This window comes from Empedobacter sedimenti (genome assembly GCF_030005555.1).
Taxonomy (GTDB): Bacteria; Bacteroidota; Bacteroidia; order Flavobacteriales; family Weeksellaceae; genus Empedobacter; species Empedobacter sedimenti.
Genome location: NZ_JASCQG010000008.1, coordinates 1 through 115,343 on the forward strand (window position 1 = coordinate 1; position 115,343 = coordinate 115,343).

Here is a 115,343-nt window from a genome sequence, read left to right on the forward strand (position 1 = left end):
AAATTGCTCTGTTTCATAATTATCCCTAAGTTAATAAACTATATTTTTAAACGGTCCGGTTTTTAGGGAAGATTACACAATCTATTAATAATTTTCAAGCAGTTTAATAATCCAACATTTCTAATTGATAAATAATTTGCTACAATTAAAAAAATTTGTTTTGTAGTAAAGTTATATTTTTTTAGTAATAAGATTAGACTATATGCTTTTGATAACTCTAACTCTTTATTTATTTATTAATTTATATGAGGATAAAAAACCATTCTTTTTTCGTACAAATAATAAACTTTGTAACCATTCTTTTGATAAACCTCCTGTAGAAAAGTGTTTAATTAAAATTTCTGAAGTTATATAATTTTGATAAGCACTTGCTACTCTTACAGAAAAATCATAATCGTAACCATGATATCCTTTTATATTTTCATCAAATAAAAATTCTTCAAAAACTTTTCTTGTACAAGCTATAAATACTCCATCTAATGATACAATTGGATCTAATACATCATTTTTAAAATTTACTTTTTCCATCAAAATTTCTCCATCTTTTGAATCTTGAATAAAATGACATTTTTTATTTGGATTAGAAAACCAATAAGAAGGAAAGAAAGATTCATAATCTTCCCCGGCTACGCCAATACATCCTACATTTTCTTTCTTCAATAGGGCGACTAATTTATCTCCCCAATCATTTGTTCTGAAAATAACATCTTCATGTATAAAAAGTAAATTATCATAGTTAGCCTTTTTTCCTCCTTTATTATATGCTTCGTTTATTGAATATTCATTATTATTCTGTACAGTAACTATCTCATAAACAAAATCGCAACCAATTGTAACTTCTACATTTCTTTTAAACTGCTCAAGATAATCAATTTGATAAGATGATATAATAATTGAAAGCATTATAAAAAAGTATTTTTAATTAACATAATATTTGATGGATCCAGTTCTTGAAATTATATTTTGATTTAATCAATTCATCAACATCTTGATACGGAGTTTCTAAAAAATCGATTAAACCATTAAAATTATTGAAATCAGTTATATATATATTTTTGGGATTATAAAAATCATATTCTACAACCGATTTATTATCGGTAATAATTTTTTTATTAAAGTTTAATGCCTCAAAAAACCTCAACGATAATCCATCATGTTCCTCTCTTTTAAAATCTAATAAAACGTTTGATTTCTTCGTTAACAATATGTTTTCTTCATAGGAAATTCCATGTTTAAGAAACTTGACATTATCAGCTAAAGTTACATCTTCACCTGTCAATAAATTAATATTTAACTTAAAATTACTCGCTTTAATCTGATTTATAAGTAGTTTAATTTTCTTGACTCTTTCATCTAATCCAGCTCCTGTATAGTAAATATCCCATTCTATTTTTTCTTGATTATCTTCTTCAAAAAAGCAATTAGTAATCGCTTTTAGATTATAGTTGGGATAATCAATCACGTCTTGTTTGTCAAAAACATAGATTTGATCGAATAAGTTGTCATAATCCAATATTTTTTCTGAAACTGCTAATCCATCTAATTGATAATCGATCATCTTTCCGGAAACTGAACGTGCATATTCTAACACATTTTTGGGAATTAAATCACCCCGAATAACGAAACAATAATCAAAGTTTAAATTCTGTTTTTGTAATTGCTTTAGCTTTCTATCTGTAAGATTAATAAAATTACGATAATTAATATTGTGAATATGCTGCGTGTCTTTTTTAACAACTCGATAATAGATATTCTCCAAACGTTGCAATCCCGAAAATTCATAATAAGGAATCGGCTCGTCATAAAATTCATACAAAGAGTAGCCATTCAATTTGAAATGCTTTGCAAACTGTTTAGCAAGATTGATGTTTTTGTATATGAAAAGTACGGATGGCATTAATTAATATTTAAAATCTGTTTTAGCCATACATCAAAAGAATATTTTTCTACAATATTTTGATTAATTTCTATATACTCTAATTGTAAAAATCTTTCAATATCATCCTTAATAAGGTTATCATAATCAACTATTAATATATTATTTGAATTATAAAAGTCGTAATTAACAACATCTTTATTGTTAGTAATAAGTTTTTTCTGAAAATATAAAGATTCATAAAATCTAAAAGATAATCCATTATGACTCTCTAATTTTAAATCTATAAGACAAAAAGCTTTTTTAGCCTCTAGTAAATTATTTTTATAATCAATAGGATTAATAAAATATTCAATCGAATCATTACTTTCTCCTAGTTTTGAACCAGATAACAAAAATCTTTTTTTATAAGATGAAAATAAATTATCGAATTCAGATAAAATTTTAATTCTTTGATCAATCCCAACTCCGAGATAATAAAAGTCATATTCTATTTCATTTAAAATATCATTATAATTTTTAAAATAAAAATTAGTTATAAAATCCATTTTTAAATCTGGATAATTAATGATGTCGTCTTTTTCAAAACTATATATTTTTGTAAAATAATCCTTTTTTTGAAAAATATCAGGACACATTTTTACTCCATCACATTGATAATTAATTATCTCTTTTGCTTGTTTTGAAAGTTTTGCTAATACAAAAGTAGGAATCCTATCCCCTCTACAAAAAAGTATTTTTTCATAATGGTTATTACTAATATTTTCAAGACAATTTTGGTAATAATCATTTTGTCTTCTCTCTTCCAAACGTTTATAATAATCTCTTTTTTTAAGAAAATGTATATTGAACAAGTTTACAATTTTATGATAAAAAACTGTAAATTTGTTATATTGATAACTATGTTTAATGAAAAATTCGTCAATCTCAAATTTATCTTTTAATATATCTTTACAGTTACTTATAAATAAATTTCGAAATAAAGGATTTACTATTAAAATTCGAGACTTAACATTCATAATACTTTTTAATTAATTTTATCTTACGTTTTGCTTTAATCCAATTCTTCAGTCCTAATTTTTTGTATGATATATATTGATTAAGGTACATCATTTTATCTTCCATAGTAAAATTCAAATATCTTAGCTGATTTGCAAAATAATTAAAACTGTATAACTCAGTATTTTTGTCGATTGTCGGATTAACTGAATTAGATTCTTTATAAGCTATAATCAAATTTTCTAACCATTCTTTGGTCAAACTACCATGAGAAAAATGAACTATAGAAATTTTATTCGTTATATAATTTTGAAAATTTTCTGATACTTTTAAACTAAAATTAATATCATAACCATGAAAGCCTTTTAAATTTTCATTGAACTTGATTTGTTTCCAAATATCTTTTCGACAGGTAATAAAAACACCATCAAGTAATTTAGAATTTAACAATCCATTTTCTGTAGTTTCAAAAGTATAGTTGTATCTCTTATTGGTCTTTTTATTATAGTGTGACAGATGTGAATTTTTATAACTATCAATTTCCCACCAGGGTGTTGGTGTATTAGGAATATAATTTGCACCAGCAACTCCTATACAACCAATATGATCTATTTTTAGATAATCTATTAAAATTTTTCCCCAATCTTCTGTTTCAAACAAAATATCTTCGTGGACAAATAATAAATTCTCGTATTGAGCTTGCTCTGCACTTTTATTGTAAGCTTCACAAATGCCCATAATGCCAGGATTCCATTGTTGGATAATTTCATACTGAAAATCATCTCCAATCGTTTCTTTGACATTTTTAGAAAACTGATTAAAATCGTCTTCTTTGTAAGAAGAAACAATGATTGAAAGCATTATGAAAATAATTTAATTAACTTAAACAAGAAACGAGTGAACATATTCTTATAAATCTGAGTATTCGTTTTTTTAAATTGATCCAATTTATTATTAATAAGTCTATAATTAACGATTGCGTTCTCATTATAGTGTAAATATTTTGATAAATGTTTTTTAAAAATATAATTTTCAGTAAAATTTCTTTTTTTCAAGCTTTTATTAATTGCTACATCCATTGAGTTTCCTTTCCTTCTGTAATAAAATCCAATATAATTAAGACAAAAAACTTTAGATTCTGAAGTTATTATTGAAAGCCAATAATCCCAGTCTTCTCTACCAAAAGTTAAAATCTCATCATAACCTTTAGCCTCTAACCAATCATCTTTTTTAAAAAAGGCAGAACAAAAGATTAGATTAGATTGCAGTAAATTTTCATAATTATACTCAGGCAAATCCCATTTCCCTATTTGATCTCCAAAAAACTCTGCTTCGCTATAAATAATTGTATAATCATTGTCAAACTGTTGAGAAGCTAATTCTAAATATTGATTGCCAATTTTATCATCACAATCTAATGGTAATATCCATTCTCCTTTTGCTTTTTCAATCCCTGCATTTCGAGCAGAAGACAAACCACCATTTTCTTTTTTGAGATAAATAAAACGTGAATCTTTCTCCACCCAACGTAATGCAACTTCTTCAGTGTTGTCTGGTGAACCATCATTCACTATAATACATTCCCAATTTTGATAAGTCTGATCTAGTACTGATTGTAGACATTCGTCCATATAAATAGACTGATTGTAGCAAGGAACAATAACCGAGATAAGAAGTTGTTGCATGAAGTGTATTTTAAGTATTTCTAATTTAGGTTATTTACAAAGTTACTTCATTTATAAGAATATACAAATGATTATTTCTAACAAAAGCTTAAATACAAATACACAATTTAAATCTTGTTATGTAACTTGGTTAGGTCTTGTTTAATAAAATATTTAGATCGAAATAAAAGTCTTATTCTACAAATATTTATACCCCTTAAACAAACCCAATTTATACAATAATTTTAGTAGTCTTGATTTTTTTAGTAACTCTAATTTAGTAGAAATGTTGTCATAATCTTTCCTATTTACAAAATTATCAATAAATAGTTCTTCAATATTAACATTTCTTCTTTCAGCCATCTTGATTAAAGCAACCCAATGCCAGAAATAGGCTTTTTCTGCATTTTTATTTGTAGAAATACCACCGTTATGTATTCTGTATAAATAAAGATCTTCATCTATATACAGCACAGGAGCTACTTCACACATTTTCATGTACCAATCTTTGTCTTCTGCGATTTTGAGAAAAATATCAATACCTGTAGTTTTATTGTAAATTGATTTTTTGAAAGTTGCAAAATGCGAAATTTCTCCTTGAAAATTAAGATAATGTTGATCTAATTCTGTGATTTGTGTTGCGTAATGTACATTTTGTTTTTCAAGTTTTTCATTACAGAATATGAAATTAGAATAAATTAAGCCTACTTCTGTATTGTTATTATGATAATTTAAAATAATTTCTAAAGTATGAGGTTCTAATGCGTCGTCAGGATCTAGAAAACCACAAACTTCATTTGAAGCAAGTTCCACCAATCGTCTCTTTGTGAAACCTACTTTTTTGTTTTCTTCATTTTGAAAAAGCTTAAATCTTTTATCTTCACTAATAATGGATTTAATCATCTCTACAGAATTGTCAGTAGAGCAATCATCTAGAACAATCACTTCAAAATCCTGATGACTCTGTCTCATTAAGCTATCATAACAGTCTTTGAAAAAGTATCCATTATTATAGTTTGCTATTAAAATACTAATACTCATATCAAATTAATTTTTAGAACCTTCAGGTCCGAATTTATTTTGAATTGACTGCCCATATTCATCTATTTCATAGATAACCTTACTTGAATTATCTTTTTTTATAGAAACAATTAAAGGAACTATATTAACATGATTACTTCTTTCAGGAAATACTAACTCTAATTCATATCCTTCAATAAATTTTTCATTTAAAAAATTAATATCTATATTCAATGCTGCATTATTTGTATCAACTGAAACTCTATTAAGTACAGTTCCATTTAAAATTGACTTTTTAGGACTTAATCCTATTCCTAAAAGTTTATTTCTTTTTACAAAGTGGAAAACACGATCTTCAAATGTTATAGGATTATGATATGCAACCCTGCTAATTATTGATAACAATCCTTTTGTATGATAAATCGTTCCATCTACAGAAAAGGGATACGACCAATGCGTTATTTTAGTATTGTCATAATAATAATCCCACAATTTAAATTCACCCCAATCTTTTACATAATCAGGATAACCTTCAATATTTTCACCAACATAATTTCTATAAGAAACTTGTGTTTTATTATTCCGAATCAAATTTAAAACATCATTACTTATTGTGAAATCCGAATTAAAATAGCCATCATCTGTATCAAACATTACAAACTCATGTGAAGCTGACTTTAAAAGGTTTTCTAAAAGACCTTTAAAATTATCTCTCTTTTTATTTTTAAAATGATATTTATTAAAAAATTTAAAATGAGATCTACAATTTAATGCAGGTAAAATCCCTAAATCATACCCTTCTGAACGTTCATAAAACTTAATAAAATTGTATTCCTTATATTTTTTTTTTAATAAATCATACCCTATATTATGATTACCTGTTGTGTGATAAATAACAGCAATTGAATAATTATCGATCTTAAATCTACTTATTATTGATCTTAGAAGAAAATCCAATTGCATTGCCCTATTATATGAAAAAATAATATTTAGAAGCATAATTATATTTAAAAATTAGTAAATATTATAAGTAATATTAGGAGATAAAATACCTGGCGATTTTATAATTTCGCCAAAACTATTTTCAACATTAAACACATCAAACCCAATTTCTGTAAATTTGAATGCTGTCTCAGACCTATTTGCTCCCCAAAACATTTCGAAATAATAAGTATCCTCATTGATAGTATATGCAGGTATATTAAATGATACTTTATAATCTTTCTTCTCTAATTGGTTTTTATCTGCAATAAATAATGCTGTACTAAAAATTGTTTCCTCCATTGTATTTCTAAAATAAAAAGCTAAATCTAAATCCACATTTGTCATTTTATTCTCAAACACGATCTCAATATCAATTCCAGATTTTATTGTAATAGAATTTCCTTCTTTAGCCTTTACATTAAATGACTTCACTTTTATATTCTCGTTCTCAAAAACTCGATCACTATTTAAATGATTATATGAAGATAATTGATCATGGTTTTTCTGATATTCAGTAATACACTGATCGATATTACCATCTAATAGTAAACCTCCATTATTCATTAAAATACCATGTGTACATAACTCTCTAACTGCACCAATATTATGACTCACAAATAAGATAGTACGTCCTTCACCTTTAGTCACATCACCCATCTTACCCAAACATTTCTTTTGAAACTCGGCATCACCAACAGCTAAAACCTCATCTACAATCAAAATTTCAGATTCTAAGTGTGCTGCTACAGCAAAAGCTAAACGTACATACATCCCAGATGAATAACGCTTAACTGGTGTATCAACATAGCGTTCTACTCCTGCAAAATCAACAATTTCATCAAACTTACGTGTGATTTCTTTTCGTGTCATTCCAAGAATAGCACCATTTAAATAAATATTTTCACGACCAGTCATCTCAGGATGAAAACCTGTACCAACTTCTAATAAAGAAGCAATACGACCTTTATATTTGATAGAACCTGTAGTTGGTTTTGTAACACGAGAAAGTAATTTCAACAAAGTTGATTTACCCGCTCCATTTCGTCCAATAATACCGACAGCTTGTCCTTGCTCGACTTGAAAGTTAATATCTTTTAACGCCCAAATGTAATCCGAATCTCCTTTCTGTGTACGATCATTGGTTTCGCCAATCTTAAGATAAGGATCTTCCTTACCTGTAACATTCGCCCACCAACGTTTAATATCATGTTGTAATGTTCCTGTTCCAACTTCACCTAAACGATACTGTTTTGAAACATTTTCAACATCTAAAACTATATTTTTTGACATCATTAAATTCTTAAAATTAAACAGTATCCATAAAAGATTTTTCAACTTTATTGAAAATTAATGTCCCTATTACTAAAAGAACAAAAATCACCACAGTTGAATAACCTAATAAACCAATAGTAAAGTCTCCTTTACCTAAAAATCCATATTTGAAACATTCAAAAACACCTGTTAAAGGATTTAATTCAACCAACCATCTGTATTTATCAGGAAAAGATGATAAAGGCATAATGACTGGTGTCGCGTACATTGCTAATGAAACACCAAATCCCAATAACATATTTACGTCTTGGTATTTCGTTGTTAAAGATGATAAAATCATTCCTGTTCCTAGCGCAAATGCAGCCATTAAAATAATTAAAAATGGTGTTGCTAATAACCATATATTTGGTTCTATAGATGCACCAGTAAAATAATAATACAACACAACTATAATAAATAATGTGAACTGAACACCGAATCGCATTAAATTAGATGTTACAACAGCAAGAGGCATGACCAAACGAGGAAAGTAGACTTTCCCAAAAATAGAAGCATTTCCTCTAAAAACAGAAGCTGTTCCTGTAAGACAAGAAGAAAAATAATTCCATAGAGTAACACCTGCCAAGTAAAAAGCCATTTTTGGAGTTCCATCAGTTGATAAACCTGCTACATTTCCAAAAATAATGACATACATTACAGTAGTAAAAATGGGATTGATAAAAAACCAAATCGGCCCCAATATAGTCTGTTTGAAAGACGTAATAAAATCACGTTTCACTAACATATAAACCAAATCTCGGTAACGCCAAACTTCTTTTAAATTTAAAGAAAATAAACTATTTTTTGAAGTAATTACGTTAGACCAATTTTGATTTGTTTCTGAGTTTAAACTCATAAAATAAATAAATTTAGGTTGTTTAAAATTTTAGGTTCTATTTCCAGAACCTAAAACTATTTAATTATATTGTTTTTCGTAATAATTTTGGTAATCACCAGACGTTACATTGTCTAGCCATTCTTTGTTTGATAAAAACCAATCGATTGTTAGACTCAAACCTTGTTCGAAAGTCACACTTGGCTTCCAACCTAACTCTTCGTTGATTTTTGTTGCATCAATCGCATAACGTAAATCATGCCCTGGACGATCTTTCACAAATGTGATTAATTGTTCCGAAGTTCCTGCTTCTTTCCCTAATTTTTCGTCCATTTGCTTGCACAATTCTTTCACCAAATCGATGTTTTTCCACTCATTGAAGCCTCCAACGTTGTAAGAGCCTCCATTTTTACCTTCGTGGAAAACTAAATCAATTGCTTTGGCATGATCGATTACGAATAACCAATCGCGTGTATATTTTCCATCTCCATAAATTGGAAGTGGATTTCCATTCAAAATATTATGAATACATAACGGAATCAATTTTTCTGGAAAATGATTTGGTCCGTAATTGTTTGAGCAATTCGTCATCACAATTGGTAAACCATATGTATCGTGATAAGCTCTCACAAAATGATCCGAAGACGCTTTTGAAGCCGAATATGGAGAATGAGGATCATAAGAAGTTTCTTCCGTAAAAAATCCTTCATCCCCTAAAGCACCAAAAACCTCATCTGTCGAAACATGATGAAAACGTTTTCCTTCAAAATTATTGTTCCAAATCGTTTTTGCGGCATTCAATAAATTTACAGTTCCAATCACATTCGTCATCACAAATTCTAACGGATTTGTAATCGAACGATCCACGTGAGATTCCGCAGCTAAATGAATTACTCCATCTGGTTGATGTTTTTCAAAAACTTCTAAAATATGTTTTGCATCTGTAATATCAGCTTTTACGAATTCGTAATTTGATTTACTTTCGATATCTTTCAAATTCTCTAAATTACCTGCATACGTTAGTGCATCAAGGTTGATAATTTTCGTTTCAGGATAATTCAAAACAAATTCTCTTACAACGTGAGAACCAATAAAACCGGCTCCTCCAGTGATTAAGATTGTTTTCATAGTATTTTTATAGTTGTTAGTATTAGTCATTTCCAAATAAATCGCGTGTATAAATTTTCTCTTGCACATCAGCCAATTCTGGCGCATTTCGATTCGAGATAATCACGTCACATTCTTGTTTAAAAGCTTCAAAATCTTTTACCACTTTAGATCCAAAGAAAGAATCCTCCTTCAGAACTGGCTCATAAACCACCACTTCAATTCCTTTTGCTTTGATACGTTTCATAACGCCTTGAATTGCTGAAGCTCTAAAATTATCTGAACCCGATTTCATGATCAAACGGTAAACACCAACTTTTTTTGGATTTTTAGCGATGATAGAATCTGCAATAAAATCTTTTCGCGTTCTGTTTGCATCAACAATGGCTTGAATAATATTATTCGGAACTGCATCATAATTAGCCAATAATTGCTTCGTATCTTTTGGCAAACAATATCCGCCATAACCAAACGAAGGATTGTTGTAATGCGAACCTATACGAGGATCCAAACCAACACCCTCGATGATTTGTTTACTATCCAAATTGAAAGTTTGCGCATAACTATCCAACTCATTAAAATAAGCGACACGCAATGCTAAATAGGTATTAGAAAATAATTTGATTGCTTCTGCTTCTGTTGAATGTGTAAACAACGTCGGAATATCTTTCTTAATTGCTCCTTCTTTCAACAAATTTGCAAAAACTTCTGCTCTTTCGCTTTGCTCACCAATAATAATTCTTGATGGATACAAATTGTCGTATAAAGCTTTTCCTTCTCTCAAAAATTCAGGAGAAAAAATAATATTTTGATAATCTAATCGATCTTTTAAATCCTCAACAAATCCAACTGGAACAGTTGATTTTATAATAACAATCGCATTCGGATTATATTGTTTGACATCATTTATAACCGATTCTACACTTGATGTATTAAAGTAGTTTGTTTTTGGATCGTAATCTGTAGGTGTTGCAACAATCACATATTCTGCATTAGTATATGCAGTTTCTTTTTCTAAAGTTGCAAGAAAATTAAGCTCCTTATTCTGCAAAAAATCTATAATTTCTGTATCTTCAATTGGTGATTTTTTTGCATTGAGCATTGCAATTTTTTCTGGAACAACATCTAATGCAACTACCTCATTGTGTTGAGCTAATAAAATGGCATTAGATAGACCTACGTAGCCTGTTCCTACTATTGCTATTTTCATTTATGGTTATTTATAATTAGTTTAAGAGAACAAATTTAGTGAATTTCTCTAATATGACCACCAATTTACTAAAAATGAGGGAATAGACAACTAAGTATTTACAATTAAATAATACGCTATAAATCTTTTTAAGCCATGAATTAACATGATTAATTAAAATGAAAACTGAAAAACTTCAAACAAAATTAGTTCTATTTTAATATTCAAATTAACTTTACAAAACTTAAAATATTAAACGTAATGTCTGTAAATAAAGAAATCAAACGAATTACTACCGAAACCATTCGTAACATGAAATTTCAAGGTGAAAAAATTTCGATGTTAACAGCTTATGATTTTACAATTGCAACTTTAGTTGATGCTGCAGGAACTGAAATTATTTTAGTTGGTGATTCTGCTGCCAATGTAATGGCTGGACACGAGACAACTTTACCAATCACATTAGACCAAATGATTTATCATGCACAATGCGTGGTTCGTGGTGCAAAACGTGCCTTGGTTGTGGTTGATTTACCTTTCGGAACTTATCAATCTGATCCACAAAAAGCCTTAGAATCTTCTGTTCGAATTATGAAAGAATCTGGAGCACACGCAATCAAATTAGAAGGAGGAAAAGAAATTGAAGAATCTATTCGTCGTATTGTAAATGCTGGTATTCCTGTTATGGGACATTTAGGTCTTACACCACAATCTATCTATCAATTTGGTTCGTATAAAGTTCGTGCAAAAAAAGACGAAGAAGCAGAAAAATTGCTAACTGATGCTAAGCTGTTAGAAGAATTAGGATGTTTTTCATTAGTAATGGAAAAAATTCCTGCTGATTTAGCTTCTAAAGTTACTGCAGCGGTTAATATTCCTACAATAGGAATTGGAGCAGGAACTGGTTGTGATGGGCAAGTTTTAGTTGTACACGATATGTTAGGACTTAACAACGAATTCAAACCAAAATTTGTTCGTAAATATTTAAACTTAGAAGATCAAATTCACCAAGCAATTGGACAATATGTTGCGGATGTAAAATCGGGCGACTTTCCAAATGCGAATGAACAATATTAAATTTTAGTTGAAAGTTTTGGGTTTTGAGTTTCTTCTCATAACTCAAAACTCATCACTTAAAACTCAAACATGAATCCAGAAATTTTATTCGAAGATAATCATTTGTTAATCATTAACAAAAAAGCAGGCGAATTAGCACAAGGAGACGAAACAGGCGACATTCCACTTATAGATAGTCTAAAGGACTATATAAAACAACGCGATAACAAACCTGGAAATGTTTTCTTGGGATTGGTACATCGTTTGGATCGTCCAACTTCTGGTGTGTTGATTTTTGCTAAAACTTCGAAAGCATTGACACGAATGAACGAAATGTTTCAGAAACGAAATATTGACAAAGTTTACCGTGCCATTGTACAAAGCAAACCACCAAAAGACTTCGAAAGATTAGAACATTATCTAAAGAAAAATCCTAAAAATAATAAAACAACAGTTTATTCTAAACCTACTGCTGATGCAAAAAAAGCAATTTTAGAATATACGTATTTAGGTGCTTTAGATACTTTTCATTGTGTCGAAGTAAAGTTATTTACAGGTCGTTCGCATCAAATTCGCGCGCAACTTTCTTCTGTTGGTTGTCCTATCAAAGGCGATTTAAAATACGGTGCTAAACGTTCTAATCCTGACGGAAGCATTTGTTTACATGCGCATCGCATTACATTCGAACATCCTGTCAAAAAAGAAGAAATGACAATTGTAGCTCCAGTTCCGAAAGATGCAATTTGGCAAGCAACGAACAAATTTAATTCGTAAATTTGTAGCTTATTTGTTTGTCAAATGAACAGCATTTTTTATTTCATAATTTATCAAATTTCACGTTTACCACTTTCGGTTTTATATAGATTTTCAGACTTTCTGTTCTTTCTGTTGTACACGGTTATTGGTTATAGAAGACGCGTTATTAGAACAAATTTAGAAAACTCTTTTCCCGAAAAATCTCACGAAGAAATCAAAGCAATTCACAAGAAATTCTATGCGAACTTTTGTGATTATTTGGTTGAAACTTTAAAAAGTTTTTCTATTTCTCAAGAAGAATTGGACAAACGATTTACCTATTCTAATCTCGACATTTTTAATGAAATAAAAACTGAAAAACGAGATGTCATGATGATGTGTGGACATATTTTCAATTGGGAATGGTTTATTGGAACGGTAAAACATTTACCAACAAAAGAAAGTGCAGCTGTTTATCATAAAATTAGAAATCCTTTTTGGAACGATAAAATCAATGCGATGCGTGGTCGTTTTGGCACAAAAGCATTGGATATGAAAGATGTGTTACGTTTTATGATGAAAGCTCCAAATGATGGAGAATTAGCCTATTTATTTGTCGCAGATCAAAGTCCAAAACAATCGGCAGTTCATTATTTTATTGATTTTCTCAATCAGAGAACGCCTGTTTTTAATGGTTTTGATAAAATTGCTCGACGCAAAGATATGGGAGTTGTATTCTGTCAAACCGAGAAAATAAAACGAGGTCATTATCACACAACTTTTATTCGACTACAACCTCAACAAGAGAAATTTGAAGAAAATGAAATTGTTCATCAATTTTTTCATCATTTAGAACAAACCATTCAACAACATCCAGATAATTGGCTTTGGAGCCACAAGCGTTGGAAATACGCCGATTTGTAATTTTAAATATTCATGAAAACAGCAATTGCAATCCTAAATTGGAATGGCGAAAAATTATTGCCTCAATTTTTACCTTCGGTTATTAACAATTCTAGAAACGCAACAATTTATGTAATTGATAATGCGTCGACTGACAACTCAATCGAATTGTTGAAAACTCAATTTCCTTCAATAAAAATCATCCAGAACAAAGGAAATTATGGCTTTGCGCAAGGTTATAATGAAGGTTTAAAACAGATTGATGCAGAATATTTTTGTTTGTTAAATTCGGATGTTGAAGTAACTGAAAATTGGATTGAACCAATTGAAAAAATGTTTGACAACAATCCTGATATCGCCGCAATTCAACCCAAAATATTAGACTACAAAAACAAAGAGTATTTTGAATATGCCGGTGCTGGAGGAGGTTTCATTGATAAATTTGGTTATCCATTTTGTCGAGGACGTGTTTTTTCAACTTTAGAAAAAGACAATGGACAATACAACGACACCACACAAATTTTTTGGGCTACGGGTGCTAGTTTATTCATTCGAAAAAAAGATTTCTTTGAACAAAATGGTTTTGACGAAGATTTTTTTGCTCATATGGAAGAAATTGATTTATGTTGGCGATTAAACAATGCTGGTCGAAAAATTTATTATTGTGGAGAATCAACTGTTTATCATTTGGGTGGTGCAACTTTGGATAAATCCAATCCAAAAAAATGGTATTTAAATTACCGCAATAGTTTGTGGATGATGCTTAAAAATCTACCTGCAAGCAAGCTTTTCCCAATGATTTTCACACGCCTTTCTATGGACGGAATTGCTTCTATTGCATTTTTACCAAAGCAAGGTTTACCACATGTTTGGGCTGTCTTCATCTCTCATATGCACTTTTACAGAGGTTTCTTTAAGATGTACAAAAAGCGTCAACAACATCAAATTAAAAATTATTCTGATAAAGAATTATTGCCTTTTCAATATTTCGTACAAAAACGCCAGTACTTTAAGGATTTGAACTAATTACACTTCAAACATTATATCATTTCTTAAAATTTCTATAATTTTTTAATTCTATTATTGTAGAATTAAAAAATATTATTATCATTGTAGTACAAATAAAACTACTATGAAAAAAATATTGACATTATTTACATTTTGCTCTTTGCTTACAACTACATCTTTTGCTCAAAAACTTGAAGTGAATTATCAAGAAACTACTGAAGTTAACGTAGAAGAATTAAAGAAAAACATGAAAGTTGAATCGACAGGTTCTGTTAATTTACCTAAAGATTTTTACGACAATATGTTTAAAAGCATGGGAGAGCCAAAAGATTACACTTTAACTATTTATGATAATGTTTCTACTTACAAAAAAGTTGAAAAAATAAGTAATGGTCAAACAAACGGTGGTTTTTCAGTGTCTGTCGGTTTTTCTGGAGGAGGAAATGGTATTTATAAAGATTTAGTTACAAAAGAGTATGCTAAAAGCTCAAATTTAATGGACAAGTCCTATTTGATAAAAGATAAATTAACCGAATACAAATGGCAATTGACGCGCGAAACAAAGAAGTTAATTGGTTTTGATGTCAAAAAAGCAACTGCTGTTATTGATAGTACAAGAACTATCGTTGCATGGTATACACCGAGTATTGCTGTAAAAGATGGTCCATTAATGTACAATGGTTTACCAGGATTAATTTTAGAATTAGAGATTATCAATACTAAAAAAACTGATAAAAAAGGATTTGGAAATGTAACAATCAGAGCAACCGAAGTAAAGGAAGTTGCAGACATGAAACCAATAGAAAAGCCAAAAGAAAAGAATGTTATTTCGGAAAAAGATTTTGAAGAATTAGCAAAAAAACAAATGGCACGTTTCGAAGAAATGCGAACAGAAAGTGTTGATAAAAAAGATTAAACTTATTTTTTTGATTTTGATTAAACAATTGAGCGTTTTTGTTGTCTAATAGAATAAATCACAACAATTATGAAAAAAATAATTTCAATTTTTGTTTTACTATTTAGTTTCCTAGCTTTTGCACAACAAGAAAAGTTAGAAGTAACTTATACTTCTCGAATGATTTTGCCAGATGACTTTTCGTTTCAACCTCGTGGAGATGGACGAACAATGCCAAAAGAAATGCAAGAGCAATTCAAGAAAAATATACAAGAACCACAAGAAGCTGTTTTAACTATTCTTGGAGATGAATCTGTTTATAAAATGGTCGAAAAAATTTCAAATGATCAAAGTCAAGGTTCAAGAGGAATGAGAGGTGGAATGCGAATGATGGCTATGAATGGAGATAATATCTATAAAAATAGTACAACTCATCAAATTTTGAAAGAACAAAATGTCATGGGAAAAAGCTATGTTATTAAAGATTCTTTACAAAATTTTGATTGGAAATTAACGCGCGAAACAAAAACAATCCTAGGAAACGAAGCTAAAAAAGCAACCGCAATTATAGACAGCGTACAAACAACAGTTTGGTATATTCCGACATTGAAATACAAAACTGGACCCGAAAATTATTGGGGTCTACCTGGATTAATTGCAGAAGTGGAAACAAAATTTGATAGAGGAATGATGAAAGGTACAAGAATCATAAGTTTAACTGATCTTAAAACTTCATCAAGCACAAAAACAATTGAAAAACCAAAAGATAAGAATACAATTACTCAAAAAGAGTATAATAAATTAATGCAAGAGCAACGTAGTCGATTTGAAGAAATGCGAAATTCTGGTGTAAATAAACGAGATTAAATCACTCATTATTTTTAGTTTATTTTTAATAAAAAATAGTGCTAATTAAAAGAAGATTAGCTTATATTTAATCATCATAATAAACAAAAAAATAAAAAGACTATGAAAGCATTAATTATCGTAGACATGCAATACGATTTCTTACCAGGTGGTGCTTTAGCTGTAAACGAAGGAGATCAACTTATTGATCGTATCAATAAATTACAAGATAAATTTGACCTTGTTGTTGCAACACAAGATTGGCATCCAGCAAATCATAAAAGTTTTGCTTCGCAACACTCAGGTAAAGTTCCGTTTGATGTGATAGAATTAAATGGAACAAAACAGGTACTTTGGCCAGATCACTGTGTACAAGGTACAAAAGGTGCAGAATTGCACAAAGATTTGAAACAAAATAAAATTAGCGCAATTATTCGTAAAGGAATGAATCCGAATGTAGATTCGTACAGTGCTTTTTTTGATGTAAATAAAAAAAATCCGACAGGTCTTGATGGTTATTTAAAAGACCACAACGTTACAAGTGTTTACATTTGCGGATTAGCTGCAGACTATTGTGTGTATTACACAGCAAAGGACGCATTGGCATTAGGATACACAACAAATATTTTGGAAGGCTCTACACGCGCCATCAATCCTGAATATTTTGATGAGTTAAAAGAAGATTTTGTAAAGAAAGGAGGAAAAGTTTCGACTTACTTATTATAAAAACTTACAATAACAAGGTTCTAAAATGTCATTTAAATTAATTTAATTAGTTGAATGACATTTTTTTATTATAAAAATTCAATCAAATTCTGTAACATTAGTTTGTTCTTTTAGACTAACTAATAAAATATAGAAACTATGAAGAAATCACTTTTAACAGTTGCTTTAGGAATTATCACAACAACAATTTCTTTGGCACAAGACAATAAAACTCAGAACATCGATGCAACTTACATTATGGAAGTTAAAATGGATTATGAGAAAACAATGAAAACTATTCCAGAAGCGTACAAAGCTCAATTTGGTCCTATGCTAAAAGCTGAATTAGATGCTGGTATTTTTATGACCTATTTCTTTAAAAGCAACTCAAAAAATTCAACTTTTACATTAGAGCAGAAAGTAAACAATGGACAAGGTGGAACTGGAATAATTGCTCAACAAATGGCAACGTTTGATAATAAACCAACTTATAAAGATTTTACATCAACTCCTAATTTATATTACAAAGAAGTTGATATGATGGGTAAAAATTATTTAATCAAAGATAAAATTCCAGATTATAAATGGAAAATCTCGCGTGAAAAATCTGATATTGCTGGTTATCAAGTTACAAAAGCAGAAGGTGTCATGATGGATTCTATCCCTGTTACAGCATGGTACGCACCTGCAATTCCAGTAAAAGATGGACCAACTTCTTTGGCTGGTTTACCAGGTTTGATTGTAAAAGCTCAATTTGATGCAAATGGAGCTACAATGATTTATACGTTGAAAGAGCTGAAAATTTCAGAAAAAGAATTAAAAATTGCTTTACCAACAAAAGGTGAAGTTGTAACACAAGATCAATTTATGAAGATTATGACTGATCTTCAGAAAAAATACCAAGAACAGATGAATAGTGGTGTAGACACCAAATAAACTATAAAAAAAATCATCAGTTCTTCATCTACAAGAACTGGTGATTTCTTAAACAACCAACTCTACTAAGAGTATATATCAAAATAACACATATGAAGAAATTACTTTATCTTTTTTTATTTATTGCCGCTAGTCAACACACTTTTGCACAAGAGTGTAAATTGAAAGGTACAGTTTCCGACGAAAACGGAATTCCTGTTACTGACGCTTCAGTCTCTATTTTTGACAGTAAAAACGAAGGAAAAGGCTTTGTTTTTACGAGCAACGTTGGTGAATTTGAATTTAAATTACCTTGTGGTCAAAAGTACGATGTTGAAATTGAACAAGCTGGTTACGAAACGCATGTAGAAAATGTGGATTTAACTGAGAATGTCAACAAAAAAGTAAAATTAGTAAAAGGAAAAGAAATTTCTTTAAAAGAAACAATTGTAAAAGCTCAGCAAGCCATCAAAATAAAAGGTGATACAATTGAGTTTGATGCAGATTCTTTCAAGGTTGGAAATGAGGAAACTTTAGAAGATATTCTTAAAAAACTTCCTGGAATTGAGGTTGTAAACGGAAAAGTAATGTACAAAGGGAAACCAATGTCGCAGGTTACTGTTGGTGGACGTGAAGTTTTGGGTGGTAATGAAAAATTATTGAACAAAAACTTACCATCAGACGCGGTTTCAAAAATCCAGTTAAACACAAAATTCAAATCAAATCCTTTTGCTTCTTCGTTACAAGAAGATGACGAACAATTTTCGTTAAACATCGAGCTAAAAGAAGATATGAAACGTATTGCATTTGGTAATGTAACAATTGGTGGAGATGCCGATAAACACACAGATGCGCAAGCAAAAATTTTCTACTTCTCAGAAAAAAGTGATGCCACAACAATTAATGACTTCAATACATTTGGAAAACGTGTTTTTGATCAAGACGATTACATGACTTTCTTTGGTGGAATGTCAAGTTTTATGAACGATGGTAGCCAACTATCTATTAGAGGTGGAACTTCTGGTTTTATGTTTCCTTCGGAATCTAATGCTCCAGACATGAATACTTACAATGGTGCTTTACATTATGGTGTAGAACCGAATAAAAAACTTAGAATTACAGGTTTTGGATTAGTTAACACAAACAATATCAAGTATAATTCTAAAGTAGAACGTTTCTATAACTCGTTAGATAATCCGTTCACAACAGTTGACGAACAACGCAACAAAAACAATACTATGATGGGAATGGCTCGCATCAAGATTGATTATAATCCAAATGATAAAGGTCAAATTAAGTATAATTTAGATTTCAATTATCTGAAAAATGAAGATGAACAATCTGTTGATAGTTATAAAAATGGTCAGAAAGATGGATTTAGATATAATCTTACTGATCGTCAAAACTTCAGATTTAGTCAAAACTTATCGTACATCAAAAAAATTGGTCGCGATGATAATATCGGATTCTATTTACGTCATCAACTTCAACACGAAACGCCAGATTATCAAATATTTTCGAAGAATGAACCATTTAAAATTTTTGGCAATTTAACAAATATCAACAATCAATATAACCTAAATCAAAACCAAGAGTATAACGTTAATACGTTCCAATTATATTCGGTTTACAATCATTTGTTAACAAATACATCAAACATTAAATTCAAGATAGGAACAAACTTTAGCTTCCAAGATTTTGAAAATTCATTATATGATTATCAAACTTTAGTTTCTGCGCCAAAAACAGCAAGTGATACTAATTTTGATTATAACGAAACATTTGGAGATGTTACATTAACTAAGAAGTTTGGAAATTTCCAGGCAGATTTAGGAGCTGGATTAACTTTTTTCACTGAAAATGCTAACTACCTTGACGGAACAAAAGCTAAATTTAATGAAACGAAAATTTTACCTCATGGTACATTAAGTTATAAGTTTAGCAATGCGACAAGTATTAGAGCAAGTTATGATCAAAAATATCAATTTCCTAATGCAAAAGATTTAACAGACTCGTATGTTTTACAAAGTTACTTTAGTGTTTTTGAAGGAAATAGAGGTTTAAGACAAACACTATCTCACAATGCTTCGTTAAGCTTCGGACATTATAATTCGTTCAAATTCTTTAGTTTCAATACTTGGTTATCATATTCTAAAAATGAAAAAGGAATCGTTACATCTTCTACATTTAATCAAGAAAACCAAACACAGATTAATACGTTATTAAATTCTGATTATACAAATGAAAATTATAGCGTTGGTGCAATGGTATGGAAAAGATTAGCGAAATGGTATGATTTAAGATTCAATGCTAATTTAAATTTCTCTGATTATTACACCTATACTGGTCGAAAAGATGATAATACTGTAAAATCAATTAACAATACCTCATCTAATCAATCGTATAACTTAATCAATACATTTACATTCAAAAAGAAATTTGAGTTAAAAGCAGGATTAAACCTTAACATCTCTAATTTCAAAGCATTGTATGAACAAAAATTTACAACATGGCGTCCTTATGCAGAAGCTGCTTGGTCTGCAACTGATAAATTATTAGTTCAATCAGATTTCTCTTACCGTTTACAATACCGTGATGGAGAAGAATTAAACTCTTCAAAAGAATGGAACGCATCTGTTCGTTATAATATTGCTAAAAAGACCTATTTAACTGTAACTGGAGGTAACTTATTAGGAAATAATGTAATTGTATCGAGTGCTAACACGGACAACTACATTTCGACAACAACTCGTAATGTATTAGGAAGATATTTTATTGTAAGTTTGAGATACAAATTCTAACAAAATAAATAAACTGAAAAAGCACTTCAATCGAAGTGCTTTTTTTATTTTATAACCTGAGGATAATCAAAAACATTATTCGGATCGTATTTCTTCTTAAGTTTTTGTAAACGCGTCAAATTATCTCCAAAATAAGATGAATTTGCTTCAGGAAAATTGAGATCTGGATAATTTCTGTATTGCTTTGTATTTCCTAAATTTCGGATAGTTTGTTGAATTTCTTCAAAAGCTTTAGTCAACTTAGCTTCTTGTGTTGGCGAATCCCAATAAGCTTGCAATTCGCTCAAATAATTAATCTCTCGATGCGGATAAGCCGAGTCCGTTCTTTTTACTTCATTAATTTTTCCTCCCAAAGTATTAATCTGATAAATTGTTCCTTTAGCGGCAACAACTTTATTGAAAATTTCAGTTAATCCCTTTTCTATATTCTCAATACCATTGTACAAACCAGCCGAAGCATTCTTGAAATAAATTGGTTCTTTTACACCATAATAATTCTTAAGAGCTGCAGCCAAATTACGATTTTTCATTGGACGATAATCATCGGATTTTGAAATTAATTCTGAAAACTGTTTCTCAAAATCTGTTTGATTCGATTGATAATTCGTAAATAAAATGGTCAAGAATTTACCATTCAGTACAAAAGCAGAAAATGCTTCTAGTGGTAAATTTTGTGTCGATTTGAACCATAATTTAATTAATGATGTAAATCGCTCGACAGTTAAGTTCGAAAACTTCATTCGGTAAGCACTAAATGAATTTGGCGCTGGATAAGTTTTAAAATACAATTCTGTAATTACACCAAAGTTACCATTTCCACCACCTTTGCAAGCCCACAACAAATCAGGATCTTTATCCGAATCAATAGTATTCCCTTTGTAATCAATCATTTTTATACGAGTCAAACTATCACACATTAATCCGTACTTACGGCTAAAAAAACCGTAACCTCCACCCAAAGCCAAACCGCCTACGCCAACAGTTCCACACGAACCCGCTGGTAGAATTCTTTTTTTAGGTAAAAAGTTTGCATAAATTTCTTGTAACAAACAAGCTGGTTGAAGCTTTACAGAATTGTCTTTTTGCCACGAAATGGTATTCATCAATCCAAGATGAATCAATAAGCCATTATCGTTGTTTGAAAATCCTTCAAAACTATGTCCACCACTGCGAATTGCAATTTTTAGTTTCTTATCATTTGCAAACAAAACAGCTTTTTTTACAGCTTCATTTGATTTACAAACTGCGATGTATTTCGGAAATTTATTGATTCGTTTATTAAATGATTTTCGGTACAATTCGTACTTCTCATCATCTTTTGTTAATAAAATTAAATCATCATCTAAAAACTTATCAAAGGAATAAAAAGACATAAAAAAAATTCCTAAACTGCCTGTTCCAAGCAATTTTAGGAATTCTCTTTTGGTATAATTATTTTGTATCATAGCTTTTTGGTTTAGCTAAAGATACAAATCTATTTGATGTTATTTTTCTTTAACCACTCTTTATATTTCTCAGCGTTCTTTAAATGCTCTTGATAATCGTTGGTATAAATATGATAACCTGGTTTTGCAGGATCCGCTACAAAGAATATAAAATCGTGATTAGCAGGTGATAATACTGCATCAATTGCTCCTAAATTTGGTAAACAAATTGGTGCTGGTGGCAATCCTTTGTTACGATATGTGTTGTATGCATTCGACGACCATGTCCATTTTTTGTAAACACGTTGTACATTTTTATCCCAACCGTTTTCCATTTTATAAGCATAGATAGAAGTTGGATCAGCTTCCAGACGCATATCTTTCGCTAAACGATTCATATAAGCACGTGCAACACGTTGTTGTTCGTCCATATTATCTGAAGACTCTAACTGTACGATAGAAGCTAATGTTGTTACCTGAAGCGGTGTCATATTTAATGCTTTAGCTTTCGCAAGACGATCAGCATTCCACACTTTATCGTGTTGAGCGACCATTTTATCTACAAATTTATCAGGTGTTAATCCCCAATAAACAAAATAAGTTTCTGGAATAAAATATTGTTTCACCGTTTCATCATTCAACGTAGAATCGTTTTTTTCTTTTACAAAATCACGAATCGCTGTTAAAACTTCAATCGAATCCATATCAATTTGCTTAGAAACTGAACCTGCTAAATGATAAATTGTAGGTTCATTCTTGATACGAAGTTTTACTTCTTCTTGCTCTCCTCCTTGCAAACGATCAATAATATCATGATTAGAATCTGATTGATTGATTTTGTATTTACCTGATTTAATTGTTGCAGGATAATCAGAATCTTCTGCATATTGTTTGAATAGTTTTTCGTCCTTCAAAAATGGTTTTAAAGAATCTAAAACTTGCTCAAATTTTGCTCCACGAGAAATGTAAATAAAACCATCTTTGGTTGCATTTCCTTTGAAACCATCTATAAATGTACATCCTACAAAAGCGAATGAACAGATTAATATTAATACTAAATTTAATTTTTTCATTGGATTGAATTAAATTTCAATTTCACCTTCAAAAACTTTTACTGCAGGTCCGTTTAACCACACATTGACAAAGTTATGATTATTTTCTTCAAAATTAACAGATAAATTTCCTCCAACTGCTTTTATCTGAATATCTTTTTTATCCACTAAATTTTTGACATATGCAGAAATCGCAGCCGCAGTAATTCCTGTACCACAAGCCAACGTTTCGTCTTCTACACCACGTTCGTATGTTCTAATTTTCAATGTATTATCTGGTAAAACTTCTACAAAGTTCACATTAGATCCTTTCTCAAAATATGGAGCTCCGTTACGAATTGTTTTACCTTCTTCGTATACATTTACATTTTCTACGTTTTCTACAAACTGAACGTGATGAGGCGAACCAGTATTCATAAATAAATATCTGTCATGATCTTCTACTTCGTTTACATCAATCATTTGTAATCGAATTACATTTCCGTCTACAACACCTTGATGTAAACCATCAATTGCATTAAATGTCATTTTGTCAGAAGCAACATCCAAATCATTTGCAAAACGAATAATGCAACGTCCTCCGTTTCCACACATTGTACTTTCGTTACCATCAGAATTGAAATAGACCATTCTAAAATCCAATTCATCATCGTTTTGTAACAAAATTAATCCATCTGCTCCTATCCCAAAATTACGGTCGCAAAGCCTATTGATCAATTCTGTAGAAATTGGAAATGTTTCTTCACGATCATCAATCATCACAAAATCATTTCCTGCTCCTTGATATTTATAAAACTTTAGTTTCAATTTTATTAAATTTTAAACAAAGTAAAGACATTTTTATCACTCTTAACTAATGTTATAAAAGATTTATAATATAGTGTTAACATGCGTTAAACGGTTTGAAATGTTAAAATTTTGGTCTTAAATTTGATTTACACAAAACATAAAAGAGATATTTATATTAATATGAAAAAATATACAGGTTACTTAATGGTTGGATTAGTTAGTTCTATGACAACTATGGGAGGTTTTTATTTGATGAACGAAAGTGGTAATAATCCATTTATTACAAATGCAAGTAATCAAAAAAATGGAGATTTTGAATTAGTAGATTATAAAGGTAATTATGGTTATGATGCGCCAAACTTTGTTGAAGCATCAAACAAAGCTGTACATACGGTTGTGAGTATCAAAAATTATTCGAACCAAAGACAGCAACAGCAACAAATGTTTGACCCGTTTGACTTCTTTTTTGGTCAACCAGAACAACAACAAAGAGGTAGACAGCAACCACAACAAGACCAAGATCAACCATCTGGTATGGGTTCTGGGGTAATTATTTCGCAAGATGGATACATTGTAACAAATAATCACGTAATACAAGGTGCGACAAAAATTGAGGTAACACTTAATAATCAAAAGAGCTATATTGCCGAATTAGTTGGTACAGATCCAAGTACAGATATTGCGTTATTAAAAATTAGTGAAAAGGGTTTACCATTTACAAAATTTGTAGATTCTGATGCAATTAATGTAGGAGATTGGGTACTTGCAGTTGGTAACCCATTTGGTTTGACGTCTACTGTTACAGCTGGTATTGTATCAGCAAAAGGTCGTAGCATTAATATTTTAGGTAAAAACTCTGAATCACCAATAGAATCGTTTATTCAGACAGATGCGGCGATCAACCCAGGAAACTCTGGTGGTGCTTTGGTTAATGCAAACGGAGATTTAATTGGTATTAATACAGCTATTTCTTCGCCAACAGGAGCTTACTCTGGTTACGGATTTGCTGTTCCGACTAACTTGGTGAAAAAAGTTGTAGAGGATATTAAATCATACGGAATTGTTCAACGCGGATATTTAGGAATCAAAGGTTTTGATTTATCAAATGATCAAGCTGTTGCACAATACAACAAACAATTCAAGAAAAACATCAAAACACAAAATGGTGTAATGGTGACTGAATTAGTTTCGAAAGGGTCTGCTGTAGATTCTGGTATCGAAGAAGGAGATATCATTACAGCAGTAGATGGTAAAGATGTAACATCATTCTCTAGCCTATCATTTATCGTAGGTAGCAAACGTCCTGGTGACAAAGTTGCGATAAAAGTAAGACGTGGAAATACAGAAAAAACGTACACAATTACATTGAAAGATGCAAAAGGAGGAACTAAAGTAAGAAGTAAAGCTGATTTATCACCAACTGAAGTTTTAGGAGCAGAATTTGAACCTTTAACAGAGCGTCAAAAAGATAGTTTTGGAATAAACTATGGTGTAATGGCTAAAAATGTAGAATCAAACGGTAAATTAGCTCAGGCTGGTGTGCAAGATGAATTTATTATTTTATCTGTAAATGATAAAGAAGTAAGCTCGCAAGAAGATATTGAAAAGATTCTGAAAAATCATAAAGGTCGTGTATCTATTAAATTTGCCGATTATTATGGACGAATCTATACAAAAGGATTTACGATGGATTAAAATTTTGAGTCGATTTTAAGTTTTAATAAATCATTATAAATAGCTACAACAAGTTTCGTTGTAGCTATTTATTTTTACACTAAATTCAATTCATCTAAAACCAACCTTATGCATATAAAAAAAATGGTCGTAGTTCTTACATTATTACTTTCAACTTATACTTTCAGTCAAAATTTATTTGGCGTTTCAGGAAGCTATTCTAATCAATCTGGCAACTTTACCAAAGTAGGTGTGTTTTATGCGTTTGGTTTAGAAAATATTTCTTTTGCAACAAAAATAGACGCCAACGTTAATATGGCTTATATGCGAGATAATTTTCGGGTAATTCCAGAAATTGGCGTTACCGGTTATTTTGGAGCTGGAACATCTTACTTTTTCCCTTTCGTAGAAAGTGAATTTACTCCTTACACAATTACTCCAAAAGTTGGTTTGACATTTATGACGTTGATCGATTTTGGAATTGGATATGGATTTAGTATTAACGAGAAAAACAACTTCAAACCAATAAAAGGATTTCAGTTTTCAGCCAGTGTTAATATTCCGTTTGATTTAAACTAAAATTCATTAATAATGGTGAGTAAATCAACAATCGTTGATCTGTATATTTAATAAAATTATTGCAATGAAATCTAAACTATTTATCACACTTGTCGTCATACAAATCTCCACAATACTCTCTGCGCAACAAAGACAACAAAAAGGTCAAGAGTTTTTATATGGACCTACAATTGGTTATGCAAATCAAGCAGGAAACTTTGGTAAAATAGGCGCTTTTGGTTTTATTTCAATTGGAGAGTTAAATTTCTTGAAACTAGATCTCAATGCTAATATAACAGGAATGCAAGGAAAGACGAGCATTATTCCAGAAGCTGGATTAACCTTCTACAACTTTCCTCGAAGATTAGGAGGAATAGGTTTCTTTGCAGAAACAGAATTTACACCTTTCACTTTTACTCCAAAAGGAGGATTAACGATTTTTACTGTATTTGACTTAGGATTTGGATACGGAATTGAAATGAGACAAAAAGAAAACTTTAAATCGATAGAAGGTTTTCAGGTCAGCTTCGGAATTAATATTCCTCTAAATTTTAATATTTATTAAAATTGCTTAATTTTATCCTATGAAAAAAATCGTCTCAATATTTATTCTTTTAGCATGTTTTCAAGCTAAAGCACAACAAAATTTAACCGATTATTTTACGATTAATTTGGGTTATGAATATTGGAACGGAAATTACGGAAAAGTTGGAACAGATTTATATTTGGTTCAACCAAATAACAATATTTTAGCTTTCAGCGCAAATGCAAATTTGGGTTATATGAAAGATAAATTTCGTGTTATTCCAGAAATTGGAGCTGGTTATATGTTCAATTTTGAAAATAATCCTGGCGATCCTTATAGCTCAAACTTTAGCTCAGCTTTCTACGTAATTCGCACAGAAGTTTCTCCTTGGACAATTACACCTAAAGTTGGTATTGCTGTATTAAGTTTATTAGAATTGAATGCTGGATATTCTTTTGAGTTTAGAGAAAATAAAGATTTTAAAGATATGAATGGTTTCCGAGCTGGTTTAACAATTCACTTACCTACTCAGCTTTTTTAGAATTTCTAATCGCTTTTCTCAATTCTTTTAAACGAATATATAAATCCGAAGTCGAAACATTTTCTTCAATTGCTTTAAAAACACCTTTATCTGTATAAAAGAAAATAATTGCTTCATGGTCAGCAACCTTAAAAGCATTTGTAATTCCATTAATTTTATTTTCTACCCACGACATTTTACATGTTTGTAAATCAAACGTGTGATCTTCATTCCCCAAAATATCTTTGAAAATTAATTGTTCCCCTTGTACATATAGAACTCCACTCCCTTGAAATGATTTCATTTTCAAAAATCTCCCTTGCGGACGCCCTATATTGTAACGAACAACAGCTTTTATTGTAACGTTATGTGGTAAACTCTCTAATGTATACAATTCATTCTTTTGACGAACTTTAGCATCAGAAACGGCAATAACAAAGAAAATCGAAACAAAAATTCCGAAAATCAAAAAAATAATTAAGATAGATAATAGCGCTGCCATATATGTTAAAAATGTTAGGATAAAGTTATAAAAAACCTTGAACTATACTCTATATAATCCTATTTTTTTACCTTAGCCTTGCAAACAACTAAAAATTATAAATGAATAAATTAATTTGGCTCTTATTTCCTACGGCAATTTTTGCTCAGAAAGGGGAAACACAAATCAAAATTAACACGCTAACATTACCGTTAGCTATGGTTAATCTTGGAGTGGAACACGCTATTACAGACAAAATAACTTTACAAGCTGACGGATTCATTTCTCCTTGGAAATCATTTGCCGGAAATCATTTTCAAATGTATATGGCTTTTGGTGAAGGAAGATATTACTTTGATAAATCTTTCAGCAAATTTTATGTTGGTCCAAATATCGGTGTTGGATTCTTTGATATTCAAAAATGGAATTATTGGAATACTGATAAATACCAACGTGGTTTTACCATCTTAACTGGTGCAACAATTGGTTATCAAGCAAAATTGAATGAACATTTTAGTTTAGATGTTTTTGTTGGTGGAGGTCACTCTGCTGGTAATTACAAAGGCTACTATAAAGAAGATTCTCCTAATTTTGGACGTTATGACTCTGCTCAGTCATTCAACAAAAGTGGTGAATGGATGTTATATAAAGGCGGTGTTATGCTGACTTACAAGTTTAAACGAAAAAAATCCAACTAAAAAATTAGTTGGATTTTTTTTATCTAATTCTGTCTAATTATTTAAACAGGTGTATTCATATCAAAAGCCTCAAGATATTCGGCAACACGTTTTACAAACATACCTCCCAAAGCGCCATCAACAACACGATGATCGTATGCATGAGATAAGTACATTTTGTGACGAATTGCAATCATATCTCCTTGTGGAGTCTCAATAACTGCTGGTTTTTTCACAATTGCCCCTACAGCTAAAATAGCTACTTGTGGTTGAGGAATAATTGGTGTTCCTAATGTATTCCCGAAAGAACCAATATTTGTAATTGTATAAGTCCCACCTTGAATTTCTACTGGTTTCAATTTATTGTTACGAGAACGGTTTGCTAAATCATTTACCTGAGAAGCTAATCCCGCTAAATTGTATTGATCTGCATTTTTGATAACTGGAACTATCAAATTTCCACTTGGTAAAGCAGCTGCCATACCAATATTGATGTTTTTCTTTTTGATGATTTTATCTCCATCAACAGAAACATTAATCATTGGAAAGTCTTGAATAGCTTTTGCTACAGCTTCGATAAAAATTGGCATGAATGTGATTTTCTCACCATGTTTCTTCTGAAACTCATTTTTATTTTTATCTCTCCATAACACAATATTCGTCATATCAACTTCTACGAAAGACGTTACATGCGGTGCAATTTGTTTTGCTTGTAGCATATTTTGCGCAATAATTTTACGCATTCTATCCATTTCGATGATTTCATCACCTTCACCAACAGAAATTGGTGCAGATTGCACTTGTGGTGCTTGAGGTTGAGCAACTGGTGCAGCAACAGAAGTCGTAGCAACTGTTTTCGCTGGTTGATTTCCTCTATTTTTAACGAAATTTAAAATATCATCTTTTGTTACGCGTCCATCTTTACCAGAACCAGAAATTTGATCTAATTCTGTTTGAGAAACACCTTCTTCTTTCGCAATAGATTTTACTAAAGGAGAATAAAATTTATCATCAGACGAAGTTATTACAGTTTCAGATTTTATTGTTGCAACTTCTGTCTCTATAGATTTTGCAGCATCTGCAATTTCCTCATCACTATTATCAGATGAAGTTTCTGTTGCTTCTTCTGTTTGTTCAACAACTCCATCAACAGATAAAATTGCAATTGGTTCACCAACTTTTGCAATTCCGTCAACAGGAACTAATATTTCTTTTAAAACCCCAGCTACTGGCGAAGGAACATCAGAATCTACTTTATCAGTAGCGATTTCTACAACCGATTCGTCTTCGGCAATAGTATCACCAATATTTTTTATCCAATTGGTTACAGTGGCTTCCATCACACCTTCACCCATCGAAGGTAGAATTAATTTATAGTCAGACATCTTTGTGTTATTTGCTTCTTACAAATCTAAACATTTTTTCGATTCAAAAAAATACTCGAATAAAGTTTAAATGATTCGTAATTATATTATCAGCAAAAATACTTTAATAAATTATCTTTTTAATAAAAATTTTAATTTTAAATGATTATTTATTAATAATCTACATTTTTTTCCATAAAAAAATCCCCCAATCTAGGATTGAGGGACTTTTGAATTATTTAAAAATAATTTCTTAAGCTTCGTAAGCAGCTGTACCGTTGTTTACTTGAGGTTCTTTGATTTCACCAAAGCTTTTCTCGAAGTTTACTACGTTTTCAGCTAACGATTTAGATAATTGTTTCGCTTGTAAAGGAGATAAAATAATACGAGATTTTACTGATGGTCTAGCACCTGGTAAAAATTGTACGAAATCTACAACGAACTCAGATGGTGAGTGGTTGATGATTGCTCCTGTTGCATAAACACCTTGAGCTACTAATTCGTTTAACTCAATGTTTAATCCTTCGTTTTGTTGATTTTCTGACATTATAATTCTTGTTTTGCGTTTATTAATTCCTCGTACTCACGATTAGATCCTACGATGATGTTTTGATACTCTTTAAGTCCAGTTCCTGCAGGAATTAAGTGTCCAACGATAACGTTTTCTTTCAATCCTACTAAACCGTCTACTTTACCAGCTACAGCTGCTTCGTTAAGAACTTTTGTAGTTTCCTGGAACGATGCTGCAGACATGAAAGATTTAGTTTGTAAAGACGCTCTTGTAATACCTTGTAAAACTGCCTCTGCTGTTGCAGGTAAAGCCTCACGAGCTGTTACTAAGTTTTTATCTTCACGTTTTAATTTAGAGTTTTCGTCACGTAATTCGCGAACTGTGATGATTTGTCCTGGTTTCAAATCAGTACTATCACCAGCATCTTCTACGACTTTCATACCGAATAAACGATCATTTTCTTCCATGAAATCGTCTTTGTGCTCTAAACTATCTTCTAAGAATCTTGAATCTCCTGAATCTACAATTCGAACTTTACGTAACATTTGACGTACGATAATCTCGAAGTGTTTGTCATCGATTTTTACACCTTGTAAACGATATACATCTTGAATTTCGTTTACTAAGTATTCTTGAACCGCTGTTGGTCCTAAGATTTTCAAGATATCTTCTGGAGTTGTTGCTCCATCAGATAAAGGCTCACCAGCGCGAACAAAGTCATTCTCTTGAACTAAGATTTGTGCTGATAATTTAACTAAGTAACGACGGATTTCACCATTTTTAGATTCAACAATGATCTCACGGTTACCACGTTTAATTTTACCAAAAGATACAACACCATCCATTTCACAAACTACTGCAGGATTAGATGGATTACGAGCTTCTAATAACTCTGTAATACGAGGTAAACCTCCTGTAATATCGCCAGATTTAGCTGATTTACGAGGAATCTTAACTAAGATTTTACCTGCATTAATTTTTTCTCCATCATTTACCATTAAGTGTGCTCCTACTGGTAAGTTGTATGTTTTTTCTTCTCCGTCAATCGTAATAACTCTTAAAGCTGGTACTAATTTCTTGTTACGAGATTCTGAGATTACTTTCTCTTGGAATCCTGTTTGCTCATCAATTTCAATTTGATAAGTAACACCTTGCTCTAATTGTTCGTATTCAATCTTACCTGTTGATTCTGCAATAATAACCCCATTATATGGATCCCAACTAGCAATTACTTGACCTTTCTCAACTTTAGCTCCGTTTTTAACAGATAAAATTGTACCGTAAGCAATGTTAGTTTGTTGACGTACATTTCCTAATTCATCTAAAACTTTCATTTCAGTAGAACGAGAAACAACTGTATCAACTTTATTACCTGCATCATCTGTCGATTCAACTGTACGTAAATCATCAAATTCTACAATACCATTTACTTTTGCATTAACAGTATTTTGCTCAGAAACGTTACCAGCTGTACCCCCAACGTGGAATGTACGTAATGTTAACTGTGTACCAGGCTCACCAATAGATTGTGCAGCAACTACACCTACAGATTCACCTTTCTGAACACCTTTACCTGTTGCTAAGTTACGTCCGTAACATTTAGCACAGATACCTGTTTTAGCTTCACAAGTTAATGGAGAGCGAACTTCTATTTTTTCAATACCAGCGGCTTCAATAGCTTCACCAGCTTCTTCAGTAATGATATTACCTGCAGAAATGATTAACTCACCATTATCTGGATTGTAAATGTCATTTAAAGAAGTACGACCTAATACACGAGAAGATAAACTTTCAATAATTTCTTCTTTTTTCTTAAGTGCAGATACTTCTAAACCTCTTAATGTACCACAATCTTCGTGCATTACGATAACGTCTTGTGCAACGTCAACTAAACGACGAGTCAAGTATCCAGCATCTGCAGTTTTTAAGGCAGTATCGGCAAGACCTTTACGCGCACCGTGCGAAGAAATAAAGTACTCTAAGATAGACAGACCTTCACGGAAGTTAGAGATAATTGGGTTTTCGATGATATCCCCACCAGTAGAACCAGCTTTTTGAGGTTTAGCCATCAATCCACGCATACCTGATAACTGACGAATTTGCTCTTTAGATCCACGTGCTCCAGAATCAAGCATCATGAATACAGAGTTAAATCCTTGTTGATCTTCTGTCATACGCTTCATTACAATTTCAGTTAAAGTCGCGTTTGTTGTTGTCCAAACATCAATAACTTGGTTGTAACGTTCGTTATTTGTAATAAGACCCATGTTATAGTTCATCTTAATGTTCTCAACTTGGTTGATCGCACCAGAGATAAGGTCTTTCTTTTGTTCTGGGATTAAGATATCTCCTAATGAGAATGATAAACCACCCTCGAAGGCATTACGGTATCCTAATTGTTTCATATCATCTAAGAAAGCAGCCGTTGTAGGGAAATCTGTAATCTTGATGATTTTATTAATAATTGTACGTAACGACTTTTTCGTTAATACTTCATTAATATAACCTACTTGTTTCGGAACGATTTGGTTGAATAACACACGTCCTACTGAAGTTTCGATTAATTGATTTTCTACTAACTCCTCTCCTACACGAATTGTTCCTTTTACACGAATTGGCGCGTTTAAGTCAACAGCTCCTTCGTTGTATGCAATTTGAACTTCTTCGTCTGAATAGAAAGTTAATCCTTCACCTTTTACTGTAAATTGGTGGTCAGTACGACGAATTTTCGTCATGTAGTAAAGACCTAAAACCATATCCTGAGAAGGTACAGTAATTGGAGAACCATTTGCAGGATTCAAAATATTTTGAGAAGCCAACATTAATAATTGTGCTTCTAAAACAGCTTCTGGTCCTAATGGTAAGTGAACAGCCATCTGGTCACCATCGAAATCGGCATTGAAGGCAGTACACACTAATGGGTGTAAACGAATTGCTTTACCTTCGATTAATTTCGGTTGGAATGCTTGGATACCTAAACGGTGTAACGTAGGGGCACGGTTTAATAAAACTGGGTGTCCTTTAATTACGTTTTCTAAAATATCCCAAACAACTGGCTCTTTTCTATCGATAATTTTCTTAGCCGATTTAACTGTTTTTACAATTCCACGCTCGATTAATTTACGAACTACGAATGGTTTGTATAATTCAGCTGCCATATCTTTTGGTAAACCACATTCGTGTAATTTAAGTGTTGGTCCAACAACAATTACAGAACGAGCAGAATAATCCACACGTTTACCTAATAAGTTTTGACGGAAACGACCTTGTTTACCTTTTAATGAATCAGATAATGATTTTAACGGACGGTTACCATCAGCTTTTACAGCAGATGCTTTACGTGTGTTATCGAATAATGAATCAACCGCTTCTTGTAACATACGTTTTTCATTACGTAAGATTACCTCTGGCGCTTTGATTTCCATTAATCGTTTTAAACGATTATTACGGATAATTACACGACGATATAAATCATTTAAATCTGACGTTGCAAAACGACCACCATCTAATGGAACTAATGGACGTAATTCTGGTGGAATAACCGGAATAACGCGCATTACCATCCATTCTGGACGGTTTACGTGGTGCATATTTGACTCACGTAACGACTCAACAACTTGTAAACGTTTTAACGCTTCTGTACGACGTTGTTTAGATGTTTCGTTATGTGCTTTGTGTCTTAATTCGTAAGATAACTCATCTAAATTAATACGAGATAATAAGTCTTCTAAAGCCTCAGCACCCATTTTCGCAACGAACTTGCTTGGATCTGTATCTTCAAGATATTGATTCTCGATCGGAAGAGTTTCTAAGATATCTAAGTACTCTTCTTCTGATAAGAAATCTAATCTATTTAATTCTTCACCTTCTGGTCCTTTTGCGATACCTGGTTGAATCACTACATATCTTTCGTAGTAAATTACCATATCTAATTTCTTAGATGGTAATCCTAAGATGTAACCAATTTTGTTTGGTAATGAACGGAAATACCAAATATGTGCAATTGGCACAACAAGGTTGATGTGTCCAATACGCTCACGACGAACTTTCTTTTCAGTAACTTCAACCCCACAACGGTCACAAACGATACCTTTATAACGGATTCTTTTATATTTTCCGCAGGCACATTCATAATCTTTTACAGGTCCAAAGATACGCTCACAGAATAACCCGTCACGCTCTGGTTTGTGCGTTCTATAGTTAATCGTTTCAGGTTTTAAAACTTCACCTTTAGATTCTTGAAGAATCGATTCTGGAGAAGCTAACCCAATACGAATTTTTGAGAATTGACTTGTTTTATTTTTTGTTGACATATAGAAATGTATCTAACAATTATATTATAACTAACGAAAAGGTAGAATAATAGGTTGCCCTATTATTCTTCCAAGTTTATGTCTAATCCAAGACCTTGTAATTCGTGTAACAATACGTTAAACGATTCTGGAATTCCAGGTTCTGGCATTGGCTCTCCTTTTACGATTGCTTCGTAAGTTTTTGCACGTCCAATTACGTCATCCGACTTAACTGTTAAGATTTCGCGTAGGATATTAGATGCACCAAATGCTTCTAATGCCCAAACCTCCATCTCTCCAAAACGTTGACCACCGAATTGTGCTTTACCTCCTAATGGTTGTTGAGTAATTAATGAGTATGGTCCGATAGAACGCGCGTGCATTTTGTCGTCAACCATGTGTCCTAATTTCAACATGTAGATAACACCTACAGTCGCTTTTTGATCAAAACGCTCTCCTGTGTTACCATCATATAAATATGTTGTACCATGCTTAGGAATACCTGCTTCTTCTGTGATACGATCGATATCAGCAATTTCAGCTCCGTCGAAGATAGGTGTAGCAAATTTTTGTCCCATTTTAAGACCTGCCCATCCTAATACCGTTTCATAAATCTGACCGATATTCATACGAGAAGGTACCCCAAGTGGGTTAAGAACGATATTTACTGGTGTCCCGTCTTCTAAGAAAGGCATATCTTCGTCACGAACGATACGAGCAACAATACCTTTGTTACCATGGCGTCCGGCCATTTTATCCCCAACTCTTAATTTACGTTTTTTCGCAATATAGATTTTCGCTAATTTCACGATACCTGCAGGTAACTCATCTCCAACAGAGATTGTAAATCTTTCGCGGTTAAGAGCTCCTTGTAAATCGTTGTACTTAATTTTGTAATTATGTATTAACTCTTTTACTAATTCGTTCTTATCCTCATCTGTTGTCCAAAGAGATTCTGCACCTGTTAAGTTTAGATAATCTTCAACGTTAGATAAGATTTTTTGTGTGTATTTTACACCTTTCTTGATTACTTCTTCGTTCAAGTCGTTGTAAATACCTTGAGAAGTTTTTCCGTTTAATAAAACGTACAATTTCTCTAATAATACTTCTCTTAATTCGTTGAATTTAACGTCGTACTCAGCTTCTACACTATCAATGATAGCTTTATCTTGAGAACGTTTACGTTTATCTTTTATACTACGTGAGAATAATTTTTTGTCGATAACAACACCACGTAATGATGGAGAAGCTTTAAGAGAAGCATCTTTTACATCACCAGCTTTATCTCCAAAGATTGCACGTAATAATTTTTCTTCAGGTGTTGGATCAGATTCTCCTTTTGGAGTGATCTTACCAATTAAGATATCACCAGGTTTTACTTCTGCTCCGATACGAATCATACCGTTTTCGTCTAAGTCTTTAGTAGCCTCTTCCGAAACGTTAGGAATATCAGAAGTTAATTCTTCCATACCTAATTTTGTATCACGTACATCTAATGAATACTCATCGATGTGGATAGATGTAAACCAGTCTTCACGAACAGCTTTTTCAGAAATTACAATGGCATCCTCAAAGTTGTACCCTTGCCAAGGCATAAAGGCAACAACCATATTACGACCAATTGCTAATTCTCCTCCTTCTGTTGCATAACCTTCAGATAAAACTTGTCCTTTCTCTACACGATCACCAACTTTTACGATTGGTTTCAACGTAATTGTAGTTCCTTGATTCGTTTTTCTAAATTTAGTTAAATTATATGTTTTCTCAGATGAGTCAAAGTTTACTAACTCTTCGTCTTCTGTTCTATCATATTTAATTGTTATAATGTCAGCATCAACGTATGTTACTGTACCTTCGCGTTCTGCATTTACTAAGATTCTTGAATCTTTCGCAACTTGCTTCTCTAATCCAGTACCTACGATAGGTGCTTGAGGTTTTAATAATGGAACTGCCTGACGCATCATGTTCGATCCCATTAACGCACGGTTGGCGTCATCATGCTCCAAGAAAGGAATTAATGATGCTGAGATAGAAGCAATCTGGTTAGGTGCAACGTCGATTAAATCAACTTCTGCTGGCGTTACAACAGGGAAATCCCCATCCTCACGAGCAGTTACACGTTCAGTAGCAATAGTACCATCGTCTGTCATGTCGATATTGGCTTGAGCAATTACTTTTGATTCTTCCTCTTCCGCAGTTAAATAGATTGGTGCTGATTCGACGTCCACTTTTCCATCTTCTACTTTTCTGTACGGTGTTTCGATGAACCCTAAGTTATTAACTTTAGCGAATACACATAATGACGAAATCAAACCAATGTTTGGTCCCTCAGGAGTTTCAATTGGACATAAACGTCCGTAATGAGTGTGGTGTACGTCACGTACCTCGAATCCCGCTCTTTCTCTTGATAAACCTCCAGGTCCTAATGCTGATAAACGACGTTTGTGTGTAATCTCTGATAATGGATTTGTTTGGTCCATGAACTGAGATAACTGGTTCGTTCCGAAGAATGAGTTAATAACAGATGATAATGTTTTAGCATTAATCAAATCGATTGGTGTAAATACCTCGTTGTCACGAACATTCATTCTTTCGCGGATAGTTCTAGCCATACGTGCTAAACCTACTCCGAATTGGCTAGCCATTTGCTCACCTACCGTTCTTACACGACGGTTAGATAAGTGGTCAATATCATCCACCTCTGCTTTAGAGTTGATTAATTCGATTAAGTATTTAATAATCGAAATGATATCTTCACGAGTCAATACTTGAATATCCTCGCTAATGCTTAAGCCTAATTTTTTATTTAATCTGTAACGACCTACTTCACCTAATGAATAACGTTGATCAGAGAAGAATAATTTATCAATAATTCCTCTTGCTGTCTCCTCATCTGGTGGCTCAGCGTTACGTAATTGTCTATAGATATACTCTACGGCTTCTTTTTCAGTATTCGTAGGGTCTTTCTGTAGGGTATTATGGATAATTCCATAGTCTGCAGAATTAATATCTTCTTTGTGTAATAAGATTGTCTTAACACCAGAATCTACGATTTGATCGATGTGATCTTTCTCTAAGATTGTTTCACGGTCTAAGATAATTTCATTACGTTCGATAGATACAACTTCTCCAGTATCTTCATCTACGAAATCCTCGTGCCATGTGTTTAATACACGTGCAGCAAGTTTACGACCTACAACTTTCTTTAAATTAGCTTTATTAACTTTTACTTCTTCTGCTAAGTCGAAAATTTCTAAGATATCTTTATCTCTTTCGTATCCGATAGCACGTAATAAAGTAGTTAATGGTAACTTTTTCTTACGATCGATGTAAGCGTACATTACGCTGTTGATGTCTGTTGCGAACTCAATCCAAGATCCTTTGAAAGGAATGATACGAGATGAGTACAATTTTGTACCATTCGCGTGGAAAGATTGTCCGAAGAATACCCCAGGAGAACGGTGTAATTGAGATACAATAACACGCTCTGCACCATTGATAATAAATGATCCTGAAGGAGACATGTAAGGAATTGTTCCTAAGTATACGTCTTGTACAACAGTTTCGAAATCTTCGTGCTCTTCGTCAGTACAGTACAATTTAAGACGAGCTTTTAATGGTACACTGTACGTTAATCCTCTTTCGATACACTCATCAATTGTGTAACGTGGTGGATCTACGAAATAATCTAAGAATTCTAAAACAAACTGATTGCGAGTATCCGTAATCGGAAAATTCTCAGCAAATGTTCGGTAAAGACCCTCATTTTTTCGTTGGTCAGGTCTTGTTTCCAACTGGAAAAAATCTTCAAACGATTTGATCTGAATGTCAAGGAAATCAGGGAATTGAGCGACTGCTTTTGCAGAAGAAAAGCTCAATCTTTCTTTTTTCTCAGTCGAGTTGCTTAATGTTGCTTTAGTGGCCAATTTCGAATGAATTTTGGTTTATATAATGACTTTATGCGTAAAAAGGTTTAGACCTAACACATCCCGTGCTAGGTCCAAACCTATATTGTTGAGTAATAAAAATTACTTCAATTCTACTACTGCACCAGCTTCTTCTAGCTGTTTCTTTAAAGCTTCAGCTTCGTCTTTAGAAACTGCTTCTTTAACTGTTGCAGGAACTGAATCTACTAAATCTTTAGCTTCTTTTAATCCTTTTCCAGTTAATTCTTTTACTAATTTAACTACTGCTAATTTAGATGCTCCACCTTCTTTTAAGATTACGTCGAATTCTGTTTGCTCTTCAGCAGCTTCTCCAGCTCCTCCAGCAGCAACAACAACTGCAGCTGCAGCTGGTTCAATTCCGTACTCGTCTTTTAAGATTGTTGATAATTCATTAACTTCTAATACTGTTAAGTTTACTAACTCTTCAGCTAATTTTTTTAAATCTGCCATTTTAATTTTTTTTGTTTGTCAACTATTATTTAATATGAGTGTGTCCTATTCTTCTGATGCTCCTTCTTCTTTTGAAGCTTCTTTGTTCTCTAATTGAGAAACAAGAGTTTTGATTGGAGACTGAAGTAACATTACGATATCTGCGATTAATTCTTCGCGAGATTTTAATGCAACTAATTGAGGTAATTTATCATCACCAACAAAAGTATTATCTTCAATCCAAGCTCCTTTTAAGATAGGTTTTTCAGATTTTTTTCTAAATGTATCAATTACTTTAGCTGGTGCATTACCAACTTCAGCAGTCATTAAAGCTGTATTTCCTTTTAAAGATCCATAAAGTTCTTCGAAGTTCTTGTCTTCGATGTTCTCCATAGCTTTCTTTAATAAAGTGTTTTTTACTACGCGTAAAGAAACATTGCTTTTGTAGCAAGCTCTTCTCAATTCAGTAGTATTAACAGCGTTTAATCCATCGATATTTGCTAAATAGATGATTTTTGATTCAGCTAATACAGCTTGCAATTCATCTATCATGTTTGCTTTATCTTGTTTTGTCATTGCCATAGTCTACTAATTTTAAGCGTTTACACTTTTTGGATCAACTGGTACACCTACTGATTGAGTTGTAGAAAGCGTGATGCTTTTTACATAAGTTCCTTTAGCAGCTGTTGGTTTTAATTTGATCAACGTTTGAATTAATTCATTTGCGTTTTCTCTAATTTTATCAGCTTCAAAAGATACTTTTCCAACTGCAGCGTGGATAATTCCGTAACGGTCTACTTTGAAATCGATTTTACCTGCTTTTACTTCAGAAACGGCTTTACCAACTTCTAAAGTTACAGTTCCTGATTTTGGGTTTGGCATTAATCCACGAGGTCCTAAAACACGTCCTAATGGTCCTAATTTACCCATAACTGCTGGCATAGTAACGATAACGTCAACATCTGTCCAACCTTCTTTAATTTTTTGTAAGTATTCGTCTAATCCTACATAATCAGCACCAGCAGCTTTTGCTTCTGCTTCTTTATCTGGAGTAACTAACGCTAATACTTTAACATCTTTACCTGTTCCGTGTGGTAATGAAACTACACCACGAACCATTTGGTTAGCTTTCTTAGGGTCTACACCTAAACGAACTGCTATATCTACAGATGCATCAAACTTTGCATAATTAACTTCTTTAACTAATGAAGATGCGTCTTCAATTGTATAAAGTTTGTTTTTATCTACTTTAGCTTGTGCTTCTTTTTGCTTTTTTGTCAACTTTGCCATTTCCTAAAATGTTTTAATTATTCTGGAGCTTGCCCACCTTTTACAGTTATACCCATAGAACGTGCAGTTCCAGCAACCATTTTCATAGCAGATTCAACAGTAAAACAGTTCATATCAGCTAATTTGTCTTCAGCAATAGCTCTAACTTGATCCCAAGTAACAGTACCAACTTTTTGACGGTTAGGCACACCTGATGCTTTTTTCAATTTCGCTGCATCCATTAACTGTATAGCAGCTGGAGGAGTTTTAATTACGAAATCGAATGATTTGTCTTGATACACTGTAATAACAACTGGTAACACTGCACCTTGTTTTTCTTGTGTACGTCCATTAAATTGTTTACAAAACTCCATAATGTTAACACCTGCAGCACCTAAAGCCGGTCCTACTGGTGGCGAAGGATTTGCTTGTCCTCCTTTAACTTGAAGTTTTACAACTTTTTCAATTTTTTTTGCCATTTTTTTAATTCTTAAAATTAAGCGTTATGTGGAAGCAGCCTAAATTTTCTACTTTTAATTTGTTGAAAGATTAATTAAGCAATCTTTTCAACTTGGTTAAAACTTAACTCAAGTGGTGTTTTACGTCCGAAGATTAAAACCATCACTTCTAGTTTACGTTTATCTTCAATGATTTTCTCAACAGTACCGTTGAAACCATTGAATGGTCCATCAATCACTTTTACATTTTCTCCTAACACATAAGGATTAGCAATAGATGTATCGATGTTTTCTGCTAATTCGTCAACTTTACCTAACATACGGTTAACTTCCGATTGTCTCATTGGTACAGGATCACCTCCTTTTGTTGCACTTAAAAAGCTAATTACACCTGATGTATTCTTAACCATGTGAGGAATTTCTCCTACAAGTTCAGCTTCTATCATAATGTAACCAGGAAAGTGTACTTTTTCCTTTTGATATTTTTTACCGTTACGGATTTGAATCACTTTTTCCATAGGAACAACAATTTGTCCTACATAATCATTCAAATTTTGGTACTGAATTTCTCTTTCAATATAATCTTTAACTTTTAGCTCTTGTCCAGCCACAGTCTTGATTACATACCATTTCTTTTCACTCATGATTCTATAATTACTAAACGGGATATGTTACAAACTAAAAAGCGCCGTAGATAAAATTAAGCACCTGTGTGAATAACGTATCTACCGCATATAAAAATATAGCTAACAAAACTGTAGCTATTGCAACAATAATTGTATCTCTTTGTAGATCCTGGAACGATGGCCATGTTACATGTTCTTTAAATTCTACAAAAGAATCTTTGAAATATTGTACGATTTTCATATCGTTTTCTTTTAGCACGGGCACAAGGATTCGAACCCTGATCAACGGTTTTGGAGACCGCTATTCTACCATTGAACTATGCCCGTAGATAAAAAGAGTGGCAATCATGGAAGATTACCACATCTTCTATTTTATATTTTGACTATAATTAGTCTAAAATTTCAGTTACCTGACCTGCACCTACTGTACGTCCACCTTCGCGGATAGCGAAACGTAAACCTTCGTTTAATGCAATTGGTTGTAATAATTCAACTGTAATAGTTAAGTTATCTCCTGGTAAAACCATCTCAACTCCTTCTGGTAAGTTGATTTCCCCTGTCACGTCAGTTGTACGTACGTAGAACTGTGGACGGTAACGGTTGTGGAATGGAGTGTGACGACCACCTTCTTCTTTAGTTAAGATATAAACCTCAGCTTTGAATTTTTTGTGTGGTTTAACAGACCCTTGTTTTGCGATAACCATACCACGACGAATGTCAGTTTTATCAACACCACGTAATAATAAACCTACGTTATCACCAGCTTCACCTCTATCTAAGATTTTACGGAACATCTCAACCCCAGTTACAGTAGAAGTTAATTTTTCTTCTCCCATACCTACGATATCAACTGGATCACCAGAGTTAATAACACCAGCCTCGATACGACCTGTTGCAACAGTACCACGACCTGTAATAGAGAATACATCCTCTACTGGCATTAAGAATGGTTTATCTTGATCACGAACTGGTTGCTCAATCCACTCATCAACATTGTTCATTAAGTTTAAAACAGTTTCAACCCATTGAGGCTCACCGTTTAATGCACCTAAAGCAGAACCTTGAATAACTGGAGTGTTATCACCGTCGTACTCGTAAGAAGATAATAAATCTCTTACTTCCATTTCTACTAATTCTAATAACTCAGCATCGTCAACCATATCAACTTTGTTTAAGAAAACAACGATACGAGGAACGTTTACCTGGCGACATAATAAGATGTGCTCACGAGTTTGAGGCATAGGCCCATCAGTCGCAGCTACAACTAAGATACCACCATCCATTTGAGCAGCTCCTGTAACCATGTTCTTTACGTAATCCGCGTGACCTGGACAGTCAACGTGAGCGTAGTGACGATTAGCAGTTTCATACTCTACGTGAGATGTATTAATTGTAATACCTCTTTCTTTTTCTTCTGGTGCGTTATCGATTTGATCGAAAGCTTTTGCTTCTGAATAACCAGCATCAGCTAATACTTTAGTAATCGCTGCAGTCAAAGTTGTTTTACCGTGGTCAACGTGACCAATAGTACCAATATTTAAGTGCGGCTTATTACGGTTAAAAGTTTCCTTTGCCATTTTACTTTTTATTAATTTCTATTGTTATACTTAAATTAAAAAAATAACTTTAAATTATTTTCAAGTGCAAAAATACACTTTTTGATGAATATATAAAGTATTTTATTTCTTGATTTAATGTTAACCTTGAATAAATCTAGTCTCAACAACCACTTAAAAGATTAACTAAAACTGGAATATTCCAGATTATTATTGAGCGGGAAACGAGACTCGAACTCGCAACATTCAGCTTGGAAGGCTGACGCTCTACCAATTGAGCTATTCCCGCATTCACTTTTTATAAAAGCTTTGCAAATTTACAGATTTAATTGAAATTCACAAACTCTTTTAAAAAATTTAAATTGTGGGGAGAGCAGGATTCGAACCTGCGAAGGTGAAACCAACGGATTTACAGTCCGTCCTCGTTGGCCGCTTGAGTATCTCCCCGCCTTTTTATATTTTTATTCTAAAAAAATCAGAGCCGATGGAGGGATTCGAACCCACGACCTGCTGATTACAAATCAGCTGCTCTGGCCAACTGAGCTACATCGGCATTTTTTAAAATTTCCTATCAATTTAAAAGAACAGTCCGTTAAATTTTCTTTGTTTAACGGACTGCAAATTTACGTTGTTTTTTGAATTAACCAAATTTTTAGTATTTTTTTTTAGCTAACTCAGTCAAATATTATTTATCTGCTACTTTTTCTTTTTTTCTGATAATTAATTTTTTTAATGTATCTACTGACAAATCAATACATTCCTCAAAAGATTGTCCAGTTTTACTTACTACAATGTCGTCTCCTGGTACTTCTAATTTTATATCAACAGTTTTATTGTTTTTTTCTGATGTGTTCTCTAATTTGAAAGAAACATTGGCCGCAATAATTTTATCTGATAATGTTTCTAATTTTTCTAATTTTTTTTCTAAATACTCTTCTAAACCTGGTTTAGTATTAAAGTTTACTGCCTGAAAATTAATTGTCATAGTTAATCTTTTTTGTTCTCACGTGGGTGAGCTTTGTTAAACACTTTTTTTAGATTCTCTATACTTCCATGTGTATAAACCTGAGTCGACGACAAACTTGAATGCCCTAAAATATCTTTTACCGCATTCAGATCTGCTCCGGAATCTAACATATGGGTTGCAAAAGAATGCCTCAACATATGAGGACTTTTTTTATGTTTTACACTTATAAGACTAAGATAATATTTTACTTTGGAATAAACAAGATTATCGTACAAAGGTTTTCCTTTTTCTGTCACAAAAAGATTAACACAATTTACCGTTATTTCATTTTCTTTAACTTGTTTGTAAGCCGCAATATCTTCTAATAAAAAAGTAGAAATCGGAATAATTCTTTCTTTATTTCGTTTTCCTAATACTTTTATTGACAACAGATTAACATCAATATCATTTTCTTTCAAACCTATCAATTCTGCACGACGAATTCCGGTTTGATACATTAAATCAATCATTAAACGATCACGAACTCCTTCAAAAGTATTAGGAAAATATTCATCATTGTTTAACAAATCGTTTAGTTCTGCTTCGGTAAATGGAATTAAAACTTGTTTATTTTGTTTCAAAGAATGGATTTGTTCAATTGGATTTATGGTCAAATGTTTTTCTTTAATCAAAAACTTGTAGAAGCTACGCAAAGCGCTTAATTTTCGATTTACAGTTTTCTCTGATTTATCTAACTCAGATAAATGCATAATAAATGCACGAAGATGGTTTTTAGTCGCAAGTTGTATATCAGTAGAATCTTCTTCGGACTGATAAAAGTTAATAAAATCGTCTAAATCTCTTTTATAACTTGTAATTGTTAGCGCAGAATAATTTTTCTCTAGTGCTAAATAATCTAAAAATCGTTGCGTAAAATCCATAAAAAAACCTATTTATCAAAGTTACAACTTTAATAAATAGGTCAACAGAAATTAATTTCTTTATATTGTCTAAAACAGCAATCTATGCTTCCTCCTTTTCGATTAAGGCTTGTTTGTAGATTGCTCTACTCATCTTAATTCTATTTGTAACAGAAGGTTTTGTAAATTGTTGACGTGCTCTTAACTGACGTACAACTCCTGTTTTATCGAATTTTCTTTTGTATTTTTTTAGAGCTCTTTCGATTGACTCTCCGTCTTTTACTGGTATAATCAACATAATTTTATCTATTTCTTTTTGAGATGGCAAATATACAACTCTTTAGTAATTAAACAAATCCTTTTGTATTAATCTTTCAAAATATTTCTTCCGATGACTAATTTTTGAATCTCAGTTGTCCCTTCACCAATTGTACATAACTTAGAATCACGGTAGAATTTCTCTACTGGGAAATCTTTTGTATATCCGTAACCACCAAATATTTGAACTGCATCATTCGAGATTTTAACACACGCTTCTGATGCATAATATTTTGCCATTGCACCTTCTGTCGTCATTGGTTTTTTATGATTTTTAAGATAAGATGCTTTACGAATTAATAATTCAGAAGCTTCGATTTCAGTAATCATTTCAGCCAATTTGAAGTTCACCGCTTGGAAATTTGCAATTGCAGTTCCAAATTGATGACGTTCTTGCGCGTATTTTAAAGCTGCTTTGTACGCCCCTTTCGCAATCCCTAAAGATAAAGCTGCAATAGAGATACGACCGCCATCTAAAATCTTAAGTGCTTGCTTGAAACCATCACCCACATTTCCTAAACGATTTGCATCCGAAACACGAACATTATCAAAAATTAACTCTGCCGTTTCAGAAGCACGCATTCCTAATTTATTTTCTTTTTTACCTGATGTAAAACCTGGCGTTCCTTTTTCTATTACAAAAGCAGTCGCGTTATTTTTCGCTCCTTTTTCTCCTGTTCTTGTCATCACAACTGCAACATCACCAGAAATTGCATGTGTAATAAAGTTTTTCGCTCCATTAATTACCCATTCGTCTCCGTCCTTTACAGCTGTTGTAGACATTCCTCCTGCATCAGAACCTGTGTTATGCTCTGTTAATCCCCAAGCACCAATCCATTCTGCTGTTGCTAATTTTGGTAACCAACGTTGTTTTTGCTCTTCATTACCAAATTCTAGAATATGATTTGTACAAAGTGAATTATGAGCTGCTACAGATAAACCGATAGATGGATCAACTTGTGAAATTTCGTCTACAATCGATACATATTCATCATAAGACAATCCACTTCCTCCGTATTCTTCAGGAACAACGATTCCCATGAATCCCATTTTTCCTAATTCTTTGAATACTTCAACAGGAAAGGTTTGCGCCTCATCCCATTCCATAATATTAGGTTGAATGTATTGTTTTGCAAAATCTCTTGCAGATTGTGCGATTAATGATAAATTTTCATTTTCTAAGAAATTCATTTTTTTGAGTTTTATTATGACTTAGCTTCAAAAGTAATAAAATTCTACTAAGTGTAAAGTTTTTCTTTTGCGATAATTTTTATTCATTAAAAATAATTGACTATCAGCGTGTTTAAGTTAATCAGATTTGAATAATCAACAAATGCTTAATGTCATTTTCGAATATGATTTTGAACATTTTAATTCGGATAAATTAATCCGAGTTTTGTTCTCAGAAATAAAATAAAACATTATGAAAAAAGGACTAGTCGTAGTAGGAGCAATTTTTGCATCAGTAATTTCATTTGGACAAGAAGCTGGTGAATTACATATGCGTGTAAGAGCAACTGGTGTAGTTCCTATGGAAAATGCTAAAATAGATGCAATTGGCGGAAATGTAGCAGTATCGAACAATGTGATTCCAGAAATTGATTTCACCTATTATGTAACGAAAAATATCGCGGCAGAATTAATATTAGGAACATCTAAACACGAAGTTGTCGCTGTTAATACGGCTTTAGGTAATTTAGATTTGGGACGTGTAATGTTGTTACCTCCTACTCTTAATATACAATATCATTTATATCCAACCAAAAACCTAAAACCTTATGTTGGTGCAGGAATTAATTATACAATCTTCTACGATGAAGGACAAGGAAAAGGTAGAAACGCAGCAGTTACAAGTGTAGATTACAAAAACAATGTAGGTTTCGGATTTCAATTAGGATTTGATTACAAGATCAATGATAAAATGTATTGGAATGTAGATGTTAAAAAATTGTACTTGAATACTGACGTTACAGTTGGTGCAGCTTTAGACAAACAAGTTTATGTGCCAGCGGATGTTGATCTTAATCCTTGGTTGATCAGTACTGGTATTGGTTTCAAATTATTCTAAAATCGACCTTTTATATATATGATGATTTTTTGTTAATGAAGTAAGAAATCAAAAAGAGAAGCACTTGCTTCTCTTTTTTTATTTAAATTGATTTATATCAAAATATTGATCATGAATAGGATTCAACTCAGCAAAATTTGTACAAGGCGTTTGTTCTAATTTTCTAATTTCAATTCCCTTTTTATAATCACTTAGAATTTCCTCGTAATTATTAATGTAACCATAAGCTCCAATCCCAATTTTCTTAAAATTTAAATTTTCTTGTTTTATTACTTTAATTTTCTTGTTTGTGAGATAATTCTCTTCTACATATAAAATATCAATTAAATCAACACAATTACCTTCAAAACCTTCTGGAATTCTTCTTCCAAAAATATTATCATTCATCATAAAAGATATTCCGTAGAAAGTTTTATTATCCTCTTTGATAATATCAATCACAACTGCTTTAATATTAGTATCCTCAAACAGAGTAATATCTCCAAATTTGAATTTTAAATCTGAATCATCAATCTTTCCATAATTTGTTTCACTTATGGTTTTATTATCTGAAACTGAAGGATTACAACAGAAAAATGAAAACAAAACAATAAAAATTCCAAAATATTTCATAAAAAAATCTATTCCTCCACTCTTTTATCTTCGATGTGATTTGTTCGAAAATATTCTCTAACCGAAACAAAAGTAGGCTCTATATGCACTAATACATCTTTTACTTGTGGCATTTTAGCTTGTACAGCATCTTTCAGATCATGACTAATTTTATGTCCTTCCACTACCGAAATCGATCCATCTACAATCGCATGCAAATCCACATAATAATTCATTCCATTTTTGCGCACATTACATTTTTCAGTTGCCATAACACCCGGAACATGCGAAGCGATTTCTCTAATTTGCTCAATTTCTTCTTCATACAATTGCTCATCCATAATTTCTCCCAACGCAGGTCGAAGAATTTTGTACGCATTATATAAAATGAAACTTGAAGCAAAAAGTGCTGCAACATCATCTGCTGCTTCCCAACCTGGTCCCATTACTAACGAAATCGAAATTCCGATAAACGCCATTAACGATGTAATTGCATCCGAACGATGATGCCAAGCATCTGCTTTTAGAGAAGAACTATTGGTCTCAACACTTTTACGCATCACATACTGAAACGATAATTCCTTGAACAAAATAATTCCCCCAAGAACTAACAAAGTAAATGGTCTGGGTTGATGATGCGGTGTAATAATATTGGTAATACTTTCTTTTGCGATGATAATTGCAGAAACAATAAGGAAAGTAACTACTAAAAATGTAATTAACGCTTCTGCTTTCCCATGTCCGTAAGGATGATTTTCATCTGCTGGACGAGCTGAATACTTCAGTCCAAAGAAAACAAATATAGAAGAAAAAACATCAGCCGAAGATTCGATAGCATCTGCAATAAGCGCGTAAGAATTACCAAAATAACCAGCCAAAAACTTAATTCCAGCCAAAGAAGCGTTTCCTACAATACTAAAAATCGAAGCTTTGATTGCTTTTTCCGAATTATCATTCATACCAAAAAAATAAGCCCTACAAATGTAAGGCTTATTCTAATTTTATATCTCGAAAATATTATTTTTCTAAGAATGGGTATTTGTAATCTTTTGCAGGAACAAATGTTTCTTTGATTGTTTGAACAGAAGTCCAACGTAACAAATTCATTGCAGAACCTGCTTTATCATTTGTACCAGAAGCACGAGCTCCACCAAATGGTTGTTGTCCTACAACTGCACCTGTTGGTTTGTCGTTGATATAGAAGTTTCCACAAGCATTTTTCAATGCTTTAGCAGCTAATTCTACAGCAGCACGCTCTTTCGCGAAAATTGATCCTGTTAATGCATAAGCAGAAGTTTCGTCAACTAATTTTAAAGTTGCTTCGAATTCATTTTCATCATAAACATAAACTGACAATACAGGTCCGAAGATTTCTTCTACCATTGATTCATATTTAGGATTCGTTGCTTTGATAACTGTTGGTTGAACAAAATATCCAACTGAATCATCATACGTACCACCGATTACAACTTCCGCTTCTGAAGATGCTTGTGCACGATCAATATATGCTTTAGATTTTTCGAAAGAGTTTTTATCAATAACAGCTGTCATAAAATTAGAGAAATCTTCTGGAGATCCTAATGTAACAGTTGCTAACATTTCTTTCATTTGTTTCTCAACTTCGTTCCATAAGTTAGATGGAATGTAAGCACGAGAAGCAGCAGAACATTTTTGTCCTTGGTATTCGAATGCTCCACGAACTAATCCTACAGCAACTTCTGTTGGACAAGCTGATTTGTGAACCATTACGAAATCTTTTCCTCCTGTTTCTCCAACGATACGTGGATAAGTTCTGTAATTGTTGATGTTATCTCCAATTTGTTTCCATAATGTGTTAAAAACTCTTGTAGAACCTGTGAAGTGTAAACCTGCGAAATCTTTGTGTTCTAAAACTGTTTTTGCAGTTTCAGCCCCATCAGTTAAGATCATATTGATTACACCATCTGGTAAACCAGCTTTTTTGAATACTTCCATTGTTACTTTAGCAGCTAAAGTTTGTTTATCAGAAGGTTTCCAAACTACAACATTCCCCATCAAAGCCATACAAGATGGTAAATTACCAGCGATAGCAGTAAAATTGAATGGAGTAATAGCGAAAGTAAATCCTTCTAATGGACGATAATCTACACGATTCCAAATTCCTGGAGAAGAAATTGGTTGATCTGCATAAATTTCTGTCATATATTGTACGTTGAAACGTAAAAAGTCAATTAACTCACAAGCTGAATCAATTTCTGCTTGCATTGCATTTTTAGATTGACCAATCATTGTTGCAGCGTTTATTTTTGCACGGTAAGGACCAGCTAATAAATCTGCAGCTTTCAAGAAAATTGCCGCTCTATCTTCCCAAGGCATAGCAACCCAAGCTTCTTTTGCTGCCAAAGCTGTATCAATCGCTTTTACAACATCTGCTTGTGTTCCTTCGTGGAAATAACCAACCACTTTTTGGTGATCATGTGGAGGACGAATTTCTTTTTTATTTCCTGAAAAAATCTCTTCAGAACCAATGTATTGAGGAACTTCTGTTACCTCGTTAAACATTTTTTTGTATGCGTCTAATAATTGCGCGCGCTCTGGTGTACCAGGAGCATATGATTTTACCTCTTCGTTAACTGCGTGAGGAATTTGAGCAAATGATTTTGACATTTTGATTATTTTGTTTGTTTATACTTTTTCAAAGTTCAAATTTAAGAAAAATAAATGGAAATGTTTCAGTTCAGATAATTAAGTCTTTTACCACTTTAGACATAAAAATATCCATTATTCTTCCTTTTTATTTTCTTTTTTATCTTTTGTATGAAGAATTTGATTTTCGATATTTTCTAAATATTGAATCTGCATTTCCTGTATTTCTAATAATTTCTTATTCTGATGAACCAATAAATGATCTATTTTTTCACTCAATAATTTTATTTCCAATTCAGCTTTCAAGTTAATCTTATAATCATGTTCGGCTCTATCACGATCTTTATCTTCTTGACGATTTTGACTCATCATAATAATTGGCGCTTGTATTGCTGCTAAACAAGACAAAATCAAATTGAGTAAAATGAATGGATAGGGATCAAAACCTTTGTTGTGCAACATCCAAAAATTAAGAAACATCCAAGCCAATAAGAAAATAAAAAACGAAATAATAAATGTCCAACTTCCACCAAAAGATGCTACTTTATCTGCGATTCTATCGCCTGTTGTCAATGGTTTTGATGAATTTTCTTTTATATTCTCGGAAAGAATAGAATTATCACGAATCGCTTCCACTACATCTTGATCCAATTTTTCCATTTCACCTTTTTCTTGCGAAATCAAATTTGCAAAAAATTGACGACGATATTTGTTCAATACTTTTATCGAAACATAATCTTCTTCGGTAATTGCTGGATAATCTTGCTCAATCAATTTAAAAATCTCTTGCTGAATTTCTTTTCCTTTTACAGCTTCGTAGCGATTAATTGGTTTTTGAGTTACAAAACATTTCATAATAATCTATTTTAGTCAAAAATCACATAACAAAAAACGCTCCTAAAATTAGAAGCGTTTTAATTATTAAAAGTTATTCGTGTAATAATCGAAATATTTACAATTTGATTTTATTTCTTGATATGTTTTAGTATCCGAATATTGTTTCAAATTTTTAAAATTAGAACGATAATTTGCCACTTTAAACGCTAAAATCTTCTCTTCGTTATCATATTGATTTTCGTACAAACGTTTCAAAACAGGATCTTTTGCATTATAAAATCTTCCTTGTTCATTCTTCGACAATGCAAACAATATTTGCGCTTTCATTTCTTTGTCTTTTGTCGAATCAAATGCTTTTTTCAAATAATTTTCTGAAGGCGTAAAATTATCTACATAATTTCCTCCCCAACCAAAACTTTTGTAAAAGAAATTGTTTGTCGCTTCATATTCGTCACTATAATTATTGTATTTCGGTCCATTATCATTGTTATGATCAAATGTTAACAAATATCGATAATAGCCCAAAGTTGTCGTGTTATAATAGAAATTCCCTAACAAATAATTTGCTTTCGCAGCTTCTTCGGTATTCTTTTTTGCCAATTTATTTAATTCAATCATCGCATTTGTCAATTCTAATTTTGACATTTTTGGTTTGATGAATTTAAACTCATTCAAATATGGTGTTGCGATCACTTGATTTTCGTCACAATTAAAACATTCAATCTTATTATATCCAAAAATTTTATTCGGAATATTATGATAGCCATCGAACTGATTTTCTACCCAAGTTTTGGTTTCCTTATCTTTTACAGAATCATAACCGTAGACAAAATAAGCACTTTCTGACGTATGATATTTTTGATCAATCTTCTCAAATTCTTTCTTCGCCAAATCAAATTTCATTTCGCCCAAATACAATGTTCCTTTGAAATCGGCTAAATAATCAGCTAATTTAAATTGAATATCTGTCGATTTTTCTGTTTTCCAATCCCATGAACTCGATTTTACTTTTGCATTGATCAAATATTTTTCGAAAGCTGTTTTATTTGATTTTTTATCCAATTTATCCAAATCATTAATAATCGCCCAATCCGGATTTGTACCTAATTGTGTAATTTCATTATGAATCAAAAATGCTTTTCCTTTATCACCTTGCAGAAAATATCGATTTGCCAAAACATCTAAAATCACATTTTTCAAGTTCATTTTTTGATCATCTTCATCCGAATAATCATAAACATCTTCTGGTAATTTTGGATATTCATAATTCAAAATCGACGCATATTTTTGCATCAATTGATTCTCGAAACTATCTGAAATTTTCTTTTGTTCGAAAATCTCTAATAAAATTTCAATCACTTTTTTCTGTTGTTGAAATTCTTTCGATGTTGAATTTACTTTGGCTAAATACGTTTTTGTTTCCGAAAAATTTTTATTCAATAAATTAAGATATGCCACCGATAAATTCCAATATTCTTTGTCATTAGCTTTTGTTGCTTGCGATTTTGCCAAAGAAATTAATTCATTAATCTGAATTTCATCTTTCGAATTTTCATCAGAACTTCCATAATAATTGTTATTCGTTTTTACAGGTAAATATAAATCCGTATACTTTTTTCGCTCTTGAGACGAATCCCAATAATAATCTTCAGGATTTTGTTGCAAATATTCGCGCTCAATTAAATTGATAGAACGTGCAAATAAAATTCTTGCTTGCGGCGCATTTACATCATTCGCAATAATTTTTTTTGCAGGCGCTAACGGATTCGAAAAATCGTTATAACCAATCAACAAGTACAAATCATTTTTCTCTTGTGTCGTTTTAGCATTGACTAACATTTTCTCGTAATTCAAATCTTCTGTCACACGCATCGATTGATAAGCACTCATTTTTCGATCATTTGAATGAGAAAAAACTTCGAAAAAATCATAATTCGCCTGAATATAATTTCCTTGTGCTCGCTCCGCTCCACCTTTTTGATCTAACGCATAATAATACATCGAATTTTTGAGTCCTTGAGACGCTACATACATGTTAAAATAGTTGATCGCATCTTTATATTCATGAAAATAATGGGCAAAACGCACCAATTGATAACCATAACGAATTTTTAATTCTTTGTCCGTTTCTGCATTCCAACTTTTCTTTAGAACCTCAAGAACTTTTTTATAATTTAGGCTATTGACATTTTTTTCAGGACGATCGACATACGACCATTCTCCATTATCGATGTAATAAAAAGCCATGTAAGGCTCTAAATACTTAGCATACGACAAATAAAGTAAACTTTGTTTATTCTTTTTTACCCAGTCTGTTGTCGCAAAATTATAGTTCGCATTGGATGATTTTCCATTCTTTACCATCAAATCAATTTCTTGTTTTGATGCTTTAAAAACCAACTCAAATGCTTGCTGATAGCTAATTCCCAACGTTTTTTGCCAATCCAAAATATTCTCATTCTTTTGATTTGCATCCATCGTATAATATGGATTATCCAACGTCATCAAAAACGGCTGATATTGCGGCGCTTCACTTAATGTTTGCGAAAAAAGATTATAGTAATAATAATCTTCTCCACCTCCATCAGCACACGCAAATGCTTTGGTCAAACCAAAAGTTAAACATAAAGTAAGTACTATTTTTTTCATAATTGTGTTGGTATTGTTTTCAAAAATTTTGAGTCTAAATGATAATAAATCAAGCGATAATTGTAAGATAATTTTGTATCGATAAATGATTTTGTTTCAACTAATAATTCGGGAGAAATCGTTTCGACTTTTATCGTAAAACCTTTGCTCACATAAAAATTTCGAACAAAAAAATCATCTTCCACTTCATAAAAACCGTTTCTGATTTTCTTTACAGGTTTTCCTATCAAATCTTGCTCCGAAAAGGAATTGATTAATTTTATTCTTCCTTGATGATTTGTCAAAATTGCCCATGAATAAATTGGCAAAGCAACATCTAATTTGATTGGATAGTTGTTTAAATTCTTCAAATAATCTTTTGCTATTTTCAAATCTAAAATCGAATTATTTTCAGATTGATCGGTAGGATTTTCAGTTGCATAACACATCAAAACCATTTTATCCAAAGGCGGAACACCTTCTTGATCTTTAAATTTAACTTGATGCAAACGCAAAGTTGCCGAAAGTTTTTTGCCCGAAATATGTTTCAATTCCGACAAAAACATAAAATAATTTTCGCGCGTAGATTTTGTCCAATCACAATCTATCTGAATTTCATTGAAGTTTTTCAGATTTCCTCGTTCAGCCGTTTCACTCAGAAAATTATAGACATCTTTTGCTAAAATTTTGACTTGATCTTTGGATGTATTCAGAAATGTTTGATTGGTAATAAAAACCGTTGGAATATAATTGACATTGAGTTTCGTTGCATCAAAACTCTGAATAATACCGACTGGAGAAATTTTATTCACTTTTTTATCTACATCAAAAAAACGAACGTAAACATTTTCCACTTTCAACGAATCAACCGCTTTTTTTTCGATATTATTTACAGAATAGTTACTTCGCCAATAATAAAAATCAATCGGCGACTTTTTGGTTTCGGAAGTACATCCAACCAAACTAATTATCGTAAACAGTGTTAAAAATCTGAATAAAAATTTCATACTCAAATTTAACTCAAAATCTATAAAACACAATCGATAAAAATAGTGAGATTTCTTATCGTTGAAAAGAATTATTTTTCTCTATTTCCACTTTTTGATATGTTCAATTGGTTGCTTTAACTGAAAGCTTAGCGATTTCATTTTCGCTTTTATCAACTTTTTTCGTCCATAATAACTTCTTGTATAATGCAATTCTGCATCGCCTACAAGTTGTAACCATTGTTGATGAAAATATTCGGCTTTTTTCTTGTGTTGACCAATAATTTCAGGAACTGAATGATAATCTCTTTGTTTGAAAAGCTTCATTAACACACTTTTTCTTTCGATAAAATAACGTGGATTATCCATTGGATTTAAAATATTTTCTAATGAATCTAAAAAAATCGCTTTATCATAAGTTGTTGCAGATAATAAACTGCACGAAATATTTCCCGATTTATCAACAGTTGTCAAAATATTTGATTCGCGCAATTCATCAGACAGTAAATTAAAATGTTGCAAAGTATTGAATAACGCAACCGCTATTTTCTGAAAATCTTTGGTGATATCTCTATATTGAATATAAAGTTTGATGTTTTTGTAAAAATTAACTCCGAAATACACAATTCCGACCGTTGAAAGAAAAATTATGGTTGAAAGAAAACTTCTTTTCGACATCGAAAATAAAAGTGTTCGGATACTTTCTTCGAAAAAGAAAACGATAAAAGAGGTTAATGAAAGAAGCAAGCTTGTTGTTAAACTTTTTATTGACTTCGAGTAATATAATTGTTTCGAAAAATCATATTCTTTTTCTCCATCATAAAAAAACTTTAATTCATTATCAATCTTAGTTCCGTTCGCAATAGAATTTGTCCAAGAATCTCTAATTTGAACATCATTTTTACTCCATTCTATCGTTTGTTGATTGTAATTTTCAATAGATGTCGCAGTAAATTGTTCAGGAAGATTTAGACGAGAAATACCATTCGAAATCGTGTTTTCTTTTTGTGAAATCCCAACAAAAGCCTCAAATCGTTGTCTCATTTTATCCAAATCTCCACCACCATTTTGCGCAAACAAATCCAACGTAACCAAATGCCAAACGTTACTCACTTTATTTGGTTCGTTAGAATTCACGCGAATCGCACGCCCACGCATCTGATTAGAGGTTACAAAAGAACCTACATTACTCGCCAAAATTAAACTATTGATACTCGGTGCATCCCAACCTTCGCCCAAATATGCACGAGTTCCGACAATTATTTTGATAAAACCTTCGTTAAATAACTTTGTTAAAACAGCTAACAGATTTCCTCTTGAATTATCTTGTGCAACAACTTCGAAAAAATTATCATCGAACATCACCGATTTGAACTGAATCGCTTCTGCCCTATCTTTGAACTGATAAATTAATTTTGGAAGAATTGTTTTCGAAACGATTACCATCGAACCTGTAACAATAGCGAGATATGGAATTATTTCTGAGTTTAGATTTCGAAGTTTTTCGAAAATTGGAAAAACACCCAACTTTATCTTACTTGGATCATTCTGTAAATTATCCGAATAAAATTCTTTTCGAATGTAATCCGTCAAAATCACCATATGCAACTTATCTCCCAAATGTTGATATTCTGAATTTACAATCTCAGCAATGCTATCAATCTTTTTTACACTATTTATCAGCGAATTTTTTACTTTTTGATTATAATGTAACGTAACTTTTTTCTGATCGATTGCTCCGATTCGTTTTAAATTCGTTAAAAATGGTTTCAAGAATTTCTCGTTTTCCAAATAAAATTCTTCGTCTTTAAACAATAAATAATTGAACATACATTCTGCCCAATAATAATTGAAAGGAGGAAAATCTATCGTTTCATTTTCTAATAAATCCAAATGCTGAAAATCCAATGGCGTATCAAACGATTTCAGATAAATCACAAAAGCCGCATACGCATCAAAGTCTGCATAAATTTCGTCGAAACAACTTGCTGGCGTTTTGATAAAATCTAACGTCAAAACAAATTCATACAAAGCTGAATTCTGTTTGATTTCTTGGAAAAAAGCTTCTACTTCTTCGAGGTTTTTGGAAATGATCTCATTCTCGAAATTTGTAGGAAATGAACACAACAACAAATCTTGATGTGGACACAAATCTTTTTGTTTGACCAATTCTGGAACGGAAATCTCACAGTCTATCGGATCACAAAAAGTTAGATAACGATTCCATTCTTCTTTCGCAACATCAAAAGGTAGTGTTGCAGTTAGCGCAACAACTTTTGGCAATAATTCACTTTTGATTTTATTGAGACTTTTCCACCATTCATTTTTTAGATGATGCGCTTCGTCTACAATTAAGGTTTTTACATTATTTTCTTTGAGAAGTTGAATCCAGTTTTGTTCATCTTTCACCATCGAAGTGTGTAAACCTTGGTAAGTAGAAATCGTCAAAAAACTAGGTTGATGAATATCCATTGAAATCCAATCGACTTCCTGATTATCAAGAAAAAGCTCAATAAATCGATCTTTCCATTGATTACGAATCGCTAAAGTTGGTGCTAAAATAAGCGTAGGTTCATTAATTCGAAGCATTACTTCCAATCCCAAAACCGTTTTTCCAGAGCCAGGCGGTGCTACAACATTAAGATGCGCATCTTCTAAATGAATCTCTAATTCATCTAAAACACGCTGTTGATAATCGCGCCAAGAATACTTAAACTTTATAGGTTGGAAATTGAAAGACATGATATAATTAAAATCTTATATTAAAAGATTGACTAATTTAAAGATCTTTCACATGAAATGCTATAAATCCATTCCATTTCTATAAAAAGTAATATTATATGATTTTTCGGATTGGTTAGGAAATTGAATTTCACAAAGTTTAGTAAAATATTCTTTCGATTGATATTCTGAACAATTATCCATTTCACCAGAAGTAGTATTGATTAATTGAAAATCGTCTTTTTTTACTGAATTTAATATCTCATTATAATTTGTAGCAGTTTCTGGAACATATGATATAAGATTATTAGAATTTGGACCGACTTTTAAAACAACCAAAGTCCTGCTTGATTTTCCTTTTTCATAATAAAGTTGTTTTGTCCCATCTAGAATATCCCTTTCTTGTCTAAAAGAATATCCTTTTTGTTTTATATAATCTATGCTAAAATCGGCTTTTTGATTTGCCATATTTTTCAAATCAATTAAAGTTAATTGTGCAAATCCAAAAAATGGAGAAAGTAATAGTATTAATAATTTTTTCATAGTTTAAGATTTTTTAGATTTTATAAGAAATTTTACTTCAAAAAATAATAAGATAAGATAATATTCTACAACAACATAAATCTTTATTTAGCTATCTTTTATATATGTTTTTTTACTTTACTAAAATTTTTAATTTATTGGATTGAATTTTTATATTTTTTTCATCTTCTTTTGGCATAACATAAATGCCATCTTTATTACGAATACGCCTTTTTAAATCAAATCTATCATTTTTATAAAGAGTAATATCAAATTTACTTGGACCTATCTCAAACTGACCTTCGTATTTTGCCAAAAGATGCAATTCCGCAATTAATGTTTTAATATATAATCTATCATCAATTTCTTCCATTATTTGATTATTTTTGAATGTATTCCAATTAAAATATATAGCATTAAAACGCTTTTCAATCTTTTTTTCAAAATCATTTATTCCTACAATATTATCGATAGTTTCTTCGGTACCAATATGTATTTCATGACTTTTACCTTGAAATGTTGGTAGTTTTTCAGGAGATACATGTTTTATTTTAGTTTGAGAAAATCTAGAATATTCAAAAAGATTTAATTTTATTGTGTCATCTTTTTTATAATTTTCTTTGTCTGATGCCCAAATAATTTTTATATCATTTTGATTAATCTTTATATTTTCAACTACATCTATATAAAATGGTTTGCTCTTGTACTCTCTTCCTTTATATATAACGGTTAAAATAGGGAAGTCAATTCGACCTTTTTTTGTTGGAGTAGCATAATTTTCAAAATTATAATAAGTCTTAATTATTTCACCGTGCTCATTTCTGGTGTTACTTTCGGAAATATTATTTGAAATTTCGTCTAAATTGTAGGTCATCTCTAACCCATCAATCCCAATTTTACTAACAATAATACTATCAGGTTTTTGTTCAAAATTAATATTGATATTTATTGTTTTTCCTACCTCTACCTCTGGCTGTACAATAATTCGTACAAATTCTTCTTTTTGCCCTTTGCAAGAAAAAACTAATAAACTAAAGAACAAGATACTAAAATGCCTTACCATATTTTTAGCTCTTTGCTACCCGCTGGCATATACAAAATAATAAAGCGTCCTGATGAACTTTTCTCAGTGTAACCTTCTTCCATATAATTAACTCTCAGAATAGACGATTTATCTTTTTTGTTTCGCAAGGTTACCAAGCGGTTGTTGTTGTAGAAATTGATCTCATAATTTTCGATCGGATCCATTTCACGATCTTTTAGAGCTAAATCAAACATCTCACTATTAGGTCCACTAATCATAATTTCTTTTTTTGTAAAATAATTATAATTCCAAATTTTTAACAACGCTATTTTATTTTCTTTCACAAAATCTACAGGACTATTAAAAATATATTGACTTAATTGCTTGTACTTATCGACTACTTTCTCTTCTATATTCGGTATTTTGGATAAGTCTTGGGCTGTTGCAAGATCTTTGCTAAAATCCCATGGTACATTGGCTGCAAATTTACCTGTAATCAGGTACTTTGGTAATTTTTGGTCGCCTAATCCTTCAGGCAAATCAAACTGTTGTTGTACCTCATATTCATTCATCGATACATCTCGTCCTGGTGCATAAATTAGTTTTACATTAACATGCGCTTTATCACTCAATGTTTGTTGCATGCTTTTTGGGTAGACCTCTAGTGTAATGCTTTGCTCTCCTGATAATGGAAGAATATTGTTTATTGGTAATAATTGGCTTTCTCCTTCGTCCTCGAAAAAAGTGTAAGCAAACGGAATATCATTAATCCTAATCAATACTCTACAATCTTGCTTATTGATTTGTAAGGTATAAAAAGGGGTTGGTGTCGGAAATTTGATCTCGTTGGTTATTTCGTTGTAATAGTTTTTCATTGCGTTTGTTTTTTCTTGCTGCGACTGGGCACAGCTGTTTGTGATGAATAGCGTGAATAATGTTGTAATAAATAATTTGTACATATACTGTTATTTTAGTGTCCATTTGTATTTTGCGAAATCGTCTTTGCGATCGACCACCTGAAATTTTCCTTTTGGTGTCGGAGGTTTACTCTTTTTATCACCTCCTTCATCTATTTCTAATTTCCCTACCACTTCTAATGTAATGCCTATAAAAGACACAGAGCCTTCTACAAAAACTAGATTTTCTGTGTTAACACCTGTTTTTGCTTTAAGTTCTAGTCCTGTTTCTCCTTTCCCAGATAGTTCGCCACCAATACCTCCTACGGTTTCTCTGTCACCTTTACCGTCTATAAAAACTATTTTTTTTACAGAGGCTTCTATCTTCATCCCAAGTTCTAGTCCTATACCCAGCGTTACTTTAGGTTCAAGTGTAGTATTATAGGCATTATAGAAATCTACACTCAACTTTAGGTCTACTTGTCCAAATGCGTAGATATTAAACCACATCCGCGCGCTAACGTCCAAAGGTGTGAAAGAGGTAATTGCCAATTCCGCAACATCTTTCATCACTTCTAAGGCTAAAATAACATCTCCTACAACTGGTATATAGTGCATAGCAGCAATAAGGTCAATACCTCCTTTGCCTTTCAGAAGAGGTCTTAGTGCAATATCTGCACTACCAATTACGGCAACTTCTTTTTCACCTTTTGGTACTTCAAATCTCCATGAACCACCTACATGTAATGATGGTAAACTGAAGTCAATAAAAACTGGTAAAATTGCTTTTTTCCCTACTTTCGCAATCATTTTTTGGGCTCCTGCGCCGGCGCCAGTTACAACTTTGTTTTTGTGAGATAAAAAGTCGAGCATTGTTTTAACAGCAGAAATTGCACTTAGGTAGTTTCCTATTTTTTGCTCTAAACCAACGCTCAGATCTGTTACCTCACCTTTGATAGTCGATTTGATGTGCATTTCTACTTTATAATCGACTAAATTGGGATTACTACTTTTGTAAGCTCCTTTTGTTTTCTTTTCGTGATCTGCTTTTTGAGGACTATGTTCAATATTAACTGCATCATAGGCTAAAGAATCTGCAGGTACAATTAAAATAAAGGCTTCCCATTTAATATCAGGAAAAACTCTAACCTTTGCAATTTGATTGGGGTATCGACATGTAGAAATGGGAACAAAATAGGTTTGAGCTAGTTCTTTGAATAATAAAAAATAGTTAAATGCCCAAATACTATCTAAGATTCCATCTAAATCGCTTCTTCTATCATAACCTAAATATTGCGCAAGTTTGGTATCATAAGATTCATTGTAAAAGTAACTTAACTTTTTGAATGTAAATGTTGCCGATTTTTCGGCTTCGTTCTCTACAATTGTAAAATCTTTACCTTCTTGTAAATCTAATACATCGCGAACATCGTATTCTGATACAGCAACTAGATCATAGTCGCCTTCTTCTTCTGTATCAGGTTTATATTCTACATTCTCATTTTCGTAATTGTTCTCTGATTGAGGAAGCTCTTGTTTTTCGTGTATTGGAATTTTATTAATCTCGACTCTTGTGTTATCAACCTTTACCTTAGTTTCCTCTTGTTTACTTTCTCTTAAACTTTCTTTCTCTTTGCTTACAGGAAATCTATGTCGTGCTGAAAGAATTTTATTTGTTCTAAAAATACTATGTATATCAGTATGTTTTTTTCCATCTTCTAATAAAATACCTTGACAAAAAACATTGTTATGCTCCAAACCTTTTACTACAACATCTACAGTTGCAGTATTGTGTCCTGCATCGCCCGCAACTACATCATAATAAAGATTTGTATTATCTGCAACTGTTTTTTCTAGTTCTTTAAAAATTATTCGCTTTTTACTTTCATCTTTACCTCCATCTTGCTGTATGATAATTTCTGTAAAATGACATGGATCAAATTCTTTTTTTGTAAAAATCACATCACCTATGTACTGAATCATGTTTGATTTCTCTGTTTCCTTAAAAGCTGCAATATCAAATGCAGATTTTTTTACAGAAAAGAAATTACTTGTTCTGTATCTAACATTATGTTCTTGATCGCTAGAATTCCCATAAATTGTATAGTTATTTTCTCTAATATTAAATTTAGAGAATGTATTTGTTGTCTTATCTATCAATTGTATTTCAACAGAATAATTTCTGTTCTCAATTCCTGTGTGATAAATGTCTTTCCACTGCTCTTGAATATCTAAATTAAATTCTAGAGTACTATTTAACCATCCTGAATTTGGTCCAATAAATTTACTATGAAGCTTAGATAGCGATTCTACTAATAAAGGATTTTTTTGTAATACTGAACCATTATCTCCATCTGTTAATAATACGCTTAAATCACAATTTTCAAAAAAACTATTATTTTCTAACTTGGAATTACAAAGTCGATGTAAACTAATTCTTAGTTTAACTGATTCACCATAAAAAAAACTTTTATCTGTCACCTCATTCTCTTTCGATTTCTTTGTGTCAATATCTGTTTGAATCTCAAAATAACCAAATCTGACAATAGGATCTAGATAAGGTACAATTGTAAAATAAAGACCTGCATTGGGTATTTTATTAAAAACTTCTACCCTATATCCATTTCCAATCCATGAATTTATTTTACCTGATTTTTCGCTAAATTGAAATTGTAATGATTTTCCTAATTTGTATTGATTTCCAATTCCTAAATAAGGAACATTTTCTGAGCTTCTGTTTTCATTAAAATATCCCCATTCAGTATAGATTTCTTTTCCTTTCTTTTGAGCCGTATCAAAAAATCCATCAGAAAGATACGCCCATTTAGCAGTGTTAACTTTTTCTTCTAAATTAGTTGAATCTCTATCAAAAAATTTTGAATCAGCTTCTATATAAAATTCATAAGTAACATCTTTAGGAATAAAAATAATATCACCGACTTCTATAAACTTGTTATGAATTCCATCTATTTTAAGTCCGCACCTTATAATACCTTTTCCCATTTTACTTAGCATTTAAAAATTCGTAAGGATCTTGGTCATCATAATTTCTCATATCAACAACAGGATTTACATGCACTTGTAGTTCATCATCTGCATTTTTGAAATTCTTTTTGGTAGGTTCACCAATTTGTCCTGATTTTAGGATACTAATACAATCTTTTCCTCCAATAGGGCAGGTAGCCTTACTGTCTTCTAACAAAATATAGCCTCCTGGCGGATCATATTTTTCTTTTTCGTAATAGCCACTCCATTCCGTTACAATTGTTTGACAAGGTTTAAAACCACCTGGAGTTGGTTGTTTTTTACAAGGTCCGAAAGTGTTTTTTTCGAAAGTAGTGCCGATATCTTTATGGGTTGCAGCAAGTTTGCTATTACCTTGGTGGTCATTAAGGTAATATTTTTGTTGTGTAAGTACTTTTAATTTATCAGGTGTTGTACCATATTTACATAAGCACATTGCACCTTGTACAACTTTTTCTTTAAGTGCCATAGGTAGTAGTTTGAGTAGTATAAATTTAAACAAAAATTTTAAAAAACAGTATTGATTACCAATCGTTTTCTAAATTTTCAAAATTATCAAATCCCCATTTGTTTGGTGGTAATTTCACCAATCCTCCAGTAATAAAAGGACTATCAGCTGTTAATTTTTGGTCTTTGTATATTTCAGTATTTTGTTGATATTGAGTAAATTCAATTCGTTTTACGATTGTTTTATTTTCTAAAACATCTTTAGTATAAATGGTAAATGTTGCACGTGTATGCATCGAAAAATGATGAAAAATATCTAAATCATATTCAACATTTAACTGCATATAAATTTCTAAACTTTCTGGTTTATTTACAGGATAAAAATATTTAGGCGCCTTTTGTTCTATACTATTAAAACTAATTATAAACGAATAATAATCAGTCGGAATCTTTTCTATTTTCTGAATTCCTTTGAATCGAATGGGAGATTGATAGGGAATAACAGCTAAATATAGATCGGTCTCGATTGTTCTTCGCTCTCCATAATTAACTAATTTAGGATGAAAAAATAAATTCCAAAACCAATCATGGTGCAAACTTTTTTCTAGTTGAGATTTGTTTTCAAATTTATCATTAACAGTTTCAAAAAAAGAGCTTAAAGCTTCACTTTCATATTTTTCAGAAATTATTTTCTGTTGATTCTTCCAACGATTCTGGATTTCATCGTAATTTAAAATTTCATTTGGTGTTTGACCTTTTTCGTTCAACTCAACCTTCAATGGATAAATGGATTGAGTGATTGAGTTTGCGATGATTTCATTTATTAAATCAGGTTCATGTTGATTATAATAAATTGATTTTTTATCAATGAATAATTCACCTTGATTCAACATTATTTTTAAATCAAGGGTCAACTCATAATCAATTCGTTTAAATGGAATTTGGTCATTTTCTTTGAAGTATTTTACAGAAACGCCATATTCTCTTTTTTCTAGTCCTTTAGGTTTGATTCGAATAGAATTTATTCTGTTTCGGATTTCTTTTTTTGAAAGGTTAATCTCATTCATTGGTAGTAGGTCGTTAGTTTAGAATAGCTTATCTCCTTGAGTTTCCAGTTCCATATCCCATCAACACATCGTATCGTTGTCCCCAAGGGCGATAATAAAATAAGGCTTGATATTGGTTTTCGGTTTGCCAAAAACTTCCGCTCACATAACTTGGATCGATTTTACCTGTTTTGGTATTTTTTACGACATATTGGTAGTTATAATAACCTTGTTTCAGAAATTGTTCTGTAACCCAAAGTCCTGTTTTCTCATCTTTTTCTAACTTAGAATCAGCATCAATTAGCCATTTATTGAAAGCTCCGACTACATAAGGTTCGTATAACCCATTTTGATCTTCAAAAGCTTCTAAAGCAAAATAAACCCAAGCGTAATCTGCTTCAGAATTTGCTGCATATTCGTTTCCATAACGATTATTTCGAATGAAAAAATTACCATCAATATCTGGATAATCATCGTAGGGCAAATTATATTTCGGAATATCTGCACGTAAAACAGTATGATAAACGCTATCCTTTCGGAAAGAGCTTTCTGTTGTTAAACTTGGTACTTCTAAGTTTTTATTATCAAACCAATTGTATTCTGCTCCACCTGGAAATAAAATATTCGTATCATTGTAACTTAATTGGTTATTTCTTGAAAATGTAGGGCGATCAATAAAATAACCTTCATTCCAATTATTATTTTTCATTAAAAATAATTTTGCTCCATCAGGAGATTCAGTCAAATTCTGAGTTCCACTTGTTACTTGAATTTGTAAACGCTGATTCAATTCTTTAACTGTTGGATTATTGTAACGTGAAACCATCACTCCTATATCTGTAACTGGTTGATAAACTGAAAATCTTTGTGTAAAAATTACTTTCGAATCATTTTCTAAATACACTTTCAATACATAATTTCCTGCCAATTTTACATTCATTTGATTATTCGGAAATTGAATTTGGTAATTGGTATATTTCTGATAGGTATTGAAAGAGTTTTTATTTGTTCTGGCATAATCAGAATTTACTCCTGACAAAAACTCAGATTGAAAAATATTTGATTCGGACCAATCTGCATTTCGGTGTTCGATAGAATATTGATAACGTTTATAACCAGCATTTGTATCATCAAATAAGAAAATTAGATACTCGTTTCCTCCAATTCGAATAATTGGAGTGTTATCGTTTGTTTGAGGATTAAAAATTTGTAATGTTTTAATATTTTTTGGTGGTTTTACTTCTTGAAATTGACCAAAAACTATCGAAGTCAATAGACAAATTATTATCGAATAGAATTTCATTTTCCTTATTACTTTGATGGATAAAAATACAAAAAAAGCGCATGCCTTTTTACAAAGACATACGCTTATATAACTCTAAAATTTATTTTTTAGTACAAAGCTGGAAACTCATTTGGTTTCGCTTCGCGCATCAATTCATAAATTTGTTCTGTAATATCATCAACTGAAGGTTTTGAGAAATAATCCCCATCAGTTGCATAGGCAGGACGGTGAGCTTTCGCTGTAATTGTCAATGGCGCACTATCTAATGTAAAATATCCACCTTGTTTCTCGATAATTTCTTGTAACAAGAAAGCACTTGCTCCACCAGGAACATCTTCGTCAACAATCACTAAACGATTCGTTTTATTCAAACTTTTCGCTACATCTGCATTAATATCGAAAGGTAATAAAGATTGCGCATCAATTACTTCAACAGAAATACCTAATTGCTCTAATTCTTTCGCTGCATCCATCACAATTCTCCAAGTAGAACCATATGTTAACAAGGTTACATCTTTTCCTTCTTTTGTAATTTCTACTTCACCAATTGGCGTTGTAAATTCTCCAATATTAGTTGGCGCAGGCTCTTTTAGACGATAACCGTTCAAACTTTCTACAACAATTGCAGGCTCATCTGCTTGCATCAATGTATTGTAGAAACCTGCTGCTTTTGTTAAATCACGCGGAACTAAAACATTCACTCCACGAACCAAATTCAAGATTCCTCCCATTGGCGAACCAGAATGCCAAACACCTTCTAAACGGTGACCACGTGTTCTGATAATCACTGGTGCTTTTTGACCTCCATTCGAACGATAAAGCACTGTTGCTAAATCATCAGAAATCCCTTGTAAACAATAAAGGATATAATCTAAATATTGAATCTCTGCAATTGGACGTAAACCACGCATGGCTAAACCAATTCCTTGACCAAGAATTGTTGCTTCGCGAATACCAGTATCCGAAATACGATCAATTCCATATTTTGCTTGTAAACCTTCTAATCCTTGGTTTACATCTCCAATATTTCCTGCATCTTCACCAAAAACTAAAGCGTTTGGATATTTTTCGAAAAGTTTATCAAAGTTATCACGAACAATTACACGGCCATCTTCCAATTGTTGATTGTCAGAAAAAACTGGTGCTACTTGAGGAACTTGTGTTGCAGTTCCTGAAATTAATTTAGTTGAATAAATTTCTTCTTCGCGTTTCATTTTAACATCTAACCAAGAAATTAATTCTGCCTTAGAAGTTAATTTTTCTGAACGAGTTAAACGAATTACTTTACGAACTGTTCCATAAACATCACGTTTAAATGGGCTTTTCTTTGATTTTAGATTACTAATTTCAATATTAATAAAAGCACTGTTCGCACTTTCTGAAGCAACTTTTGTTAACAATTCTAACGCTTGATTCTTTAGCTCTAAAATTGGATTTAAGTAATCGTCCCAACATTGTTTTTGAGAAGCTTTTACTTCAGCTTTTACTTCAGCTTCTAATTGGTCTAGTTCTTCTGCAGAAATAATTCCTTCAGAATGATCTGCAAAAGCTAAAATATATTCACGGAATTTTGTGATTCCATCAAATTCTTTTTCCCAAGTCAAACGTTCTTCTGATTTATAACGCTCATGCGAACCTGACGTTGAGTGACCTTGTGGTTGTGTACATTCTTGTACATGTACTATACATGGAATATGATGCTCGCGTGCAAACTTTTCAGCACGTGTATAAGCGTCAATTAAAGCAGGATAATCCCATGCTTTTACTGTAATAATTTCGTAACCTCTTTCGTTTTCAGTTCTTCCAAAACCTGATAATAATTCAGAAAGATTAGATTTTGTACGTTGAAATTTTGCTGGAACAGAAATTCCGTAACCATCATCCCAAATAGAAACAACCATTGGTACTTGCAAAACTCCACCTGCATTTATTGTTTCCCAAAAATGCCCTTCAGATGTACTTGCATCACCAATTGTCCCGAAAGCGATTTCATTTCCACTGATAGAAAATTGATTTTCTATATCAGCTTGTGGCACATTTCTGTAATATTTTGATGCTTGAGCTAAACCTAACAAACGTGGCATTTGCCCTGCTGTTGGTGAAATATCAGCGCTCGAATTTTTTTGTTCTGTTAATTTTTTCCAAGAACCATCTTCATTTAAAGAGCGTGTTCCAAAGTGAGATGTCATCTGACGACCACCAGATGCAGGCTCCTTCTCTAAATCAGTTAAAGCATACAATTGTGCAAAAAATTGCTCAACAGTTAACTGTCCAATTGCAAACATAAATGTTTGATCACGGTAATATCCTGAACGAAAATCTCCATTCTTGAATACTTTTGCCATTGCAATTTGTGGTAATTCTTTTCCATCACCAAAAATTCCAAATTTTGCTTTCCCCGTAAGCACTTCTCTTCTACCTAAAAGACTTACTTCACGAGACATAAAAGCCGTTCTATAATCACTAATGATTTGACTTTTAAACTCTTCGAAAGTAATTTTATTTACCTCTTTTGTTTCCATTTCTTTTGTTTGTTGCATCACAAATTTAACAAAAGAAATGAAACTTACACTATAGAGTTTTCGTCTTATCGAAGATTTAGAATAGGGTTATTATCGAATAAACGTCTACAAAACATCCTATAGAAAGAAAATATTACTGAATTAAAGCCTTGTTATTATATCTATTCTTACTATTATATTTTTTGTTTAATCAGAAAAAAACGATTCGTTATAGTTATATAAAAAAATTCAAAAAAATGAGCTGTTTAGTAAGACAAAAGATTTTTTTTAAAAAAATAATCTTAAAAGATGTTTTACTTCTGTTTATACAGGGACTTTTAATCAATAATACTTTTAAGAATAATCATTAATAAAAGCTTCAGTAAGTACTTAAGCTTTTTTATTTTGTTAAAACTTGAGAATAAAATTCTATAGAATTATTCATTTTCGGTCTAAAAGTTAAAAAATTTTGTTAAAAAAGACTTCAATTAACATTTTTAAAACTTTTTGGCACCATAATTTCTTAATGTTAAAAACAATAAAAAACAATTAACCTTAAATATTAAACAAGATGGAAGGACTAGAAAACAACAATCAACAAAATAATAAAGGAAAAAACGGACTAGTTTTACCATTAGCTTTAGTTGGAGTATTACTTGCAGGTAGTGTGGGATATAATGTTTATCAGGCAAATCATATTGGTTCGTTAGAAAAGAATGAATCTTTGAATTCTCAAATCCTTAAAAATGAAACAGGTCAAAAAGATCAAATCAGAAGACAATATGATTCGATTTTAAATGATTATACACAGTACAAAGCTCGTATTGAAGATCGTAACAATTTATTAGGCGATAAAGAGAATATGATTCAGTTAAAGAATCAAGATATTCAACAAATCCTAGACAAAGATAATCCTACAGCTGAAGAAATGAATCGCGCACGTAAGATGATTAACGATTTAGAAGGAAGTGTAAAAAACTATAAATCTGAAGTATCTCGTTTACAGAAAGAAAATGCAATCTTAGTTCGCAGTGTTGATGATTTAAATAATAAAAATGCTTCATTAACTTCTGATAACAATAACTTAAGAGAAAACAACAAAGAGTTAACTTATAACTACGAGACAGAAAAAAGTGTACGTCAAAAAGACAATGCTATTTCTAAAGGTAAGATTAACGAGTTAAGCTCAACTTTATCTGTTTCTAACCAACAAATAAAAGGTATTCGCGTAAGACATAGCGGAAAAGAAGTTGAAAAAACACGTGCAAAACGAATTGATAAAATTCGTGTTTCTTTTGATGTTGATCGTAATTCTAGAACAGAATCTGGTGATAAAAAATTATTTGTGGCAATCTATAATCCTGACGGAACATTAGGACGTTACGGAAATGCACAAGGTGGACAACTTGAATTAAGATCTGGTGATACAGCTGATTTCTCTGATGCAATTAACTTTAATTATACAAACGGTCAAACTAAAAACATCACGTTTGATTGGGAAAACGAAAACTTCCAAAAAGGAGTTTACACGTTTAATGTATATGAAAATGGTTTCAAAATTAGTCAAGCTAAGATTACTTTAAACTAATCTCAACATATTTTATAAAATGAAAGCCTTGCAATGCAAGGCTTTTTTTATTTATTTTTTGTCTTTAACTTTTATCTACCCCCTCATCTCTACGATATAATTTCGGTAATGTTTCAACAGAACTTGTTCTTTTCGGAATCATTTTTATATAATTCTTCGCTTTTGTTTCTTTTATATCCGTCAATACATAAAGAAACTCTTGTTTTGGAGATTTTTCATCAATTATTTTACCAATCATCTTCACTTCTAACACCAAAAATCCTTTAAACTGATAATACAAAGGACTTCCAGACAAATCTTTTAGTTTTGTCAACCAAACCGAATAATAATACTTATCATCTTCAAACGTATATTCTTTCGCATCCAAATCTAATATTTTCTTTGTATTTCTTGTCGGCGTTAAAGTAGGTTCTTTTAATGCTGATTTTAATGGAATCTCGAAATACTCAAAGTTTTCATAGCTCAAATCATTTTGATAATCATTTAGCAACCATTCTGGTCGTAATGGCCTATCCATCCCCTTTTCTCCTTGACTATTACTTATTTTTTTGGGTGCTTCTATCAAACTAAAGTCTTTTCCTACATATACTTCAGTCGTTTTTTGGGTACTTGCATTTTTGTTTAATTCATCAAGATTAATATCAAAACCTTCGATAGCCTTTTTCGGAAATTCAACTTTACGATGAACATCATACGATAATTGATAATCTGTTTCTTGTGCAAAAAGCGAAATAGTTAAGACAGAAAATAATAATGACAAGTAGTTTTTCATAAAAGTGTTTTTGTTGATTTTAAAATAAATATAATTAAAAACTATAAACACAAATGTTAATCTTTTTCAACTCTATTATTCATTTCTTTTTCCCTTTGTTCTATCAAAGCATCATACTCTGCTTTTGTCATAAACTTTTTAGGTGTTAACTTCTCAAAATCAAAAGATTTTTCTTCAGATATGTTTTTTAAAACATAAGACATTTTTCTTTCAGTAATAGTTTTAGAATCTTTTGATTTTTTATTGATTATTTCTGCTTCTACAACAACATATCCTTTGAACTGAAAATAAATAGGACTAACTGTTAAATTTTGATGTTTCACCAACCAAAAATGATAATTACACGACGTATCTTCTGCAATAAATTCTTTTGCATCAAGACCTAAAACCTTTTTAGAATTTCGTGTTGGTTTAATAATAATCGTTTTAATTGAATCTTTTATATATGTTCCTACTCCTACTGAATTTTCGTATGAATTATTCGTTTCAAAATCATTCAACAACCAATTAGGTTCTGGCTCTATTGAAATAAACGATTTGTTTTGTTCGTTATTAATTTTCTCTACTAATTTCACAAGTGAGTTTAATGAATTTGCTGTCACTTCAACTTCATAAGATTTATTTAGCTCCGCAACAATAATTGCATAATCATCTGGCAACATATTAGGATTTTCAACCCTATCTAAAATCGTTTTCTGATGAAAATCGTATAAAAATCGATAGGCTTTTTCTTGCCCGAAAACTGCGCTCGAAAGTATAATTAAGGTTATTACAAATAGTTTTTTCATTTTTTATGATTGGTTTTGAGAATCTAAAATAATATATATATCATTTAAAATGTGTTAATCTTTCTCTTCAAATTTGATAAAGAAATTCTTAATCATTTTTTAAATATTATCTTTAAAACATTATTGAATAATTTTATTACTGATTATGATTAAAAAATTTTTACAACTTGGATTCGTTTTAATTGGATGTTCTTCACTTTTTGCACAAACCGAAAAACCTTCGGAAATATTCTGGAAAAACCTCGAAAAACATTGCGGTAAAGCTTACGAAGGCAAATTACCCGAACATATTACACGCGATGATTTTGCGGGCAAAAAATTGACAATGCATGTAAAAAGTTGTTCAGCAAACGAAATTAAAATTCCGTTCAATGTTGGTGATAATTATTCGAGAACATGGATTTTAACGAAAAAAGATGGAATCATCACGCTAAAACACGATCATCGTCATAAAAATGGAACTTCGGAAACGATTACATTTTATGGAGGAACAAATACCAATTTTGGTTTCAAAGATTTCCAGATGTTTCCAGCCGATCAAGAAACAGCGAGCTTAATTGATTATGCTTCAACAAACATTTGGTGGATTACTTTAGATGACAAAACGTTTAGTTACAACTTGCAAAAAGCGGGTTCTAAAACCCCTTTTAACGTCTATTTTGATTTGACAAAAGAAATAGCAATTCCACCTGCGCCTTGGGGTTGGGGAACGCCACGATAAATAAAAGAGCTTTTCAGCTCTTTTATTTTTTGATCAAAATATCTGCATTAATTGCTGGCGTAATTCCTAAAGGTGTTTTTTGCCATTTATCAGAATCTCTTGTTTTATACAAACATTTCGTAAGCAAAGCACCACTAAAATAAATTGGGTTTTCAACTTTTGTTAATAACTCTACTTTAATGAAGAAATCGTCTTGATGTTTAATATTCAAATCTCGCAAATCCATCGAAAAAATATCATCTTGCTGGTATTCTTTTTTTACCATTACTTCAAAAGGTTTTTCTAAAATTGACTGATCTGGTATTCCTTTATTCATGGTTGTTAAATCGACTCTCAAAAGAATAGAATCTAATCTCAAACTATTACTAAAATTGAAATTAATGCGCTGAAAAGTGAATTCTTTTTTGGGTGCAGAAATTGGAATTGCAAATTCTTTGGTAAACTTAGGAAGCGAATCTTTATCAAAATTAATATCAGCAGTTAAACCAATTTGTACTGTTTTTGTCTTGGTATCCGAACCAACACGTTTCAACCGAAATTTGCTTTTATCATACAGAATGGTTTCGTGCAATTCTATTGTATCTTTTTTATAATCTTGTGCACTTGCAAACGTTATAAAACATAAAAAAAGGAAGTAAATTTTTGTCATCTATTTGGTTTTTAAATCATTTATCAATTTTATAAAATATAGATGTTCAAAATTCACAAAGATTACACAATAACATGTTAAAGTTCAATTAAGATTATTATGAATTATTTTAAAAAAAATATCCTTTTTTTACATAATTTTAATAGAATTATTTAACTAAATGAAAATAAAGTATCTTCTATATCTATTTTTTGCTTTAAATTCAATGCTAATTTCTGCGCAAGAAGTTGGACTAAAATTAGCTGGAGGTATAAAATCTGAAACAATTCCGTTTCAATTAATCAAAAATTTGGTTGTTATTCCTGTTAAGCTAAATGGCCATAAAATGAATTTCATTGTAGATTCTGGTTTAAATGAAACGATTTTATTTGGTCAATACAATGATGCTATCAATCATAAAGCGCTCAAACAAATAAAACTAAAAGGTTTGGGCAACAATGATAAAGGAACAATTGGTTACTATTCTTCTCAAAATTCTATGATAATTGGTAAAAACTTTTACAATCTAAATTTACCTGTTATCATAATTCAAGATCAAGATTTTAATTTATTTTCACGATTAGGAATTGATGTTCATGGAATTATTGGTTATGATTTTTTCAGGAATCAACCTATTAAAATTAACTATTCAAAACAACAAATCACGTTTTACAAATCTATTCTCAATGTCAAAAAACTAAATAAATACGAAGCGAGCAATTTAGAAATTAGCTCAGAAAAAAAACCTTTTGTAGAGATAAACTTTACGCATCAGCACGATTTTACACTTCAAAAAATGCTAATTGATATTGGAAATAGTGACGGACTTTGGTTATTTGAAGATCAGTTACCTCAACTAAAAACTCCTAATGATGCTTTTAGTGACGAATTAGGAAAAGGTTTTAGCGGTTCGATAAATGGTATAAGAGGCACAATAGAAAATGTAATGATAGGCAAATACCAATTAAATAACCCTTTGATCTCTATTCCTGAAAAAGAATCTATACAATTTATTAATATTAAAAATAACCGCAAAGGTTCTATCGGAAACGAAATTTTACGACGATTTTCTATCATTTTAGATTACAATAATTCTAAATTTTATTTTCGTCCCAACAAAAATTTTAAAGACGATTTTCATTACAACAGAAGCGGTTTAACAATTATTCATTCTGATTTTGACTGGAAAAAGGAAGAAGTAAAAGTAAAACTAAATATGAATAGTAAAACGATTCAAAATACAACAGAGAGTCAAGTAAATTATCGCTTTGTTATGAAACCTGTTTATAAAATAGAAGCAGTTCGTAAAAAATCGAATGCAGAACAAGTTGGTCTCAAAGCCAACGATCAATTAGAACGTTTAAATGGAAAACTTGTAAACAAAATGACATTATCAGAGATTGAACATTTTATGCAAATTAACGAACATCAAGAAATTTCAATTGAGATCTTGCGAAACAATCAACCCATGAAGTTCAAATTTGTATTAGATATTCCGTTCACGGAATAAAAAAAGAGTAACGTTTGGTTACTCTTTTTTTGTTATTCCTCTAATTGATTTAGGATCTTTTCTAACTCGATTAGATTCTTTTTATAATACATCGAAATCCACCATTTTAATAATAAAACGCAAATTAAAACATAAAAAAACAGTGATAAAGTAATGTATAAAAAGAATTGAAATTGATGTTCAAACTGAAACGAATTTGGATGCTGGATATACGAAATACCAACCAACATTAACACTAAAATAAAAATAATAAACGAATAAATACTGTAAATATCAATCGCAGATTTGTAATTATAATAAAACCAATTGATGTTCTTTAACGAATTATATTCCAGATGATATGATCTTTTATAGAACTTAAAAATATAAATAAACGGAACCAGAAAAGTCAACGAAACACATAACAATGTCCACCAAATTGTTAGCGAATTTGCTTCAAATAAAAAAGGAAAAGCAAATAGAAATACCAAACCTGATAACTGAAAATAAAACTCATTTTTCAAGGTTTTTCTTACTTTATCAATAATGGTATTTGCCTTTTGATTAAGCTTAATATTTGGATCTATCTTCACGTCTTCCGAAGGCTGATTGTCCCATTGTTTTTGTAATTCATCAAAATTCATAGCCATATTTTTTTATGATGATTTGTATTTTTTCTTTTGTTCTATTCAATTTTACACGCGCATTTACTTCTGATATTCCCAAACTAGAGCTAATCTCTTTATAATTTTGTCCTTCTAAAAACAGAAAGATTAACGCTTTTTCTACTTTATTCAATTCGTGAACTGCTTTATAAAACAATTCTAATTGTGTTTCCTTTTCGTTAGAATCTACCTCATCAACTTGATCTATATTTTCTAAAAAAGTATATCGATCAGCTTTTTTCTTTTCTTTTCTAAAATATGTTAACGCCGTATTCAGCGAAACACGATACATCCAGGTAGAAAATTTAGACTTTCCTTCAAAACGGTCAAAAGCCTTCCATAATTGCAAAACAATTTCTTGAATCAAATCATTCTGATCTTCAGAATTATCCATATACATCCGAGCGACTTTGTGTAAAATCCCTTTGTGTTGTTCGATTAATTCGAGAAAATAAATTTGCTTTGCCTCCAAAATAGGTTATTTTACTTTCTTTAAAGCGATCTGTTCATCATCGATAAATAGAATACAATTTACTCCAAAAAACTCTTGTAAAATATTCACCTTAATTTGAAATTTTTCATTGTTAGAATTTTTCAAATGTCCCGTTAAAATTGGAGTTGAAAAATAATTGATTTGATAATCTTGTAATTTGTCATTCACAAAAAGTTTTTCGCCAGAAAACCAGTTATTTTCGATTCTAATTACATTATTTTCAAAAGTTGCTTCCCAAATAGATTTCATCGTTTAATTATTTTAGTGTTTACTAGTAAGTACACATAAAACAAAAACGTTACAAAAGTTTTGAAAAAAAAATTATAATTCCATTTTTAACCAAATTGGCAAACTGAATTCCTCTAGTAAATGCGCCAATTGAAACTCTTTGTAGGTATCTTTCGTTATCCACGCCATTTCTTCTATCTCAGAAGCAATTTTAAGCGTTTCTAATGACTTTAATTTAACATGAAATACATTTGCATAAACTTCGGTATTCGCTTCGTTAACGGCTACAGAAGTGTGTTCTCCTAAAAATGTAACATTATGTAGTAAAATATCAACATTAATCTCTTCTAAAAATTCGCGTCGAAGTGTTGTCAACAATTCTTCATCTTGCTCTCGTTTTCCACCAACCATCTGAAAAAATTTTGATTTCTTTTTTCGGACAGCTAACATTCTACCTGCTTCATCTGTAACCAAAGCGTTCACCAAATAAATATGATTCATCGTTATGCGTTATGCGTTATGCGTTATGCGTTATGCGTTATGCGTTATGCGTTATGCGTTATGCGTTATGCGTTATGCGTTATGCGTTATGCGTTATGCGTTATGCAAAAATAAAAAGTTTGGAACAAAAAAAAGCCTCACAATAAGTGAAGCTTATAAAAGTTGGCGATCCGGACGGGACTCGAACCCGCGACCACTTGCGTGACAGGCAAGTATTCTAACCAACTGAACTACCGGATCAGAAATTATAAAAAATATATTGTGTAAAAGAACGAACTTTTTGCGATCCGGACGGGACTCGAACCCGCGACCACTTGCGTGACAGGCAAGTATTCTAACCAACTGAACTACCGGATCAGAAATTATAAAAAATATATTGTGTAAAAGAACGAACTTTTTGCGATCCGGACGGGACTCGAACCCGCGACCACTTGCGTGACAGGCAAGTATTCTAACCAACTGAACTACCGGATCAAAATCTGTATCGATTTCGGATTGCAAATATAGGCGGTTTTCTGATAAAACCTAAACTTTTTTCAAAAAAAATCTCGGAAATTTTGCATCCGAGATTCTTTTATTTCAAAATCAACGATTTAATTTATTATAAAATCGCGTTTAATTTTTCTACTAATTGCTCTTTTGGAACAACTCCGACAACTTTGTCTACTACTTCTCCGTCTTTGAAGAATAAAATTGTAGGAATATTGCGGATTCCATATTTTGCTGCAACTTCTTGGTTTGTATCTACATCAACTTTACCAATAACTGCTTTTCCTTGATATTCTGTAGCAAGCTCTTCCACAACTGGACCAACCATTCTACAAGGACCACACCAAACAGCCCAAAAATCAACCATTGCTGGTTTTCCTGACTCTATAATATCTGATGCAAATGATGCGTCTGTTACTTCTAATGCCATAATCTTATATTTTTTTATCTAATCTTAAGTTTACAAATCTACACAATTTTTCAGTTCATCAAAATTTGGAATGATATAATCTCTCAATTCTCTAATAGATGAAACAAATAATTAATTCAATTTGAATGATATTTCCTCTAATTCGTCTAATTCTTTCAACAAATCGCGGTTGATATTAATTTTGATTTTACTGGCTGGTAAATCCAAATTGTTCAAATAATCTTTTGGATCTATTAATTGAATTTTTAATAGTTTATCTCCTTGATATTTGAACATAATATCTGATAATTTGCTAAATGTTTCTTCCGAAAATTCTGGAACTTCAATCTTCACCGTCATTTTTTCGGCTTGTTTTTCCACAATTTCATTCAACAATAAAATATTCGTAATATTCTTATAAACACGACCTTGCGTTACATTCCCTTCTTTATCTTTGAATTCTTTTTTAGTAATACTCAATTTCAAATTCAAGAACATATTTTCTTGCATAAAGTGTCTATACTTCATGTAATCGCTTCCGAAAACCATAATATCCATCGAATCGGTGTAATCACTAAACGTAAAAATACCAAACTCGTTTCCATTCTTGGCAATTCTATGTTGAATATTTGACATCATTCCACAAATCGAAACTTCTTTGTTGACAAAATTATCTTCGTTTGTGTTGATATCAGAAATACTACAATTTGATGCCATTTTCAACTCATGTTTGAAATCGTCCAAAGGATGAGCTGAAAGATAAATTCCTACAACTTCTATCTCTCTTGAAAGACATTGTAACATATTCCATTTCTCACAATCTGGCAACATCGGAACCACATCTTCTACAACAGAATCTCCTCCAAAATCACCAAATAAAGAAGTTTGAGAAGAGTTTTTTTGCTCCTGATAATTTCCTCCATATTTGATTAATTTCTCCAAATTCGTCGTTGTATTATCGATAAAGAAATAACGTCCACGATGAAATTCAAACGAATCAAAACCTCCAGCCAAAACTAAATTTTCGATTGTTTTTTTGTTTACCGTTCTTAATTCGACACGTTTCACGAAATCGTAAATATCTTTGAACGGACCATTTTCTTCACGTTCAGAAATAATCGAATTTACCGCAGCATGTCCAACTCCTTTTACAGCACCCATTCCGAAACGAATCTCGTAATTTTCGTTCACGTTAAACTTCGTAATCGACTCGTTGATATCTGGTCCAAGAACCGCCAATCCCATGCGTTTACATTCTTCCATAAAGAAGGTAACTTGCTTGATATCATTCATATTATTTGAAAGAACAGCCGCCATATATTCGGCAGGGTAATGCGCTTTCAGATAAGCTGTTTGGTACGCAACCCACGCATAACACGTCGAGTGCGATTTATTGAAGGCGTAGGATGCAAAGGCTTCCCAATCTGTCCAAACTTTTTCTAAAATCTTAGGATCATGCCCTTTTTCTGAAGCTTGCGCAACAAATTTTGGTTTCATTTTATCCAAGACAGCTTTTTGCTTTTTCCCCATTGCTTTACGCAGAACGTCGGCATCACCTTTCGAGAAACCTGCTAATTTTTGCGAAAGCAACATTACTTGCTCCTGATAAACCGTAATTCCGTAGGTTTCTGATAAATATTCTTCCATCGCATCCAAATCGTACTGAATTGGTTCTTCACCATTTTTACGGCGAACGAACGACGGAATATATTCGATAGGACCCGGACGATAAAGGGCATTCATGGCAATTAAATCCGCAAAAACTGTCGGACGTAAATCCTTCATGTATTTTTGCATTCCGGGAGACTCGTATTGGAAAACTCCAACCGTTTCTCCGCGCTGGAAAAGCTCATATGTTTTTTCGTCATCAATCGGAATTTCATCCGGATTAATCTCGATTCCTGTTCTCGCTTTTACTAATTTGATGGTATCTTTAATCAAGGTTAAAGTTTTCAACCCCAAAAAGTCCATCTTCAATAATCCGGCGCTTTCTGCAACCGAGTTATCAAATTGTGTTACATATAAATCTGAATCTTTTGCCGTTGTTACAGGCACAAAATTCGTAATATCATCTGGCGTAATAATTACCCCACACGCGTGAATCCCCGTGTTACGAACAGAACCTTCTAAGATTTTTGCTTGCTGTATCGTTTCTGCAGCTAAATCGTCTCCATTCGATAAACGTTTTAATTCGCTTACAGCATCAAACTCTTCTGGTTTTAAGGCTCCTTTTAATGCAGCTTCATCTAAATTGAAGATTTTAGATAACTTCATATTTGGAATCAAACCTGCAACACGATTGGCATCAAACAATGGTAAATCCAATACACGCGCAGTATCTTTAATCGAAGATTTTGCCGCCATTGTACCATACGTAATGATTTGCGCTACCTGATTCGCTCCATATTTATCAATCACATAATCCATTACCAACGATCGACCTTCATCATCAAAATCGATATCGATATCGGGCATAGATACACGGTCAGGATTCAGGAAACGCTCAAAAAGTAAATCGTACTGAATAGGATCTAAATTGGTAATCCACAAACAATAGGCAACTGCAGAACCCGCAGCAGAACCACGTCCTGGACCAACAGAAACGCCCATTTCACGTGCCGCCGCAATGAAATCTTGTACAATCAAGAAATAACCCGGATAACCCGTTTTCTCAATCGTTGCTAATTCAAAATCTAAACGTTCTTTAATCTCATCTGTTAATTCGGGATAACGTTTTTTCGCACCTTCGTATGTCAGATGTTTTAGATAAGCATTTTCACCACGTTTTCCTCCATCTTCGTCATCCTCTGCATGGTGAAACTCTTCAGGAATATCAAATTTTGGAAGTAATACATCGCGATAAAGCGTGTACTCTTCAATCTTATCAATGATTTCTTGAATATTAATAATCGCATCAGGAACATCTTGAAACAATTGTTTCATCTCAGCTTCAGACTTGAAATAATATTCTTGATTTGGCAAACCAAAACGGAATCCACGACCACGACCAATCGGTGTAGATTGCTTTTCTGCATCGCGCACACACAACAAAATATCGTGCGCATTCGAATCGTCTTGATTAATATAATAGGTATTATTTGTCGCAACAACTTTTACATTGTGTTTACGCGCAAACGCAAGCAAAGTCTGATTAACACGATCTTCATCTTCTTGTCCGTGACGCATCAATTCGATGTAAAAATCATCGCCAAATTGCTCTTTCCACCAAAGTAAGGCTTCTTCGGCTTGCTTTTCACCAAGATTCAAAATTTTATTTGGAACTTCACCTTGTAAATTTCCAGACAAAACAATCAAATCTTCTTTATATTCTTCAATAATCGCTTTATCAATTCGAGGCACATAATAAAAACCATCTGTATATGCCTTCGACGCCATTTTTGCTAAATGATGATAACCATTTTTGTTCTTTGCAAAAACAACAATTTGATACCCGTTATCTTTTTTAGATTTGTCTAAATGATTCTCACACACAAAAAATTCTGAACCAATAATCGGCCTAATCAATACTTCCGTTGGTTCTTTTCCTTCTTCAATTAATTCTGCATTCTTTTCTTTTGCTGCTTTGTTGTGATTCTGAACTGCTGCATTAAAATGGAACGCACACATCATATTTCCATGATCGGTAATTGCAACTGCAGGCATTTTATTCTTTGCTGCAGCGCTCACCAAATCGTTTACAGAAATGGTTGATTGTAAAATTGAGAATTGTGTGTGATTATGTAAATGTGCAAATTTTGCTTGTTCAAACTGCGCTAAAACTTCTTTCGAAATTTCAACGACCTCATCACCTCCATCTTCTTTAGCTTTAATTTTCGCAATTTCTTCCGAAGCCTTTTTAAGATTGACGTGATTTAGTCCAACTGGCTGAATATTTGTTTCATTAATTGTATTAAATCGAACAAAATATTCGTCTTCAACTTCTAACTCATTTTTTGTAAAAATACCTTTACGAATCAACTCGAAAAAACAACGCGTAGTCGCCTCCACATCGGCAGTTGCGTTATGCGCTTCACCAAATGGAACACCAAAAAGATATTGATGCAACTCTGTTAAAGTTGGTAATTTGTAACGACCACCACGACCACCTGGAAGTTTCAATAACTCAGCAGTCACCTCGGTACAGGTATCCAAAACAGGTTTTTCAGCTAAATTATTTTCATAATTCAGACGATAAAATTCGGCTCCCATGATGTTAATATCGAAACCTAAATTTTGTCCAACAATGAATTTAGCTTTACCTAAAACTTCGTTGAATTTATCTAAAACTTCTTTTAATGGAACACCTTTTTCAGTTGCCAAATCAGTCGAAATTCCGTGAATACGCTCAGAATCGTAAGGAATATCAAAACCATCTGGACGAACCAAATAATCTTGATGTTCAATAATTTGTCCCATTTCATCGTGCAATTGCCAAGCGATTTGTATACAACGCGGCCAGTTGTCGGAGTCAGAAATCGGCGCATTCCAATCTTTCGGAAGACCAGTTGTCTCTGTATCGTATATTAAGTACATTGAGTTTTCGTTTGAATCTGTAAATTTACGAAATCTTAGCAGAAGATTTTCTTAAGATAAGTTAAGAATAATTATCTATTTTAGATGATCAAATCAACTAAAATGAAAAATATTTTCATCATTAATGGAAGCGAAAGCGAAAATTCATCTAATCAAAAAATAATAGATAATTTTATTTCTTCTACATCTCAATATTTCACATCTACTATTTTTGATAAATTAAAAACTCTTCCTCATTTTGATCCAGAACGTTCTATCGAAAATACGCCGCAAGAAATACTTGATTTTAGAACTAAAATAGAAAAAGCTGATGGAATAATTATTTGTACGCCTGAATATATTTTTAGTATTCCGAGTGGATTGAAAAATGCATTAGAATGGTGCGTTTCTACAACTATTTTTGATGGAAAACCTTTAGGAATTATCACTGCATCTGCAAATGGAGAAAAGGGACATGAAGAATTACAATTGATAATGAAAACGTTGATGACAAACTTCAATAATGAAACAACTTTACTCATTCAAGGTGTAAAAGGAAAAGTAAATTCGGAAGGTAAAATTATTGATGAAGGAACTTTACAACAATTGGAAGAATTCACAAAATCATTTCAAGTTTTAATCAATTAAAATGAAACAAAAACTAATTTAGAAATTTTTGGATGTAATTCTGAAATGAATTCAGAATGACTTTGAGTTTTTGTCATGTTGAACTTGTTTCAACATCTCATCAAAATATAATTCATCTTAGTTCTCGATACAAAAATCAAAGATTTTCACTCGAACTGACGAATAATATTAATTATCAAAATCCTCTATTTCAATAATTCCTAATTCTCTTCTTTTAACTTTATTATAAATATCTTCAGAAAAATTAATTCCTAAATATGGAAATGGGAATTCCCAACTACATCCATAAATATTTAAATATTCTAGTAATAAATTTTCAAAATCGTGAAGATTTAGAAGTATCATAAAATCTTCTTCAATGGAATTATCAGTTATAAAATCTTTTAAGCTTTTAAAATTTATCAATCCCAATTCGTATATCTTGATTTCAGGTGTCATAATATTATCTTTTACAAAAAAGATGAACTTAATTCAGTTCATCTTTTTCTAAAATTTCTTCCGACTCAAAACTCATTTTAAGTTTGATGAGTTCGTCTTTTATATTTTCTAATCGCTTCACAACATCTATTTCATCTTTTGTTGTTGTAATACCTTTTTTACCAATTGCTTGTTTGGCGCCATCTAACGTATATCCTTTTATTTTTACCAAATAATAAATGTTCTTGAAACAATCAATATCATTTTTGGTAAACAATCTATTGCCTTTAGCATTTTTTTTGGGTTGAATAATTTCAAATTCTTTTTCCCAAAAACGAATCAACGATGCGTTTACATCAAAGGCTTTGGCAACTTCGCCAATCGAGTAATATAGTTTATCAGGCAGGTCTACGTTCATTATCAGCGTTTAATCCAAAGATAATGACAATTTTTTAGAGTTTTGATAAATTTTAATGAAATCGTCTGGATCTACATCATTGTAGAAATACATAACCGGATCTACAGGTTCTCCGTTTTTGTGAATTTCGTAATGCAAATGCGCTCCCGTCGACAAACCAGTCGTCCCAACATAACCAATTACATCACCTCTTTTCACTTTTTGTCCGCTACGAACTTTCGCACGAGACATGTGAGCATACAAACTTTCATAACCATTTCCGTGTTTCAAGACCACCATATTTCCGTACCCCGAATTAAATTCAGAAACTTTTACAGAACCATCTCCAGTTGCATAAATTGGTGTTCCTGTAGACGCAGCAAAATCTAAACCTTTGTGCATTTTATTCACTTTCAAAATTGGGTGAAAACGAGATCCATAACCAGAAGCTAATCTACTTACATATTTATCCGCAACAGGTTTTAGAACTGGCATTGATGATAAATTAGCATCTTTTACACCTGCCGAGCGAATCACTTCGTTCAATGATTTTGATTCAGCTTCTATTTTATCCAATAATTTTTCAACATCTTCTGCTGTATAATTATCAATTTCGCTGTTTACAGAATCTATATTTTCGTTAACACGCATGTCATAAATTGTTCTATAAACATTTTGATCTTTTTCTTTTATTTCTTCTAAAGCAACTTCAACTTCTTTGAATTTTTTATGCAAAGCTTCATTTTCGCTTTCCATTCTTTCCAATTCTGCTAATAATTTGCTTTTATCATCTTTAAATTTTCCTGCTCTCGATGCATATTCAGAATCATTAAAATGATACCCAATCATTCCAGCAGATATTGTCGATAGACATAAAAATAGTAATACGTACAATGCTGTTTTAGGAGTTTTTTGGACTCTTTTCTTCGCCCAACTCATTAAAAATTTCACAGAATTATACTTATAGTTTTTATTTTCCATTACTTAACCAACCTTTTATTATCTTTGTAAAACGTTTGCAAAGTAACGAATATTGTACGAGTAAACTTGTTAATCAAATGATAAAAATAATTTAATTAAATGAAATCCAAAGATATAAGAAAAGAATTTCTGCATTTTTTTGAGACAAAAGGCCACTTAATAGTAGACTCTGCGCCGATTGTTTTGAAAGACGATCCGACATTAATGTTCAATAATTCGGGGATGGCACAATTCAAAGAATATTTTTTAGGAAACGGAACTCCAAAAAGTAATCGTATCGCGGATACACAAAAATGTCTTCGTGTTTCTGGTAAACATAATGATTTGGATGATGTAGGAAAAGATACTTACCACCACACGATGTTCGAAATGTTAGGAAACTGGTCTTTTGGTGATTATTTCAAAAAAGAAGCAATCGCTTGGGCATGGGAATTACTAACAGAAAAATACGGAATCTCTAAAGATCAAATTTATGTAACCGTTTTTGAAGGTGATAAAGGTGACGGAACATCATTAGATGAAGAAGCATTAGAACTTTGGAAACAACATATTGCGGAAGACAGAATTCTTTACGGAAATAAAAAAGATAATTTCTGGGAAATGGGTGATATCGGACCATGTGGACCATGTTCTGAAATCCACGTAGATATTCGTCCAGAAACTGATCGTTTAGCCGTTGATGGTAAAACATTGGTTAATATGGATCATCCACAAGTTATCGAAATTTGGAACTTGGTATTTATGCAATATCAACGTAAAGCGGATGGTTCTTTAGAATCTTTACCGGCTCGCCATATCGATACAGGTATGGGGTTTGAGCGTTTGGCAATGGTTTTACAAGGAAAATCATCTAATTATGATACAGATGTTTTTCAACCAACAATTCAAAAATTAGAAGAAATTTCTGGTGTAAAATATGGCGCAGCAGAAAAAACAGATATCGCGATTCGTGTTGTAGTAGACCATTTACGTGCAGTTTCTTTTGCAATTGCAGACGGACAATTACCATCAAACACAGGAGCAGGATATGTAATTCGTCGTATTTTGCGTCGTGCAATTTCTTACGGATATCGTTTCTTAGGTCTTAAAGAACCTTTTATCTATAAATTATATCCAATCTTGAAAGCTGAAATGGGTGATTTCTTCCCAGAATTAGTGAAACAAGAAACAATTGTAACTGGCGTTATTCGCGAAGAAGAAGCATCTTTCTTACGTACAATTGAACAAGGATTAAACCGATTAAATCAAATCATCGAGCAATTAGGAGATTCTAAAGTTGTTCCTGGTGATGTGATTTTCGAATTATATGACACATTTGGTTTCCCTGCAGATTTATCTCGTATTGTAGCAGAAGATCACGGTTTCACAATTGATGAAGCTGGTTTTGAAGCTGAAATGGCGAAACAAAAAGAACGTTCGAAAAAAGCAACTGCTTTGGTAACGGACGACTGGGTTATTTTAGATGACAAAGGAAACGAAACGTCTATCGCTTATGATAACACAGAAGCTGAAGTAAAAATTACACGTTACAGAAAAGTAAAAAATAAAAAAGGAGAATTTTTCCAATTAGTATTCAACCAAACACCATTTTATGCAGAATCTGGAGGACAAATTGGTGATACAGGATCAATTTCTACTTTGAATGAAACAATCGAAGTTGTTGACACGAAAAAAGAAAACAACTTAGTCATTCATTTTGTTGAAACTTTACCAGAAAATGTAAACGCTACATTCAATGCGAAAGTTGATACAGAAAAACGCAACGAGACAACGAAAAATCATTCTGCAACACACTTAATGCACGAAGCATTACGCGAAGTTTTAGGAACGCACGTAGAACAAAAAGGTTCTTATGTTGGAGATGATTATTTACGTTTTGACTTTTCTCATTTCTCTAAAATGACAGATGAAGAATTGGCAATTGTTGAGCAAAAAGTAAACGATAAAATTGCGGAAGCTTTACCATTAATCGAAAAAAGAGATTGTGATATCAACGAAGCAATCGCTGATGGTGCAATGGCTTTATTTGGTGAAAAATATGGTGATAAAGTTCGTGTTATTCGTTTCGGATCTTCAATCGAATTATGTGGTGGTACGCACGTAAAAAACACAGCGGATATTCGTTTGTTCAGAATTTTATCTGAATCTTCGACTGCTGCTGGTATTCGTCGTATCGAAGCAATTACATCAAACAAAGCGATCGAAGCATACAAAGATGCTGAGAAAAACTACAATGATGTTTTAGTTGCACTTAAAACGAAAAATGATGCGGTAAAAGCGGTTCAACATTTATTAGATGAAAATGCTGAATTGAAAAAGCAATTAGAATCGTTTGTTGCGCAACAAGCTGCTGCTGAAAAAGCGACTTGGAAAGCTGCGATTAAAGAAATTAATGGTGTTAATTTCTTAGCGGTAAAAACAAATTTAGATACAAATGCAGCAAAACAAAATGCATTAGATTTAACAAAAGAAATCGAAAATGCGTTTATCGTTGTTGGTACGAATGATGCCGTAAAACCATCGCTTACAATTTCTATCGCTAAAAACCTTGTAGATGAAAAAGGATATAACGCAGGACAAATTGTAAAAGAAATTGCGAAACACATCAACGGTGGCGGAGGTGGACAAGCCTTCTTAGCTACAGCAGGTGGTAAAGAGGTTTCTGGTTTAGATGCTGCTCTTAAACAAGCAGAAGAATTTGTTAAATAACAAATATCTATTATAATACTTTAAAAGCGACTTGGTTAATCAAGTCGCTTTTTTTATTTTTATTCCTCAAATAACACAAAATGAAATTAAAAACAATCTTCTCGATTCTTTTATTTACATTTTCGATAATGATGTTTGCTCAAAAACATAAATCTTTCGAAATTAAAAATGGAGAATTTTACTACAACAGCAAAGCAATTCAAATTCATTCCGGAGAAATGCACTACCCTCGCATTCCACATGAATATTGGCGTCATCGTTTCAAAATGATGAAAGCAATGGGATTGAATGCCGTGACAACTTATGTATTTTGGAATTATCATGAGATTGCTCCCGGAAAATGGGATTGGACAGGTAATCGCAATCTAAAAGAATTCATCAAAGAAGCTGATGAAGAAGGATTATTAGTCATATTACGTCCAGGTCCTTATGTTTGTGCCGAATGGGAATTTGGTGGATATCCTTGGTGGTTACAAAATATAAATGGACTTAAAATCAGAGAGGATAATGATTTATTCTTAGCTGAAAATAAAAAGTATTTAACTGAATTATACAACCAAGTCAAAGATTTACAAATCACAAAAGGAGGTCCAGTTATTATGATACAAGGCGAAAATGAATTTGGATCATTTGTGGCTCAACGCAAAGATATTTCGCTAGAAAGTCATCGTTCTTATAATGCTAAAGTTATCAAACAACTAAAAGATGTAGGATTTAATGTTCCTATGTTTACTTCTGATGGTTCTTGGTTATTCGAAGGTGGAAGCGTAATTGGTGCATTACCAACTGCAAATGGAGAAAATGATATCGAAAATTTAAAGAAAGTTGTCAATCAATATAATAATGGTGTAGGTCCGTATATGGTTGCAGAATTTTATCCGGGTTGGTTAGGACATTGGGCAGAAAAATTTCCGCGTATTAACGCTGGAAAAATTGCTCGTCAAACAGAAAAATATATTCAGAATAAAGTTTCTTTCAATTTTTATATGGTTCATGGCGGAACAAATTTTGGTTATACAAATGGCGCAAATTACGATAAGAACCATGATATACAACCTGATTTAACTTCTTACGATTATGACGCTCCAATTACAGAAGCTGGTTGGGTAACACCTAAATTTGATTCGATCAGAAACGTTTTGGCAAAATATTCAAAAGAAAAATTACCAGAAGTTCCAAAGCCAATTGATGTAATCGAAATTAAAAACATAACATTAACTTCTGTTTATAATGTATTTGATTATGCTGAAACGCAAGAAAAAGTTTCTGGCGATCAACCAAAAACTTTTGAGCAATTAAATCAAGGTCATGGATATGTTTTGTATAGACGTCATTTCAATCAACCTATTTCAGGAACTTTAGATTTGAATGGATTACGTGATTACGCAACAGTTTATATCGATGGAGAAAAAATTGGTGAATTGAATCGTTATTATAAAAATTATACAATGCAAATTGATATTCCTTTCAATTCTACTTTAGAAATTTTGGTTGAAAACTGGGGTCGAATTAACTATGGTTCACAAATCAATGAAAACACGAAAGGAATTATTTCTCCTTTAAAAATAAATGGTAATGATATTTCTGGTGATTGGGAGATGATCAAATTACCTTTCAATGATAATTTTGCTAGCTCAATGAAATCTAAAGCAGTTTCTTCTGCAAGCATCAATCAACTAAAGAATGTTCCGACTATTTATAAAGGTGAATTTACGCTAAACACTGTTGGAGATACTTTTCTTGATATGCAAAATTGGGGAAAAGGAATTGTTTTCATTAACGGACGAAACCTTGGTCGTTACTGGAAAGTTGGACCACAACAAACCTTATATTTACCTGGAGCTTGGTTGAAAAAAGGAAAAAATGAAATCATTATCCTTGATCAATTAAATGAAACTGTTCAAAAATCAATTTCATCTGTAAAAACTCCAATTTTAGATCAAATAAAAAAATAATCATAATAAGCGCCTTGTATTAAAGGCGCTTTTTTTATTTTTATACTTCTCAATTAAATTCATCTATTTTAATAAATTTTATTTTGAAAGACATCAAATTACTGATCGCCGTTTGCATTGTAGCAATTGTATGGGGAACAACTTTCCTCGGAATTCGCGTGGCTGTAGAAACCATTCCTGGTTGGTTTGTAGCAGGAATTCGTCAATTTTTGGCAGGTATAATTATGCTAATTATTTTACTTTCAAAAAAAGAATTAAAATGGATTGGCTGGAAAAACTTATCTTATCAACTTATCTTCGCTTCATTAATGCTGATAATGGCAAATGGATTAACTACTGTTGCAGAAGAAAGTTTATCAAGTAGTTTAGCCGCATTAATAAGTGCTACATCTCCAATTTTAGTTTTTTTAGGAAGTATACTTATTGGTTTACAAAAATTTAGTTTCAGAGGATTAATTGGTGTTTTGATGTGTTTTTGTGGCGTTTTATTTATTTTTTGGGACGGATTACAAGAATTAGCAAATCCAACTTACAGAACTGGTATTATTCTACTTTTTTGTGCAATTACGGGTTGGGCATCTGGAACAATTTTTACTAAAAAAATGAATATTCAATCCAAAAATATTTCCTTGAATTTATTTTATCAATTTATGTTTGCCGGAATTGTTCAAATTATTTTTGCTTTCATCTTTAGTGAAAACTATAATTTCGGTAATTGGAGTGCTAAAAGTATTTCTGCAATGCTTTATTTAGCTGTTTTTGGATCGGTCATTACTTTTTTCTCGTTTCATTACGCGTTAACTAAAATTTCTCCAATACAAGTTTCTATCCTATCATATTTCAATACAATTATCGCAATTATTTTGGGGTGGTTAGTACTTGATGAACAAATTTCTTCCAAGTTTATTATTGCTGCAATTTTGATTATCTGTGGAGTTTTTATCACCAATTATAAACCTGAAATGTTTCAACGAAAAATTAAAAATAATTGATGTAAGATTTGTAAATCAGTTTATTTTACATATTTTTAACAAAATTTAACAACCTAAATTATGATCGACTGGTACAAAAAAGTAGTTTTCGAAAACTACGCCAACTTTACAGGAAGAGCTCGCAGAAGTGAGTATTGGTACTATACATTATGTAATATATTAATACAAGGATTACTTTATGTTTTATTTATTATTACAGCTGGTTTGTTTGCTAATACTGATGCAGCAGATAATACAATAGGACTTGGTGTTGGAATATTTATGACAATTCTTGGTTTATATTCACTAGGAGTTTTCCTCCCAAGTTTAGCAGTCACTGTAAGGCGCCTGCATGACACAGGTAAAAGTGGCTGGATGTTACTCCTTTATTTTATCCCTTTGATAGGCCCTATTCTAATTATTATTTGGCTTGCTACAGAAGGCATGCCTGGCTCTAACAATTGGGGTCCAAATCCAAAGCAAATTAATGATTCAATAAACGAAATTGGAACAACTGGAATCGAAAGATATTAAATAGGAAAAGCGAGATTAATTCTCGCTTTTTAACTGAATTAACTTAATCCACTGTTTCAAATTATATCTCCTAAAAATCCCAAAATAACGTAGATTATAAGAACTGACCCATATCGAATTATCTTCACAATAAATCACAACAGTTTCAACATGATCTCTTTTTCGGTAATTGTATTTATAAAAAATATTTCGTTCCGAATATTCAAAAAGAAACAAACCTTCTTCGTCCAATGATTGTGTAAAATTTGGTTGACGTTTTGCTAATTCTTTAATTAAATTTACATTTTCAGTTAACGATTTTGATGTTTTAATTTCTACAAAAAATCGATCTTTAATTGCAACTACAATTTTAATCAGATAAAAAATAATTAAACCAATAAAAAGATAATTTAGTCTTTCATTTAAGGGAACAATAATAAAAGCAATAACGATAAAAAATAACATTGTTCCAAAATCCAAATAATTCCAAATTTCAAAAGGAAGAAAATACCTCTCTCCAATTTTCTTTAACCTTGATTTCGTTTTTATAACCGAAACTTTAGTCTCTTCCATCTTTATTTTTTTTCTTAAAAATACAAATAAACTTTATTAACAATTTAACTCAAAAAGATAAAAAAAGGTATTTTTATTAAAATAAGAATTTTTTCAATCCATATAATAATCGTTCAAATGATTTTTGTAATTTCGCAGACTCAAAGAGTAAGTATTAAATACAATTCAATAAAATGGCAAACATTACATTTACAATGATTAAGCCTGATGCAGTTGCAAAAGGACACATCGGAGATATTTTAAAAGACATTACTGACGCTGGTTTCAAAATCAAAGCGGCTAAAATGACTCAATTAGCGAAACAAGATGCTGAGGCATTTTACGCTATCCACGCAGAGCGTCCTTTCTTCAAGGATTTAGTAGAATTCATGACTTCTGGACCAATCGTTGCTGCAGTTTTAGAAAAAGACAACGCAGTTGCTGATTTCCGTACTTTAATCGGTGCTACTAATCCAGCTGAGGCTGCAGAAGGAACAATCCGTGCTAAATACGCTGAATCTATCGATGCTAACGCTGTTCACGGTTCTGATTCTGACGAAAATGCTGCTATTGAAGCTGCTTTCCACTTTGCTGCGAAAGAAATTTTCTAGTCAAATAAGATTACAAAACATTATACAAATCCTTCTGAAAATATTCGGAAGGATTTTTTTTGGCTTAAAATTTACTTACCTTTAAATCAAATTCTATAAAAATGAAAAAAATAATTTTAGCCACATTTGCAATCGCAGTTTTCGTTGTGTCAAGTTGTAAAAGCGAAACAGAACCTGTAAAAAATGAAGTAGAAAATGTTGAAGATTCATTGAAAGTTGAAGCAAAAACAGCCGAAAATTCTATTCAGTTTGATGGAACTTACAAAGGAATTTTGCCTTGCTACGAGGAAGATTGCAAAGAGGTTGAAATGGAAATAAAATTATTACCAAACAAAGGTTATGTTTATTCTACAAAACGTTTGGGATTAGACAAAACAGCAATTATGACAACGGGAACTTTTCATTTTGAAAAAGATGGAAATACAATTGTTTTTCCTGAAATTGCGAACGTTCCAAATGCTTTTTTAGTAGAAGAAGGAAAAATTAGTCAATTAGATAAAAATCAAAAGAAAATTGAATCGGCTGATTCTACAAAATTTGAGTTGAAGAAAGAAAAATAGATAAAAGGTTTCGTAATGAAACCTTTTTTATTTATTATCGAGAATAATATACTAATTTAATAATAAGCTGAAATAAATTCAGCTTGACATTTCTTCAAATAATTCTACCTCAACTCTAATCGACAAACAAAGTTTATTTTTTCTTGATTAACAATTTTGAACTGAATTAAATTTTCCGTTTCTAATTTCTGAATTTCAATTTCGTCTTGTAAACTTAATTCTTTCAAGAAATTCATATCAATCGCTTTGATACGATGTTTCAATATAATTTCAGGATCAATAGTATTCAAGCACCAATCCAAATATTTGGTATTATTTGCATGTTTTACGATATCCAAATCAGAAAATTGAACTTTATACTGAATAACTTCTGTTGGTTCAAAATCAATGTTCAAAATCGAATTCTCGATTTCAGTTGGTTTCAAATCTGGAAAACGTTCGATATGAGAAGAATCAAGTTGAAGAATATCAGGACGACGCTTTTCTGTATTGAAAACAGCCCACAAACTTGATGCTCCAATTAATTTCTTTCCATTTTTCTCGATTGTAAAATCACGAATAGATTTCGCTCCTTTTAACACTTCAATCCACGTTTTCGCCTCAACAAAATCTGTCCAAGAAGGTAGTTCTTCAATTTCTATTCGAAGACGATTCATCACCCAAGATTGATTAAATTCTTGTAAATCAAAAAAGCCTAAACCTCCTTTTATAGCGTGTTCCGAAGCTGTTAATTGAAAAATATTTGCCATTTCAGACAATTTCATTTTACCCGTAGGATCACATTGAGAAAAATAAATTTCCCATTTTTTTGTATAAATTGATTTAAAATCTTCGGCTATTGGCATCGATAAAGCTTTGAATCTATTATTCTGAAATTATTTACCTAATTTCTTTTTCATATCTGCCATCATAACTGCAGCTACACCAGCTTCCACACCTTTGTTTCCGTGTTTTCCACCAGAACGATCAATTGATTGTTGTTCATTCTCGTCCGTTAAAACACAAAAAATAATTGGCATATCGTGCTTGATATTCAAATCTTTTACACCTTGCGTTACACCTTGACAAACATAATCAAAATGCGCTGTTGCTCCACGAATCACACATCCAACAACGATAATTCCGTCCAAATCGGGATGAGTTTGTGCCACTTTATCTGCTCCATAAATCAACTCGAAACTACCAGGAACTTCGTATAATGTAACATCGTCAGGATTTGCACCCAAATCAATCAATGTGTCTTTTGCTCCATCACGCAAGTTGAATGTAATATGATTATTCCATTCAGATGTAATGATTGCAAATTTAGAACCCGCTACATTTGGTAATTCTGCTTTATTATATTGAGATAAATTTTTATTTTCTGTTGCCATTTTGTTTAAAATTTGAATGGTAAAATTACAAAAATGATTTAGGATAAACTTTGATTTGAATCAATAAAAAAAGCCGAACAACTTGTTCGGCTTGTAATTATCTTTTGAAATGAATTATTTCGCTGTTTCTGAAGCGTATTTTAAACGCTCAATAAACTTCGCAGTTTCACCATTGTTTGCATTTGGATATTTATCCTCTAAAGCTTGAAAATATTTTAAAGCATCAGCATTTTTACCTAACTCCATTGCAATTTCACCTGCTTTTGTGTAGTAAGTTGATTGTAAAGTTTCAACTTCTGTTGCTTCGGCAGCTTTTACATAGTAAGGCAAACCTTCTTCCATTTTGTTAGAAGCAACTAATGCATTTCCTAACATACCGTATTTCTGCGCTAACATTACGTTATCATCTGTATCAAAATCTTCTAATAATTTTACAGCAGATGCGTAATCTCCTAATTTATAATAAGAACTTGCCGCTTTAAAACGTGCTAAATTACCAGCATCAGTATTTCCGTATTCGTCAACAATTTGTTGTAAACCTTGAAAACTTCCTGCACTACCATTAAGAGCGACGTTAATAGAATCTTGATCGAAAAGACGTTCTGCTTGAACCATTTCTTTAAAAGCGTCTTCAGACTTAGGTTCTACGACTAGTTTTAAGTAAGCAAAATAACCTAAAACAGCTACAATAATTACTCCTAAACCAATACCAATTGCTTTAGCATATTTTTCAACAAAAAACTCTACGTTGAAAGCTGTTTTATCTAATTTTTCTACGAATTGCTCTGTAGCGAATTCTTCTTTTTTATTATTTTTTGCCATTTTAATAATTTACGAGGTTGCAAAAATACAATTTGGAACAAATATATCCAATAAATTTATTTACAAACAACCTTTTAGAATAAATATGCCACTGTTAAGTTTAACATTTGTGGACGATTTTCTGTTCTATATTGTCCATTGTTTCCGTTTAAAATATCAGATCCAACTTTTCCTAAACCAAATTCGTAACGTAAATCGAATAATAATTTAGATACTTCTACACCTGCTCCAATTTGCATTCCAACATTGAATTCGTCTTGTTTTGCAGTTGTAAAATCTTTTACAGATAGTTTGTCATCAAAATAATAAGAGAAAACTGGACCAGCTTGAATATGTCCAATTCCTAAAAATCTTTTTCCAACATTTACAGGAATATCTAAACGTTTTTTAGTTACGCCTACATTTGTTTCGATACTATTTGTATCATTTCCTCCTGGAATAGTATACTCATTTTTGAATTGCGTGTACAATAACTCTGGCTGAATGTAGATACCTGCTAAAGAAATACGAGCTAAAGCACCAGCTTGAAATCCAGCAGAAGCTTTTCCATCTTTCTTGAAAATATTTCCAGCATCTTGCCAAACTTTTCCTTTATCTGTATTGAAAACAGCTCCACCTTTTATACCAAAGTTGATGTTTTGTGCCATTGCAGCGTTCGCGGTCAAGCCAACAAATGCAGCTAAAATTAATTTTTTCATGAATTTTTATTTTTATTGATTTATTGCTGTTCTTTTAATAATGCTTCTCTCAATTTCTTGAAAAGATTAGACGAATATACGAAATCGATTACATTTGGGTTATTTGCTACCAAGATCTCCTCTTTTGTTCCCTCCCATTCTAAGAAACCATTTTTTAGAAAAACAATATGATCACCGATTTCCATCACCGAGTTCATATCATGTGTATTGACAACCGTAGTAGTGTTATACTCTTTCGTAATATCGTAGATTAACTGGTCAATAACCAATGCTGTTTTCGGGTCTAATCCTGAATTTGGCTCATCGGCAAACAAATATTTTGGATTATTTACAATAGCACGAGCAATTGCAACACGTTTTTGCATTCCTCCAGAAATTTCAGCAGGATATTTTTTTAGCGCAGTTCTAGCAATCTCAACGCGATCTAACACTTCGCGTGCTCTTTTCTCGATTTCTGCTTTTGACATATCCGAAAACATTTCTAATGGAAATTTTACGTTCTCTAGAATATTCATTGTATCATATAAAGCTGAACCTTGGAAAACTACTCCAATCTCTGAACGCAAACGCTGTTTTTCTTTATAATCAAATTCAATCATATTATCGCCTTCGTACAAAATTTGTCCCGAAGTTGGCGTTAATAATCCAATCAAATTTTTCAGGAAAACTGTTTTTCCTGATCCACTTTGACCAATGATTAAACTTACTTTTCCTTTTTCGAATGTTACCGAAAATCCTTTTAGGACTTCTACTTCATCAAATGATTTTCTGATTTCTTTTACCTCAATCATTAGCTTAAAATTGTTTGAGTTAAAATTAAGTTGATCACGATAATTGCGACAGATGTCCAAACTACTGCTGTTGTAGCAGAACGACCAACTTCTAATGATCCTCCTTTTACTTTATAACCATAATATGCAGGAATTGTTGCAATAACAAATGCGAATACCATTGTTTTAACAAATGTATAGACAAACAATTTTGTTGCCATATTCATTTGTAAACCTGTAATAAAATCGGCTGCTGACCATAATTTTGTAAAAACGCCAATATAATAACCTCCTAACAAACCAAAGCCAATAGAAATCATTACTAATAATGGATTAAAAAATACACAGGCAATGATTTTGGGTAATATCAAGAAATTTGCAGAGTTTATACCCATTACATCCAATGCATCAATTTGTTCTGTAACCCTCATTGTACCAATACTTGATGCAATGTAAGAACCAACTTTACCAACTAAAATAAGTGACATAATTGTTGGTGCAAACTCAAGCACTAAAACAACCTTTGTTGCATAACCAATGTAAGCATCTGGAACAGGAATTGAAGCTCCTTGAAAGTTTTGTGCCATTTGGATTGCCACTACAGCTCCCATAAACGTAGAAATGAAAGTTACAATTCCTAATGAATTAACTCCCAAATCGTATATTTCTCTTACAGTCAATTTCCAGAAAACGCCCATTTTTTGAGGTTTGCTGAATACTTTACCCAAAAGCATAAAGTATGACCCTATATTTTCGATTAGTTTCATTACGACAAAATTAATATTTTTATTGGAAAGGCTTTTTATTTATCTTGCACAATGTGAATTTAGAACAATTAATTTCTTATCTGCCTCAAAATGCCGACTTATATGTTAAGAAATGGTTAGAAAATCATTTTGTAACACTAAAAATTACAAGAAGACGGCAAACAAAATTAGGTGATTATCGTAAGTTAGTCGAAAATAACCGTCATCAAATCACTGTAAATGGAGATTTGAACCCGTTTGCTTTTTTCTTTGTTTTTACGCATGAAGTAGCACATCTCAAAACATTTGTGCAATTTGACTCGAGAAGAATCAATCCTCATGGTAAGGAATGGAAAACTATTTTTGGGCATTTACTTTTAGACTCATTAGAAATTTATCCTGATGAGTTAAAACCATATATTATTCATCATGCTAAACACCCAAAAGCCTCTTTAGGAGCTGATATTAATGTTTCTAAATTTATTATTGATGATAAAAATCCTACTCAAACTTATTTAGAAGATTTAGAGGATGGCACAGTATTTTCTATTGGAAAAAGAATTTTTAAAAAAGAAACGAAGCGAAAATTAAGGTATCTTTGTATCGAACTCAAAACCAACAAAAAATACTTGATAAGCGCTACCGCAACTGTAAATAAACTATAAAAACCATCATGAATAATAAAGATAATTACGCTGTTATTTTGGCCAGCGGAACTGGAGTGAGATTATGGCCGTTGAGCACATTAAAAAAACCAAAACAATTTCATGATTTACTAGGAATCGGGCAAACATTTATTCAACTTACTTATAACCGATTAAAAAAAGTTGTTCCGCAGGAAAACATTTTCATCTTAACTATTTCTGATTACAAAGAATTGGTTCTAGAACAACTTCCTGAGTTTAACGAAAGCAATTTTATCATAGAGCCTCGTGCTATGAATACCGCTGCGTGTAATTTATTAGCAGCCTTAACTATTCAACAAATTAATCCAAACGCTAAATTAGTTATTTCTCCATCTGATCATTTCGTTTTACACGAAGATGAATTTGTAGAAAAAACAACTATTGCTATTGACAATGCTGACGATGATAAATTAATCACGCTTGGAGTTGCTCCAACTCGTCCTGATGTTAATTACAGCTACATACAGTTTGTTGAAAGTCCAAAACCAATCAAAAAAGTAAAATCATATATTGATAAACCTGATTTAGAATTTGCGGAGTCATTTATTGTAAGTGGCGAATTTATTTGGAATACAGGAATTTTGATTTGGTCTGTAGACAGTATCATCAAATCTTTTCAGCAACATCTTCCTTTTATGTTAGAAACACTGAAACAATATTTTGATATGCCAAAAGAGTTACAAAGTAACAAAACATTAAAGCCAATTTACACAACGCTTGATGTAACATCTATCAACAAAGGAATTTTAGAGAAAGCAGATAATGTTTATGTAATTCCGACAACTTTTGGATGGAGTGATATCGGAACGTGGTCTGCAATCAACGAAAAGTACAAATACACAGGAGAAGATCAAGACGAAAATCAAAACACCTTATTATGTACTCATTTTTCTGGTTACAACGCCAAAAACAATTTCATCTATTCTACTCAAGATAAGGCGATTATTATTGAAGGATTGGAGAACTATGTTGTGATAAATTCTAAGAAAGGATTATTAATTTGTCCGCGTAGCAATGTTCAAAATATCAAAACGTATGTGAGCGATCTGAAATTGCAAAAAAAAGGTGAAAAATATTGCTAGTTCAATTATATAAATTAAAAAACGCGAATCTTTCAATTCGCGTTTTTTATTATTTTAATGTAATAACATTCTGACCAACTTTATATCCATTTTGATAGATGTCAATTTTATATTCTCCTTTCGGGAAATCATAGTCCATCCAATCAAAAGAAACCCTTGATCCTGACATATTATTATAATTTACTTTTACACGATCAGAATAATCAACAGAAGCGCCTGAGCGTAAAGTTGTCTCTCCTGAATTTGCTCCTTTAAATTTACCTATTTCACCATCTGGTTTATAGACTGTCACAAATAATTCTTTTGTATCAGATTTTGCGTTTAAGTTTTTATCCAAATCAAAAGTAACTCTTACTTTATCTATACGTCTTGCACGCGTTGTTTCAACTTCTTTTCCACTCGATTTTACGTGCAAACCTTTTATAGTATAATTAGAAACTGATAAAGTCGAATTTGTTTCGCTAATTAAATTTTGGTGGCTTTCTTTTTCTTGATTAAGGTTTGTTTCGACTGTTTTCTTCTCATTCGATAAAGAAGTATTTTCCGAAACTAATTCTGTATTCTTATTCGTTAATTTTTTATTTTCATCTTTCAGACGAACAATTTCTTCTTTAAAAACTTTGATATCCGATTGCAAAGAAACAATTAAACGTTTAGCACGTTGTAACTCGTCACTTGTAATTCCTTCTTTATTTAAGATAGATTGTATTTCTTTTTGTTTGTCTAAAATCAATCGATCTTGATAATTTAGAGATGAATCTTTTTTAACAACACGGGTTTTAGCATCATCAAAATCAGCTCTTACAATTCTTAATTCTTGCTTCAAAATCTCACGAGAACGCTCTAAATCATTGATATCACCTTGCATTTCATTTGATGTTTTAGCATTTGCTTCTTTAGAGTACACAATATACCCTACAGCCAAAAGCAAACAAACTGCTAGTACTGCAATAATAATGTTTTTAAGTAATTCTTTATTATGTTTAGAGTTAGTCGAGGGTTCTAAATCTTTATATTCAGTCATTCTTTTTATTTCGGAGAAATTCTATTAACACAAAAACTAAACCATTTTAATCAAGTGTGTTAAAAAGTTAAAATTTTAACAATTACAATATTAGTTAAAATTAAAAAGTCTCACAAAATTGCAAGACTTTTTTTATTAATTTTCTTCTTTCGTAATATCCGACTTTATGTCATCTAACTTATTTTCAGCATCTTTTTTCAATTCTTCTGCTTTTCTTTCTAAGTCTGTTTTGTCATCCTTCAAAGCATCTTTTACATCCGAAACTTTATCTTTTACATACTCACTTGTTTCGTGCATTTGCTTTTCAGCAACATCTTTTATATCGTTATACTCTTGCTTTGTTCTTTCTTTAAAATCCTTTGCAGCATCTTTAGATTGAGTTTTAAGCTCCCCTCCTGCTTCTTTTAAATTTGCAAAAGTTTTCTTCGCAAAATCAGAAGCATCGTCTGCAATCAAAGTTCCTGTTTTTTTTACAGTTGCAGAAACATCATCAAATTTATCTCCCGCAACATCAATTGCAGTCTCTGTTTTTCCTAATATTCGTTTCAAAAAATCTCTAAGTCCCATAATAATTTATTTTGTTGATTATTTTCATTTTAAATTTACTGCTTCATTCAATATAATAATAAGTTTTTTACAATTTTTTAGATAAAATTATGATTATCAATTATTTTAATAAGTTTTCTTTCGGAATATTCATTCTTAGTTTACTGACAATTTCTGCCTGTAATCCAAAATCGAATCAAACTGAAACGACTACTCATTCTACTGCTCAAAATATATCTTTCAATTATTCAGCCAAAAACAAAAACTATGTAAGCGCTCATCGCGGAGGAAGTGGAATAAAAGGATATCCTGAAAATTCTGTTGAAACATTTGAATATTTATATCAAAAAGGAATTCAGATTTTTGAGATTGATGTAGCAGAAACAAAAGATCTGCAACTCATTTTGATGCATGACAATTCTTTGCAACGAACAAGCACAGGGCGACAAGATGTCAATCAAGTTGATTTAAAAACGATAAAGGAATACTTTTTGGTAGATGATTTTGGACAACAAACGCCTTTCAGAATTCCAACTTTTACTGAAGCCTTAAATTGGGGAAAACAGAAACCTATTTATTTTATGGTTGACATCAAAAAAGGAGTTGATTATAAAGATATCGTTTCAATAATTGAACAAGAAAACATGCAAAAACAGGTAGTTTTGGTAACTTATACTGTAGGCCAAGCAAAAAAACTGCATCAATTAGCTCCAGAAATGCTGCTATCTGTTTCGATGCGAAATGAACGAGAATTGAACGAAATGCTGAATAGTGGAATTCCGACAGATAAAATGGTTGCTTTTACTGGAACAAGAAGAAATGACAAATCGTTTTTAGATAAAATTCATGCTAAAAATATAGTAGTCATTTTTGGAACATTAGGTAACTTAGACAAGAGTTCGGCTGCAAAAAATGGACAACTTTACCGCGATTTAGAAAACGATGGTGTAGATATTTTTGCAACAGACAGAGCGCTTGATGTTCATCAAACAATTAATAAAAATTAAATGGAAACAATATCACTAAAGGATTCTAATTATTTCTCAAAATTGATGTTAAATTACATCAATCAAGATGAGAGTTTAAAAGAATTCTATACTCTATTTCCTAACAAAGATAATTACCTAAAACAAGCTAAAAAGAAGCTTGAAAATTATACAAATCGTGAAGTTTTAGTTGAACAAATTACACAACAATTAAGCGGTTTAGAATTATCAAAAAAACAACAAAAAAACCTGAAAAAACTTTCAGAAAAAAATACGGTTACAATTACAACAGGACATCAATTAAATTTATTCACAGGTCCTATTTTCTTTTTCTATAAAATTTTGCAAGTTATAAAAGCTTGCAAAGAATTAAATAATGAACAAGAAGAATTCAACTTTGTTCCTATTTTTTGGATGGCAACAGAAGATCATGATTTTGAAGAAATCAATCATTTCAAGTTTGGAGATCGTATTGTACATTGGGAAAAACAACATGGAGGACCAGTTGGACGATTAACAACAGAAGGTTTACAAGACGTTTTTCACTCATTTTTGACACTTTTACCAAATGGAAAAAAGAAAAATGAACTACAAGAACTGATTAAGCAATCGTATTTATCGAACGACACATTAACGACCGCTACAAAAAAATTAGTTCATCTTTTATTCGCAGATTATGGTTTGTTATTTATTGATGGAGATGATAAGGAATTAAAAAAACTGATGATCAAAACGTTTGAAGAAGAGCTTCTTCAGTCAAAATCATATAATAATGTAATTCCTCAAAACCAAAAATTAGAAGATTTAGGTTACTCTATACAAGTGAATCCGAGAGAGATTAATTTGTTTTATATGAACGAAAATAATTCGCGCGAACGAATTGTTGAAGAAAATGGAACGTATTTTGTCAATACTACTTCAATCAAATTTACGAAAGAAGAAATTATTGCCGATTTACATCAAAATCCTGATAAATTTAGTCCAAATGTAATTTTGCGTCCGTTGTATCAAGAAACCATTTTGCCTAATGTTGCTTACATTGGTGGTGGTGGTGAAATTGCTTATTGGTTTCAACTGAAAGAAATGTTCAACCATTTTGAAATTGATTTTCCGATGTTAGTTTTACGAAATTCGATGCTAATTAGAACAGAAAAACAACACGCAAAACAAGTAAAATTAAATTTATCAAACGAAGATTTGTTCTCTAATAGTTTAATTATCACCAAAAAACGTGTGATGGATTCATCCGAAATTGCTCCAAAAATTCCTGCATTGGAAGATGAATTGAACAATATTTTTGAACGATTAGAAAGTTTAAGCAATTTGACAGATTCTTCGTTTGCGGATATGATACAAGCTCAACGCACCAAACAATTAAAAGGTTTTGAGCGTATCAAAAAGAGATTAATTCATGCCGAAGTGAAACAAAACGAAGATATTTTGAGAAGAATTGATGAACTTTTGACCGATCTTAATCAACAAAATGGATTGCAAGAACGTGTCAAAAATTTTGCAGACTTTGATTACATTGACGTACACTATTTCATTGATTTTATTGCAGATAGTCTTCAACCTTTCGAATTTGAGTTTATAATAAATACCCTTAACGAAGAATTATAAAGAAACATAATTCGTATATTTGACCACGAAAATTCATCTAAATGAAAAAAATATTAGCTTTATTGTTATTTGTTGGTGCAACAGCACTTTATGCTCAACAAAAAACGCATACAGTTCAAGCCAAAGAAACTATCTACGGAATCTCTAAACAATACGGAATTCCGATGGAAGAATTGTATAAAGCAAATCCAAAAATCGAGAAAAGTGGAATTCATCCTGGTGATTTAATCATTCTTCCAGGAAAAGGAACAACAACTGTAAAACCAGTAGAAAGTACAACAGCAACTACGACAACAACAGCTGTTAGTTTTGATGATCCAAACTATAATTTCATTACCATTCAACCAAAAGAAACTGTTTATAATTTAGTCAAGAAATACAAAGTTTCTGAAGCAACTTTAATTTCTTTGAATCCACAAATTAAAGAGCGTGGATTAGAAGTTGGTGATGTGATTAAATTACCAAAAGATACATCGAGCAAAACTTTTTCTGTTCCAAAAGGGACGCATTTAATCAAGAAAGGCGAAACATTGTATACCTTATCAAAACAATATAATGTTAGTGTAGATGATTTTTATGCCGAAAATCCTGAATTACAAACTGGTGTAAAAGAAGGAATGGTAGTTAAGATTCCGAAAAAATCTGGTTCGGTTGTTATCGAAGAAAATACAATTAATTATGTTGTACAAAACGGAGATTCTGCATACAGTATTTTAGAAAAATATAATACAACTTTAGACGAATTGTTACGCTTAAATCCTGATGTAATCAATGGTTTAAAAGCTGGTATGACGCTAAAATTACCATTACAAAAAGGAGCTAAAATCGTAAAATATGGTTCTGCTGGAAAGTTGAAACGCGCAAACGATAACCAAATAAATGTTGTGATGATGTTACCGTTTGATGTAGCAAACAATCCGCAACTAAAAAATTCGCAAGCAATGCAATTTTTTACGGGAGCTAAATTAGCCTTAACTCGTTTAATGAAAAATGGTAAAAGTGTAAATGTAAAAGTAATTGATTCTAAAAATGGATCAATTCAAGATATTTTATCGACAACGGATTTCAGTAAAACGGATGCGATATTTACACCGCTTAATGTTTCTGAAGCTACTGAAGTTGCAAGTTTCTTTGCAAATTCGGGAATTGCTGTTATTTCACCTTACGCAAACGAAGATTCTTTAAATTCTTTTACAGATTTAATTATAGCAAATCCAAAAGACGAAGCTATTGCTGATCAAATTATCGAAGAAATCAACAAAAATTTTGCTGGTGAGCAAGTTTACTTATTAACAAATCGTGACGATCAAGAACTAGCAAATTACACAAAAAGACAATTAGAAAAACAACTAAAAGCTAATGTTGTAATTGTTGATAATGCTTCAAAAATTGTGCAACCACATGACAAAGTAGATGGTGTTGATTATTATACGCCAATTATTACTGTTTTGGTTGGAGATGATGATAATTTAGGAAAACAATATTTAGAAAAACTGAAAACATTTAACAAAGATAATATCAAAGCATACGGTATAAAATCGGTTTCAGTTTATGATGTTTATAGTGCACATAACGCTAAAAACATTGATGCTTTCCGCGAATTTGGATTTATTTTCAGTACTGCACGATTAATTAATACACGTGATACAGAAGTTCAAAGTATTTTGAAAGATTTTAAAGAAGTATACTGTGAATTTCCTACGCGTTACGAGCAATTAGGATACGATGTAACTTATGATATTGTAGACCGAATGAACAATAAAGGTGATGTAATGAATAACATTTCGACAGAAAATACTCGTATGTCATCAAAGTTTGCTTACAAAAAATTAAGTGGGCAAAAAGCCTATACAAATGATGCTACCCGCGTAGTTAGATTACCAAAAAAATAGATTTTATATCTTATCAAAATAATAGAAAAGCGATATCAAAATTTGGTGTCGCTTTTTTAATTTCTATTGTTTGTGAAGAATGAATAAATTGATTTCATTTTTTTTCAGAAAAATGTTTTTAAATTTGAAAATGCACAAACTCAAAAACAATTTACTCGTAAAAGTAATTCTTGCCATTGTATTAGGAATAGCATTAGGTAGAATTATCCCAGAAGTTATTGGTCGTATTTTTATGACTTTTAACGATTTTTTTAGCGAATTACTTAACTTTCTTATTCCATTAATTATTGTTGGATTAATTGTTCCTTCAATTGGACGATTAGGACAAACAGCCGGAAAATTATTATTAGCAACTGTTTTAATAGCTTACGGATCTACCATTTTTGCAGGATTGTTAGGCTATTCTGCAAGTATGTCTCTTTTCCCTCAATTATTAGAAAATCAAACAGAACAAATTAATATCGGTGAAAAAGCAAAAGAATTTGCACCTTATTTTTCGATAGAATTTCCTCCATTATTTGGTGTAATGCCAGGTTTAGTATTCTCCTTTCTTTTCGGAATTGGATTATCTCGCTTAAAAAATTCTACTTTCGGAAAATTTGCCGATGACTTTGAAGAAATTGTCACTTATTTAATTCAACACTTAATCATTCCATTATTACCAATTTTCATTTTCGGAATTTTCTTAAACATGTCATATTCTGGACAAGTTGTTACAATAATGAGTGTTTTTGTAAAAATAATTGGTGTAATCTTTATATTACATGTTCTATTATTGGTGATTCAATTTACAATTGCTGGTATTGTAGCAAAGAAAAATCCTTTCATGATGCTAAAACTAATGATGCCTGCATATTTCACAGCTTTGGGTACGCAGTCTTCTGCTGCTACAATTCCTGTAACATTAGCGCAGGTAAAAAAGATTGGTGTTCGTGACGAAATTGCAAGTTTTGCAGTTCCTCTTTGTGCTACAATTCATTTATCAGGATCTATGCTAAAAATCGTTTGTTGCTGTTTAGCATTAATGTTAATTCAGGGAATTGAGATTGATTTTTTACAATTTTTAGGTTTTATGATGATGCTTGGAATAGCAATGGTTGCAGCACCTGGAGTTCCAGGTGGAGCGATTATGGCTGCTATCGGAATAATTGCTTCTATGTTAGGGTTTAATGCTGAGAATCAAGCTCTGATGATTGCTCTTTATATAGCTATGGATAGTTTTGGAACGGCTGGAAATGTAACTGGAGACGGTGCTATTGCAGTCACTTTAAATAAATTATTCAAGAAAGAAGTTCAATAAAATAATTTTTAAATTCATAAAAAAAGAGTTCTAGAATAAATCTAGAACTCTTTTTTGTTATAAAAATATTTAAATGAAGAATGTATTATGAATTAGAAACCAACTCCTCCTCCTTGGCTATCTGATTTATTTTGTTGAGCTTCTGCACGATTACGTACTTTTCCTCCAAAGTTATATGTAAATCCTATATTCATTGTTTGTGCTTCCCAACGGAATTGACCATAACCTCTATCTGGTGTATACATTTCTAAACGACCATAGAAGGTTCTGAAAATATCGCTAACACGCGCGCTTAAAGAAGCTTTTCCTCCCATAAAAGTATAACGAGCACCTAAATCCATTCTCCACATATCTTGCATTTCTCCTTGCAAAAATCTAGATTTACCTTGGTACATAAAGAAATGTTGTAAGCTAATTACTTTTGTTAACTTAAACGTATTGTTCATACGAGCTGTTAATCGGTTAGCATCAATTTCTTCCGTGTAAGGAACCAATGTTCCATTATCGTTTTTCATCTGATTTACAACCATTGTATTGTGCGTGTAATCTCCACTAATATTAGATGACCACCATTTTGTTGGTGTAAGATTAAAACTTAACTCAAATCCATATGCATTTACTTTATCATAGTTTTCAAACTCTTGAATAAATGCTCCAACAACATCCTCATTACGTTTTACTGATCTGAAAATATTATCATTGATAATACGGTAGAATACATTTCCTGAAATTGAGTTTTTACCAAAACGTTGTAAGTAACCTAACTCAAAATTATTTGTATACTCTGCACGTAAATCTGGATTTCCTTGGCTAGACATCAATGGTGTAGACCATTCCGGCACAGTAGATAATTGGTAAATTCCAGGTCGGTCAATTCTTCTACTATAGTTTAAAGACACTTGTCCTTTTTCTGTTACATCGTATGTTAAGAAAGCAGATGGAAAGAAATCTAATTTATCTCGTTTGATTGATCCTTTAGAAGTTACATTATAAATGTAATCTCCTTTATCATTTGCTTGTTCTGCACGAACTCCTAATTGCATTCCGAATTTTCCAAACTTTTGCCCGTAGTTTAAATAAGCAGATAAAAAGTCTCTTGTAAACGTAAAATCTGTACTTGGATTTATTGTTGCTCCATTAATAAAAACGCGATTGTCTGTTATTAAGAAATTATCGTTCTTTTCTCTTCTAAATTGTAAACCAGCTTCAATTTTACCTCCATCTTTAATTTGATTGGTATAATCTAAATTAATACGAATATTATCGGTTTTATCATCTCTATTTTCTGAATATGATTTCAGAACTGGATATGAATTGTCCATTAAACGTAAATCAGAATTATCTGATTTAGAGAAAAATGCATCTAAAACAATGTTATGATCTGGTTTATCAAAATCACGTTTAAAATTCAACGTATAATCTTGACTTTTCCAGTCTCCATTAAAAGTAGATGTATTTGGATGAAAAGCATTTGTAACTGTCTCTCTAATATCAGAACCAATTTCTCCATGTCCTTTCCCAAACCATTGATTAGTATAAACTGTTAATGCAGTTTTATCATCAATAAACCAGTCAAATCCTACTTTTGCAGATTGGTTTTCGTCTTTATTCAAGATATCAATTCCTTGCCATAATTTAGAATCATAATTATCTAAATAACCATGAAACTCACTTGGACGTTTATTGTAACTATATGTACCAAAAATATTAAATGATCCAGTATTTACGTTAGCAGTCAAAGAATTATTGAAACGGCTTCTTTTACCTTGTTCATAACCTGTGCTCAACGCAACATTGTAACCTTTTTTCTTTCCTTTAATCATTACAATGTTTATAATCCCAGATTTACCATCTGCTTCATATTTAGCAGAAGGATTTGTGATGATTTCAACTCGTTGAATTTGATTCGAAGGAATTTGTTTCAATACTTGCGATGCAGATAATGAAGATGGTTTTCCATCAATATAAATTTTCACATTTTCATTACCTCTTAATGATAATTCTCCTGTTTGTTGATCTACATTTACAGACGGAATATTATTAAGAACAGCCGCAGCATCTGCACCAGAACTTACTAAGTCACTTCCTACTTCTACAACACGCTTATCTATTTCATTACGATATTGTGAAACTTCAGCACGAACAAAAGCTCCTTTCAATTCAATTGTTTCAGATTTTGCTGGTTGTAAAACAATGTTTCCTAAATTTAATTCACCTCCTTTTACTTCTGCAGTTGTAACAGATTGCTGATATCCAAATTCTGTAATAACTAATCGATAATTTCCGTCTTCTAAATCTGGAATTGTAAAAGTTCCGTCAGCTTCAGCATACACTTCATCTAAAAGATCTTTTGAGCCTTCTTTGTAAATTTGGATTGCAGCCATACCTACTGCTTCATTTTTACCGTTTTCAATTTTCCCTTTTACTGGATGATGTTCTTGAGCAAACCCATAAATAGAACATACAGAGAAAAGAATTGCTAGAGTTATTTTGTTCAATTTCATTGTTAATATTTTTTATAGTACTATGTTTTACATAATACACATCCACATTAATTCTAATTTTTACTAATAAGACGCAACTCTTTACGTTTTGTTACAGAAATTTTAAAAAAAATTAAAAATTTTTTTCCTCGACTGAAAAACCTACTTTTATCATTCAAATCATATTAATCAAAAAATTGCTAAAACATTGAGTTCAATTGTCATATTAGGTGCGGGAAATGTTGCATTTCATTTAACTCGTGCATTAATCGAAAACACTTGCAATGTTCGTCAAATCTTCAATAGAACATTAGAACACGCCAGAGAAATCGGAGAAGCAAATAGAATTTCGTATACCGATAAAATTTCTGAAATAGAAAAAGCAGACATTTATATTATCGCAAGTGCAGATTCTGGAATCGAAGAATTTTCACATTACATTCCTTACGATGATGTTTTGGTCGTTCATACTTCTGGTTCGTCTCCAATATCTGTTCTGAAAGGTGATTACAGAAAAGGTGTTTTCTATCCGTTGCAAACTTTTTCGAAAGAGAGAACGATGCGTTATGATAACATTCCGTTTTTTATCGAAGCCGAAAATCCTGAAGATTTGAAGAAATTAAATGAATTAGGAAATCGTATTTCAAATGAAGTACACGAGCTTAATTTTGCAAGTAGAATGCAAGTGCATATGACAGGTGTTTGGGCAAATAATTTTGTCAATCATTTGTATTATATCGCAGGAAATATTTGTGAGCAAAACAATGTTCCGTTCGATGTTTTGTTGCCTCTTATCCAGGAAACTGCAAATAAAGTGATCGAAATGAATCCGAAAGACGCACAAACTGGTCCAGCAAAACGTGGCGATCAAGTGATTATTGATCGACATTTAGAAGCGTTACAAAACGATTCGAGATTATTACAGATTTACCAAATAATGACAGATTCAATCAAACGAGTTTACGAAAAATGATAAGTTATAAAGAAAAACTAAATAACATTAAAACCGTTATTTTAGATGTAGATGGAGTTTTGACAGATGGAAATTTAATTTTATTACCAACTGGCGAAATGGTGAGAACAATGAATACACGCGATGGTTATGCAATGCAATTAGCCATCAAACAAGGAATACGAATTGCGGTGATTACAGGCGGAAGAGATGAAGCTGTTGTGAATCGTTTAAAATATTTAGGCTTAACAGATATTTACGTGAACAAACGTGATAAAGTAGAAGCTTTCGAAGATTTACTTTTTTCATATGGATTAGATCCTGATGAAATTGCTTATATGGGTGATGATTATCCTGATTTAGCTGTAATGAGCTTGGTTGGTTTAGCAGCTTGTCCAAACGATGCGTGTATGGATGTTCGCAAAGCGTCGGAATATATTTCGCCAGAAAATGGAGGAAAAGGTTGTGTTCGTGATTTATTAGAACAAATCTTGAAAGTTCAAAACAAATGGTATAATGCAGAAGAAGTAGCTTCTGTATAAAAGAATTGAACAAATTAAATATTCATTTTTCTGCTTAAAATCGGCATTAAATCTATCACGTTAAGAAAATGTTCGAATGTAACGTTAAGAAGATTTTAGCCCGTAGGGTTTTTAAAATCTTTAGTGAAATGAAAACATTTTTAGTGAATAGATTTACAGCCTTGACTTTTTTGTTTCGTTTTTGTGTCAAGACAAAAATGAAAAGAGTATAAAATTTTAGCCAGAAATAACAGATAAAAATTTATCAGAATAACAAATCATTAAAATGTTATTAACAGAAAAATTAAAAGATACCAATATCATTTTGGCATCACAATCGCCAAGAAGAAAAGAACTTTTAGCTGGATTAGGATTGCAATTTTCGACAATTTCATTGGATATCGACGAAACATTTGATCGCAACGAATTCAAGAAAGAACAAATCACCGAATATCTTTCCGCTAAAAAAGCAAAAGCTTATACGGATATTCAACCAAATGATTTGATTATAACATCGGATACGACTGTTTGGGTGGATAATGAATCGTTAGAAAAAGCTTCGAATAGAGAAGAAGCGTACGAAATGATTAAAAAATTAAGCGGAAAAACACATTCAGTTTATACATCGGTTACAATTCGTTCTGTAGAGAAAGAAGTTACTTTTTCGGACGAAACACAAGTAACTTTCGCAGATTTAACGGACGAAGAAATATATTTCTATATCGATAATTACAAACCTTTTGATAAAGCGGGCGCTTACGGCGTTCAGGAATGGATTGGTTATATTGGTGTGGACAATATGAATGGAAGTTATTTCAATGTAATGGGACTTCCTACACATAAGTTGTATAAAGAATTAGTAAAATTCTAAACATATTATCCAGCTTCGGCTGGATTTTTTTATTCTACTATTTGTCATGTTGAACTTGTTTCAACATCGCATATTGAAGATTAAATTCTTCGACAAGCTCAGAATGACAAAAAACGACTTCACTTTTCTTTATTCTAAAACATTATTAATTATCGTATTTTTGTTTTTCTAAAAAATCAATTTTATGAAGGTCGGTTTATATTTTGGATCATTCAATCCTATTCATGTCGGACATTTAATTATTGCCAATCATTTTCAACAATTCACCGATTTGGACCAGGTTTGGTTTGTGGTTTCGCCTCAAAATCCGTTGAAGAAAAAAAGTTCTTTGGCAAATGAATATGATCGATTAGAAATGGTAGAGTTAGCGATAAAAGATTATCCTAATCTTCGTGCATCTAACATCGAATTTACGTTACCGAAACCGTCGTATACAATTGATACGTTAATTCATCTAAACGAAAAATTTCCTGAGCATGACTTTGCGTTGATTATGGGTTCTGATAATTTGGATGGAATTTCTAAATGGAAAAATGCCGATATTTTAATGCGCGATTATCAATTGTATGTTTATCCGCGTCCTGGTTATTCGCAAGAAGAAAATTACGATAATGTCGAAATGGTGGAAGCGCCTTTGATGGAAATTTCTTCTACATTTATCAGAAATGCAATCAAAGATGGAAAAAATATAAAACCTATGTTGCCTCCAAAAGTTTGGGAATATTTGGATGGAAGTAATTTGTATGGATGAATTTAATTTGAAAATGAGAGAATTTGCAGATTATGGATTGGGAAAATTTTATAGAATTTGAATCATTAAGAATTCAAAAACAATTTGCTAGAGAAATTCGATTTGGTCCAACTTTTTTTACGCTTAATTCAAATCCTGAAATTAAAGAATTAAATAATAAAATCTTTGGAGATTGGTTTTATAAACACAATTCAACGATATATTTACAACAATGGAATTCTACTAAAAATCCAGATACAAATCTTATTGCAATAGATATATTTACACTTCAATATAAAATTGTATTAGAAAATATAAAATCTGTTTTTGGAGAAATGAGATACAGAAATAATCAATTATATTTTGTAGATCAATACAATAAAAAAGAATATTTAATCACAGAATCATGACAAAACAAGCCTCTATAAATAATTTACAAGAAATAGTTCCTTTATTTGATGCATATCGTCAATTTTATGATAAGAAATCTGATGTAAAAGCAGCAGAAGAATTTCTAGAAGCGAGAATTGTGAATGATGAGTCGGTTATCTTTTTAGCCTATAATAAAGACGAAAAAGCAGTTGGTTTTGTACAATTGTTTCCTTCATTTTCATCTACTCGAATGAAACGTTTCTGGATTTTGAATGATTTATTTGTTTCTCCAGAATTTCGAGGACAAGGTTTTTCAAGAGAATTGATAGAAGAAGCAAAAAGTTTATGTCGTAAAACAGATGCTTGTGCGATGTTGTTAGAAACCAGTGTTACGAATGATATTGGAAATTCGTTATATCCAAGTGCTGGATTTCAATTGCGCGATGATGCAAATTTTTATGAATGGGAAGTCTAACCAAATTGACGTTTCAATTCGTAGATAATATCTTCTAAACCATTCAGCTTTATTTCGTAAACAGTCGATAATAAATCTCCTAATTTTCCTTTCGGAAAACCACCTTTACCAACAAACCATTCCAAATAAGAAACAGGTAAATCGCACAACAATCGCCCTTCGTATTTACCGAAAGGCATTTTTGTTGTGACAATTTCTTTTAATATTTCAGGACGAAATCCTTCCATTATTTTGCTACAGTTCCTTTGTACGTCGACATTCCATCTTTGAAATTCTTCGCATTTTTAAAACCTTTTTCTTGCATTTTTTCTGTTGCTAATTTTGCTCTAACACCAGATTTGCAATAAATAAAATAATTCTTTTTTGTATCTAATTTCTGAATTTCATCTTCGAAATTTGGATTCTTCACATCAATGTTAACCGCTCCAGGAACATGACCTTCAGCAAATTCTTCAGGTGTACGAACATCTAACAAAACATTCTTTTTGTTCTTGAAATTAATTTCATTTACATTGTCTAACGTCGAAGTTACTTCTTCTATTTTCGCTTCTTTTTCTTCTGAGTTTGCAGAATTACTTGCACAAGAACCTAAAAAAAGTGTCCCTGCAATCATCGCAACTCCTAAAATTTTATTTACCATTATATTGATTCATTGTATTCCCTAATCCCTGAAAAATAAACGACAAAGCAGCATCTGCAGCCAAATTTAATCGTTCATTCATTTTTTCATTTTCTTCTGCTGACCAATCGCCTAACACATAATCCACTTGTTTTCCTTCCGAAAACTCATTTCCTACACCAAAGCGTAATCGCGCATAATTTTGTCCACCAACTTTGTTCTGAATATCCTTCAAACCATTGTGCCCGCCGTCGCTACCTTTTCCACGCATACGAATTGTTCCGAAAGGCAAGTTCAAATCATCTGTAATAACAAAAATATTTTCTAACGAAATATTTTCTTTTTTCATCCAAAAACGAACTGCATCTCCACTCAAATTCATGTATGTATTTGGTTTTAACAACGTAACAGGACGCGCTTTATATTTAAACTGAGCAACTTCACCAAAATTTGATGGCGAAAATTTGGCATCAACTTTTTTAGCAATTTCTTCAACAACCTTGAAGCCAATATTATGACGAGTATTTTCGTATTGAGCACCAATATTACCAAGCCCAATAATCAGATATTTTTGCATGAAACAAAATTACATCTTTTTGCAATCATTCGAAATAAATATTTAACTTCGCTTTAAAATCTACTAAATTGGTATAGATTTTGAAAACAAAAGAAATCGATAAAAATTTATCATGAAAAAAATAATTAGCGTTTTAATATTATTTATTGGAATGAATGCATTTGCGCAAAAAATTCCGTCAGTGATGAAAACTGAATTTCCAACAGCTGCTTTGCAAGATAACGTAGTCGATTTGGAAGGAAATTCGGCAACCTTAGAAAAGGTTTTTTCTAACTATAAAGGAAAAATTGTTCTGTTAGATTTATGGGCAACTTGGTGTGGAGACTGTATCACAAACATGCCAGCTTTGAAATCTTTGCACGAAAAAAATCCTGATGTAACCTTTGTTTACCTTTCATTGGACAAGAATGAGGAAGCTTGGAAAAAAGGTATTGAAAAATATCAAATTGAGGGTCAGCACTTTTACTTAGGAAACAATTTTAAGGGCAATTTTGGCACAAGTATTGATTTAAATTGGATACCGAGATATTTGGTTCTTGATCAAGATGGGAAAATCGCAGATTACTATAGTGTTAAAGCTGATGATCCTAAAGTTCAGGAAACAATTGATCGTTTACGAAATAAATAGTTTATAGTTTACCAACCAAAGGGTGATTGAAATTGAAAAATCAATCACCCTTTTCTTTTATTAATCATTAAAAATCAATATCTTTCATAGAATAAAAATAAATCTTCTATAATTTTTTATAGATCATTTTTTGTATCAAACTTTTAGTTATTATTGCATTGATTTTAATACCCTTTTTATTTATATGAAAATATGCTTCGTAATGTATCCTTGGGACAAGGTTGAACCAGGTAAAGATACCACAATGCGAATTATCAAAGAATGTGTAGACCGTGGTTTTGAGGTATCCTATTTAACAAAAAAAGATATCTCTATTGCCAAAGGTAAAGTTGTAGGAAACTGCAAAAAAATGATCACAACAGAAACGCCAGATTGTGTTGAGTTTTATCATACCATGAAGTTTGAAAGCAGCATAAAAGATTTGACCGAATTTGATATGATTTTTATGAGAGCTGATCCTCCTATTGATCCGCTTTTGTTGAATATGTTAGAATTAATTGAAGACAAAGTTTTCTTCGTAAATAAAATTTCGGGATTACGTAAAGCAAATAACAAAATATACGCCGCTTCTTTTGATGACGGACAAGAAACGATTGTTCCGCAAACGCTTATTACAAAAGACATTGATTTAATAAAATCGTTTGTAGAGGAAAATAATTTCGAGAAATTTATCATCAAACCTTTAGATGGAATGGGGGGTAAAGGTGTTATACTTTTCGAACGAAAAAATATTGGTAACTTAAGCTCGATTTGCGATTTTTATATCAATCATACCGGAAATTCTCAGCCTATTATTTGTCAAAATTATATAGAAGGTGCAGAAAAAGGTGATGTTCGTGCCATTGTGATTAATGGCGAACCAATTGGTGCAATTATGCGTGTTCCTGCAGAAGGCGATCATCGTTCTAATATTTCGGCTGGTGGCTCTGCAATTAAGCATGATATGAGTGAACATGAGTTAGAATTGTGCCGTAAAATAGGAAAACAGCTAAATGAAGATGGAATTTATTTTTGCGGAATCGATTTGATTAACGGGAAAATGGTTGAGCTAAATGTCGTAAGTCCTGGAGGAATTGTTCCTCACAATAATGTAAACAATAACAACGAAATTCAGAAACAAATCGTGACGATGTTATTGGAGAAATATAAAGAATTTAAAGCATGAAATCCTTAAGTATACAGCAAATTTTAGATAATATTGAGAACGAAATTGTATTTGAAGCCTATGCAGAAGACGAATCATTCAAGATAAAAATCGACGAATACATTCCTTACGTTTGTGCAGCTATTCATGATGGTGGACAAATGCGCGAAGATATTCGCGAAAAATGCATGTTGAGTAATTATGAGCGTTGGTACGAGGAAGATCCGCATACAGCTGAGTTTGTCGAGACTTTTCCTATCATAATAAAAGGTTGCGATTCTCGATTTGAATACGATCTAAATCGTGGTCCAGAAACTGCTGTGTACGAAGAAGCTTGGGGAAAACAGGTTTGGAAAGAGCCTTTATCAGTTTCTCAAAAACAAAAAAGTATTGCAAAACATCATGCTTTTTATGAGGTTTTAGAAGCTTTGATCAACAAACT

Annotated in this window: 110 protein-coding genes and 7 tRNA genes (1 of these 117 running past the window's edge); 40 read left to right on the forward strand and 77 right to left on the reverse strand. The window is 31.7% G+C overall.

What is annotated here, in order from left to right:
- Positions 1-225 precede the first annotated feature (225 nt).
- The 11 genes from QHG34_RS08635 to QHG34_RS08685 all read right to left on the reverse strand — a co-directional run bounded on the left by QHG34_RS08635 (position 226) and on the right by QHG34_RS08685 (position 11,006).
- The gene (locus QHG34_RS08635) at positions 226-903 is read right to left on the reverse strand and encodes a glycosyltransferase (protein ID WP_282629779.1); all 678 of its coding nucleotides are present in this window, start codon (positions 901-903) and stop codon (positions 226-228) included.
- A gap of 19 nt (positions 904-922) precedes the next feature.
- The gene (locus QHG34_RS08640; RefSeq protein ID WP_282629780.1) at positions 923-1,897 is read right to left on the reverse strand and encodes a hypothetical protein; all 975 of its coding nucleotides are present in this window, start codon (positions 1,895-1,897) and stop codon (positions 923-925) included.
- A complete protein-coding gene (locus QHG34_RS08645) occupies positions 1,897-2,895 on the reverse strand; it encodes a hypothetical protein (RefSeq protein WP_282629781.1) in 999 nt (332 codons plus the stop codon). Before QHG34_RS08645 ends, QHG34_RS08640 begins: the two co-directional genes overlap by 1 nt.
- Positions 2,885-3,736, reverse strand: coding sequence for a glycosyltransferase (locus QHG34_RS08650; RefSeq protein WP_282629782.1), 852 nt, complete (start codon positions 3,734-3,736; stop codon positions 2,885-2,887). The genes QHG34_RS08645 and QHG34_RS08650 overlap by 11 nt, the downstream gene beginning before the upstream one ends.
- Positions 3,736-4,560, reverse strand: a complete 825-nt coding sequence (locus QHG34_RS08655; RefSeq protein ID WP_282629783.1) for a glycosyltransferase family 2 protein — start codon at positions 4,558-4,560, stop codon at positions 3,736-3,738. The genes QHG34_RS08650 and QHG34_RS08655 overlap by 1 nt, the downstream gene beginning before the upstream one ends.
- Positions 4,561-4,737: 177 nt before the next feature.
- On the reverse strand, positions 4,738-5,580 hold the full coding sequence (locus tag QHG34_RS08660; protein WP_282629784.1) for a glycosyltransferase family 2 protein: 843 nt from the start codon (positions 5,578-5,580) through the stop codon (positions 4,738-4,740).
- Between the two features lie 6 nt (positions 5,581-5,586).
- Positions 5,587-6,558: a hypothetical protein gene (locus tag QHG34_RS08665; RefSeq protein WP_282629785.1), complete on the reverse strand. Its 972-nt coding sequence runs from the start codon at positions 6,556-6,558 to the stop codon at positions 5,587-5,589.
- A 15-nt stretch (positions 6,559-6,573) separates the two neighbouring features.
- The gene (locus QHG34_RS08670; protein ID WP_282629786.1) at positions 6,574-7,833 is read right to left on the reverse strand and encodes an ABC transporter ATP-binding protein; all 1,260 of its coding nucleotides are present in this window, start codon (positions 7,831-7,833) and stop codon (positions 6,574-6,576) included.
- 16 nt (positions 7,834-7,849) lie between these two features.
- Positions 7,850-8,710 (reverse strand): ABC transporter permease, encoded by an 861-nt coding sequence (locus QHG34_RS08675; protein WP_282629787.1) that lies wholly within the window; start codon positions 8,708-8,710, stop codon positions 7,850-7,852.
- A gap of 60 nt (positions 8,711-8,770) precedes the next feature.
- A complete protein-coding gene (gene rfbB, locus QHG34_RS08680) occupies positions 8,771-9,817 on the reverse strand; it encodes a dTDP-glucose 4,6-dehydratase (RefSeq protein ID WP_282629788.1) in 1,047 nt (348 codons plus the stop codon).
- A 22-nt stretch (positions 9,818-9,839) separates the two neighbouring features.
- Entirely contained in the window at positions 9,840-11,006 is a 1,167-nt protein-coding gene (locus tag QHG34_RS08685) for a nucleotide sugar dehydrogenase (RefSeq protein ID WP_282629789.1), read from the reverse strand.
- A 240-nt stretch (positions 11,007-11,246) separates the two neighbouring features.
- Here QHG34_RS08685 and panB point away from each other — a divergent pair, with 240 nt between their 5' ends.
- The 9 genes from panB (at position 11,247) to QHG34_RS08730 (ending at position 20,849) form a co-directional block, all read left to right on the forward strand.
- Positions 11,247-12,062: a 3-methyl-2-oxobutanoate hydroxymethyltransferase gene (gene panB / locus QHG34_RS08690; protein WP_282629790.1), complete on the forward strand. Its 816-nt coding sequence runs from the start codon at positions 11,247-11,249 to the stop codon at positions 12,060-12,062.
- 69 nt (positions 12,063-12,131) lie between these two features.
- A complete protein-coding gene (locus QHG34_RS08695) occupies positions 12,132-12,815 on the forward strand; it encodes an RluA family pseudouridine synthase (protein WP_282629791.1) in 684 nt (227 codons plus the stop codon).
- Between the two features lie 24 nt (positions 12,816-12,839).
- A complete protein-coding gene (locus QHG34_RS08700; RefSeq protein ID WP_282629792.1) occupies positions 12,840-13,700 on the forward strand; it encodes a lysophospholipid acyltransferase family protein in 861 nt (286 codons plus the stop codon).
- A 12-nt stretch (positions 13,701-13,712) separates the two neighbouring features.
- Complete coding sequence (locus QHG34_RS08705) at positions 13,713-14,705, forward strand: glycosyltransferase family 2 protein (RefSeq protein WP_282629793.1); 993 nt, start codon at positions 13,713-13,715, stop codon at positions 14,703-14,705.
- Positions 14,706-14,811: 106 nt separating this feature from the next.
- Complete coding sequence (locus tag QHG34_RS08710) at positions 14,812-15,603, forward strand: GLPGLI family protein (protein ID WP_282629794.1); 792 nt, start codon at positions 14,812-14,814, stop codon at positions 15,601-15,603.
- A 69-nt stretch (positions 15,604-15,672) separates the two neighbouring features.
- Positions 15,673-16,449, forward strand: a complete 777-nt coding sequence (locus QHG34_RS08715; RefSeq protein ID WP_282629795.1) for a GLPGLI family protein — start codon at positions 15,673-15,675, stop codon at positions 16,447-16,449.
- 102 nt (positions 16,450-16,551) lie between these two features.
- A complete protein-coding gene (gene pncA, locus QHG34_RS08720) occupies positions 16,552-17,154 on the forward strand; it encodes a bifunctional nicotinamidase/pyrazinamidase (RefSeq protein WP_282629796.1) in 603 nt (200 codons plus the stop codon).
- Positions 17,155-17,292: 138 nt separating this feature from the next.
- Complete coding sequence (locus QHG34_RS08725) at positions 17,293-18,069, forward strand: GLPGLI family protein (RefSeq protein WP_282629797.1); 777 nt, start codon at positions 17,293-17,295, stop codon at positions 18,067-18,069.
- A gap of 92 nt (positions 18,070-18,161) precedes the next feature.
- A complete protein-coding gene (locus tag QHG34_RS08730; protein ID WP_282629798.1) occupies positions 18,162-20,849 on the forward strand; it encodes a TonB-dependent receptor in 2,688 nt (895 codons plus the stop codon).
- A gap of 44 nt (positions 20,850-20,893) precedes the next feature.
- On the opposite strand, the gene QHG34_RS08735 is transcribed toward QHG34_RS08730, so the two are convergent.
- From QHG34_RS08735 to dapF, 3 genes are read right to left on the reverse strand one after another with little or no spacing between them, the layout of a single operon-like run.
- Complete coding sequence (locus QHG34_RS08735; protein WP_282629799.1) at positions 20,894-22,294, reverse strand: FAD-dependent oxidoreductase; 1,401 nt, start codon at positions 22,292-22,294, stop codon at positions 20,894-20,896.
- Positions 22,295-22,323: 29 nt separating this feature from the next.
- Positions 22,324-23,346, reverse strand: a complete 1,023-nt coding sequence (gene mltG, locus QHG34_RS08740) for an endolytic transglycosylase MltG (protein ID WP_282629800.1) — start codon at positions 23,344-23,346, stop codon at positions 22,324-22,326.
- A 9-nt stretch (positions 23,347-23,355) separates the two neighbouring features.
- Positions 23,356-24,132: a diaminopimelate epimerase gene (gene dapF / locus QHG34_RS08745; protein ID WP_282629801.1), complete on the reverse strand. Its 777-nt coding sequence runs from the start codon at positions 24,130-24,132 to the stop codon at positions 23,356-23,358.
- 162 nt (positions 24,133-24,294) lie between these two features.
- On the opposite strand from dapF, the gene QHG34_RS08750 reads away from it, so the two are divergent.
- The 4 genes from QHG34_RS08750 (at position 24,295) to QHG34_RS08765 (ending at position 27,413) form a co-directional block, all read left to right on the forward strand.
- Positions 24,295-25,809, forward strand: coding sequence for a Do family serine endopeptidase (locus QHG34_RS08750; RefSeq protein ID WP_282629802.1), 1,515 nt, complete (start codon positions 24,295-24,297; stop codon positions 25,807-25,809).
- Positions 25,810-25,917: 108 nt separating this feature from the next.
- Positions 25,918-26,367 carry a hypothetical protein gene (locus QHG34_RS08755; protein WP_282629803.1) on the forward strand — a complete coding sequence of 150 codons (450 nt, stop codon included), beginning with the start codon at positions 25,918-25,920 and terminating at the stop codon, positions 26,365-26,367.
- A gap of 64 nt (positions 26,368-26,431) precedes the next feature.
- Positions 26,432-26,911, forward strand: coding sequence for a hypothetical protein (locus tag QHG34_RS08760; RefSeq protein WP_282629804.1), 480 nt, complete (start codon positions 26,432-26,434; stop codon positions 26,909-26,911).
- Positions 26,912-26,930: 19 nt separating this feature from the next.
- The gene (locus QHG34_RS08765; protein ID WP_282629805.1) at positions 26,931-27,413 is read left to right on the forward strand and encodes a hypothetical protein; all 483 of its coding nucleotides are present in this window, start codon (positions 26,931-26,933) and stop codon (positions 27,411-27,413) included.
- On the opposite strand, the gene QHG34_RS08770 is transcribed toward QHG34_RS08765, so the two are convergent.
- A complete protein-coding gene (locus QHG34_RS08770) occupies positions 27,397-27,894 on the reverse strand; it encodes a hypothetical protein (RefSeq protein WP_282629806.1) in 498 nt (165 codons plus the stop codon). The genes QHG34_RS08765 and QHG34_RS08770 overlap by 17 nt on opposite strands.
- Positions 27,895-27,995: 101 nt before the next feature.
- Here QHG34_RS08770 and QHG34_RS08775 point away from each other — a divergent pair, with 101 nt between their 5' ends.
- Positions 27,996-28,571, forward strand: a complete 576-nt coding sequence (locus tag QHG34_RS08775) for a DUF3575 domain-containing protein (RefSeq protein WP_282629807.1) — start codon at positions 27,996-27,998, stop codon at positions 28,569-28,571.
- A gap of 41 nt (positions 28,572-28,612) precedes the next feature.
- Here QHG34_RS08775 and QHG34_RS08780 read toward each other — a convergent pair whose 3' ends face one another.
- From QHG34_RS08780 to QHG34_RS08870, 19 genes are all read right to left on the reverse strand, one after another.
- Entirely contained in the window at positions 28,613-29,935 is a 1,323-nt protein-coding gene (locus QHG34_RS08780) for a dihydrolipoamide acetyltransferase family protein (RefSeq protein WP_282629808.1), read from the reverse strand.
- A 232-nt stretch (positions 29,936-30,167) separates the two neighbouring features.
- Positions 30,168-30,461, reverse strand: coding sequence for a DUF3467 domain-containing protein (locus tag QHG34_RS08785; protein ID WP_282629809.1), 294 nt, complete (start codon positions 30,459-30,461; stop codon positions 30,168-30,170).
- Positions 30,461-34,738 carry a DNA-directed RNA polymerase subunit beta' gene (gene rpoC, locus QHG34_RS08790; protein ID WP_282629810.1) on the reverse strand — a complete coding sequence of 1,426 codons (4,278 nt, stop codon included), beginning with the start codon at positions 34,736-34,738 and terminating at the stop codon, positions 30,461-30,463. The genes QHG34_RS08785 and rpoC overlap by 1 nt, the downstream gene beginning before the upstream one ends.
- A gap of 62 nt (positions 34,739-34,800) precedes the next feature.
- Positions 34,801-38,643, reverse strand: a complete 3,843-nt coding sequence (rpoB, locus tag QHG34_RS08795) for a DNA-directed RNA polymerase subunit beta (protein ID WP_282629811.1) — start codon at positions 38,641-38,643, stop codon at positions 34,801-34,803.
- Between the two features lie 102 nt (positions 38,644-38,745).
- Entirely contained in the window at positions 38,746-39,114 is a 369-nt protein-coding gene (gene rplL / locus QHG34_RS08800; RefSeq protein WP_282629812.1) for a 50S ribosomal protein L7/L12, read from the reverse strand.
- Between the two features lie 45 nt (positions 39,115-39,159).
- A complete protein-coding gene (rplJ, locus tag QHG34_RS08805) occupies positions 39,160-39,669 on the reverse strand; it encodes a 50S ribosomal protein L10 (RefSeq protein WP_282629931.1) in 510 nt (169 codons plus the stop codon).
- A gap of 18 nt (positions 39,670-39,687) precedes the next feature.
- The gene (gene rplA, locus QHG34_RS08810; protein ID WP_282629813.1) at positions 39,688-40,383 is read right to left on the reverse strand and encodes a 50S ribosomal protein L1; all 696 of its coding nucleotides are present in this window, start codon (positions 40,381-40,383) and stop codon (positions 39,688-39,690) included.
- 17 nt (positions 40,384-40,400) lie between these two features.
- Positions 40,401-40,841 carry a 50S ribosomal protein L11 gene (rplK, locus tag QHG34_RS08815; protein WP_282629814.1) on the reverse strand — a complete coding sequence of 147 codons (441 nt, stop codon included), beginning with the start codon at positions 40,839-40,841 and terminating at the stop codon, positions 40,401-40,403.
- A 74-nt stretch (positions 40,842-40,915) separates the two neighbouring features.
- Entirely contained in the window at positions 40,916-41,464 is a 549-nt protein-coding gene (gene nusG, locus QHG34_RS08820) for a transcription termination/antitermination protein NusG (RefSeq protein WP_282629815.1), read from the reverse strand.
- Between the two features lie 34 nt (positions 41,465-41,498).
- On the reverse strand, positions 41,499-41,687 hold the full coding sequence (gene secE, locus QHG34_RS08825) for a preprotein translocase subunit SecE (RefSeq protein WP_282629816.1): 189 nt from the start codon (positions 41,685-41,687) through the stop codon (positions 41,499-41,501).
- 15 nt (positions 41,688-41,702) lie between these two features.
- Positions 41,703-41,773: transfer RNA gene (locus tag QHG34_RS08830), tRNA-Trp, on the reverse strand.
- Between the two features lie 62 nt (positions 41,774-41,835).
- Positions 41,836-43,023, reverse strand: coding sequence for an elongation factor Tu (gene tuf / locus QHG34_RS08835; RefSeq protein ID WP_038331067.1), 1,188 nt, complete (start codon positions 43,021-43,023; stop codon positions 41,836-41,838).
- 195 nt (positions 43,024-43,218) lie between these two features.
- A tRNA-Gly gene (locus QHG34_RS08840) sits at positions 43,219-43,291 on the reverse strand.
- Between the two features lie 76 nt (positions 43,292-43,367).
- A tRNA-Tyr gene (locus QHG34_RS08845) sits at positions 43,368-43,449 on the reverse strand.
- 32 nt (positions 43,450-43,481) lie between these two features.
- Positions 43,482-43,555: transfer RNA gene (locus QHG34_RS08850), tRNA-Thr, on the reverse strand.
- A 132-nt stretch (positions 43,556-43,687) separates the two neighbouring features.
- The gene (gene hpf, locus QHG34_RS08855; RefSeq protein ID WP_282629817.1) at positions 43,688-43,987 is read right to left on the reverse strand and encodes a ribosome hibernation-promoting factor, HPF/YfiA family; all 300 of its coding nucleotides are present in this window, start codon (positions 43,985-43,987) and stop codon (positions 43,688-43,690) included.
- Positions 43,988-43,989: 2 nt separating this feature from the next.
- Positions 43,990-44,889 carry a tyrosine-type recombinase/integrase gene (locus tag QHG34_RS08860; RefSeq protein WP_282629818.1) on the reverse strand — a complete coding sequence of 300 codons (900 nt, stop codon included), beginning with the start codon at positions 44,887-44,889 and terminating at the stop codon, positions 43,990-43,992.
- A gap of 82 nt (positions 44,890-44,971) precedes the next feature.
- On the reverse strand, positions 44,972-45,166 hold the full coding sequence (gene rpsU / locus QHG34_RS08865) for a 30S ribosomal protein S21 (RefSeq protein ID WP_038331168.1): 195 nt from the start codon (positions 45,164-45,166) through the stop codon (positions 44,972-44,974).
- Positions 45,167-45,234: 68 nt separating this feature from the next.
- Positions 45,235-46,377, reverse strand: a complete 1,143-nt coding sequence (locus tag QHG34_RS08870; protein ID WP_282629819.1) for an acyl-CoA dehydrogenase family protein — start codon at positions 46,375-46,377, stop codon at positions 45,235-45,237.
- A gap of 232 nt (positions 46,378-46,609) precedes the next feature.
- On the opposite strand from QHG34_RS08870, the gene QHG34_RS08875 reads away from it, so the two are divergent.
- Entirely contained in the window at positions 46,610-47,254 is a 645-nt protein-coding gene (locus QHG34_RS08875; protein WP_282629820.1) for an OmpW/AlkL family protein, read from the forward strand.
- 78 nt (positions 47,255-47,332) lie between these two features.
- Here the strand turns inward: QHG34_RS08875 and QHG34_RS08880 are convergent, their stop codons facing one another.
- From QHG34_RS08880 to QHG34_RS08950, 15 genes are all read right to left on the reverse strand, one after another.
- Positions 47,333-47,866 (reverse strand): hypothetical protein, encoded by a 534-nt coding sequence (locus QHG34_RS08880; protein ID WP_282629821.1) that lies wholly within the window; start codon positions 47,864-47,866, stop codon positions 47,333-47,335.
- Positions 47,867-47,874: 8 nt separating this feature from the next.
- The gene (locus QHG34_RS08885; RefSeq protein WP_282629822.1) at positions 47,875-48,804 is read right to left on the reverse strand and encodes a cation diffusion facilitator family transporter; all 930 of its coding nucleotides are present in this window, start codon (positions 48,802-48,804) and stop codon (positions 47,875-47,877) included.
- 58 nt (positions 48,805-48,862) lie between these two features.
- Complete coding sequence (pruA, locus tag QHG34_RS08890) at positions 48,863-50,491, reverse strand: L-glutamate gamma-semialdehyde dehydrogenase (protein ID WP_282629823.1); 1,629 nt, start codon at positions 50,489-50,491, stop codon at positions 48,863-48,865.
- A gap of 114 nt (positions 50,492-50,605) precedes the next feature.
- Positions 50,606-51,325 carry a DUF1003 domain-containing protein gene (locus QHG34_RS08895; protein ID WP_282629824.1) on the reverse strand — a complete coding sequence of 240 codons (720 nt, stop codon included), beginning with the start codon at positions 51,323-51,325 and terminating at the stop codon, positions 50,606-50,608.
- A gap of 66 nt (positions 51,326-51,391) precedes the next feature.
- On the reverse strand, positions 51,392-53,956 hold the full coding sequence (locus QHG34_RS08900) for a hypothetical protein (RefSeq protein ID WP_282629825.1): 2,565 nt from the start codon (positions 53,954-53,956) through the stop codon (positions 51,392-51,394).
- The gene (locus tag QHG34_RS08905) at positions 53,953-54,942 is read right to left on the reverse strand and encodes a hypothetical protein (RefSeq protein ID WP_282629826.1); all 990 of its coding nucleotides are present in this window, start codon (positions 54,940-54,942) and stop codon (positions 53,953-53,955) included. Before QHG34_RS08905 ends, QHG34_RS08900 begins: the two co-directional genes overlap by 4 nt.
- 81 nt (positions 54,943-55,023) lie before the next feature.
- Positions 55,024-57,663, reverse strand: coding sequence for a DEAD/DEAH box helicase family protein (locus QHG34_RS08910; protein WP_282629827.1), 2,640 nt, complete (start codon positions 57,661-57,663; stop codon positions 55,024-55,026).
- A gap of 60 nt (positions 57,664-57,723) precedes the next feature.
- Positions 57,724-58,185, reverse strand: a complete 462-nt coding sequence (locus QHG34_RS08915) for a hypothetical protein (protein WP_282629828.1) — start codon at positions 58,183-58,185, stop codon at positions 57,724-57,726.
- Positions 58,186-58,297: 112 nt separating this feature from the next.
- A complete protein-coding gene (locus tag QHG34_RS08920; protein ID WP_282629829.1) occupies positions 58,298-59,227 on the reverse strand; it encodes a hypothetical protein in 930 nt (309 codons plus the stop codon).
- Positions 59,221-60,147, reverse strand: a complete 927-nt coding sequence (locus QHG34_RS08925) for a hypothetical protein (RefSeq protein WP_282629830.1) — start codon at positions 60,145-60,147, stop codon at positions 59,221-59,223. The genes QHG34_RS08920 and QHG34_RS08925 overlap by 7 nt, the downstream gene beginning before the upstream one ends.
- A 6-nt stretch (positions 60,148-60,153) precedes the next feature.
- Positions 60,154-63,087 (reverse strand): hypothetical protein, encoded by a 2,934-nt coding sequence (locus QHG34_RS08930; protein ID WP_282629831.1) that lies wholly within the window; start codon positions 63,085-63,087, stop codon positions 60,154-60,156.
- A gap of 1 nt (position 63,088) precedes the next feature.
- Positions 63,089-63,577: a DUF4280 domain-containing protein gene (locus tag QHG34_RS08935; RefSeq protein ID WP_282629832.1), complete on the reverse strand. Its 489-nt coding sequence runs from the start codon at positions 63,575-63,577 to the stop codon at positions 63,089-63,091.
- 55 nt (positions 63,578-63,632) lie between these two features.
- A complete protein-coding gene (locus tag QHG34_RS08940) occupies positions 63,633-64,622 on the reverse strand; it encodes a hypothetical protein (RefSeq protein WP_282629833.1) in 990 nt (329 codons plus the stop codon).
- A 28-nt stretch (positions 64,623-64,650) separates the two neighbouring features.
- On the reverse strand, positions 64,651-65,874 hold the full coding sequence (locus tag QHG34_RS08945) for a type IX secretion system plug protein (RefSeq protein ID WP_282629834.1): 1,224 nt from the start codon (positions 65,872-65,874) through the stop codon (positions 64,651-64,653).
- 119 nt (positions 65,875-65,993) lie between these two features.
- Positions 65,994-68,408 (reverse strand): alpha-ketoacid dehydrogenase subunit alpha/beta, encoded by a 2,415-nt coding sequence (locus QHG34_RS08950; protein ID WP_282629835.1) that lies wholly within the window; start codon positions 68,406-68,408, stop codon positions 65,994-65,996.
- Between the two features lie 550 nt (positions 68,409-68,958).
- On the opposite strand from QHG34_RS08950, the gene QHG34_RS08955 reads away from it, so the two are divergent.
- Positions 68,959-69,975 (forward strand): coiled-coil domain-containing protein, encoded by a 1,017-nt coding sequence (locus QHG34_RS08955; RefSeq protein WP_282629836.1) that lies wholly within the window; start codon positions 68,959-68,961, stop codon positions 69,973-69,975.
- Between the two features lie 64 nt (positions 69,976-70,039).
- On the opposite strand, the gene QHG34_RS08960 is transcribed toward QHG34_RS08955, so the two are convergent.
- Positions 70,040-70,747, reverse strand: coding sequence for a hypothetical protein (locus tag QHG34_RS08960; RefSeq protein WP_282629837.1), 708 nt, complete (start codon positions 70,745-70,747; stop codon positions 70,040-70,042).
- A 56-nt stretch (positions 70,748-70,803) separates the two neighbouring features.
- Positions 70,804-71,535, reverse strand: a complete 732-nt coding sequence (locus QHG34_RS08965; RefSeq protein WP_282629838.1) for a hypothetical protein — start codon at positions 71,533-71,535, stop codon at positions 70,804-70,806.
- Positions 71,536-71,680: 145 nt separating this feature from the next.
- Here QHG34_RS08965 and QHG34_RS08970 point away from each other — a divergent pair, with 145 nt between their 5' ends.
- A complete protein-coding gene (locus QHG34_RS08970; RefSeq protein WP_282629839.1) occupies positions 71,681-72,256 on the forward strand; it encodes a hypothetical protein in 576 nt (191 codons plus the stop codon).
- Positions 72,257-72,278: 22 nt separating this feature from the next.
- Here the strand turns inward: QHG34_RS08970 and QHG34_RS08975 are convergent, their stop codons facing one another.
- Positions 72,279-72,905 carry a hypothetical protein gene (locus tag QHG34_RS08975; RefSeq protein ID WP_282629840.1) on the reverse strand — a complete coding sequence of 209 codons (627 nt, stop codon included), beginning with the start codon at positions 72,903-72,905 and terminating at the stop codon, positions 72,279-72,281.
- 205 nt (positions 72,906-73,110) lie between these two features.
- Between QHG34_RS08975 and QHG34_RS08980 the strand changes: the two genes are divergently transcribed.
- Entirely contained in the window at positions 73,111-74,394 is a 1,284-nt protein-coding gene (locus tag QHG34_RS08980) for an aspartyl protease family protein (protein ID WP_282629841.1), read from the forward strand.
- Between the two features lie 32 nt (positions 74,395-74,426).
- Here the strand turns inward: QHG34_RS08980 and QHG34_RS08985 are convergent, their stop codons facing one another.
- From QHG34_RS08985 to dnaE, 9 genes are all read right to left on the reverse strand, one after another.
- Complete coding sequence (locus tag QHG34_RS08985) at positions 74,427-75,023, reverse strand: hypothetical protein (protein WP_282629842.1); 597 nt, start codon at positions 75,021-75,023, stop codon at positions 74,427-74,429.
- Positions 75,007-75,438 carry an RNA polymerase sigma factor gene (locus QHG34_RS08990; RefSeq protein WP_407080909.1) on the reverse strand — a complete coding sequence of 144 codons (432 nt, stop codon included), beginning with the start codon at positions 75,436-75,438 and terminating at the stop codon, positions 75,007-75,009. Before QHG34_RS08990 ends, QHG34_RS08985 begins: the two co-directional genes overlap by 17 nt.
- A 78-nt stretch (positions 75,439-75,516) precedes the next feature.
- Positions 75,517-75,780 carry a hypothetical protein gene (locus tag QHG34_RS08995; RefSeq protein WP_282629844.1) on the reverse strand — a complete coding sequence of 88 codons (264 nt, stop codon included), beginning with the start codon at positions 75,778-75,780 and terminating at the stop codon, positions 75,517-75,519.
- Between the two features lie 72 nt (positions 75,781-75,852).
- Positions 75,853-76,260, reverse strand: a complete 408-nt coding sequence (locus QHG34_RS09000) for an NUDIX hydrolase (RefSeq protein ID WP_282629845.1) — start codon at positions 76,258-76,260, stop codon at positions 75,853-75,855.
- Between the two features lie 163 nt (positions 76,261-76,423).
- Positions 76,424-76,500 (reverse strand) — tRNA-Asp (locus QHG34_RS09005).
- Positions 76,501-76,543: 43 nt separating this feature from the next.
- Positions 76,544-76,617: transfer RNA gene (locus QHG34_RS09010), tRNA-Asp, on the reverse strand.
- 43 nt (positions 76,618-76,660) lie between these two features.
- Positions 76,661-76,734: transfer RNA gene (locus QHG34_RS09015), tRNA-Asp, on the reverse strand.
- Between the two features lie 127 nt (positions 76,735-76,861).
- The gene (gene trxA, locus QHG34_RS09020; protein ID WP_038331009.1) at positions 76,862-77,179 is read right to left on the reverse strand and encodes a thioredoxin; all 318 of its coding nucleotides are present in this window, start codon (positions 77,177-77,179) and stop codon (positions 76,862-76,864) included.
- A gap of 111 nt (positions 77,180-77,290) precedes the next feature.
- Complete coding sequence (gene dnaE / locus QHG34_RS09025) at positions 77,291-81,691, reverse strand: DNA polymerase III subunit alpha (protein ID WP_282629846.1); 4,401 nt, start codon at positions 81,689-81,691, stop codon at positions 77,291-77,293.
- Between the two features lie 102 nt (positions 81,692-81,793).
- Here dnaE and QHG34_RS09030 point away from each other — a divergent pair, with 102 nt between their 5' ends.
- Positions 81,794-82,318 (forward strand): NADPH-dependent FMN reductase, encoded by a 525-nt coding sequence (locus QHG34_RS09030; RefSeq protein ID WP_282629847.1) that lies wholly within the window; start codon positions 81,794-81,796, stop codon positions 82,316-82,318.
- Positions 82,319-82,486: 168 nt separating this feature from the next.
- Here the strand turns inward: QHG34_RS09030 and QHG34_RS09035 are convergent, their stop codons facing one another.
- Genes QHG34_RS09035 through QHG34_RS09045 form a run of 3 tightly spaced genes read right to left on the reverse strand, consistent with a single transcriptional unit; the run spans position 82,487 to position 84,113 of the window.
- The gene (locus tag QHG34_RS09035) at positions 82,487-82,756 is read right to left on the reverse strand and encodes a hypothetical protein (protein WP_282629848.1); all 270 of its coding nucleotides are present in this window, start codon (positions 82,754-82,756) and stop codon (positions 82,487-82,489) included.
- A 28-nt stretch (positions 82,757-82,784) separates the two neighbouring features.
- Complete coding sequence (locus tag QHG34_RS09040) at positions 82,785-83,153, reverse strand: MerR family transcriptional regulator (protein WP_282629849.1); 369 nt, start codon at positions 83,151-83,153, stop codon at positions 82,785-82,787.
- Positions 83,154-83,162: 9 nt separating this feature from the next.
- Positions 83,163-84,113, reverse strand: a complete 951-nt coding sequence (locus QHG34_RS09045) for a M23 family metallopeptidase (protein ID WP_282629850.1) — start codon at positions 84,111-84,113, stop codon at positions 83,163-83,165.
- Positions 84,114-84,212: 99 nt separating this feature from the next.
- Here QHG34_RS09045 and alaS point away from each other — a divergent pair, with 99 nt between their 5' ends.
- The 4 genes from alaS (at position 84,213) to QHG34_RS09065 (ending at position 90,282) form a co-directional block, all read left to right on the forward strand.
- Positions 84,213-86,822, forward strand: a complete 2,610-nt coding sequence (gene alaS, locus QHG34_RS09050) for an alanine--tRNA ligase (protein ID WP_282629851.1) — start codon at positions 84,213-84,215, stop codon at positions 86,820-86,822.
- Between the two features lie 80 nt (positions 86,823-86,902).
- Positions 86,903-88,777 (forward strand): beta-galactosidase, encoded by a 1,875-nt coding sequence (locus tag QHG34_RS09055; RefSeq protein ID WP_282629852.1) that lies wholly within the window; start codon positions 86,903-86,905, stop codon positions 88,775-88,777.
- A gap of 83 nt (positions 88,778-88,860) precedes the next feature.
- Positions 88,861-89,769 carry a DMT family transporter gene (locus QHG34_RS09060; RefSeq protein WP_282629853.1) on the forward strand — a complete coding sequence of 303 codons (909 nt, stop codon included), beginning with the start codon at positions 88,861-88,863 and terminating at the stop codon, positions 89,767-89,769.
- Between the two features lie 60 nt (positions 89,770-89,829).
- Positions 89,830-90,282, forward strand: coding sequence for a DUF805 domain-containing protein (locus QHG34_RS09065; RefSeq protein ID WP_282629854.1), 453 nt, complete (start codon positions 89,830-89,832; stop codon positions 90,280-90,282).
- A 15-nt stretch (positions 90,283-90,297) separates the two neighbouring features.
- On the opposite strand, the gene QHG34_RS09070 is transcribed toward QHG34_RS09065, so the two are convergent.
- Complete coding sequence (locus QHG34_RS09070; protein ID WP_282629855.1) at positions 90,298-90,834, reverse strand: hypothetical protein; 537 nt, start codon at positions 90,832-90,834, stop codon at positions 90,298-90,300.
- A 173-nt stretch (positions 90,835-91,007) separates the two neighbouring features.
- On the opposite strand from QHG34_RS09070, the gene QHG34_RS09075 reads away from it, so the two are divergent.
- Both QHG34_RS09075 and QHG34_RS09080 read left to right on the forward strand, forming a co-directional pair.
- Positions 91,008-91,424, forward strand: a complete 417-nt coding sequence (locus QHG34_RS09075) for a nucleoside-diphosphate kinase (RefSeq protein WP_038330990.1) — start codon at positions 91,008-91,010, stop codon at positions 91,422-91,424.
- A 101-nt stretch (positions 91,425-91,525) separates the two neighbouring features.
- Positions 91,526-91,984, forward strand: a complete 459-nt coding sequence (locus QHG34_RS09080; RefSeq protein WP_282629856.1) for a copper resistance protein NlpE — start codon at positions 91,526-91,528, stop codon at positions 91,982-91,984.
- A gap of 104 nt (positions 91,985-92,088) precedes the next feature.
- Here QHG34_RS09080 and QHG34_RS09085 read toward each other — a convergent pair whose 3' ends face one another.
- The 6 genes from QHG34_RS09085 to QHG34_RS09110 all read right to left on the reverse strand — a co-directional run bounded on the left by QHG34_RS09085 (position 92,089) and on the right by QHG34_RS09110 (position 96,414).
- Positions 92,089-92,829: an acyl-[acyl-carrier-protein] thioesterase gene (locus tag QHG34_RS09085; protein ID WP_282629857.1), complete on the reverse strand. Its 741-nt coding sequence runs from the start codon at positions 92,827-92,829 to the stop codon at positions 92,089-92,091.
- Positions 92,830-92,859: 30 nt separating this feature from the next.
- A complete protein-coding gene (gene ribH / locus QHG34_RS09090; protein WP_282629858.1) occupies positions 92,860-93,357 on the reverse strand; it encodes a 6,7-dimethyl-8-ribityllumazine synthase in 498 nt (165 codons plus the stop codon).
- Positions 93,358-93,471: 114 nt separating this feature from the next.
- Positions 93,472-94,179: a tetratricopeptide repeat protein gene (locus tag QHG34_RS09095; RefSeq protein ID WP_282629859.1), complete on the reverse strand. Its 708-nt coding sequence runs from the start codon at positions 94,177-94,179 to the stop codon at positions 93,472-93,474.
- Positions 94,180-94,253: 74 nt separating this feature from the next.
- Positions 94,254-94,877, reverse strand: a complete 624-nt coding sequence (locus QHG34_RS09100) for a porin family protein (RefSeq protein WP_282629860.1) — start codon at positions 94,875-94,877, stop codon at positions 94,254-94,256.
- A gap of 20 nt (positions 94,878-94,897) precedes the next feature.
- Positions 94,898-95,668, reverse strand: coding sequence for an ABC transporter ATP-binding protein (locus QHG34_RS09105; RefSeq protein ID WP_282629861.1), 771 nt, complete (start codon positions 95,666-95,668; stop codon positions 94,898-94,900).
- Positions 95,668-96,414, reverse strand: coding sequence for an MlaE family ABC transporter permease (locus tag QHG34_RS09110; RefSeq protein WP_282629862.1), 747 nt, complete (start codon positions 96,412-96,414; stop codon positions 95,668-95,670). The genes QHG34_RS09105 and QHG34_RS09110 overlap by 1 nt, the downstream gene beginning before the upstream one ends.
- 53 nt (positions 96,415-96,467) lie before the next feature.
- Between QHG34_RS09110 and QHG34_RS09115 the strand changes: the two genes are divergently transcribed.
- Together QHG34_RS09115 and QHG34_RS09120 are read left to right on the forward strand one after the other, a co-directional pair.
- Positions 96,468-97,058 (forward strand): SprT-like domain-containing protein, encoded by a 591-nt coding sequence (locus QHG34_RS09115; protein ID WP_282629863.1) that lies wholly within the window; start codon positions 96,468-96,470, stop codon positions 97,056-97,058.
- Positions 97,059-97,066: 8 nt separating this feature from the next.
- Positions 97,067-98,161: a mannose-1-phosphate guanylyltransferase gene (locus QHG34_RS09120; RefSeq protein ID WP_282629864.1), complete on the forward strand. Its 1,095-nt coding sequence runs from the start codon at positions 97,067-97,069 to the stop codon at positions 98,159-98,161.
- 49 nt (positions 98,162-98,210) lie between these two features.
- Here the strand turns inward: QHG34_RS09120 and QHG34_RS09125 are convergent, their stop codons facing one another.
- Positions 98,211-99,185 carry a coiled-coil domain-containing protein gene (locus QHG34_RS09125; protein ID WP_282629865.1) on the reverse strand — a complete coding sequence of 325 codons (975 nt, stop codon included), beginning with the start codon at positions 99,183-99,185 and terminating at the stop codon, positions 98,211-98,213.
- Between the two features lie 135 nt (positions 99,186-99,320).
- A complete protein-coding gene (locus QHG34_RS09130; protein WP_282629866.1) occupies positions 99,321-99,752 on the reverse strand; it encodes a hypothetical protein in 432 nt (143 codons plus the stop codon).
- An 89-nt stretch (positions 99,753-99,841) separates the two neighbouring features.
- On the opposite strand from QHG34_RS09130, the gene QHG34_RS09135 reads away from it, so the two are divergent.
- From QHG34_RS09135 to QHG34_RS09150, 4 genes are all read left to right on the forward strand, one after another.
- Positions 99,842-100,738, forward strand: coding sequence for a glycerophosphodiester phosphodiesterase family protein (locus tag QHG34_RS09135; protein WP_282629867.1), 897 nt, complete (start codon positions 99,842-99,844; stop codon positions 100,736-100,738).
- Positions 100,739-102,337: a bacillithiol biosynthesis cysteine-adding enzyme BshC gene (bshC, locus tag QHG34_RS09140; protein ID WP_282629868.1), complete on the forward strand. Its 1,599-nt coding sequence runs from the start codon at positions 100,739-100,741 to the stop codon at positions 102,335-102,337.
- A 41-nt stretch (positions 102,338-102,378) separates the two neighbouring features.
- Positions 102,379-104,229, forward strand: a complete 1,851-nt coding sequence (locus QHG34_RS09145; RefSeq protein WP_282629869.1) for a LysM peptidoglycan-binding domain-containing protein — start codon at positions 102,379-102,381, stop codon at positions 104,227-104,229.
- Positions 104,230-104,359: 130 nt separating this feature from the next.
- Positions 104,360-105,529: a dicarboxylate/amino acid:cation symporter gene (locus tag QHG34_RS09150; protein WP_282629870.1), complete on the forward strand. Its 1,170-nt coding sequence runs from the start codon at positions 104,360-104,362 to the stop codon at positions 105,527-105,529.
- 92 nt (positions 105,530-105,621) lie between these two features.
- Here the strand turns inward: QHG34_RS09150 and QHG34_RS09155 are convergent, their stop codons facing one another.
- Positions 105,622-108,033, reverse strand: coding sequence for a TonB-dependent receptor domain-containing protein (locus QHG34_RS09155; protein ID WP_282629871.1), 2,412 nt, complete (start codon positions 108,031-108,033; stop codon positions 105,622-105,624).
- A gap of 187 nt (positions 108,034-108,220) precedes the next feature.
- Here QHG34_RS09155 and QHG34_RS09160 point away from each other — a divergent pair, with 187 nt between their 5' ends.
- From QHG34_RS09160 to QHG34_RS09185, 6 genes are all read left to right on the forward strand, one after another.
- Complete coding sequence (locus QHG34_RS09160) at positions 108,221-108,985, forward strand: Rossmann-like and DUF2520 domain-containing protein (RefSeq protein ID WP_282629872.1); 765 nt, start codon at positions 108,221-108,223, stop codon at positions 108,983-108,985.
- Complete coding sequence (locus QHG34_RS09165) at positions 108,982-109,506, forward strand: KdsC family phosphatase (protein WP_282629873.1); 525 nt, start codon at positions 108,982-108,984, stop codon at positions 109,504-109,506. The genes QHG34_RS09160 and QHG34_RS09165 overlap by 4 nt, the downstream gene beginning before the upstream one ends.
- 265 nt (positions 109,507-109,771) lie before the next feature.
- Positions 109,772-110,356 (forward strand): Maf family nucleotide pyrophosphatase, encoded by a 585-nt coding sequence (locus tag QHG34_RS09170; RefSeq protein ID WP_282629874.1) that lies wholly within the window; start codon positions 109,772-109,774, stop codon positions 110,354-110,356.
- A 184-nt stretch (positions 110,357-110,540) separates the two neighbouring features.
- A complete protein-coding gene (gene nadD, locus QHG34_RS09175; protein WP_282629875.1) occupies positions 110,541-111,107 on the forward strand; it encodes a nicotinate (nicotinamide) nucleotide adenylyltransferase in 567 nt (188 codons plus the stop codon).
- Positions 111,108-111,139: 32 nt separating this feature from the next.
- Positions 111,140-111,496: a hypothetical protein gene (locus QHG34_RS09180; protein WP_282629876.1), complete on the forward strand. Its 357-nt coding sequence runs from the start codon at positions 111,140-111,142 to the stop codon at positions 111,494-111,496.
- On the forward strand, positions 111,493-111,933 hold the full coding sequence (locus tag QHG34_RS09185) for a GNAT family N-acetyltransferase (protein WP_282629877.1): 441 nt from the start codon (positions 111,493-111,495) through the stop codon (positions 111,931-111,933). The genes QHG34_RS09180 and QHG34_RS09185 overlap by 4 nt, the downstream gene beginning before the upstream one ends.
- Here QHG34_RS09185 and QHG34_RS09190 read toward each other — a convergent pair.
- From QHG34_RS09190 to pth, 3 genes are read right to left on the reverse strand one after another with little or no spacing between them, the layout of a single operon-like run.
- A complete protein-coding gene (locus tag QHG34_RS09190; RefSeq protein ID WP_282629878.1) occupies positions 111,930-112,160 on the reverse strand; it encodes a DUF3820 family protein in 231 nt (76 codons plus the stop codon). The two genes, QHG34_RS09185 and QHG34_RS09190, sit on opposite strands and share 4 nt — an antisense overlap.
- Positions 112,160-112,573: a rhodanese-like domain-containing protein gene (locus QHG34_RS09195; protein WP_282629879.1), complete on the reverse strand. Its 414-nt coding sequence runs from the start codon at positions 112,571-112,573 to the stop codon at positions 112,160-112,162. Before QHG34_RS09195 ends, QHG34_RS09190 begins: the two co-directional genes overlap by 1 nt.
- Positions 112,563-113,129, reverse strand: a complete 567-nt coding sequence (pth, locus tag QHG34_RS09200; RefSeq protein ID WP_282629880.1) for an aminoacyl-tRNA hydrolase — start codon at positions 113,127-113,129, stop codon at positions 112,563-112,565. Before pth ends, QHG34_RS09195 begins: the two co-directional genes overlap by 11 nt.
- Positions 113,130-113,241: 112 nt before the next feature.
- Here pth and QHG34_RS09205 point away from each other — a divergent pair, with 112 nt between their 5' ends.
- The 3 genes from QHG34_RS09205 to QHG34_RS09215 all read left to right on the forward strand — a co-directional run.
- Positions 113,242-113,757: a TlpA family protein disulfide reductase gene (locus QHG34_RS09205; protein ID WP_282629881.1), complete on the forward strand. Its 516-nt coding sequence runs from the start codon at positions 113,242-113,244 to the stop codon at positions 113,755-113,757.
- A gap of 184 nt (positions 113,758-113,941) precedes the next feature.
- Positions 113,942-114,922, forward strand: a complete 981-nt coding sequence (gene gshB, locus QHG34_RS09210) for a glutathione synthase (RefSeq protein WP_282629882.1) — start codon at positions 113,942-113,944, stop codon at positions 114,920-114,922.
- On the forward strand, positions 114,919-115,343 hold the 5' end (the start) of the coding sequence (locus tag QHG34_RS09215; RefSeq protein WP_282629883.1) for a flavohemoglobin expression-modulating QEGLA motif protein. It continues 1,582 nt past the right edge of the window; the window shows 425 of its 2,007 coding nt (coding positions 1-425); the start codon lies at positions 114,919-114,921; its stop codon lies off the right edge, out of view. Before gshB ends, QHG34_RS09215 begins: the two co-directional genes overlap by 4 nt.

What these genes read in the sequence shown, in the direction of transcription:
- QHG34_RS08635 (WP_282629779.1), bottom strand. Translation starts at nt 903, where the DNA reads ATGCTTTCAATTATTATATCATCTTATCAAATTGATTATCTTGAGCAG.
- QHG34_RS08640 (WP_282629780.1), bottom strand. Translation starts at nt 1,897, where the DNA reads ATGCCATCCGTACTTTTCATATACAAAAACATCAATCTTGCTAAACAG.
- QHG34_RS08645 (WP_282629781.1), bottom strand. Translation starts at nt 2,895, where the DNA reads ATGAATGTTAAGTCTCGAATTTTAATAGTAAATCCTTTATTTCGAAAT.
- QHG34_RS08650 (WP_282629782.1), bottom strand. Translation starts at nt 3,736, where the DNA reads ATGCTTTCAATCATTGTTTCTTCTTACAAAGAAGACGATTTTAATCAG.
- QHG34_RS08655 (WP_282629783.1), bottom strand. Translation starts at nt 4,560, where the DNA reads ATGCAACAACTTCTTATCTCGGTTATTGTTCCTTGCTACAATCAGTCT.
- QHG34_RS08660 (WP_282629784.1), bottom strand. Translation starts at nt 5,580, where the DNA reads ATGAGTATTAGTATTTTAATAGCAAACTATAATAATGGATACTTTTTC.
- QHG34_RS08665 (WP_282629785.1), bottom strand. Translation starts at nt 6,558, where the DNA reads ATGCTTCTAAATATTATTTTTTCATATAATAGGGCAATGCAATTGGAT.
- QHG34_RS08670 (WP_282629786.1), bottom strand. Translation starts at nt 7,833, where the DNA reads ATGTCAAAAAATATAGTTTTAGATGTTGAAAATGTTTCAAAACAGTAT.
- QHG34_RS08675 (WP_282629787.1), bottom strand. Translation starts at nt 8,710, where the DNA reads ATGAGTTTAAACTCAGAAACAAATCAAAATTGGTCTAACGTAATTACT.
- rfbB (WP_282629788.1), bottom strand. Translation starts at nt 9,817, where the DNA reads ATGAAAACAATCTTAATCACTGGAGGAGCCGGTTTTATTGGTTCTCAC.
- QHG34_RS08685 (WP_282629789.1), bottom strand. Translation starts at nt 11,006, where the DNA reads ATGAAAATAGCAATAGTAGGAACAGGCTACGTAGGTCTATCTAATGCC.
- panB (WP_282629790.1), top strand. Translation starts at nt 11,247, where the DNA reads ATGTCTGTAAATAAAGAAATCAAACGAATTACTACCGAAACCATTCGT.
- QHG34_RS08695 (WP_282629791.1), top strand. Translation starts at nt 12,132, where the DNA reads ATGAATCCAGAAATTTTATTCGAAGATAATCATTTGTTAATCATTAAC.
- QHG34_RS08700 (WP_282629792.1), top strand. Translation starts at nt 12,840, where the DNA reads ATGAACAGCATTTTTTATTTCATAATTTATCAAATTTCACGTTTACCA.
- QHG34_RS08705 (WP_282629793.1), top strand. Translation starts at nt 13,713, where the DNA reads ATGAAAACAGCAATTGCAATCCTAAATTGGAATGGCGAAAAATTATTG.
- QHG34_RS08710 (WP_282629794.1), top strand. Translation starts at nt 14,812, where the DNA reads ATGAAAAAAATATTGACATTATTTACATTTTGCTCTTTGCTTACAACT.
- QHG34_RS08715 (WP_282629795.1), top strand. Translation starts at nt 15,673, where the DNA reads ATGAAAAAAATAATTTCAATTTTTGTTTTACTATTTAGTTTCCTAGCT.
- pncA (WP_282629796.1), top strand. Translation starts at nt 16,552, where the DNA reads ATGAAAGCATTAATTATCGTAGACATGCAATACGATTTCTTACCAGGT.
- QHG34_RS08725 (WP_282629797.1), top strand. Translation starts at nt 17,293, where the DNA reads ATGAAGAAATCACTTTTAACAGTTGCTTTAGGAATTATCACAACAACA.
- QHG34_RS08730 (WP_282629798.1), top strand. Translation starts at nt 18,162, where the DNA reads ATGAAGAAATTACTTTATCTTTTTTTATTTATTGCCGCTAGTCAACAC.
- QHG34_RS08735 (WP_282629799.1), bottom strand. Translation starts at nt 22,294, where the DNA reads ATGATACAAAATAATTATACCAAAAGAGAATTCCTAAAATTGCTTGGA.
- mltG (WP_282629800.1), bottom strand. Translation starts at nt 23,346, where the DNA reads ATGAAAAAATTAAATTTAGTATTAATATTAATCTGTTCATTCGCTTTT.
- QHG34_RS08750 (WP_282629802.1), top strand. Translation starts at nt 24,295, where the DNA reads ATGAAAAAATATACAGGTTACTTAATGGTTGGATTAGTTAGTTCTATG.
- QHG34_RS08755 (WP_282629803.1), top strand. Translation starts at nt 25,918, where the DNA reads ATGCATATAAAAAAAATGGTCGTAGTTCTTACATTATTACTTTCAACT.
- QHG34_RS08760 (WP_282629804.1), top strand. Translation starts at nt 26,432, where the DNA reads ATGAAATCTAAACTATTTATCACACTTGTCGTCATACAAATCTCCACA.
- QHG34_RS08765 (WP_282629805.1), top strand. Translation starts at nt 26,931, where the DNA reads ATGAAAAAAATCGTCTCAATATTTATTCTTTTAGCATGTTTTCAAGCT.
- QHG34_RS08770 (WP_282629806.1), bottom strand. Translation starts at nt 27,894, where the DNA reads ATGGCAGCGCTATTATCTATCTTAATTATTTTTTTGATTTTCGGAATT.
- QHG34_RS08775 (WP_282629807.1), top strand. Translation starts at nt 27,996, where the DNA reads ATGAATAAATTAATTTGGCTCTTATTTCCTACGGCAATTTTTGCTCAG.
- QHG34_RS08780 (WP_282629808.1), bottom strand. Translation starts at nt 29,935, where the DNA reads ATGTCTGACTATAAATTAATTCTACCTTCGATGGGTGAAGGTGTGATG.
- QHG34_RS08785 (WP_282629809.1), bottom strand. Translation starts at nt 30,461, where the DNA reads ATGTCAGAAAATCAACAAAACGAAGGATTAAACATTGAGTTAAACGAA.
- rpoC (WP_282629810.1), bottom strand. Translation starts at nt 34,738, where the DNA reads ATGTCAACAAAAAATAAAACAAGTCAATTCTCAAAAATTCGTATTGGG.
- rplL (WP_282629812.1), bottom strand. Translation starts at nt 39,114, where the DNA reads ATGGCAGATTTAAAAAAATTAGCTGAAGAGTTAGTAAACTTAACAGTA.
- rplJ (WP_282629931.1), bottom strand. Translation starts at nt 39,669, where the DNA reads ATGACAAAACAAGATAAAGCAAACATGATAGATGAATTGCAAGCTGTA.
- rplA (WP_282629813.1), bottom strand. Translation starts at nt 40,383, where the DNA reads ATGGCAAAGTTGACAAAAAAGCAAAAAGAAGCACAAGCTAAAGTAGAT.
- rplK (WP_282629814.1), bottom strand. Translation starts at nt 40,841, where the DNA reads ATGGCAAAAAAAATTGAAAAAGTTGTAAAACTTCAAGTTAAAGGAGGA.
- nusG (WP_282629815.1), bottom strand. Translation starts at nt 41,464, where the DNA reads ATGAGTGAAAAGAAATGGTATGTAATCAAGACTGTGGCTGGACAAGAG.
- secE (WP_282629816.1), bottom strand. Translation starts at nt 41,687, where the DNA reads ATGAAAATCGTACAATATTTCAAAGATTCTTTTGTAGAATTTAAAGAA.
- tuf (WP_038331067.1), bottom strand. Translation starts at nt 43,023, where the DNA reads ATGGCAAAGGAAACTTTTAACCGTAATAAGCCGCACTTAAATATTGGT.
- hpf (WP_282629817.1), bottom strand. Translation starts at nt 43,987, where the DNA reads ATGACAATTAATTTTCAGGCAGTAAACTTTAATACTAAACCAGGTTTA.
- QHG34_RS08860 (WP_282629818.1), bottom strand. Translation starts at nt 44,889, where the DNA reads ATGGATTTTACGCAACGATTTTTAGATTATTTAGCACTAGAGAAAAAT.
- rpsU (WP_038331168.1), bottom strand. Translation starts at nt 45,166, where the DNA reads ATGTTGATTATACCAGTAAAAGACGGAGAGTCAATCGAAAGAGCTCTA.
- QHG34_RS08870 (WP_282629819.1), bottom strand. Translation starts at nt 46,377, where the DNA reads ATGAATTTCTTAGAAAATGAAAATTTATCATTAATCGCACAATCTGCA.
- QHG34_RS08875 (WP_282629820.1), top strand. Translation starts at nt 46,610, where the DNA reads ATGAAAAAAGGACTAGTCGTAGTAGGAGCAATTTTTGCATCAGTAATT.
- QHG34_RS08880 (WP_282629821.1), bottom strand. Translation starts at nt 47,866, where the DNA reads ATGAAATATTTTGGAATTTTTATTGTTTTGTTTTCATTTTTCTGTTGT.
- QHG34_RS08885 (WP_282629822.1), bottom strand. Translation starts at nt 48,804, where the DNA reads ATGAATGATAATTCGGAAAAAGCAATCAAAGCTTCGATTTTTAGTATT.
- pruA (WP_282629823.1), bottom strand. Translation starts at nt 50,491, where the DNA reads ATGTCAAAATCATTTGCTCAAATTCCTCACGCAGTTAACGAAGAGGTA.
- QHG34_RS08895 (WP_282629824.1), bottom strand. Translation starts at nt 51,325, where the DNA reads ATGAAATGTTTTGTAACTCAAAAACCAATTAATCGCTACGAAGCTGTA.
- QHG34_RS08900 (WP_282629825.1), bottom strand. Translation starts at nt 53,956, where the DNA reads ATGAAAAAAATAGTACTTACTTTATGTTTAACTTTTGGTTTGACCAAA.
- QHG34_RS08905 (WP_282629826.1), bottom strand. Translation starts at nt 54,942, where the DNA reads ATGAAATTTTTATTCAGATTTTTAACACTGTTTACGATAATTAGTTTG.
- QHG34_RS08910 (WP_282629827.1), bottom strand. Translation starts at nt 57,663, where the DNA reads ATGTCTTTCAATTTCCAACCTATAAAGTTTAAGTATTCTTGGCGCGAT.
- QHG34_RS08915 (WP_282629828.1), bottom strand. Translation starts at nt 58,185, where the DNA reads ATGAAAAAATTATTAATACTATTACTTTCTCCATTTTTTGGATTTGCA.
- QHG34_RS08920 (WP_282629829.1), bottom strand. Translation starts at nt 59,227, where the DNA reads ATGGTAAGGCATTTTAGTATCTTGTTCTTTAGTTTATTAGTTTTTTCT.
- QHG34_RS08925 (WP_282629830.1), bottom strand. Translation starts at nt 60,147, where the DNA reads ATGTACAAATTATTTATTACAACATTATTCACGCTATTCATCACAAAC.
- QHG34_RS08930 (WP_282629831.1), bottom strand. Translation starts at nt 63,087, where the DNA reads ATGGGAAAAGGTATTATAAGGTGCGGACTTAAAATAGATGGAATTCAT.
- QHG34_RS08935 (WP_282629832.1), bottom strand. Translation starts at nt 63,577, where the DNA reads ATGGCACTTAAAGAAAAAGTTGTACAAGGTGCAATGTGCTTATGTAAA.
- QHG34_RS08940 (WP_282629833.1), bottom strand. Translation starts at nt 64,622, where the DNA reads ATGAATGAGATTAACCTTTCAAAAAAAGAAATCCGAAACAGAATAAAT.
- QHG34_RS08950 (WP_282629835.1), bottom strand. Translation starts at nt 68,408, where the DNA reads ATGGAAACAAAAGAGGTAAATAAAATTACTTTCGAAGAGTTTAAAAGT.
- QHG34_RS08955 (WP_282629836.1), top strand. Translation starts at nt 68,959, where the DNA reads ATGGAAGGACTAGAAAACAACAATCAACAAAATAATAAAGGAAAAAAC.
- QHG34_RS08960 (WP_282629837.1), bottom strand. Translation starts at nt 70,747, where the DNA reads ATGAAAAACTACTTGTCATTATTATTTTCTGTCTTAACTATTTCGCTT.
- QHG34_RS08965 (WP_282629838.1), bottom strand. Translation starts at nt 71,535, where the DNA reads ATGAAAAAACTATTTGTAATAACCTTAATTATACTTTCGAGCGCAGTT.
- QHG34_RS08970 (WP_282629839.1), top strand. Translation starts at nt 71,681, where the DNA reads ATGATTAAAAAATTTTTACAACTTGGATTCGTTTTAATTGGATGTTCT.
- QHG34_RS08975 (WP_282629840.1), bottom strand. Translation starts at nt 72,905, where the DNA reads ATGACAAAAATTTACTTCCTTTTTTTATGTTTTATAACGTTTGCAAGT.
- QHG34_RS08980 (WP_282629841.1), top strand. Translation starts at nt 73,111, where the DNA reads ATGCTAATTTCTGCGCAAGAAGTTGGACTAAAATTAGCTGGAGGTATA.
- QHG34_RS08985 (WP_282629842.1), bottom strand. Translation starts at nt 75,023, where the DNA reads ATGGCTATGAATTTTGATGAATTACAAAAACAATGGGACAATCAGCCT.
- QHG34_RS08990 (WP_407080909.1), bottom strand. Translation starts at nt 75,438, where the DNA reads ATGTATATGGATAATTCTGAAGATCAGAATGATTTGATTCAAGAAATT.
- QHG34_RS08995 (WP_282629844.1), bottom strand. Translation starts at nt 75,780, where the DNA reads ATGAAATCTATTTGGGAAGCAACTTTTGAAAATAATGTAATTAGAATC.
- QHG34_RS09000 (WP_282629845.1), bottom strand. Translation starts at nt 76,260, where the DNA reads ATGAATCATATTTATTTGGTGAACGCTTTGGTTACAGATGAAGCAGGT.
- trxA (WP_038331009.1), bottom strand. Translation starts at nt 77,179, where the DNA reads ATGGCATTAGAAGTAACAGACGCATCATTTGCATCAGATATTATAGAG.
- dnaE (WP_282629846.1), bottom strand. Translation starts at nt 81,691, where the DNA reads ATGTACTTAATATACGATACAGAGACAACTGGTCTTCCGAAAGATTGG.
- QHG34_RS09030 (WP_282629847.1), top strand. Translation starts at nt 81,794, where the DNA reads ATGAAAAATATTTTCATCATTAATGGAAGCGAAAGCGAAAATTCATCT.
- QHG34_RS09035 (WP_282629848.1), bottom strand. Translation starts at nt 82,756, where the DNA reads ATGACACCTGAAATCAAGATATACGAATTGGGATTGATAAATTTTAAA.
- QHG34_RS09040 (WP_282629849.1), bottom strand. Translation starts at nt 83,153, where the DNA reads ATGAACGTAGACCTGCCTGATAAACTATATTACTCGATTGGCGAAGTT.
- QHG34_RS09045 (WP_282629850.1), bottom strand. Translation starts at nt 84,113, where the DNA reads ATGGAAAATAAAAACTATAAGTATAATTCTGTGAAATTTTTAATGAGT.
- alaS (WP_282629851.1), top strand. Translation starts at nt 84,213, where the DNA reads ATGAAATCCAAAGATATAAGAAAAGAATTTCTGCATTTTTTTGAGACA.
- QHG34_RS09055 (WP_282629852.1), top strand. Translation starts at nt 86,903, where the DNA reads ATGAAATTAAAAACAATCTTCTCGATTCTTTTATTTACATTTTCGATA.
- QHG34_RS09065 (WP_282629854.1), top strand. Translation starts at nt 89,830, where the DNA reads ATGATCGACTGGTACAAAAAAGTAGTTTTCGAAAACTACGCCAACTTT.
- QHG34_RS09070 (WP_282629855.1), bottom strand. Translation starts at nt 90,834, where the DNA reads ATGGAAGAGACTAAAGTTTCGGTTATAAAAACGAAATCAAGGTTAAAG.
- QHG34_RS09075 (WP_038330990.1), top strand. Translation starts at nt 91,008, where the DNA reads ATGGCAAACATTACATTTACAATGATTAAGCCTGATGCAGTTGCAAAA.
- QHG34_RS09080 (WP_282629856.1), top strand. Translation starts at nt 91,526, where the DNA reads ATGAAAAAAATAATTTTAGCCACATTTGCAATCGCAGTTTTCGTTGTG.
- QHG34_RS09085 (WP_282629857.1), bottom strand. Translation starts at nt 92,829, where the DNA reads ATGCCAATAGCCGAAGATTTTAAATCAATTTATACAAAAAAATGGGAA.
- ribH (WP_282629858.1), bottom strand. Translation starts at nt 93,357, where the DNA reads ATGGCAACAGAAAATAAAAATTTATCTCAATATAATAAAGCAGAATTA.
- QHG34_RS09095 (WP_282629859.1), bottom strand. Translation starts at nt 94,179, where the DNA reads ATGGCAAAAAATAATAAAAAAGAAGAATTCGCTACAGAGCAATTCGTA.
- QHG34_RS09100 (WP_282629860.1), bottom strand. Translation starts at nt 94,877, where the DNA reads ATGAAAAAATTAATTTTAGCTGCATTTGTTGGCTTGACCGCGAACGCT.
- QHG34_RS09105 (WP_282629861.1), bottom strand. Translation starts at nt 95,668, where the DNA reads ATGATTGAGGTAAAAGAAATCAGAAAATCATTTGATGAAGTAGAAGTC.
- QHG34_RS09110 (WP_282629862.1), bottom strand. Translation starts at nt 96,414, where the DNA reads ATGAAACTAATCGAAAATATAGGGTCATACTTTATGCTTTTGGGTAAA.
- QHG34_RS09120 (WP_282629864.1), top strand. Translation starts at nt 97,067, where the DNA reads ATGAATAATAAAGATAATTACGCTGTTATTTTGGCCAGCGGAACTGGA.
- QHG34_RS09125 (WP_282629865.1), bottom strand. Translation starts at nt 99,185, where the DNA reads ATGACTGAATATAAAGATTTAGAACCCTCGACTAACTCTAAACATAAT.
- QHG34_RS09130 (WP_282629866.1), bottom strand. Translation starts at nt 99,752, where the DNA reads ATGGGACTTAGAGATTTTTTGAAACGAATATTAGGAAAAACAGAGACT.
- QHG34_RS09135 (WP_282629867.1), top strand. Translation starts at nt 99,842, where the DNA reads ATGATTATCAATTATTTTAATAAGTTTTCTTTCGGAATATTCATTCTT.
- bshC (WP_282629868.1), top strand. Translation starts at nt 100,739, where the DNA reads ATGGAAACAATATCACTAAAGGATTCTAATTATTTCTCAAAATTGATG.
- QHG34_RS09145 (WP_282629869.1), top strand. Translation starts at nt 102,379, where the DNA reads ATGAAAAAAATATTAGCTTTATTGTTATTTGTTGGTGCAACAGCACTT.
- QHG34_RS09150 (WP_282629870.1), top strand. Translation starts at nt 104,360, where the DNA reads ATGCACAAACTCAAAAACAATTTACTCGTAAAAGTAATTCTTGCCATT.
- QHG34_RS09155 (WP_282629871.1), bottom strand. Translation starts at nt 108,033, where the DNA reads ATGAAATTGAACAAAATAACTCTAGCAATTCTTTTCTCTGTATGTTCT.
- QHG34_RS09165 (WP_282629873.1), top strand. Translation starts at nt 108,982, where the DNA reads ATGATAAGTTATAAAGAAAAACTAAATAACATTAAAACCGTTATTTTA.
- QHG34_RS09170 (WP_282629874.1), top strand. Translation starts at nt 109,772, where the DNA reads ATGTTATTAACAGAAAAATTAAAAGATACCAATATCATTTTGGCATCA.
- nadD (WP_282629875.1), top strand. Translation starts at nt 110,541, where the DNA reads ATGAAGGTCGGTTTATATTTTGGATCATTCAATCCTATTCATGTCGGA.
- QHG34_RS09180 (WP_282629876.1), top strand. Translation starts at nt 111,140, where the DNA reads ATGGATTGGGAAAATTTTATAGAATTTGAATCATTAAGAATTCAAAAA.
- QHG34_RS09185 (WP_282629877.1), top strand. Translation starts at nt 111,493, where the DNA reads ATGACAAAACAAGCCTCTATAAATAATTTACAAGAAATAGTTCCTTTA.
- QHG34_RS09190 (WP_282629878.1), bottom strand. Translation starts at nt 112,160, where the DNA reads ATGGAAGGATTTCGTCCTGAAATATTAAAAGAAATTGTCACAACAAAA.
- QHG34_RS09195 (WP_282629879.1), bottom strand. Translation starts at nt 112,573, where the DNA reads ATGGTAAATAAAATTTTAGGAGTTGCGATGATTGCAGGGACACTTTTT.
- pth (WP_282629880.1), bottom strand. Translation starts at nt 113,129, where the DNA reads ATGCAAAAATATCTGATTATTGGGCTTGGTAATATTGGTGCTCAATAC.
- QHG34_RS09205 (WP_282629881.1), top strand. Translation starts at nt 113,242, where the DNA reads ATGAAAAAAATAATTAGCGTTTTAATATTATTTATTGGAATGAATGCA.
- gshB (WP_282629882.1), top strand. Translation starts at nt 113,942, where the DNA reads ATGAAAATATGCTTCGTAATGTATCCTTGGGACAAGGTTGAACCAGGT.